Below are 112,163 nucleotides of genomic sequence, written 5' to 3' on the forward strand. Positions count from 1 at the left end.
GGGCGTAGGTCAGCGCGCGCCGCATCGCCTTGATGATTGCCCGCTGTTCCGCCTGGGCGGCCGGTGAATCGGCCGGGTTGGCGACGCAGTTGTAGAGCCAGGGGTCGACGTAGAAGGACATGTTCACCACGTCCAGCCCCGCCTTGCCCGCGTAGACCAGGGCGTTGACGACCGGTTCGAGGAAGAAGTAGCCCGAGTCCTGGCCGCCCTTCAGCTCCACCAGGGTCACCTGCGGTGCGATGCCCGAGACGCCGAAGCCGTTGGCGGCGGCGCCGATCGTGCCGGCCACGTGCGTGCCGTGCCCGTTGTCGTCGGTGCCGACCGGGTCCACGCAGCTCGGCACCTCGCACGGGCCGTCGACATCCTCCCGGTCGGGGGCGAAGTTGCGCGAGAGGGACCAGCTGAAGCGGGGCGCGAGGTCGGGGTGGCTACCATCCACACCGGTGTCCAGCACGCCGACGGTGACGCCCCGGTCACCGGGCTCGACCTTGCGGGACCTGTCGGCCCGGATCATCTCCAGACCCCAGAGCTTGTCGTCCAAGGGGTCCATCCGGGCGCCACGCCTGGCGGTGCCGCCCCGGGACGCGCCGGTGCGGTCCAGCAGGTTCTCCTGCTCCACCCGGTCCAGCACGGGTTTGCGACCGATCGCCTTCTGCTCCGCCGCCCCGATCAGGGCACCGGCGGCCGTGGCCTTTGCCGCGAAGTCGGGCCGGTCGCTGACGACCCGGAAAACGCCGACGTCGTCGATCCGCGACACGACCGATCCGCCGGCGGCGACGATGGCGTCGACGGCCGCGGCGGCGGAGACGCCGTCCTCTGCCACCACGGTGAACTCTCTGCTGCCGGCCGGTGCCGCGGTGGTCGGGGTCACCGGTACCGTCAACGTGAAGGCCAGCGCCGCCGAGATCGCGGCGGCTCCGGCGGTGAGTCGTCTACTCACGACACAAGATCCTCTCGTCGTCGAGAAACATGAAGACGATTCTCACCTCAAAGAGGACCTTTGCAATAGTCAACTCAGGCGCCTGATCATTTTGGCACGGTCGACGCCGGCGCCTGCCGTGTTCAGTCGAGGACCTCCCGTGGCCTGTCGGCAGCCCCCGGGGCGCCGACAGGCCCGACCGGGGCGGCGGGCTGTCCGGCCACCGGGGCGGCGAGCTGCGCGACCGCCGGGAACGCTGGGACATCGACCTGCGCGGCGTCCGGGACGTCGAGATAGGCGACGCCGGTGGCGGCCTGGGACACGGTCCAGAGCCGTGCGGCGAGCCCTCGATCGGTCGCCGGCGCGACCAGCGGGCGGGTGTGGACCCGGCTGTCCCAGCGGTACGCCGACGGTCCGTACAGGACACCGGGGTGAGCGTCGGGGCTGGTGGCGGCGTAGAGCAAGGGGATCGTGCCCCGCTCGGGGCTCCGCGCCAGCAGCAGCCCGCCGAGCCGGGTCACCAGCCACTTCGCCGGGGTCAGATCGTGGTCCTGCATGGGGGTACGGGCCATCCCCGGGTGGGCCAGCAGGCTGCGTACCGGGCTGCCGGAGCGGCGCAACCGGCGATCGAGTTCGACGCCGAAGATGACGTTCGCCTGCTTGGCGCGGATGTACCGGACTCCGGACGAGGCGGTCAGCTCGCCTGCGAGGTCGGCCGGATCGGAGCGGCGCAGCATGTGGTAGAGGCCGGAGCCGACGGTGACCACCCGGGGGTCGCGATCCGGACGGAAGAGCGGCAGCAGCAGGCCGGTCAGAGCGAAGTGCCCGAGGTGGTTGGTGGCGAGCACCGGCTCGTACCCCGCCGGGGTGGGCCCGTCCCGCCGCGTGCCGCTGGTGCCGGCGTTGTTGAGCAGCAGGTCGATCCGGAGTCCCTCGGCGCGCAGGCCGGCGGCGAAGGCGCGGACCGACTCCAGGTCGGCAAGATCGAGACGGCGTACCAGCAGGTCACCGTCGAGCTCGGCGCGAACCCGCTCCCCCTTCGCGACGTCCCGAACAGCCATGATCACAGTCGCTCCACGGCCGGCGAGCCGGGCGGCCGCGACCAGGCCCAGCCCGCTGCTGGCGCCGGTGATCACGGCGGTCCGGCCGGTCTGGTCCGGCATCTGGTCGGGGGTCCAGGCAGTGGACATGCGCACCTCCGGTCGGTTTCAGCGGATGAACTATCCGCTCACCTGTCACAGGCTAGCACAATCGGATAATTAATCCGCCAGTAGCGGATGGAATATCCTCGTACTCGTGGTCAGCTCACCGAACCCACCCGCCCAGCCCGCTTCCCCCGTCGAACCCGGCGCTCCGGTCGAGCCGCTCCGGGCCGATTCCGCCCGGGTCCGGGCCCGGATGCTCGCCGCCGCCCGGGAGCGTCTGGCCGCCGGCGACCTCGACCTGCCGATGAATGCGATCGCCAAGGCGGCCGGGACCGGCGTCGGCACCGTCTACCGGCACTTTCCCAGCCGCCAGGCACTGCTGGAGGCGCTGGCCACCGAGAATCTCACCCGGCTCGTGGCCGCCGCCGAGCGCGCCGCGGCCGAGCCCGACATCGCCGCCGGCCTGGCCGACCTGCTCCGGGCCGCCGTCGCGCAGCAACGCGCCGACCCGGCGCTCGGACCGGTGCTGGCCGCGCCGGGGCCCACCCGACCCGAGACCGCGGCGCTGAGCCGGGCCCTGGCCGGCGCCCTCGACCTGCTGCTGGCGCGGGCACGGTCTGCCGGGGTGATCCGGCCCGATCTCACCGCCGACGACCTGCGGGCGCTCTTCTGCGGGCTCAGCCACGCCCTTGAGATCACCGGCGACGCCGGCACGGACCGCTACCTCGACGTCCTGCTCACCGGGTTACGGGTCCACGACGGGCGTCACGGCCGGCGCGGCCGCCAGGACGGGTAGGGCGGGTAGGGCGGGTAGGGCGGGTAGGGCGGATGGTGGCGCGAAACCACGCGCCCCGGCGACGGTAAGCGCCCGGCGACGGTAAGCGCCCGGCGACGGAGGGTCAGTCGAGTACGTCCCGAGGAGCATCGGCGGCCTGTCGGGGTCGGGGGCGCGGAGCCGGCGGCTCGACCCGGGTGAACCGGACGGAGTCGGCGGAGAGGTCGGGGTGCTCCACCTCCAGGGCCACGGCCGCCGCCTCCTCCAGGGTCAGGTCGGCGCCGGCCGCGTACGCGGCGTCGAAGGCCGCATCGCCCATCAGCGCCCGCAGCGCGGCCTGCTCCTGGAGCCAGTACGCCCCGAAGGTGCCCGGGGTGCAGCGCATCGCCGATCGGGTGAGCTGGGCCGCGCCGAAGAGCCGGGCGGCCGATCTCGGGTCGCCGCCCCGGGCACAGCGCACCGCGATCGCGTTCACCGTGTCGCAGGCCCGGGCGAGGTAGCCGTAGCTCATCCGCGACCGCAACGCGACGACCAGGTGGTCGTGCGCGGCGACCAGGTCGCCCCGGGCCAGTGCCACCATGCCGAGCAGCATGTCGACGGAGCGCTTGCCGCGCTCGGTGGGCCGGGCCGCCTCCACCGGCCGGGCCGCGCCGAGCAGCTCGGCCGCCTCGTCCAGGGCGTCCCGGCGCCAGAGCAACTCGGCCAGGCTGTAGACGGCCAGCAACGCGTCCCCGGTCACCCCCTCCGCCTCGGCCTCGGCGATCACCTCCCGGCACACCCGCTCGGCCTCGGCGAACTGTCCCATGTCGATCAGCGGCGCGGCCCGGCCGGCGAGTACCCGGATCAGCAGGCCGGCGTCGCCGGCCTGCCGGGCGGCCGACTCGGCCCGCTGCGAGAAGCGCAGCTCCTCGGCGAACTCACCGTCCGCGCCGGCATGCTGCGAGTGCATGTGGTACGCCGCCGCCAGCTCCGCCTCCGGGATCTGCTCGCCGGTCTCGGCGATCCGGCCGTAGAGCCGGAACAGCCACAACCGCCCCTCCCGGGCAAGCCCGCGCTCCCGCCACCACTCGTCCAGCCCGCTGGTCAGTTGCAGCCCCTGCCGGGCGCTGCCGCCGGTGACCGTCCAGCGCAGGGCGGCCCGCAGCTCGTCGGCGAGCGGGTCGAGGGCGTAGAGGGAGAGGGTGACCGGCCGATCGTCCGGGCCGAGACAGGCCCGCTGCAGCGCGTGCAGGGACCAGGCCACGTGCCGGTCCCGGGCGGTCTGCTCCTCCCCCGCGTCGACCAGCCGGCGCGCCGCGTACGCCCGGATGGGGTCGAGCATCCGGTAGGTGCTGCCGGAGACGTTCGGCTCCGCCTGGATCATCGACTTGTCGACCAGCACCGACAGCGGATCGAGCGGGTCGTCGTTGAGCAACCACTCCACGGTGGCCAGGTCGACCGGACCGGAAAAGACCGCGAGCCAGCGCAGCAGCCGGGCCGCCCGGGGGCCGAGCGTCCGGTACGACCAGGTGACCGTCGCCTGCATGGTGACGTGCCGCTGGGTGGCCGAGCGCTGCACCGCCCGGGCACCGACCGGCGGCGCCACCCCCCGGGCCGCCGCGGCAAGATCTACGGTGTCCTGCTGGTTGGCGCTCCAACTTCGGCCCGGCACTGCCGGCACCGGCTCCACGTCGTCCCGGCCCGCGTCGAGGGCGCCGAGCACGTCGTCCAGGCGCTCGGCGAGCTGGCTGGCGGAGAGCACCCGCAGCCGGGCGGCGGCGAGTTCGATCGCCAACGGCAGTCCGTCGAGCCGGGTGACAACCCGTTGCAGGTCGGCCGATTCGGCCGGACCGGCCCGGCGCCCGCCCCGGGCCGCGGTGGTGCGGTCGAGCAGCAGGGTCACCGCCTCGCTCGGACCGCCGCCGGGCGCCGGTTCGACCGAGAGCGGCGGGATCCGCCAGATCACCTCACCGGGCAGCCCGAGTGACTCGCGGCTGGTGGCCAGCACCCGTACGCCGCTGCCGCCGGCGAGCAGCCGGGAGATCACGTCGGCGCAGGCGGCGGGCTGGGCGTCGCAGGTGTCCAGCACCACCAGCATTCGCCGGGGGGCGGCGAACTCGACAAGCGTCTCCAGCATCGGCCGCCCGGGCTCGGGGCGCAGCCCGAGGACCGCCGCGACCGCGAAGGCGACCAGGCCGGGGTCGGTCACGGTGGCGATGTCGACGAACCAGACCCCGTCCGGGTACGACTCGACCAGCCCACCGGCCAACTCGACCGCCAGCCGGGTCTTGCCGGCGCCACCGGCACCGACCACCGTCACCAGGCGGTGGGAGTCGATGAGCAGGTCCAGCTCGTCGCGTTCCGCCCTGCGGCCGACGAACGAGGTGACCTGGGTCGGCAGGTTGTGCGGGATGGCGTCGGCGGTCCGGGGGCGGGGGAACTGGCGTTCCAGGCCGGGGGCGACGAGCTGGAAGAGGCGCTCCCGGTCGTCGAAGCCGCGCAGCCGGTGCAGACCGAGATCGAGCAGGGAGGCGCCGGGCGGCAGCGGCGCGGCGTACCGGGCGGTGGCACCGGAGCAGAGCACCTGGCCGCCGTGCGCGGCCGCGGCGATCCGGGCGGCCCGGTGCACCTCGGCACTGGCGTACTCGCCGTCGCGCGGTTCGGCGTGGCCGGTGTGCAGTCCCATCCGGACCCGGGGGGTGGCCTCCGGAGTCGGCCAGTCGTGGTTCGCCAGCGCGCGTTGCGCGGCCAGCGAGGCGTCGAGGGCAGAGGAGGCGTCACCGAAGGCGACGAAGAACGAGTCTCCCTCGGTGAAGAGCTCGGTCCCGTCGCTGGCGGCCAGGGTGGCCCGCAGCAGCCGCCGATGTTCGCTGAGCACCGGCCGGTAACCCGGACCGAGCATCTGGGCAAGCCGGGTGGAGCCCTCGATGTCGGTGAACATGAATGTCACCAACCCGCTCGGCAGGTGGATCCGTGCTGACATGCGTGGAACCTCCCGCCCCCTGGAAGTCGCGTTCATGCTGCCGCATATTCACGGGTTGGCCCATCGTAGAAACGGACGGCGCGACCCCGTACCAAGGTGCTAACCGGGGACTGTGCCACGAAACCGACATCACGGTCACGAGCTGTCCTCAGGTGTCCGGGCGGGAGGGGCCGGCTCCGGACAGCCGGTTACGGCTTCAGCAGCCGCCAGCCGGTTACGGCTTCAGCAGCCACAGCCTCCGCCGCAGCAGCCGCCACCGGCGGGGGCGACCGGCGCCGCGCCCGGGGCGGGACCGCCCGCACCGCGACCGGTGAAGGCGACCGTCGACAGTAGCTTGACGGTGTCGTCGTGCCCCTGAGGGCAGGACGCCGGAGCCGAGGCCTCGGCCATCGGCCGGTTCATCTCGAATGTGTCGCCGCAGGCGCGGCAACGGAACTCGTACCGGGGCATACCAACAGCGTACGACCAGACCTGACGTTCGACGGTCGATGGGTAATACTCGACGGGTGGCGGAGCACGACAAGACTTCCGGGACGCGACCACTGCGGCCTGCGGTGCCCGTCTACGACGGCCCGCTGGCCAGTTCGGGTGCCGCTCCCGAGCCGGATCTGGATCGGCCGTCGGCCACCGTGCCGCGCCCGCGTGCCGAGGCCGACCCCCTCCTGCCGAGCACCGGCCCGGAGCAGGTCCCGACGACCCCCGAACCCGAGCCGGCCACCACGACCCCGGAACCCGAGGCCGCCACCGAACCCGCAGAGCCGGCCACCGAACCCGGAGAACCGGCGCCCGAGCCCGCAGCGGAACCGACCGGCACGGTCGGAACCGGGCCGGCGACTGCCGCCGAGCTGGCGACGGCCGGCGAGCCGGAGGCGGCCGGCGAACCCGAGGCGGCCGGCGAACCCGAGGCGGAGGCGCCGACGCCCGGCGAACCCGAGGCGGCCGGCGAACCCGAGGTGGAGCCGGCGACGCCCGGCGAACCCGAGGCGGAGGCGGCCGACAAACCCGAGCCGGAGCCCGGGGACAAACCCGAGCCGGAGGCGGCCGGCAGTCCCGGCGGACCGGGCGACACCGTGATCGACCTCGACGTACCGGCGACCGTGCCGCCAGCCGGCCGGAGGCGGCGGATCCGGGTCCCGTTCGCGCATGCGGCCTCCCGCTGGCCCTCGCGGCAGGCGGTCCGGGACTGGTCCCGGCGGCCGAGTGGCCGGCTCACCCTGCCGGCGCTGCTGCTCTTCGCGCTGGTCGCCGTGACCGGCGCGGCCGGCGCCTTCCTGCTCCCGGCGACCGCCCGGGAGACCCCTCCGGTGGAGGCGGGTGCGGCGACGAGCCTGCCGCCGGTCGAGCCGACCCTGCCCGGCCTGCCGCCCACCGGTCCGGACGGGCTCTCCTCCGGGCTGCCGAGTCCGCCACCGTTCGGCACGCCCAGCGGCGTGCCGGCGCCGCCCTGGAACGCCACCGGGGGCCGCCCCTCCGACGTACTCGCCGGCTGGGCCGGTCGGATCGGACCGCGGGTCGGGGTTCCCGCAACGGCGATGCAGGCGTACGGCTACGCCGAGATGAGGCTCGCCCAGTCCACGCCCGGCTGCCAGCTCCGCTGGACCACCCTTGCCGCGATCGGCCAGGTGGAGTCCGGGCACGGTCGGGCGAACGGTGCGGTGCTGGGCACGAACGGGATAGCCGCCCCGGACATCATCGGCCTGCCGCTGGACGGCAACGGCGGCCGGATGCGGATCATGGACACCGAGGACGGCCAGCTCGACGGGGACGCCACCTACGACCGGGCGGTCGGTCCGATGCAGTTCATCCCGACCACCTGGGAGGAGGTCGGGGCGGACGCGGACGGCGACGGCGTCGAAAACCCGCACAGCATCGACGACGCGGCCCTTGCCGCCGGTAACTATCTGTGCAAGGGAGGCCGCAACCTGTCTGTCGCCGCCGACTGGTGGAGCGCCATCCTTTCCTACAATGACGTGCGACCATATGCCCAGTCGGTCTTCGACAACGCCAACAGGTACGGCACGGACAGTAAAACTTAGCGTAATGTACTGGACACATTGAAGAACTGGGCACTTTCGCCAGGCTGCGGTTGACGGCAAGCTAGACGGGTGATGGTGCGCGAATGGGATCCCCGGACCGCCCCGGCCGCCGAGATCGACTCGTTCCTCGACGCGATCAACGCAGTTTTCGCGGCCGACCTACCGGAGGATCCTCTGTGGGAGAACGGCATGCTCCGGGAGTACCTCTGCGAGGTGATGCCGGGCCAGCGTCGGATCTCCTGGGTCGTCCAGGATGATCCGTCCGCCGATGGTCAGCCCGGCCGCATCCTCGGCCACACCCACGTCCTGCTGCTCGGCAACATCGGCGTGCTCGAGGTGCTGGTGCATCCGGCCGCCCGGCGCCGGGGCATCGGCCGCAGGCTGATCGCCACCGCGGCCCGCCGGACCTATCAGGAGGGCTTCCTCGCCATGGGCGTGGAGGTCATCGGCGACACCCCGGCGGTCGGTTTCTACGAGGCTCTCGGTTTCGCCAGGGAGTTCGAGGAGCATCGCAGCGTGCTACGGCTCGGCACGGTCGACTGGGGCGCACTCGGCGACATGGCCCAGGGCATCGGCCCCGGATACCGGCTGGAGTTCTGCCCGGGCGGGCCGCCGGACGAGCTGATCGAGGCGTACGCCAGGGCCAAGGCCGAGTCCGCCGACGTCGACGACGGCGACCTGGACCTGCGGCCGAGTTCGCACGATCCGCAGCGGCTGCGGGACAGCCTGAACTGCCTGCACCGGCGGGGCATGAAGCCCTACATCGTCCTTGCGATCGACGACAAGACCGGTGAGGTCGCCGGCCTGACGGAGGTCGTCGTGCCGGCCCAGCACCCGACCCGGGCCGACCAGTGGGACACCATCGTCGGCCAGCAGCACCAGGGCCTCGGGATCGACCGGGCGATGAAGGCGCGGATGCTCTTCGAGTTGCGCTCGGCCGAGCCGAAGATCGCCGAGGTGCAGACCTGGAACGCGCGGAGCAACGAGGCGATGCGGGCGGTCAACGCCGACCTCGGCTTCCAGGCCGACCGGGACTGGTACGAGTACGGCGTCGACCTGGCCGAGCTGGTGCACCGGCTGGAGGCCAGCGGCTGACCGGCGACGGCCCGATACCGACCGGGGAGCGGGACCGGCCCGATACCGACCGGGGAGCGGGACCGGGAACCCGTGACGGTGCGGCGGCGGCTCAGTAGCGGTCGCGGAGCATCCGGGCCGCCTCCACCGCCCAGTAGGTGAGGATGATCTGCGCACCCGCCCGGCGGATCGAGGTCAGGGTCTCCAGGACGGCGCGTTCCCGGTCGATCCAGCCGTTGGCGGCGGCCGCCTCGACCATCGCGTATTCCCCGGAGATCTGGTAGGCGGCGACCGGCACCTCCACCTCGGCCCGGACGGCGGCGAGCACGTCGAGGTAGGGCAGGGCCGGCTTGACCATCACCATGTCGGCGCCCTCGGCGACGTCGAGGCGGACCTCGCGGAGCGACTCGCGCAGGTTGGCCGGATCCTGCTGGTAGCTGCGCCGGTCGCCCTGCAACGACGACTCCACCGCGTCCCGGAACGGGCCGTAGAACGAGGAGGCGTACTTCACCGCGTACGCCAGGATGCCGGTGTCGGCGTGCCCGGCGGCGTCCAGGGCCCGGCGGACCACCCCGACCTGACCGTCCATCATCCCGGAGGGCCCGACCACGTGCGCGCCGGCCTCGGCCTGCGCCACCCCCATCCCGGCGTACGCGGTCAGGGTGGCGTCGTTGTCGACGGTGCCGTCCGGGGCGACCAACCCGCAGTGCCCGTGCGAGGTGAACTCGTCCAGGCAGAGGTCGCTCATCACCACCGTGGCGTCGCCGACCTCGGCGATCACGTCCCGGATCCCCACGTTGAGGATGCCGTCCGGGTCGGTGCCGCCGGAGCCGGTCTCGTCCTTGCGGAGCGGCACCCCGAAGAGCATGATCCCGCCGACGCCCGCGTGCACCGCCTCGGCCGCCGCCTTGCGCAGCGACTCCCGGGAGTGCTGCACCACGCCCGGCATCGAGGCGATCGGCCTCGGCTCGGTCAACCCCTCCTTGAGGAACATCGGCAGCACCAGCTCGGCCGGGGCGACCCGGGTCTCCTCGACCAGCCGGCGGATCGCCGGAGACCGACGCAACCGGCGCGGGCGGATCTCGGGATACGACATGACCACTCCTTCACGGCCGGCCCGGCCGACGCGCGGCCCGGCGTCCGCCGGGTCGCCGGGACCGTCGGCGGCCCCGCGCCGCCCCTGGCCCCGTAACCGATGGTGCCTCAGGATCGATGGTGCCGCAGGATCGAGCGGATCTCAGCTTCAATGGTGCTACACAGATCCGACAGAGATTACCGGAACCGCAGTGCGGTCGGGCCCTGCACCTTCGAGCCCCGGCGCTGCTTGGCCGGCATCGCCGCCAGCTTCTCGCGCAGCTCCACCGCGTACGACGCCAGCGCCTCCACCAGGTCCGGCACGGAGGCGTGCGCCGGCTGGGCGTCCACCCGCAGGCCGAACTCGGTGGCCGTCTCCGCCGTCTTCGGGCCGATCACCGCCACCACCGTCCGGGCGTGCGGCTTGCCGGCGATGCCGACCAGGTTGCGCACGGTCGAGGAGGAGGTGAAGAGGACCGCGTCGAAGCCGCCGGACTTGATCGCGTCCCGGATCTCGGCCGGCGGCGGCGCCGCCCGCACGGTCCGGTAGGCGGTCACGTCGTCGACCTCCCAGCCCCGCTCGGTGAGCCCGGCGGCCAGGGTCTCGGTGGCGATGTCGGCGCGCGGCAGCAGCACCCGGCCGACCGGGTCGAGGATCTCGTCGTGCGGCGAGAACTCGGCGAGCAGCCCTTCCGAGGACTGCTCCCCGGCGGGGATCAGCTCCGGCTGGATGCCGAACGCGCGGACGGCGTCGGCGGTGGCCTCGCCGATACAGGCGATCTTGACACCGCCGAAGTGCCGGGCGTCCAGCCCGTGCTCGGCGAACTTCTCCCAGACCGCCTTGACGGCGTTGACCGAGGTGAAGATCACCCAGGCGTACCTGCCGTCGACCAGGCCCTTGACCGCCCGCTCCATCTGGGCCGGCGTACGCGGCGGCTCGACCGCGATCGTCGGCACCTCGCAGGGGATGGCGCCGTACTCCCGGAGCCGGGCGCTCATCACCCCGGCCTGCTCCTTGGTGCGCGGCACCAGCACCTTCCAGCCGTAGAGCGGGCGGTTCTCCCACCAGCTCAGCTTGTCCCGGTGCGGGACACCGGCACCGAGGGTCAGCACCACCCGGCCGGTGAAGCCGAGCGCGGCGGCGACGAAGCTGTCCACCGTCGAGGTGGTGGTGTACTGCGTCTCGCCGGTGCCGTCGCCGGTCACCGCAACCGCGGTCGAGCCGTCCACCCCGACCGCGAGCAGCCCGTCCCGGATCGCGGCCAGGTCACCGGCGTCCACCGCCAGGGCCAGCGAACCACGGCTGACCGCCGCCGCCAGCGCCTCGAAGTCCATCGCGGTGACGTCGTCGACGTCGGCGGCGGTGCGTACCCCCGAGAGCGGCACCCCGGCGTAGGTGGCGACCCCCTCGGCCTGGCCGACCCCCGGCACCACCTCGAAGTGCACGGCGGTACGCGCCACCGCCTGCACCTCCTTGACCACGGCGTCGTGCCCGAACGGGTCACCGGCGACCAGGTGCACGGCGGTCAGACCCGAGCGGGCCGCCGAGAGCAGCACCTTGGCCACGTCGCCCGGCGCCCCCTCGGCCGGGGTGAACTGGGCGTCCTCCCTGGCCTCGGCCCTGACGGCCGTCAGCAGGGCCTCGGGAACGCTGCGGTCGTATACCACCTGGTCCGCGTCGACCAGTGCGTCGTGCGCCCGGCGGGTCAGCAGACCCGGGTCGCCGGGTCCGGCCCCGACGAACGCGATGCGGCCTGCGGGCTTACGGGTGCCGATCATTCTGTAGCTCCAAAATGCTGGGTCCTCGCGCCCGATTCTCTAGGCGCCCCGAGGATCGAGTCGGCGCCGCGGTCGAGGAGTTCGGCGGCGAGCGCCTTGCCGATCTCCGTCGCCTCGGCGGGCGTACCGGTGCGGGACAGCCGGACCTCACGGGTGCCGTCCGGGCTGATCACCGCCCCGCGCAGGTAGATCTCGTCGCCGTCGTCGCCTTCGGCGAGTTCGGCGTACCCGGCGACCGGCGCACTGCAGCCGGCCTCCAGGGTGGCGAGCATTGCCCGTTCCGCGGTGACCGCGGCCCGGGTCGGGGCATGGTCGAGCGCGCCGAGCAGCTCGACCAGCTCCGCGTCGTCGAGCCGGCACTCCACCGCCAGCGCGCCCTGGGCGGGTGCCGGCAGCATCAGCATCGGGTCGAGCGTCTCGGTGATCTCCTCGGCGCGGCCCAGCCGGACCAGCCCGGCCCGGGCCAGCACCACCGCGTCGAGATCCGCCTCCGGGCCGCGTACCCGGCGCACCCGGGTGTCCACGTTGCCCCGGATGGGCACCACCGTGAGCTGGAGCCCGAGCGCGTGCAGCTGGGCGATCCGGCGCAGCGCCCCGGTGCCGACCGTGGCGCCGGGCGGCAGCTCGGCCAGGGTACGGCCGTCCCGGGCGACAAGCGCGTCGCGCGGATCCTCCCGGGGTGGCACCGCCGCGATGTGCAGCCCGGCCTGGCCGGCGGTGGGCAGGTCCTTGTAGGAGTGGACCGCGAAGTCGATCTCCCCCGCGACGAGCGCGTCGCGCAGTGCCGAGACGAAGACCCCGACGCCCAGCCGGTGCACGGGGGCGCTGGAGCGGTCGCCGGCCGTGACGACCTCGACCAGTTCGACCGCGCGGCCGGTGGCCGCGGTCAGCGCGTCGGCGACGCCCCGGGACTGGGCGAGCGCCAGCGCGCTGCCCCGGGTGCCGAGCCGGAGCGGGGCACCGGCGCCTCGCGTGCGCTCGCTCATCGTTCTCCTCCGGACTGCTGTCGGGGCACCGGGGCGCGGGAGACCGGGGCGGCGGCCCGCTCGGCCTGGCCGGGGGCGTGCTCCCCCCGCCCGCCGAGCGCTGGCCGGTCACCGAAGCCGGGCAGGTCGGCCAGGCCGGTCAACCGGTTGCCGGCCGGTACCCCGGCCAGTTCGGTCGCGGTCAACCCTGGCACGGACTCCGCCGGTGAGGTGCCCGGCACCTCGAGGTCGAAGAGTTCCCGGAGCAGGGCCGTGTACTGGTCGCCACCGGGCTCGGCGGCGAGTTGCCGGACCCGCACCGTCGGCGAGTGCAGCAGCCGCTGCACCACCCGGTGCAGGGTGTGGCTCACCTCGGCGCGCTGGTCGTCGGTGAGGTCGGGCCGGCGCTGGGCGAGTCGGCGCAGCTCGGCGGTGACCACCTCGTCGGCCCGGGCCCGCAGCGCCGCCACGGTCGGCGCGACGTCCGCGCCGCGCAGCCAGGTGAGGAACGCCTCGACCTCGGTGTCGACGATCCGGGTCACGGCCGCGGTGTCGACGGCGGCCGGGCCGACCGGCTGGGCGGCGGCCAGCCCGTCGATGTCGATCACCACCGCGCCGGGCAGCTCGGCGACCGCCGGCTCGATGTCCCGGGGTACGGCGAGGTCGAGCAGGACCAGTGGATCGGGCTGGTCGGCGCCACGCGCGCGCAGTGCCCCGGCCACGGTTTCCCGGGTGAGGACCGGTTCGATCGACGCTGTCGCGGCGACTACTATGTCCACTGTGGATAGGGCGTCGGCAAGCTCGGCGATCGGCACCGCCGTGGCGCCGTACGCCTCGGCCAGCCGGAGCGCGCGGTCGTGACCGCGATTGCTGATCCCCACCGGGCCGGCGCCCCGCTTGCCGAGGGTCGCCACGGCCAACGCACCCATCGAGCCGGCCCCGACCACCAGCGCCGGACGACCCTCGACCTGGCCGCCGAGGTGCCCGGCGGCCAGGTCGAGCGCGGCGCTGACCACGCTCTGCCCGGCCCGGTCGATGTCGGTCTCGGCGTGTGCCCGCTTGCCCACCCTGAGCGCCTGCTGCATCAGCTCGTGCAGCAGCCGGCCGGGCGCGTCGGCCTCACCCGCCGCGTGGTAGGCGTCGCGGAGCTGGCCGAGGATCTGCGCCTCGCCGACCACCATGGAGTCGAGCCCGGCGGCGACCCGGAAGGCGTGCTGGACCGCCGCCCCGTCGTAGTGCACGTAGAGGTGGTTGGCGAGCTCGGTCGGGGCGGCACCGGCGCGTCCGGCCAGCACCGCGCAGATGTCTCCCAGCCCACCGTGGAAGCCGGTGACGGCGGCGTAGACCTCGACCCGGTTGCAGGTCGAGACGACGACCGCCTCGCCGACGTAGGGCTGGGCGAGCAGCTTGGCGATCGTCTCCGGCAGCTCGCTGCCGGAGACGGCCAGCCGCTCCAGGATGGCGACCGGCGCAGTGCGGTGCGACGCACCGACGACGAGCAGGTTCATGAGCCGATCGCCTCCGCGTTCGTCGACCGGAGTGCCCCGGTGGGCGTTGCCTCGGTGGTGCCGGTGGCGGCGAGCCCACCCGGCAGCGCCGTCAGCCCTGCCGCTCCGGAGCCACCGTGGGTGGCGCCGTTCGCCGCGCCCCGCGCGGCGCCCGGCGGGGTGAGCCCGGAGCCGGCCCGGGCTGGCAGCCCGGTCAGCGCCGCCTTGCGGTGCTCGTGGAAGGAGAGGATCTGGAGCTCGATGGCGAGGTCGACCTTGCGGACGTCGACCCCGTCCGGCACCGTCAGCACGCAGGGCGCGAAGTTGAGGATGCTGGTCACCCCAGCGGCGACGAGCTGGTCGGTGACGGTCTGCGCGGCGCCGGCCGGAGTGGCGATCACGCCGATCGAGATGCCCTCCTCGGCGGCCACCTGCGGCAGCTCGTCGATGTGCCGGACGACCAGCCCGTTGATCTCCTCGCCGAGCCGTGCCGGATCCGCGTCGAAGAGCGCGGCGATCCGGAAGCCCCGGCCGGCGAAGCCCGCGTACCCGGCGAGCGCGTGACCGAGATTACCCACACCGACCAGGGCGACCGCCCGACACTGGGTGAGCCCGAGCACGAACTCGATCTGGTCGACCAGGAGGGCGACGTCGTAGCCGACGCCACGGGTGCCGTACGAGCCGAGTTGGGAGAGATCCTTGCGGAGCTTCGCCGAGTTGACCCCGGCGGCCGCCGCCAGCTCCTCGCTGGAGACCGTGTCGTTGCCGGTTTCGGCGAGATTGTGCAGGGCACGGAGGTATTCGGGGAGTCTGGCGACCGTCGCCTCGGGGAGATCCGGAAGCGCCGGCACGGCACCGGCGCGGCCGGGCGTGCCTATCGGGCGGTGCTGACTCATGCGACTCCGTGCCATGCGATCCTGGACCAGCCGGCGCGGCGGGTCACCTCGGGGCACCCGCTCGCGACCGTGGTGACCGGCTGTGCTAGCAGGGCTCGTCCGACTGCCAGAGTAGGCGCTTGTGAAGACACGCACAAATCGCGATCTTGACAGACCGCGATAACGCCACACCTGGGCCTCCACATACAAGATCAGTTGAGCGACCCAACCGGAGCCGTCACGGCGATTATTACCTAAGTCCGACTTATCTGACCAACTCGCCACCACCGCGCCGGCCGCCTGGCCTGTACTTTCGGGGCGTCGCGGCAATCGCGATCCGCCCATGGATTTACTCCACTCCACCATTGCATTCGGCGACAATCTCCCGGGACGTACCGGATTCCCGGACACCGGATATCGTCCCCTGTCACCCAGGCGAGCGCCACGGGCGCGGATTCCGGACCGGGTGGGGACAGCCCTACCGTGAAGAGGCCAGCCGATGGGATGGGGACCGACCGCGCCGATGCCTAGCGTCGAGAACATGACCACGACCACCGCCACCGGCCTGGCCGCCGACGCCGAGCCCGGCGCCGGCCGCAGCATGCTCCGGCAGCTCGCCATCGACTCCGGTTACGTCCTCGTCGGCTTCCCCCTCGCGCTGGCGAGCTTCGTCGTGCTGGTCACCGGAGTCGCGCTCAGCGCCGGGCTCGCGGTGACGGTGACCGGGCTGCCGATCCTGGCCGGCACCCTCTACGCCGCCCGCGGCTTCGCCGACATCGAGCGGCTGCAGATCCCGTCGGTGCTCCGGCAGCCCCGGGTACGCCCGAACTACCGCACCCCGCAGCCCGGGGCCGGTGCCTGGCGGCGGATCCTCACCCCGATCGCCGACCCCCAGTCCTGGCTCGACCTCGCCCACGGCTGGGTCCGGCTGGTGGTCGCCACCGGCACCTTCGTGATCACCACAATCTGGTGGGCCGGCGCCCTCGGCGGCTCGCTCTACTGGGCGTACGACTGGACGATCCCGTACGGCTCCGAGGACCAGGGCCTGCCCGAACTGCTCGGGGTCGGCGACACCGCCGGTGCCCGGATCGGCCTCTACACCGCCTGCGGGGTCTTCTTCCTGATCACCCTTCCGGTGGTGGTCCGCGGCTGCGCCCTGATGCAGGCCGGGCTCTCCCGTGCCCTGCTCACCGGCGTGGCGGAGATGCGCAACCGGATCACCGTGCTGGAGGAGCAGAAGCGGGCCGCCGTCTCCGCGGAGGCCACCGCGCTACGGCGGCTGGAACGGGACATCCACGACGGGCCGCAGCAGCGGCTGGTCCGGCTGGCCATGGACCTGAGCCGGGCACAGCAGCAGCTCGACTCCGACCCGGCCGCCGCCCGACAGACCCTCGGCGAGGCCCTCGCCCAGACCCGGGACACCCTCGCCGAGCTGCGCGCGCTCTCCAGGGGCATCGCCCCGCCGATCCTGGTCGACCGTGGCCTGCCCAGCGCGCTGGCGGCGCTCGCCGGTCGCGGACTGATCCCGGTCGAACTCGCCGTCGACCCCCGGCTCGGCACCCGTGAGGGGCGCCCCGACCCGGCGATCGAGTCCACCGCGTACTTCGTGGTGGCCGAGGCGCTCACCAACGTCGCCAAGCACAGCCGGGCCACCGAGTGCTGGTTGACGGTGACCCGGGAGGAACGGGCCCTGCGGATCGTGGTGATCGACGACGGCGAGGGCGGCGCGCACCTCTCCAAGGGGCACGGCCTGACCGGGCTCGCCGACCGGGTACGCGCCAACGACGGCACCTTCACCGTGCTCAGCCCGCCCGGCGGGCCGACCGAGATCCGCGCCGAGTTGCCGTGCTGAGCAACCCCGACGCGGCAGGCCGACCCGCCACGGCGGGCGGACCCGGCACCGCCACGGCGGGCGGACCCGGCACCGGGCGGTCGCCGGAGGGAGCGGCAGTGGTAGACAACGTCATGCGCGTAGTGATCGCCGACGACGCGGTGCTGCTCCGGGAGGGCCTGGTCCGCCTCCTGAGCGAGCAGGGCCACGAGGTGGTGGCCGCGGTCGGTGACGGCGAGACGCTGGTCGAGGCCATCGTCACGCACCGCCCCGACGTCTCGATCGTGGATGTCCGGATGCCGCCCTCGCACACCGACGAGGGGCTGCGGGCGGCGGTGGAGGCCCGGCGGCGGGTGCCCCGCACCCCGATCCTGGTGCTCTCCCAGTACGTCGAGGTGTCGTACGCCGACGACCTGCTCGCCACGGTCAAGCCGAGCGGCGGCGCCGCCGGGGGCGGCATCGGCTATCTCCTCAAGGACCGGGTGGCGGCGATCGACGAGTTCCTCGACGCCGTACGCCGGGTCGCCGCCGGCGGCACCGTGCTCGATCCGGAGGTGGTCGGCCAACTGCTGGTCCGTCGCCGCCGCGACGACCCGCTGCGGGAGCTGACCCCGCGCGAGCGGGAGGTGCTCGGGCTGATGGCCGAGGGGCGGTCGAACACCGCCATCGCCCGGACCCTGGTGGTCAGCGACGGTGCGGTCGAGAAGCACGTCCGGAACATCTTCACGAAGCTTCAGCTGCCGCCGGACGAGGAGCAGCACCGGCGCGTGCTCGCCGTCCTGGCCTACCTGCGCGGCTGACCCGGCCGCTTCCGGAGTCGACTGCACCGGAGTCGACTGCACCGGAGTCGACTGCACCGGAGTCGACTGCACCGGAGTCGACTGCACCGGAGTCGACTGCGCGGGAGCAGGTCAGTCGAGCTTGGCGGCGAGGGCGACGGCCTCGGTGAGCGAGTCGGCAACCGGCCAGCCACCGACGCGCAGCCGGGCCGCATCGGTGAAACCGCCGGTGTAGAGGACACAGCGGGCGCCTACCGAGTCGGCCGCCTCGGCGTCGTCGACCGAGTCGCCGATCAGCACGGTGGACTCCCCGGTGACCCCCGCCGCCGCCAGATGCCGGGCCAGGTGCGCGGCCTTCCGCTCGCCGCCGACGGTGCCACGGAGCCCGTCGATCCGGCCGAAGCTGGCGGTCAGCCCGTACCGGTCGACCGCCGGCACCAGTTCGTCGTGGAACCACATCGACAGCAGCGACTGGGTGCCGGTCCAGGAGGAGATCGCGACGGTGGCGTCGGCGGCCAGCTCGCAACTGGCCAGCCCGACCCGGTACGCCTCGTGGAAGAGCTGGTCCAGCCGGCCGAACTCCTCGACATCCACCACCCGGCCCAGCACCTCGGCGTAGTAGTCGGCGATCGGCCGACGGAACTGCGTACGGTGCTCCTCGGCGGTCACCGCAGGCCCGCCGGCACCGGCCAGGGCGACGTTGGTGGCGGCGACGACCAGGGTCAGGTCGTCGAGCAGGGTCCCGTTCCAGTCCCAGACGAGGTGCTCGCGCATCCGAGCACGATACGCGGTCAGCCGCGCGGCGCGGTCAGGTCCCGGAGCAGCCGCTCCTCCTCGACCCGCCAGTAGCCGTGCTCGCGGCCGTCGAGCAGCACCACGGGCAGCCGGTCGCCGTAGTCCCGCTCCAGCTCCAGATCGCCGGTGACGTCCACCTCGGTCCACCGGTCACCGGTGACCGCCGCCACCCGGCCGATCGCCTCCCGGGCCACCTCACAGAGATGGCATCCGGGCCGGGTGATCAAGGTCAACCGTGGCTCGACCGCCGTCACTCGGGCCCCCTCACGACTCGTGGCTGATCGCGCCCCGGGGCAGCCTGGTCGCCGCGAAGCCGGACCACCGATCTGCGTACCCGGCCGATCGCCGAGAGCGGCAGGGACTCGACGAACTCTATCCTGCTCGGGCACTTGAACCGGGCCAGGCTGCGGGCGCAGTGCCCGGCCAGCTCCTCGGCCGAGACCGTGCTCCGCGGGGCCCGTACGACGTACGCGGCGACCGCCTCGCCGGCCACCGGATGCGGTACGCCGACCACCACCGACTCGAGCACCTCCGGATGCGCGCCGAGCACCCGCTCGACCTCCTGCGGATAGACGTTGAAGCCGTTGACCAGGATCAACTCGTCGAGCCGGTCCACCAGGAAGAGATCGCCACCCTCGTCGGCGTACGCCACGTCACCGGTCCGCCACCAGCCCTCCGGGTCCGGGCCGCCACGCCCGTCCGGCCAGTATCCGGAGAAGAGGTTCGCGCCCCGGACGACGATCTGGCCGGGGTCGGTGCCGGGCGAGGAGAACTCCAGGCCGGGCTCGTCGGCGTCCTCCTCGGCCTCGTCCGGGCCGGTGACGGAGCCGTCCCGCCACAACTCCTCGCCGTCGGCGGCGACGAGCCGCAGTTCGACGCCGGGGATGGGCCGGCCGATCGAGTTCGGCTTCGCCACCGGACCGGAGAGCGTCGTGGTCAGCACCGGAGCGGTCTCGGTCAGGCCGTAGCCGACCTGGATCCGCCGGCCGGTCGCCTCGGCGAACCGGGTCGCACCGCCGACTGCCAGCGGGGCGGCGCCGCAGATGGCGACCCGTACCGAGGCCATCGCGGCGCGCAGCGCCGGACCGGCAGGCACCCCGGCCGCCGCCGGCGCCTCCGGCAACATCGTCCAACCGAGAAACATCGACGGTACGCCGACCAGCACGCTCACCCGGTGCCGGGCGATCGTCTCCAGCACGGCTGCCGCGTCGAACCGCTCGACGAGAACCCCGCACGCGCCGTGGTACGCCACCGCGCCCAGCCCGGCGTTCAACCCGTACGCGTGGAAGAGCGGTAGGGCGAGCAGCACCCGGTCGTCGGGGCCGACCACCGGCGGCTCGATCCTGGCGACCTGCTCGTGGTTGGCGAGCAGGGCCCGGTGGGAGAGCATCGCGCCCTTCGGTTCGCCGGTGGTGCCGGAGGTGTAGAGCAGCACCGCCACCGCCTCCGGATCGGTCCCGATCGGACCGGGCACCGGTGCCGGCGGGTCCGGCAGGGTCGGCGGGTCCGGCAGGCCGGTGTGCAGTTCGGCCAGTGCGGGCAGGCCGACGCGCACCTCCTCGACGGCCGCCCGGACCTGCTCGGTACAGATGAGCACCGTGGCCGCCGAGTCGGCCAGGATGTGCCGCAGTTCCGGTCCGGTCAGCGCCGGGTTGACCGGCACGGCGACCAGTCCGGCCCGCTGGGTGCCGAAGAACGCCACCGCGAACTCGGCGGAGTTGGCCAGTGCGATCGCCACCCGGCCCGGCGCGCCGGTCGGGCCGGGGAACCGGGCGCGGAGCGCGGCGGCGGCCCGGTCCACCGCACCGTCCAGTTCGGCCCAGCTCAGCGCGCCGTCCGGCCAGAGCAGCGCGGGGTGGTCGGGCCGGCTGGTGGCGGCCAGGCGTACCCGGTCGGCCAGGGTGACCGCGGGTGGCTCGACGGGGCTGTCCGGTCCATCCTGCACGGTCGCTGAGTCTGGCACAGGGCCGGGCCGGGCGCGTACTCGTGCCGTCCAGCGTTTCGCCGGGCGCCCGACCGGCCATTTCCGGACCGGTCCGGACGCCTTCTCCGGGTCGGGCTGACGCATCCCCGACCGTGGAACTTCCCTCGACTTTGCGGTGGACCCGGGGTACCGTCCGACGAGACCGTAACGGGTTTCGGATATTGACGTCCCGGACGGTTCTCTCCTTCTAACATGTCTGAAGCGGCACGCCCAAGGCCTGTCGCGCATTGGCGTGTCCCCACGTTTTCCCTGCTCAGGGCCCTTGCCGATTAAGTGTCAGGCATCCGACAACGGACAGCTTGTCCGCCCCGTTCGGGTGGCATCCGGAAATACTTTGGCTCTGTGTAACGGACTTGCCGCACATGGGTGACGTTGGCCCTATCATCACTCGGGTCGGCTCACCCCTTTTGCCGTGAGTCGACACCCCTCAGCCCGAGGAGGCCGCCGTGCCTGTGAAAGCACTGCATCAGCAGCTGTGGGGCGTGTGCCGTCATCCGGCGCACCCCGGAACCACCGTGCCGGATCGCGCCGCCTCCGGCGCGGGCACGGCCACCATCGCGGGCGGGTCCCGGCAACCCGTCCCGCGACCTCGGCCGGCCGGGGGAGGTCCAGTGAGCGTGAGGAACGAACCGGGTCCGCGGATCCCGCCATCGGGGACGGAGACCCCGCGGTGAGCGCCTACGGATACGTCCACCGGGCAGCCGGCGGGATCGACGGTACGACCGGCGGCAAGCTCCGCAACAGCCGGCTCGCCCTCACCGCGGGCCTGGACCGGCTTCGCGTCTCCATGGACGACATGTTGAGCCTGGCGGTCCGGGACGACGGCGGCTCGAAGCGGATCCGGAACCGGCCGCACCCGAACGAGACGCCGACCCGGCACAGCACGCCCGGTGGAAACGCCCGACCGGTCGGCGGGCGGGTGGCCAGCCCGACCCGACCGGCCATGCCGGCACAGCCGGGTTCCGGCTCGTTACCCGCCGAGACCGGTCCCCGGCCGGACATGGCCGAGAGCGAGACCGCGATCCTCCCGGTCGTACCGGTCGCCGAGGAGTCCCGCTCCGGCGGAGGTTCCCCGACCGGCTTCCCGGCCCGACCGGGTCCCTCCGACCCGGGCCGCGAGGTGTGGGCGCTGGTCGAGCGGGCCCAGGCCGGCGAGGCGGAGGCGTTCGGCCTCATCTACGACCGGTACGTCGACACGGTGTTCCGGTTCGTCTACTTCCGGGTCGGCAACCGGCAGCTCGCCGAAGACCTGACCTCGGACACCTTCCTGCGCGCCCTGAAGCGGATCGGCAGCTTCACCTGGCAGGGCCGCGACCTCGGTGCCTGGCTGGTGACGATCGCCCGGAACCTGGTCGCGGACCACTTCAAGTCCGGCCGCTACCGCCTCGAAGTTACTACGGGTGACGTATTGGATGCGGACCGCGAGGATCGCGGGCCGGAGGGGAGCCCGGAGGCGGCGGTCGTCGAGCACATCACGAATGTCGCGTTGCTGACCGCCGTCAAGCAGCTCAACCCGGAGCAGCAGGAATGCATCGTTCTCCGCTTCCTACAGGGTTTCTCGGTCGCCGAGACGGCCCAGGCGATGGGAAAGAACGAGGGCGCGATCAAGGCTCTGCAGTACCGCGCGGTGCGGGCGCTGGCCCGGTTGCTACCCGACGGATTCCAGCCGTGAGGCGTCGCTCCGGGCATCGCCACGCCTCCGTGACTCCGCTCACTCTTCGTAATATTTGCCGGCAGCGGCCCGTAACCCGCGGGCCCCGCCGACCGTTTGTCCGGGTGCGACCAGTGGTTGGCCCGACAACCGGCCGGCCGGCAGGTCGGAGAGCGGATCCGACCGTGGGCACTCCTGCCCGCGCCTGGTCCTGAAGTCAGCCACCGTCGTACCCGGACGGCGAGACGACGACGCCGACCGCAGCGTCGCGACCAGCGAAGGAGGTGTCGGCGGTGAGTTGGAAGCCCTTCGACCGCCAGCGCGCCGAGCGCTTCGCGCAACTACTCGACGAGGCCACCGGCGGCCGTCGCCACCACATCCGGTCCCGGGTCGACAGCGACCTCGCGGAGCCCTTGGCGCTCGGGCAACGGCTCCGGGACATCCCGTCGAGCCCGGAAGCCCAGACCGGTGCCGAGGTCGACCCCGACTTCCGCGCCGGCCTGCGCGCCATGCTGGTCGCCACCGCCGAACGGGAGGGGATCGGGACGACCGCCGCCGACGATGCAATCGTCGACGGCGGCGCTCAACCCGCCGGTCGCCGGGTCGGTCAGCCGGCCTTCCGGGGTGCGCGGACCCGGGCTCGTGCCCGGGGCGCCGTCGTCATCGGGGTCGCCGCCGGCGCGATCGCGGTCTCCGGGATGTCCGCCGCCAGCGAGAACGCCGTGCCCGGCGACGCCCTCTACGGCATGAAGCGGCACACCGAGCGGGCCCAGCTCGCCCTGGCCAGCTCCGACCTCAGCCGTGGTCAGCTCTTCCTCGACTTCGCCCGGACCCGACTCGCCGAGGCGGTCGCGGTCGGCGGCCAGAGCTACGACTTCTCCGACGTCCTCAAGGACATGGACGACGACACCCGGCAGGGCATCAAGCTGCTGACCAGCGCGGCGGTGCAGCGCCAGGATCCGGCCGCGCTCGACGCCGTGGACAGTTTCCTCCGCCAGCAGCGACCCCAGCTCGTCCGACTCTTCGAGGACACCACCCGGGCCACCCGCAGCCGGGCCAACGCCTCGCTGGTGCTGCTCGACGCCGTGCAGACCCGCTCCGACGAACTCCGGGACGCGCTCGCCTGCGGCGCCGGCGCGACCGGCCGGCACGACTCCATCGGGCCGCTCCCCCAGGCCTGCCCGACCAGACGCGGACCCGCCGGCACCCTGCCGGACTCGTCCCCGTCGGCCGAGGACGACGGCGGCACCCGTACCCCGGCGGAGCCGCCCCGCGACCCGGAGCGGACCTCGGCGCCCCGGCTGCCCGATCCCACGCCGAGCCAGGAACAGCCGCCGCCGGTACGCGACGGGCGGACCACCGCCGAACCGGTGCATCGGACCACGGGCTGACCTCGGCAGGAGGCGCTCGGACGGGCGGCTCTCGGGCCCAGAGCACGGCTGCACCCCGGCCGATCCGGCTACCCTCGCTCTGTACGCCCAGCGAGGAGGTTTCCGCGTGGCCTGGTCCCGCAAGGTGACGGTCAGCACCGACGACCGCGGTCACACCGCGGGGTGGGCGGATGCCGGGGCACAGGCCGCCCCGGCGGACCCGGCCCGGACCGACCCCCGCGCCGCCGCCTTCTTCGACGTGGACAACACGATGATGCAGGGCGCCTCCATCTACTGGTTCGCCCGCGGCCTGGCGGCGCGCAACTACCTCACCACGGGCGACCTGGCCCGGTTCGCCTGGCAGCAGCTCCGGTTCCGGGTGCTCGCCGTCGAACACGTCGGGAGCATGTCCCGGGTCAAGGAGGCGGCGCTGGCCTTCGTCGCGGGGTGGCGGGTCGAGGACGTCGAACGCCTCACCGAGGAGATCTTCGACGAGCTGATGGCGCCCCGGATCTGGACCGGCACCCGGGCCCTGGCCCAGCAGCACCTCGACGCCGGCCAGCGGGTCTGGCTGGTCACCGCGGCCCCGGTGGAGATCGGCCGGATCATCGCGGCCCGGCTCGGGCTGACCGGGGCGATCGGCACGGTCGCCGAGATCCGTGACGGCGCGTACACCGGCCGGCTGGTCGGCGACCTGATGCACGGGCCCGCCAAGGCGGACGCGGTGGTCCAGCTCGCCACTGTGGAGGGGCTGGAACTCGACCGCTGCGCCGCGTACAGCGACTCCGCCAACGACCTGCCGATGCTCTCCGCCGTCGGTCGGGCGGTGGCGATCAACCCGGACGGCACGCTGCTGCGGCACGCCCGGACCCACGGCTGGTCGGTGTTCGACTTCCGGACCGGCCGGAAGGCGGCCCGGATCGCCGTGCCGTCGACCGTCGCCGCCGGGCTGGCGGCCGGAGCGATCACAGCCGGCCTGGCGATGCGTCGCCGTCGCGCCCGCTGAGCACCGACGCCGACCGGGCGACGGCCGACGCCGACCGGTCAGGGGCCGAACGGGTCGGGGCGCCGCTCCAGCAACTGGTGCAGGGTGTGCTGGATGGTCTCGCGTACCTGGTCGGCGAGGTTGAAGACGACCAGCGGATCGTCGGCGGAGTCGACCATGTGGTCGGTGGGAATCGGCGGGCAGAATTCGATCAGCCATTTACTGGGCAGCGGCACCGCGCCGAGCGGGCCGAGCCAGGGAAAGGTCGGCGTCACCGGAAAGTACGGCAGCTTCAGCAGCCGGGCCAGCGGCTTGATGTCGGCGAGCATTGGATACGACTCCTCGGCACCGACGATCGCCACCGGGATGATCGGCGTGCCGGTGCGGAGCGCAGCGGAGACGAAGCCGCCCCGGCCGAACCGTTGCAGCTTGTAGCGGTCGGCGTAGAGCTTGCCGATGCCCTTGAAGCCCTCGGGGAAGACGCCGACCAGTTCACCCCCGGCGAGCAGGCGCTCGGCGTCCGGGGTGCAGGCGACCGTGCCGCCGGTCTTGCGGACCAGCTCGGAGACGACCGGCATCCGGAAGACCAGGTCCGCACCGAGCAGCCGCAGGTAGCGGTGCTCGGGGTGCTGGTCGTGCAGCACCGCCGACAGCACCAGCGCGTCCATCGCCACCGTGCCGGAGTGGTTGCCCACCACCAGCCCGGCACCGTGCACCGGCAGGTGGTGCACGCCGAAGACCTCGGTGCGGAACCAGTCGCGGTAGAGCCGGCGGAGCACCGGATGGAAGACCTGGTCGGTCAACTCGGGGTCGAAGCCGAACTCGTCGACCTCGTACTGGCCGGAGAGGCGCCGGCGCAGGAAGGCCAGCCCGGCGGCGACCCGCCGGTCCCAGACGTCACCCGGCCGGTCGGCCACCGCCGGGTCGACCGGTCCGGGCACGTGCCCGTTGCGCCGCGTCGCACCGCCCAGCTCGGCGACCCCCTCCTCCGGCGGTACGCCGTACCGCCGGCCGGCGGCCACGCCGTTCCCGTTGCCGTCGACGTTTCCGCTTCCGTTGGCGCTGACCTCGGCGTTCATCGCCGGCCCCGCTTCGCCGGCACATCGCCGCTGCCCGACCGGCCGCCCGAGGGGGTGACCGCGCCATCGCCGGAGCGGTCGGTCGAGCCACCGCCCGAGGGGTTGCCGAAGTCGCCGCCAGCGGGGTTGGCCGGCGCGCCGTCGATCGCGGCGAGCTGGCCGATCCGCTCCCGGATGGTGGCGCGGGTCTGCCGGATGCCGTCCAGAATTGCCTGCTCGGCGCGCCGGAGCTGCTCCGGGCCGAGGACCGCGCCGTCCCGATGGCTGGCGATGAACTCGTCGAAGGCGGCGGCGGTGGAGCGCGGGGTGAAACCGTACTCCCTGGTCAGGCTGGTGGTGTCGACAACGCGGCCGTGCACGAAGAGGTCGACCTGATCCAGTCCGTAGCGCCCGAAGCCCAGCACCCGGGCGAGCCCGGCGGCGCCGGAGAGACCGGGCTCCGCCACCGGTACGGCGATCCGGCCGGCCCGACGGATCGCCTGGGAGAGGGCCAGCACCCCGGGACCGGCGACGTTGAAGGTGCCGGGATGCTCCGCCACCACCGACCGGTGCAGCACCTCCAGCACGTCGTCGAAGTGCACGAACTGGAGCCGCGGGTCGCGCCCGAGCACGGTCGGCACCACGGGCTGGGCGAAATAGCGGGTCAGGGTGGTGTTCGCCATCGAGCCGATGACAGGCGCGAAGCGCAGCACGGTGGCGGTGACGTCGGGGCGGCGGCGCCGGAAGCCGCGGACGTACCCCTCGATGTCAAGGATGTCCCGGGCGAAACCGCCGCGCGGCACCGCGCGGGGCTCGGTGTCCTCGGTGAAGACCGCCGGATCCTGGAACGACGCCCCGTACGCGGCGGTCGACGACCGGACGACCAGCTTGCGCAACCGGGGCGCCCGCTGCGCGGCGGCGAGCAACTGCATCGTGCCGATGACGTTCTGTTCCTTCATCGCCGCCCGGCCGCCGTGCTGCGGATCGGCGGCGCTGACCAGCGCCAGGTGCACGACGGCGTCGGCACCGAGATCGTCGATGATGGTGCTCACCGACCCGGCGTCGGCCCGGACCCGCTCCACACCGTCGAGCAGGCCGGCGATCTCGGCCGCCGGTTCGTGCACGTCGAGGCCGATGACGCGGGCTATCCGGTCGTCGGCGACGAGCCGCGCCGCGACGTGGGCGCCGAGGAATCGGCTCACCCCGGTCACCACGACGACCCCCGGCGCACCCGGGGTGCTACCGGGGGTCACCTCGCGCTCCGCACGGGACGACCCGGGCCGGGCCCGGACCGCCGTGACGTGGTCACGTGGGCCTCCGAAGGTCGACAGCTGACCGGCTCACCGCCGGCCGGGCAGGCGCCCGGCCGGGGTCACTTGCCGAGACGGCGACGCTGGACGCGCGTCTTGCGCAGCAGCTTGCGGTGCTTCTTCTTGGCCATGCGCTTGCGGCGCTTCTTGACCACCGAGCCCATACGACAGCCCTTCTGATGCGACGTGCTGGTCGGGCCGACACCACCCGGAGGTGAAGCCGGCTACCGAGCTGGACAACGGACCGGGGCGGCACGACGGGCTCTCGCCCATGTCGGCACGTGGCCACGGTCGCGGTCCAGACTATCCCTCGGCCGTCGGCCGGGCCAAAGCGCCCCCGCGACGAAGCGCCCGAAGCGCTCCGCCGGCCGTCCCGACGTCGCGGATCAGCCGTCAGGCCGTCTCCTGAAAGGCACCGCGCAGGTACTCGTGCACGGCGTGCTCCGGCACCCGGAACGAGCGGCCGACCCTTACGGCGGTCAGCTCGCCGGAGTGCACCAGCCGATAGACCGTCATCTTCGAGACCCGCATGAGCGTCGCCACCTCGGCGACGGTCAGGAACCTGACCTCCGGCATCCGGCCGTCCGACTGTGGTGATCCTGCCATGGCTCACCAACCCATCCCATTCCCCGGCGCGTGCCACCCGGCGGGATCCTTCCGCGCCGCAGGCTACGCGCGTGTTACCAGTACGGTAACGGGGCGGCTGTGACCGGCGCGATCCCTTCGGGCATTTGATCATCCTTGGCGCACCGGTTCACGGATGGGAAACGGCAGCCTTCACCCATCCGGGGTGATTCCGTGCGCCCGTCGGCAACGGGACCCGTGCGCCCGTCATTCGGCGCGCAGCGCCACCACCGGGTCCAGTCGCCCGGCCCGCTGCGCCGGGACCACCCCGAAGACGATTCCGACCGCCGCCGAGACCCCGAACGACAGCGCCAGCGACCACCAGGTGACGACCGCCGGCACCGGGGAGAGCGCGGCGACCAGCAGTGCGGCGCCGATCCCGAGCCCCATCCCCAGCACCCCGCCGAGCGCGGTCAGCAGCACCGCCTCCAGCAGGAACTGGATCCCGATGTCCCGGGGCCGGGCACCGACCGCCTTGCGCAGCCCGATCTCCCGGGTCCGCTCGCGCACCGAGACCAGCATGATGTTGGACACCCCGACGCCGCCGACCAGCAGCGAGATCCCGGCGATCGCGGCGAGCACCCCGGTCAGCACCCCGAGGATGTCCCCGAGTACGCCGAGAATCTGCTCCTGGGTCACCGCGCTGAACTCGGTCTCCGGGTGCCGCCGGGACAGCTCGGCGACGACCCGGGCGCCGAGGTCGTCGATCTCGTCCCGGTCCGGCGCCTTGATGGCGATCCCGTCGATCCGCTGGGTGCCGTAGAGCCGGTGCGCGGCGGTCACCGGGATGTGCACCTCGCCGTCCCGGTCCACCCCGAGGCTCTGGCCGAGCGGTGCGAAGACCCCGACGACCCGGAACCGTACGCCGGCGATCGCGACCTGCTGGCCGACCGGCTCCCGGTCGCCGAAGAGCGTACGGGCGACGGTGGCGCCGAGCACCGCCACCCGGCGACTGGTGTCCACATCGGACGAAGTCAGGTAGCTGCCCCGCGCGAGGTCCCGGACGAAGACCTCCGGGGTGGTCTCCAGCACGCCCTGCACGGTGGTGAAGGCCGAGCGGTTGCCGGCGCGTACCGTCTCGCCGGAGGTGACCGTGACCGCGACCCGGCGCGGGTCGCCGACGATCCGGTTCACCGCCTCCACGTCGGCGAGGGAGAGCCGGGAGACCGCCGGTGCCGCGCCGAAGTCGAGCCGGCCGGGCACCACGACGAGCAGGTTCGACCCCAGCCCCTCGACCTGCTGCTCGACCTCGCGCTTGGCGCCGCTGCCGATGGCGACCAGCACCACCACGGCGGCCACCCCGATCACCACGCCGAGCATGGTGAGCATGCTGCGCAGCCGGTTCGCCGCCAGGGCGTCGAGCGCGACCCGCCATGCCTCGGCGAGCCTCACGACCCGCTCCCCGAGACGCTCGCGGAGCCGTCACCGGAGCCTCCGCGGCGTCCGGTGGCTCCGGCGGCGCCACCGGAGCCACCGGACGGGTGCCCCGAGTCGCTTCCGGACGCTCGTCGGGGCTCCGCGCTGGGAGCGGGGTCTACTATCTCAGGCCGCCGCCGCGCCCCGGGCGCGGCCGCCGGGGTCACGATCCTCCCGTCCCGCATGACGATCTGCCGGTGCGCCCGCGCCGCCACCTCCTGGTCGTGGGTGACCAGCACCAACGCCACCCCGGAGTCGGCGTTCAACTCCTCCAGCAGGGTCAGCACGGACTCGCCGGTGGCGCTGTCGAGGTTGCCGGTCGGCTCGTCGGCGAGGAGCAGCACCGGCTCGGTGACCAGGGCCCGGGCGATCGCCACCCGCTGCTGTTCACCGCCGGAGAGCTGGTTGGGCCTGTGGTCCAGCCGGTGCCCGAGGCCCACCCGACCCAGCATCGCCGCCGCCAGGTCCCGCCGCCGTCGGCCGCCGATCCCCCGGTAGACCAACGGCAGCGCCACGTTGTCGACCGCGGAGGTGCGGGGCAGCAGGTGGAAGGACTGGAACACGAAGCCGATGGTCTCGTTGCGCAACCTGGCCAGCTCGGCCGCGTCCAGCGCGGCCACGTCCCGACCGCCGATCACCAGCCGGCCGGCGGTGGGCCGGTCCAGGCCGCCGAGCAGGTGCATCAGCGTCGACTTGCCCGATCCGGACGGCCCGACGACCGCCACGTAGTCACCGGCACCGATGGCCAGCGAGACGCCGCGCAGCGCGGTCACCGACGCCCCGCCCAGGCCGTACGTCCGGACCAGGTCGACTGCCTCGATCGCCACCCCGGACCGCTCCGCCCGCCGTCCCGCAGGACCTGCCGACGCCTGGGCGGCCGACGCCTGGGCGGCCGACGCCTGGGCGGCCGACGCCTGGGCGGCCGACGCCTGGGCGGCCGACGCCTGGGCGGCCGACGCCTGGGCGGCCGACGCCTGGGCGGCCGACGCCTGGACCGGCTCACCTGGCGGCTCGTCCGGTCGGCGGGTCACCGCAACCGCTCGCCGGAGCGCACCTGGTCACCGCCGCTGACCACGACCTGCTGGCCGGGCTCCACCCCGCTGACGATCTGCACCAGATCCTGCCCCTGCACGCCGACCGTCACCGGCACTCGCTCGGCGATCCCGTCCCGGACCACCCAGACCGCGTCCCGCCCCTGCGCCGTGTGCAGTGCGGCCGCCGGCACGGTCACCGCACCGGCCGCCTCTCGTACCCGCAGCCGGACCACGGCGCTCATCCCGGGGCGGGGCGCCGGGGCGGCCCGGCCGTCGGCGTACCGGCCGGAGCCGAGGGAGAGCCGCACCCGGTAGGAGACGCCACCCCGCGCCGAAGCGGTCGGCAGCACGTCGACCGAGCGGACCCGGGCCGGATACTCCGCGCCGGTGGCGGCGTCCAGCTCCACGCTCGCCGGCACCCCCTCGGTGACCAGCAGCACGTCGGTCTCGTCCACGTCGGCGACCAGCCCCAGGTCGGCGAGGTCGACCACGGTCAGCACCGGGGTGCCCGCGCCGACCCGGCCACCCACCGGCACGGCACCGTCGACGCCGGCCACCGGGACCGTCGGGTTGCCGGTGCCGGCCAGCCCGGCCGGGTCGACCCCGGCCGACGCGGCGAGCCCACCGAGCCCGCCGGTGACGCCCAGCAGCCCGGCCAGCGCCTCGGCGGAACCGGCCCCGGCCGGCGAGGCGGGACCGCCGAGCTGCACCACCCCGCCGATCGGCGCCCGCAGCACGAGCGCGTCGACGGTCGCCTTGGCCAGGTCGTACGCCTGCTCGGCCTGGAGGCGCTGGGCGGCGGAGAGTGCCCGTACCGCCGAGTTGAGGCCGGCGACGCCGCGCTGGACGGCGCGGGCGGCCTCGCTCGCGGTCTCGGCCGCCGCCTCGTACTGCCGCTCCGCGACCCGGACCTGCGCCAGCAGCGCGGCCCGCTGCCGCGGGTCGGTGAGCTTGCCGGCGGCGTCCCTGGCGGCGCGGAACGCCTCGGCCGCCGCCCGGTCGGTGCCACGCCGCAGCCGGGTCAGGTCGGCACCACCACCGACCCCCCGCCCCGCGTCGCGGGCCGCGTCCAGGGCCCGGCGGGCCTTGGCCAGGCGATCCCGCGCCGAGGGCGAGTCGATGACGGCGAGCACCCGACCCGGCTCGACCAGGGTGCCCGGCCGGACCCGCAGCTCGGCCAGGGTGCCGTCGGCGGGGGCGCTCAGCGTCGCCGCGGCCCGGGTCGTCACGCTGGCCGGCGCGTCGACCAGCTCGGCGACGTCGGCTCGTGCGACGTCGGCCAGCCCGACCTGGTCGTCCGGCTCGCAGGAGGCGGCGGAGAGGCCGAACAGGACGGTCACGGTGACGAGGGTGGCGGAGAAGGCGGAGCGACGGGGCCGCGGTGCTGCGGACAGGCGCGGCGGAGAGGCACGACGCACGCCGCCCATCGTACGAGGTGCCACCCGCCCCGTCCGGCAGGACGCGCGGGGGTTGGCGAGCTGCACTGAGCTGCACCGGATCCCGTCGAGGAATCGAGTTCCGTCGACCGGACGGGTCAGGAGGCGGTCCGCTTGACGTATTTCACGCACTCGTCGTGCAGCGTCGACCACTCGGCACCGAACGCCTCCCGGGAGGCGTCCTCCTCCGAAAGCCCGTCGTGCACCACCAGCTTGAAGAAGGTCAGCACGTCCTGCTCGCCGAAGCGGTCGACGAGGTGCCGGACGGCGAGGTAGCCGATGCCGTAGCTGCCGGCGACGTACCAGTCCTCGGATCGGTCGCCGGGAGCGACGTCGGCGAGCTCGCCGCTCCAGCCGGAGTCGATCAGCCGGTCGACGTCCTCCAGGCTGTCGTACCGGCTCGGCGCCCGGCCACCGGCGGCAGCCTGCTCCGCCAGGCCCTCCACCAGCCACCAGGCGTCGTCGTCGATCCGACCGGCGCCGGCCAGCGAGGAGGCGTGGGTCAGCTCGTGCCGCATCAGGTCGGCATACTGCCCGGGCACCACCGCCTTGGAGTTGAGCACCAGGTCGTACTGGTCGCCCCCGACCGAGACGGCGTAACCGGCGGTCCACTCCGCCCGGTTGCCGCCGTACCAGCGGCTCCACTCGTTCGGGCCGGCGTAGAAAATCAGGTAGCGCTCCGGCGGTGAGCCGTCCACGGCGTACCGGTCGGCGACCCGGGCAGCCCGTTCGCCCTCCCGGAGCAGGTCGGGCAGCCGGTCGCGGAATGCCCGAGGCGCGGCGACCAGGGTCCGCTCGCCGATCGAGGCGACGAGTTCGTCGCTCTCCCAGGGCCTCGGCCGGCCGGGCCCGCCGGCATCGTCGGCGTCGAGGGTGGACAGTCGTGGTTGCCCGGGGGAATCCCTCCACCGGGTGACCATGGTGATCTCGTTCGGCTCGCAGTCGGGCGACACGAAGCAGTGCGCGACGGTGAGGTTGGCCCGCCACTCGCCGGTGTCGAGCTGGCTCACCTTGCCGCGCAGCATCGGCTGCCACCTGCTGACCCGCATGGACCGGAGCGTCCGGAAGTCTCGCCGGAGCTGCCGGGCGACCGGCGAGCCCGGCTCGGCGACCGCGAGGTAGCCGTTCTCGTCGCCGGCGATCAGGGCCGCTGCCTGGGCGTCGAGCAGGCCGGCGATCTGCTCGGTGAGCCAGTCACGGGTGGCCGAGGGTGCGTCGCCGGCCTGCGGGCTGGCCGCCGCACCGACGCCGCCGGGTGCGCCCGCCGGGCCGGGCGCCCGGTCGAGGAGGACCGCTCCGATCGCCACCGGCGCCGCGCAGAGCAGCAGGGCCACGACCGTGCCGAACCCCACCCACAGCGGCCACCGGCGCCGCCGGCGTGGCGGCACCAGCCCGGGAGGCGTCGGCGCCATCGTCCCGGGCGGCAGCACCAGCCCGGGTCGCGGCGGCAGCGGTCCCCGGGGTGGGTAACCGCCCGCCCCCGGATAGTTGGCCGGGTAGGTGCCGGTCGGCAGCGGGTGGTCGGCGGGTGGCGGTTGCCAGGCAGATGGCACCGCCTCCACCGGCACCGCCTCCACCGGCAGAGCGTCGACCGGCAGAGCGTCGACCGGCCGGGCGTCGACCGGCACGGCACCGATGGGCGCGGCGTCGGTTGGCCGGGCGCCGGGCGGCGGGTAGTCGGGCGGCGCGGGCCGGTGGCCGGGCGTCGGCGGCTGGTGGTCGGCCGGTCGGCGGTAGTCGTACTCCCCGTCGGTCACGGCCGGAGAGTACGACCAATCGTCCAGTCGCGCGAACCTGCTCGCCGACGCGCCCGCGACCGGTGGCGAGTTGCCCCGCCGCTCGAAGGCTCGCTTACGCGGTCGCCCAGTCGGAGGACGGCTGCGACGGCCAGCATCTCGGCCCGCAATCCGACCGGGGCGCCATCCGTTGGAACCTGACCCGGTACCGCCCGCTTCGGGCGTGCACTGCCCTGATGCGTCAACTGCGTCCGATGTACGAATTGCGGCTGACTCTGCCTGTCTCTGGCTTTTTCGACGCCCTCCCGAGGTAACGCCCAGTAAGCGCATGAAACCGGCTATCTGCTTTTGTCTGCCCGAAATCTGAATGCTTCCATCTGGGTAGCGTCGCTCTGCTTAGTACTTTTCGAGCGCACTCAAGCCCTAATTCCACTTCTTCGTGGGTTTTCTTCATATGCGCCCGCGATGCACGGAAGGTCGCCGTACGGTGACGTTATGTGGCTACACCGTAATTGTGGCCCTCCGCGCCCCAGTTGGTGCGGCCGTGTCTTGCATTCGAAAGGCAGGGAGCTTGATGTCCGAATTCCAAGGGAACCACGTGGATCGCGCTCAGCCGACAACGCGGCCGAAAAGGCGGCGGTCCCGCTGGTTCTTAGCCGGCGGTCTCGTCGCTGGCAGCCTGGTAGCCGGCGCGGCCGGTCTCACCGGGGTGGCCACGACGGCCGGAGACAAGAGCCTGGCAGACGTGGACCTGCGGCAGTTGTCCGTCATCGCCGCCGACAACGGCAAGGATGGCGATGGTAAGGACCCAGGCAAGCACGACGGCGCCAAGCCGAACGGCGATGCGGCCGCTGCCGAGGGTTCGAACGGCGGGAACCCCTGGGGCGGCGGCAGCTGGCAGGAGTCCTGCGAACCCGGCGGCGGCTGGCAGGGCCAGGCCCAGGAGGGCGAGGAGTCGGCGGGGAAGCCGAAGCCCGAGGAGTGGGCGGGGAAGCCGAAGCCCGAGGAGTGGGCGGGGAAGCCGAAGCCCGAGGAGTCGGCGGGAAAGCCGAAGCCCGAGGAGTCGAAGGACCCGAAGGCCGGACCGACGGCAACCAAGGACCCGAAGGCCGGACCGACCGCGACCAAGGACCCGAAGGCCGGACCGACCGCGACCAAGGACCCGAAGGCCGGACCGACCGCGACCAAGGACCCGAAGGCCGGACCGACCGCGACCAAGGACCCCAAGGCCGGACCGACCGCGACCAAGGACCCCAAGGCCGGACCGACCGCGACCAAGGACCCGAAGGCCAAGCCGGAGGAGTCGAAGGATGCCAAGGAGTCCAAGGACGCCAAGGAGTCCAAGGACGCCAAGGAGTCGAGCGGCGCCGAGGAGTCCACGGACGCCAAGGAGTCCAACGGGTCCGGCTGGCACGGGGGCTCCCAGGCCGGTAGCCAGAACGGCTCGTCCGGGGAGGAGAAGCCCGGCTCCGACAGCTCCCGCTGGCACGGGGGCTCGGAGAACGGCCGGGAGGGCTGCGGTTCGGAGAAGCCGGCGGACGAGGAAGTCACGTCCGTACCGTGCGACCCCGACGAGCTCATCGCCGCGCTGGTGCACGCCAATGCCGAGGGTGGCGCCAGCCTGAAGCTCGCGCCAAAGTGCACCTATACGCTCACCGCCTCCGGCGACAGCGGCCAGAAGCACGACGGCAAGGGCAAGAAGGCCGTTGACAGCACGAGCGACGACTCCGGGCTGCCCGTGATCAAGGCACCGATCAAGATCCTGGGTCAGGGTGCGACCATCACCCGGAACACCTACGCCGGCGACTTCCGCTTCTTCACCGTCCGGGACGGTGGCGAGTTGGAGTTGAGCGAGCTCTTCCTGGAGAACGGCCGGGCGGGCACCGGCGGCGCGATCTCGATCGACCACGGCGCCACCGCCACCGTCAAGCGCGTCACGATCTCGGACAGCACCGCCCTCGGAAAGAGCGGCGGCGGCGGGGCGATCTTCAACGACGGCCACCTGGCGGTCAGCGAGAGCAGGTTCGAGGACAACAGCGCCGCCGGCAAGGGTGGCGGCCTGCTCAACGGTGGTGTCCTCACCGTCGAGAAGTCCGAGTTCCTGGGCAACAGCGCCAGCGGTGCCGGTGGCGGGCTCGCCAACTACCAGGGCGCGGCCGACATCACCAAGAGCGCCTTCGAGCACAACAACGCGGCCGAGGGCGGCGGCATCGCCAGCGTCTCGGCCCGGACGAAGGTCTCGGATGGCGAGGTCAACGGCAACACGGCCAAGATCGGCGGCGGGCTCTTCAACAAGGACGCCACCCTCACGGTCCGGGGGGTGCACGTCAGCAAGAACCTCGGCACCAGGGACGGCGGCGGCATCGCCACCATCAAGGGTCTGCTCACGGTGGACCACAGCAAGGTCATCAAGAACACCACTCGGGGCGACGGCGGTGGCATCTTCGCCGAGAAGTCCGAGGTGATCGTGCGGACCACCGAGGTCAGCCAGAACAGCGCCGTCGGGGAACGCTCGGTCGGTGGCGGCATCGCGGTCGAGGGCGGCTCGCTCGACCTGAAGAAGAGCAAGATCGTGGAGAACGACGCCACCAAGAAGGGCGGCGGGCTCTTCGCCGAGTACGCCGAGGTCACGGTGGACAGCGACACCGTGATCAGCCGGAACCGGCCTGACAACTGCGCAGGCAAGGCGACGGTGGACAACTGCTTCGGCTGAGCCTCGACATCCGAGGCGACGCCGGTGACCGATGGCGGTAGCCGTAACCGGAGACCGCGGTCGGTGACGGAGCGGACGCATCCGGCCCGTCGGGGGCGACGATCAGCAGATCGGACCCCTCGGCGGGCCGGACGTGTCTGTCGGCCCGTCGTCGAGTCGGCCCGTCGTCGAGTCGGCCCGCCGTCGAGTCGGACGAGGGGATCGACTGGTCGGATCCTGCAAGCAGCGGAGTCAGGCGACGTCGAGGACCCGGCGTACCCGGGAGAAGTCGCCCGCTGCCAGATCCCGGTCGCCGATCCAGAAGGAGATCCCGACCAGCTCGCCCCAGGCGGTCCCCTCCTCGGCCTGCAACGCCAGCAGCGGCCGATGGTCAGGCAGCTCCGCCACCGGAGTGTCCGGCCAGCCGAGCACCCGGTGCCGTACCGTCGGCAGCCGGTCGCGGATCGCGGTGGCCAGGCCCATCACCCTGATCGGGTCGGTCCAGAAGGCCGCCGCGAGTTCCGGCTCCTCGTAGTACGGTGCGGCCAGCACCGGAGCGGCGACCAACGGCAATGCCGGGATCGTCACGGCCTCCGGCGGGGCGGCCCGGTCCGGCAGACCGCCGGGTACGTGCAGCACGGCGCAACCGTCGTCACCCGGATCCGCCCCGAGGTCGGCGTGGTGCCACTCGTCGGCGAAGAAGAGCATCGTCCCGTCCCGAGGCAGTGTCCACTCCAGACCGAGCAGCGGCGCCAGCGCGGCACAGTCGAGCTGGGCCAGCAGCGTCATCGGCCGGCCGTGGTGGTGCGGCCACGGCACACCGTCCGGCAGCCCGGGACGTCCGCCGTACCAGCCGGCGAGCGAGCTGGCGATCGGGCCACGGGCGGCCCCGGCGATCACGCCCGGCTGCGGGCCACGGGTCGCGGCGGCGACGACCGGGCCGGGGATCGCGCCGTTGCGCGAGCGCGCCGGTATGGCGAGTCCGATCGACGGACGGACCAGGCCGAGAACCTGTTCCACCAGCTCGGGAGCGGCCTGTGCCCGGGATGAGTCGGCGACGGCGGTCCGCAACGCCGCCACCGCGTGGGAGAACTCCATGGCGCCGAGAATGCCAGCCGAAGCGCCCCGATCCCAGCCGGGCCGCCGGGCCTGCTACCGGAACGCGGGCCAGCGCTCCGCCCGCAGGGCTGGGGCGTGCGAGATCGTCACTTCCGGGTCGCCACGGCGCGGGCGAAGAACGCCAGGTTGGCCGGGCGCTCGGCAAGGCGGCGCATAAGGTAGCCGTACCAGTCGGTGCCGTAGGGCAGGTAGACGCGTACGGTGTTGCCGGCCTCGGCGAGCCGGGCCTGCTCGTCGGGGCGTACGCCGTAGAGGAGCTGGAACTCGAACTCGTCCGGCGTACGGTCGAACCACCGGGACCGGTCCTCGGCGATCGCGATCAGTCGGGGGTCGTGGGTGGCGATCATCGGGTACCCCTGACCGGCGAGCAGGATGTTGAGGCACCGGACGTAGGACCTGTCCACGTCGCGGGCGGCCTGGAAGGCCACCGACTCCGGTTCGGCGTACGCGCCCTTGCAGAGCCGCACCCGCGACCCGGGGGTGGCCAGCTCCCGGCAGTCGGACTCGGTACGCCGCAGGTACGCCTGGAGCACCGCCCCCGTACCCGGATGGTCCTTGCGCAGCTCGGCCAGGATGTCCAGGGTCGAGTCGGTGGTGGTGTGGTCCTCCATGTCGAGGGTGACCGTGGTGCCGGCTGCCGAGGCGGCGGCGCAGATCGCGGCGGCGTTCTCCCGGGCCAGCCGCTCGTCGAACTTCTGGCCCAGTGCGGAGAGCTTGACGCTGACCTCGGTCGCCTCGGCGAGCCCCGCCTCGGCGAGCCCGCCGAGCAGGGCGACGTACTCGTCCCGGACGGCGACGGCCTGGTCGCCGTTGACGGTGTCCTCGCCCAGGTGGTCGATGGAGACCGCGAGACCCTCGCCGACGAGCTGGCGGGTGGCGCGCAGCGCGTCGTCGGCGGTGGTGCCGGCGACGAACCGGCGTACGACATCCCGGGTGAGCGGGGCCGTCTCGACGAGCCGCTCGATCCGGGATGACCGGGAGGCGGCGAGGATGACCGATCGGAGCATGAGCCGAGCGTAACGCCAGCCGGTTTCCCGTACGCGGCGACCGCGCCCCAGCGGCTGCCACCGGCCCGCTCCGATTTCGTCCTGCGGAATGTCCGAATACGTGGCGAAGCCGCTCTTAGGCGAGAGGAAACTTCTGTCCGGATCGTCACCGCCAGCCCCGTCCCGTCGGATATCGAGGGATCTACCGGATGACGGCTGGTGGCACCAGCAATTCCGCGCGGTACCGTCGTCTGCGGACAATCACCTGGTGCGGCGGAGTTGGGTGGTCGGCGGCGCGGCGGCCGTGTCCGGGCAGCGGAGAGCCGGAGCCCGCCCGACCCACCGACGGCTACGTGCGGTTCCCTCCTCGCTACACGGACGCGCCACGGCAGCCGCGAGTCGTCTACGGTTGTCGGGTGAACTTCGACGCGTACGCCCGGACCGCTGTCGATCTCGTCAACGCGCCACTCGACGACTTCGACGACCTGCGGGCCGTTTTCAATGGCGAGCACGGCTGGATGCGCGACGAGGTGACCGAACGGGACGTCCCCGCCTTCCGCAGGGCGCAGAAACGGCTGCGTGACGTCTTCGAATTCGGTTCCTCGGGACGGGACGCCGACGCCGTGACCGAGCTGAATTCGCTTTTGGAGAACTATCCCGTCCAACCCCGCATCTCCGGGCACGACTCCAAGGACTGGCATATGCACGTGACCAGCCGGGGAGCCTCGGTGAGCGCCGAGTACCTGGCCGGCGCGGTCTGGGGCCTCTCGGTCTGGCTGTGCGAGTACGGCAGTGCCCGGTTCGGTGTCTGTGCCGACGACCGGTGTGGCAACGTCTATCTGGACACCTCGTCCAACTGCTGCCGCCGGTTCTGTTCCGAGCGTTGCGCGACCCGCTCGCACGTGGCGGCCCACCGGGCCCGCAAGCGGGCCGCGGTGGAGGCCAAGGCGTCGGTCGAGGAGAAGACCTCGGTCGAGGTGACGAAGGCGGTGGAGATCGAGGAGGAGGTCGAGGTCGAGGAGAAGGCACCGGCTCCGGTCGGCTGACGACCGGTACGCTCCAGCCACGTCGACACCTCGGCGACGCCGAGTGCCACCAGACGGGCGACCTCGGCCTCGACGTCGTCGGTCTCGATGTCGAGGTGGTAGCGGGCCGGACCGTCGTCGATCGACTGGATCGCCGTGACCAGGCCCGGTATCGCCTGCCGCAGCGACCTGAACTGCGGCTCGCCCGGTTCGGGCCGGGCCGGGGTGCCGAACACGCCGGACCAGAAGCCGGACGCGGCCGGGACCGACTCGGCCGGGGTGTCGATGATGACCGCGTAAACCCGAGAACGGTGCATCGCCGCGATGTTGCGCACTCGGGGCCGGCGCCACCCGCCCCGGCGTCGACGCGGCCCGGCGCTGACGCGGCCCGGCGCTGACGCGGCCCGGCGCTGACGCGGCCCGGCGCTGACGCGGCCCGGCGCTGACGCGGTGGTACCTGCGCGGCCCGGTGTCTACGCGGTCAGGTGCCTACGCGGTCAGGTGCCTACGCGGTCAGGTGCCTACGCGGTCAGGTCGAGCCGCCAGTCGTTGGCGCGCATCGGCCGCCCCTTCGGAAACTCGAACCCGGTCTCGCCGAGCAGTTCGAAGCCGGCCTTGCGGCAGACCGCGTTGGAGGCGAGGTTGTCGACCGAGGGGTAGGCGTGGGCGTACCGGTGGGTCCGCCGGACGCGGGCCACCTCGACCGTGGCCAGCAACGCGGCCGTGGCCAGCCCTCTCCCCTGGTACGCCGGCAGCACGCTCCAGCCCATCTCGTACACCGTCTCGCCGTGCCAGACCCGTTCCCAGTATCCGACGCTGCCGACCGGCTCCTCCTCCGGCAAGGCCACCACCCGGTACATGCACCCCTGGTCGGTGCCGCCGAACCGCACATAGCGCTCGTGCCGGACGACGACCTGCTCCTCGGTCTCCGGACCGCCCAGGTGCCGCTTCATCTCCGGGACGTTGATCCGGCGGAGCAGATCGAGATCGCCCTCGCCCCACGGTTCGAGCCGGACCCGGCCCGATCCTCCGGTCATGCCGCACCGCCCTTCCGCCGTTGTCCCTGCTGTCCCACCGCGTCTTCCCACTGTCCCAGTGCGTCTTCCCACTGTCCCAGTGCGTCATCCGCGTCCCGGCGGACCGGGTGAGCATGCCGGTCGTCAACCGGATCGGTCTGGGAAGTCGTCCGGTGGATAGACGACGGACCACGGGCGCGGTTGTTCCGGCGGGGGCGCGCTCGGGGTCGAGAGCACCGGGCCGGCCAGAATGTCGGCGGCGACCCGGGCGAACGCCGGAGCGGCCGGGTGCGCCGACCGGTCCGGCCAGACCGCCGAGGTACGCCGGACCAGCACCGGTTCGACGAGCGGCCGCCAGGCCACCCGAGGCTCGCGCCGGGCCGTCGACTCCGGCTCGAACGCCGCACACTGCCGGGCGAGAACCAGGCCGAGCAGGAATTCCGGATTGCCGGCATGCCGGATCCGCCGAGGGAGGAAGCCCTGTCGGCGGCACACGTCGAGGATCTCGTCGTACCAGCCCGGCGCGGTGGCCCGCGGAAAGATCGCCAGGTCGTGCCCGGCGAGGTCGGCCGGTGCGACCTCCCGGAGCTGGGCCAGTGGCGAGGCACGCGGCAGCACCACCCCCAACCGGACCTCGACGACCGGTCCGGTCCGCAGCGCCTCGGCCGGCACCGGATGATGCACCAGCCCGACATCCAGGCGGGCCTCGGCGAGCATCCGCACCTGCTCCGCAGTGGTCAGCTCCTGGAGATCCACGTCGAGGCCGGGCGCCCGCGCGGCCAGGCCGTGCAGCAGCGCCTGGAGCGTGACGGCCGGTGTCTCCGGGGGTACGCCGGCACGGAGCGTACCGATCTCGCCGTTCCGGGCCTTGCGCATCAGGACCCGGATGCGTTCCTCCGCGGCGAGCAGGGCGGGCGCCTCGGCCAGCAGGAGCTGCCCGGCGGTGGTCAGATTGATCTGGCGCCGCGAGCGGTCGAAAAGCTCCACACCGAGCTCGCGTTCCAACCGCTGGATCGACTGGCTCAGCGGCGGCTGGGCGATGCCCAGCATCTCGGCGGCCCGACCGAAGTGCATCTCCTCGGCCACCACCACGAACTGGCGCAGCCGCCGGACCAGGTCCACGGCGAGTAATGATATGCCCTCGGATATCAAACGGTCGCCGGCCGGCCGGCTATCGTCGGCCCGTGTCGACTCTGGGACAGATCGTGCGGATATTCGATGACGTGGGCGTGGACGCCCGACTGCACGTCACCGACATCGACGGCGCCGCGGAGTTGGCGATCGGGGCGGACGACCAGGTGGTGATCGCCTCCATCGTCAAGGTCCTCCTGGTGCTGGAGTTCGCCCGGCAGGCCGCGGCCGGCCAGCTTGACCCGACCGAGCGGGTGGTGGTGCGGGCCGAGGACCGGTTGGGCGGTTGGGGCACCGCCGGTTGCGCCGACGACGTGGCCGTGTCGCTGCGGGACCTGGCCTACTTCGCGATCACCGTCACCGACAACACCGCCGCCGACCTGCTGCTGCGCCGGGTCGGTCCGGACGTACTGCCGCTGCTCGCCGCCGAGCTGGGGTTGACCCGTACCCGGATCCTCGGCGGGCCCCGACAACTACTGGAGTCGATGTACGCCGACGTTGGCGCGGCCGACGACGCCGAGTTCGCCCGAACCTTCCCGCTGCTGCCGGAGGACCGGATCCGGGCCATGCGGATCTTCGATCCGGAGCGGACCACCTCCAGCACCCCCCGGGAGATCACCCGGCTGCTCGGGCTGATCTGGCGCGACGAGGCCGGCCCGGCATCGGCGGGTGCACTGGTTCGCGACCTGATGAGCCGGCAGCTCTTCTGGACCCGGATCGCCTCCGGCTTCCCACCCGGCGTCCGGGTGGCGGCCAAGACCGGCACGCTACCCGGCCTGCACATGGAGGCCGGCGTCGCCGAGTATCCGGACGGCGGCCGGTACGCGATCGCGGTCTTCGCCCGGACCCGGCGCCTCGCCACCCGCCGGATCGACGTCGACCTGGCCATCGGCGAGGCGGCCCGGACCGCCGTGGAGTCGCTGCGCGAGCACGATGAGCTGGGCTGATATTCGGTCGCGTATCGTCCGTGCGGACGGATGCTCTTGGACCGGACCGGGTTGCCGGTGATTGGGTGTGCCGGCGTTCGACCGCCGGAACTCATCGATCGAAGGGGATCGCATCATGCCCGCATCTCGAATCAACCGCCGAGGGCTGCTCCGCACCGCCGCCGCCGGCGCCGCCCTGGCCCCGGTCGCCGGCCTGGCACCGTCCGCCACCGCCGCCCTGACCGCCGTCGGGAGCCGGACCCGGACCGCCCGGGACGGCTCCGCGACGTTCCGCTGGCTGGGTACGTCCGGCTGGCGGATCGACATCGGCGCCCGCACCGTGCTGGTCGACCCCTACCTGAGCCGGTTCGACACCGGACTGTTCCGGAACGCGTTCGATCCGGCGACCGAGCTGACCGTGGCCACCGAGACCATCGCCGCGCACGTCGGGCGGCCGGAGGCGGTGCTGGTCACCCACTCGCACTGGGACCACTTCAACGACGTACCGGAGATCGCGGCACGCAGCACGGCACGGGTGTTCGGCACCCTCACCACGTACCACCTGGGGCTGGCATACGGGATACCGGCGGCCCGGCTGAGCCCGGTCAAGGGCGGCGAGGTGCTGGACTTCGGCGACTACACCGTCGAGGTGGTCGCCTCGGCGCACAGCCGGAACGCGTCGTACTCGATGGCCTTTCCGGGAGTGCGGCTCAGCCAGCCGCCGAAGCCGCGCACCATCGCCGACCTGCCCGAGGGTGACACGCTCGCCTACCAGGTCACCGTCACCGGCGGGCCGGCGGTCTTCTTCATGGGCGGCAGCGACTTCGTGGAGCGGAACCTGACCGGGCTGGCACCGGACGTCGCCATGGTCGCGATGGCGTCGAGCGAGTCCACCCACGCGTACGTGCCCCGGCTGCTCGACGCGCTGGACCGGCCCGAGGTCGTGGTGCCGGTGCACTGGGACAACTTCGAGACGGAGCTGCGGAACCCGCCGCCGGTGGCGCCGGCCGACCGGCAGCGTCTCGACGCGATGGTCGACGCGATCCGGCGGGTAGCCCCGAGGACCCGGATCCTGCTGCCGGAATACCTCACCGGCTACCGGTTCTGAGATGGCCGCGACGCTGCTGTTCCTGGTGCCCGTCGCCGTGCTCGGCGGCCTCTGCTGGGCCGCGTGGGGGAGCGTGGCCGCGATCCTCTCCCGAGCGTGGCGGTCACCCGGCAGTTGGGTCCGGTTCGCCGTCCTCGGCGCGACCGGCACCCTGCTGGTGTACGGGATCGGATTGTTCAGCGGCTTCGCGCACGAGATCGACGAGACGTGTCACCGGCTGGGTGAGGAGTACGACGACGCCTACCGGGCCGAGCGGTGGCGGGAGCCGGGGCGGTGGTTCCCGCTGCACAACCGCTGCAACGCCGACTACGACCTGGTCCCGGCGTACGTCAATCCGTCGCTGGTGGTCCTCGCCGCAGTCGCCGTCGGTTGCGCGGCCGTGGCGGTCGCCCTGGCGATCGCCGGCCGCCGCCGGCCCTGACCTGTACGGTCCTGACCCCTGCACGGTCCTGACCCCTGTCCGGTCCTGACCCCTGCACCGTCCTGACCCCTGCACGGTCCTGACGGTGGCCGGACCGCGATGCGCCGTGACACTCAGGCCCGGAGGAACCGGTCTACCGGCAGTGGCCGGTCGGCGATCCGAATGTCGCCGATCCAGCCGTAGAAGCAGTGCCGCACGACCCGGTCCCGGTGGTACGCGCCGACCAGCCACGGCTCGCCGCAGCCGGCCAGCCCGGTGGCCGGGACCGACGGGTTGCGGAGCAGCCGCGCGCCGTCGACATAGAGGGTGCTGTGTCGGCCGTCGTTCACCACCGCGACGTGGAACCACTCGCCGGGCCGCATCTCGTGGCCCCAGTTGGTGACGGCGCCACCACGCCCTACCGGGAAGACCGCCCAGTTCAGCGCCAGCCCGGCGGTGAGCCCGAGCGCCGCCTTCGGCGCCGACGGATCGGTGCCGTCCTGACCGGCGTCCCCGCCGGCACCGCGCTGGCCGGCGTTCCGCCCGGTGCCGGACCGGCTCAGGATGCTCAACCCACCGGCGTCGCTCTCCCGGATATCCTCCGGCAACTTCACGAACGCCTCGACTGTGTAGCCGCTCTCGAACGTCGCCGCGTTCAACGGCGCGCCGTCGGCGGTGCGGAGGTAGCCGCCGTGCGCCGGCCCCCGCCCCCCGGCGAAGAAGAGGCTTCCGTGGCCGGGCTGGTCGGCGTGGTGCTCGGCCGACCAGCGCAACGCCGCCGGCCCGCTGCCGCGGACACCGACCCGGGTCAGGTGGTTGCCCCGGCCGGAGCTGTCCTCGACCACGTGCCCGTCCGGAATCGCGCCGCCGTCGGCGTACCCCTGGTCGAAGCGCCAGTATGCGACGGTGCCGTCGGTGACGACGACGGCCGGCCCGCGCGGCGGCCGGGCCGGCATCGGAGCGAAGCCGGCGAACCGCGCGGCGAAGTCAATGGTCAGGCTGAACCGGTTGGCCGGGTCGGTCAGCTCCGCCTCCCGGCGGGCGAGCGGGTTGCGCCGCTCCGGTCGCTGCCCGAGGATCCACGGCGACAGCGTCTCGACGTCGATGGTGTTGCGGTCCAGGTCAAAGCCGTAGAGCCGGAGCGTCCCGCCGCCGCCGTAGTAGCGGTTCTGGTAGTTGGTGAGATGCACGTGCACGTCCCGCCCGGCGGCGTTGCGCAGCACCATCCGGCCCGGCGGCCAGTAGTGCCCGTTGAGGGTCAGGACGATCTGGTCGCTCTGGTTGATCAGCCGGTCCCAGAGGCGTCGGCCGTGCTCCGACAGCCAGGTCGCGCCGGTGTGGTCGGCGTCGGCACAATCATGGGTGGTCAGGATCGCCGGGCTGGCCGGGTGCGCCGCCAGCACCGACCGCGCCCAGTCGAGGGTGCCGTCCGACGGCCGCCAGTCGAGCGCCAGCAGCAGCCACTCGCGGCCGGCGGCGGAAAAGACGTGATAGGTGTCGTAGCCGTCCGGTGTGGAGCCGCCGTACGTCGACTGCCGGCGCAGCCGGTGCGGCCCGAAGACCTCCAGATAGGCGCTCGGCCCGCGCTCGGCGTCGGTGCGGGACGCGTCGACGTCGTGGTTGCCGGCCAGCACGCTGTACGGCACCCGGTGCCGGTCGAGGATGTCGAAGACCCGCCCCGCCTCGGCCAGCTCGGCGGCGGCCCCGTTCTCGACGATATCCCCGAGGTGGGTGGCGAGGACGATGTTCCGCTCGGCTCGGTGCGCTGCGATCCAGCGCATCGTCGCCGCCAGCGGCGCGGCGTCGCCCCGGTCACCGTCGAAGAGATACTGCGTGTCCGGGATGACCGCGAGGGTGAACCGGGGCGACCCGGGATCGAACGCGCCGCCGTCGCCGCCGTACCGCTGCCAGGTCAGTGCGGCGGCCGGCAGCAGCGCCCCGGCGGCGACACCGGAGCCGGCCAACCCGGCCCCGACCAGGCCGGCACCGGTGAGGAACCCGCGCCGGCTCGGGCTTGGTTGCATGGTCGTCGTCGTCCTTCTCCTTAAGAATCAGGGCGGTTCGCCGACGGTACGTGGTGGCAGTACGTGCCATCCGGACGAACGGTGAACGGGGCGCGCGGGGCGGTGTGATCCAATGGCGTCCATGACTCGACAGCGGATTCTCGCCGTCCTCCTGTTGCTGATCGCGTTCGTGGCGTTGGCACTCTCCCGCGCGTTCCCGTTCCTGGACGATTTTCCCACCCTGGCCAAGTCGGCGATCGCGGTCGCCGGGGCGGCCTGTGGGCTGACCGGCGTGTGGTTGTGGCTGCGCAGGACACCGGAGCGGTCCTCGCCGGGGGTGACCGGCGACGGCGGCAGTTGACAACTCCTCGCCGGGAATGACCGGCGACGGCGGCAGTTGACAGCTCCTCCCCGGCCCGGGACAGGCAGCGGGCTGATTCACGCTCCCCGGCGGGGCTTGTCCGGCCGCCCGAGCGACCGCAACCGTGCGACCTTCTCCCGTACGGCCGGCAGATAGGGGTGGAAGGTGTCACCCGGGCATTCGGTCGGTGCGGCGCCGATGCTCGCCCAGTCCCGGTGGCCCGGGATGACGTCCACCGCGCCGGAGGCTCCGCTGACCGGGTTGACGTAGGTGGTCCGGGCCGTGGGATTCACCCGCCCCAGCACGCTGAGCGCCACCAGCACCATGACCAGCGACTGCTGCGCCAGCGGGCTGGGCTGGCGGGACGTGAAGCGGCCGAGGAGGCAGACAGCGATGTTGCCGGCGTTGTAGCCGCCGACATGGCCCCCGTTGACCGCCAGCTGGCCGGTGCCGGGGGCGGACCCGAAGACCGGCACCGGGTCCGGGCCGGAGTGACGCCCCTCGTAGACCCGCCCGGCCTCGTCGATCAGCAGGTGGTAGCCGATGTCTCCCCATGCCTGCAGAACACACTGGTCGTAGTAGATGGCCCGGATCGTGGCGGCCGGGTCGGGATCGTCGTTGTGCTCGTCCACCCCGGTGTGGTGCACCGTGATGGTCTGCACCGGGAAGAACTCGCCGGGCCAGACCTCCGTGCCGCCCTCGCCGAAGCGCAGCGACTCGTCCGCGCCCCACCCGGACCGGGACAGGAAGTTGGGCAGGCTCTGGCCGTCCGGCATGGGCAGGTGCCCCGCCTGGGCGGCGACCGTCCGCCGCGGACCATCCACCATGTTCAGCTCGGTGACCGAGGCAGCCGACCCGTCCGCGACCTGCACCTCGTAGCCGGTGGCACCGGTAGCCAGCACGACACCGGAGGCGGGTCCGGCGGGCATCCCGTCGCGGCCCCCCGCGCAGCCGCGCAGTTCCTGCCACGATCCCCAACCGGCGGCGGTACGCAGCCGGACCGCCGCCGCGCCGGCGGCAGCCACCGACAGGTGGGTCAACGGAATGACCGGCGAGGTCACCACGGTCCGGCTGGCCAGCCGACCACGGCGCGCGGCGAGCGGCTTGGGCACCTCGGCGGTGGCTGCCGGTGCGGCAGGTGCCGTGGGTGCCGTGGGTGCCGTGGGTGCGGCCGCTGCCGGCGCGCCGGCCAGGGCGGCGGCCGACATTCCCAGGGTCACACCTGCGGTACCACGCAGGACGCCACGTCGAGAAACCACGTTCTCCTCCAGACTCACGCTGTTACGACCCACTGCTTCTACCACGGATCGATGAACGGATCGGGTGACGCGAAGGGTTTGCCCGTGGCCGCGTCGTCGCCGTGCCGTTGCGGGGGCGGTTCCCCGGTCACGATCCGCAGCGCGGTCACCATCGGCACTCGTAGCGGAAGTCGGTCCCCTCACCGACCTCGACATAGTTCATGGCGGAGAGCAGGCGGGCCCGGGGGTCCCGCCGCACGAACGCGTGAAGCGGCCTCCCGTAATCACCCAACGCACGGCCGACAGCCGTGAACTCCGCGTGAGGATCCAGCAGCAGTATCTCCGCGCTGCGCCACAGCAGTGCCAGCGCGATGACCACGTCACGAGGATCAGCGTTCGCCGCCATCAGGGCCGCAGCCCTCAGCCCGGCCCGAACATGCCGTGGATCGTCCGTCCGGACGGCCAACGCAGCGGCACGCTCGGCGTAGGAGCCAAGGACCGTCTCCGTCGTGGCCACCGCCCGGGCGACACGGGCGACATCGTCCTCGTTCCGCAACGTTTCGACCAGCTCGCCGATGCTACGGTCTCGTGCCGACGGCAACGGTCTGCGGGCGTACCCTTCGCGGGGCCAACAGCGCAGTACCTCGACGGCCTCCTTCTCCCCGCTCACCGCTCCCCGCTTCCCCGCCCCGGCCGGCAACGCGGCCACTATCAAGATCTTCGGTAACTTGTGGTTCGCTGCGAACCACAAGTTACCGAAGATCTTGACCGAGCCCTGCGCTAGGCGCAGGGTCCGGGGTGGTTGACGAACCGGTGGCAGCGCCGGCTGCCGGGGCCGGCGCGGGGTTCGCCGATCGGGGCGTCACACCAGATCGTGGTACGCGGCGACGCCTCGTCCCCCCGCCTGATCGTCGCGTGGTCGAAGTCGAGTACGGGTACGTGCGCCAGCGAGCCGCGCAGGGCGGCCAGCAGGGCCACGGTGTCGTCCCGACCGGCGAGGGTGGTGGGCAGGTGGATCACCCAGCGTCCGGTGCTCACCAGTGGCCGCCGTTGCGGTGTTGCCGGTCCTGCTCGGCGCTGTCGACAGGGCGATGGCCGGCGACGGGTCGCCGATGCGGTGGGGGTTGCGGACCGGGATCGGGTGGGTCGGCGAACCTGCAACCGACGTGCCGGGCCTGCCACTGGCGTAGCCCCTGGCGGGTGCGCTCGACCTGCGCCTGGGCGGTGGTGGCCTCGCGTTCGAGGCGTTCGACCTCGGCGGCGACCAGGCGGAGGAATTCGTAGACCTCGTCGGGATCGAGGCCGCGAAAGCGGCGGCGCATCACGGCGGAGGCGACGCGGATGACGGATGGGCGCAGGCGTTCACCGGAGCGGTAGATCATCGCCGTACCGCCGTCGCCTCGTGCTGGGCGACCAGGGCGGCCATCTCGGTGGCGGTGAGGCCGCGTTGGGCGAGGACGCGTCGGCCCCAGCGGTGCAGCCGGCACGGGTGTGGCGCGTGGTCGTTGCGGCAGAGCAGTCCGGCGGGCCACTGCTCGGCGGCATGGACCGTGATCGCCCGTACCGCGAAGCCGACATCCTCGGCCGTCACGTACGGCGGCATCGGCAGCTCGTCCTCGGAGAGGTCGGAGAGTTCACCGGCCTGGCTCATGTTCCTCCCTCGGTTGACCGGTTCGCGGGGTTGGCGCCGAGGCGGGCGGGGACGACCGGTACGACCGCGCGCGCCGTACCGACCGGAGCCCAGCACCCGCCCCGGGCCACGACTCCACCCTGGTCAACGACCAGAACTCGGGGCACGACTACACGCTGTACCTAGGCGGAACCTATCCGGCATCAAACGTCGGTACGCTGTCCAGGACCGACCTCGACCCGATTGGAGTCGACGGATGACAACCGTGCAGCGGTGGACCGGGCGCGAGACCAGGGCGCTGCGACACGCACTCCGGATGAGCATCCGCGACTTCGCGCAGCACCTCGGAGTCAGCGAGCGGACGATCTCGAAGTGGGAGGCCGGGCAAGCTGAGACATGTCCGCGTCCAGAGATGCAAGCCGCCCTCGACACAGCACTCACCCTGGCGCCGGATGAAGCAACCGCACGTTTCCACGCGTCAGGCCAGCAGCCCCGAGTGCCGACGGGTGGAGGCTGCGGAAGTTTCCATGTCCGGTCGCACAAGTTCATCCCTGCGTACATCGGTGCCGCAGCAGCGGCGGAACTCGCGCAAGGCCGGGCCTTCATCCGCAGGTCCCACCCATGGCTGACAGTGTCGACCCTGCGTCTGCCTCACCAGTCCGGAGAGTGCACTGCCCACCTCTTCGCCTGCGGCGTGATCGTCCTTCATCTACGTCAGGGCCGCGATTTCCCGGACCTCACATCGCTGGCGAGCTGGCGGTACAACAGCTACGCCGAGGACCTGCCCTGGGCAGAGCAGCGTGTTCGCACGTTGTTCGACGGCATCTCAATCGACACACCGGCCAGCCCGGAGTACGTCCTGTCGTTGTATGTCCTGCCAGAGACGTCCTGGGCCGGCGACGAGTTGGATACCGCGCTGCGCCTGATGTGCGTGCCCTCTGTCCTGGTCAACCGCCAGGACGGGTGCTCAACTGAACCGGTGAGCGGCGAGGTCGAGCGCCGGTTACTGTCCACCGGTTTCGAACCGGCTGCCATCGTCCCGTTCGGGATGGACGGAGTGTCAAACGGGTACGCCGGCTGGTCCGGCCTTGCCTACCACGCGCTCGCCCCCGAGCGGGCGCTCGGGACAGACGAGCTGATCGCCTGTGAATTGGATGTTCAGATGCTGTGGACGTACTGTCGCTACATCCAACGGCAGGTCGAGGATGGCCACGATCCCAGCATGCCGGCGGAGTTCGGCTGGCGGTTCCTCCGAGCGGCGCATTCTCGGCTGACGACGGCGCGCGCTCAGGAAAGCTCGCAGCACTGCGTCATGCGGCAGGCGATCCTAACGACGAGCGGACTGCCGGAGCGCCTTATCCAGGCACAGGTGGCGCTTCGCGAGACCGACGCGTTGCTTGGCACACTTGGACCATGAACGTCGAGCGCGCCGCGCTGGTGGTCATCGACATGCAGAACGGCTTCGTCAACGAGCGCAGCCAGCACGTGGTGCCCAAGGTGGTTGACTTGGTGCAACGCTGGCAAGCCGCTGGCCGGCCGGTCGTCTTCACGCGCTACCACAACTACCCCGGCAGCCTCTACGAGCGCCTGATCCACTGGTCAAAGGTGCAGGCGCCGCCAGAGACGGACATCGTGCCCGAGCTGCTCCCGTACGCGGCGGTGGCACGAGGCGTGATCGACAAGAAGATCTACTCGTGCTTCACGCCGGAGTTTGCGTCGCTCGTGGAACGGGAGGGGTGGACCGATCTAATCTTCTGCGGCATCGCTACGGAAAGCTGCGTCTTGAAGTCGGCGGTGGACGCCTTCGAGCACAGTCTCACGCCCTGGGTGGTGACCGACGCCGCCGCGAGCCATGGCGGTTCGGTCGCCCACGACGCCGGCCTCCTGGTAGCACGTCGCTTCATCGGGTCCGGACAACTCATCGTCAGCAGTGTGATCAAATAGCCATAATGGAGTCACCGAGTACCTACGCCACACCGGAAGTCCTTCGGGATTGACAATTCAGGGCCTGGCCCAAGGTTGGTGTTCAAGAGGTTTGTGGGGCCGATCTTGAGGCAGACCAGGTCGAAGGCTTTTCGGTGGTGCCGGCGATCCAGATTCGGCCACCCCCGGGCTCCGGCCGCTCGCCGAACGAGCAGACTTGCTGACATGAGCGAACGACAGGTCCTGTATCTCGTGGTCTGCGCTGCTCCCCCGGTACTCAAGATTGACGAACTCATCGCACTACTGATGGAGGACGGTTGGGCGGTTTGGGTGATCGCAACGCCGACAGCCGCGAGTTGGATCGATCGGGAGGCCCTGGTACGGCAGACGGGCAACCCCGTCCGCTCCGAGCGCCGAAAGCCTGACGAGCCGGATCTCCTGCCAAAGGCAGACGCCGTGCTGGTCGCCCCGGCCACCTTCAACACCATAAACAAGTGGGCGCTCGGCATCAACGACACCCTCGCCCTCGGCATCCTCAATGAGGTACTCGGCCTCGGCCTGCCCATCCTCGTCTCCCCGTATGCCAAGAGGGCCCTGACCACGCACCCGGCACACGACCACCATCTCCGGATACTCGCCAGTGCCGGTGTGACGTTCACGCAAGCCGAGGCGCTCCGACCACCGAACCAGAACGATGACTTCCAATGGCGCCGGCTAGCCGGTGCGACGGCACGGATCTCGATCAGGCATAAAGAGCCCGGTGGTCTGTGACATGCCCCAGCAGGGCCTGGTTGGCTTCCCAGCCGTCCGGGAACCTGACCGGTACGTTGAGGTGCACCGGCTCGGTCGACGGATGGGCGTCCAGCAGCTCGGCGATCCCCGCCCTCGCCACCACCACGCACGCGTGCCGGTGTCGGGACACCAGCACGCACAGCCGCCCCGCCTCCAGGTGGAACGCGGTCGCGTCCCGCCGACCCGACAGCGGGTGCAGCACGATCACCACGTCGTACTCGCGCCCCTGCAACCGGTTGGCCGTGTCGACCGTGATGCCCGCCCCTGCAACCCCGAGCTGCGAACGGATCGCCGCCACCTGGTCCCGGTGCGCCGCCCCGACCGCGATCCGGTCGGCCGTCACCGGCGCGCCCCCGGGAGAACGCTCCGACACCGCCACCGCACCCCGCTCAAGCACCCGCAACGCCAACCGCGCGCAGGCCGCCGCCGCTTCCCCGTCCGTCCGCAGCGTGTGCCGCGCCGGCAGCTCGTACAGTGCCCAGCCGGTGGCCGCCGCCATCTCCAGCGCCTCGTCCACCGCCCCACCACCGAACCCCGCCGCCGCGAACGACAGCGACCGCTGCGCGGCCGTCGTACCCGCCGAGAAGCCCGTGAACGGATAGAACGCCTCGGCCACCACCGGCGCCGCCGAGGCCGGCAGCCGCCACGACACCGGCAACCGGTGCACCGGCAGCTCCGGGTTGTGACGCAGCAGCGCCGCCACCGCCGACTGCATCGGATCCCAGGTCAGGCCGGTCCACCGCTCGGTCTCCACGGTCGAGAACGGATCCAACTGGCCCGGATCACCCACGAAGAGCGCCCGGTCGAACCGCCCCGCCACCCGGAGCAGCGCGTCGGAGCGCATCTGGTACGCCTCGTCCACGATCGCCCACGGCCAGCGCCCCTCCGACACCAGGGCCCATTTGGCGGCCGTACCAATGATCACGGACGACCCGCCCAGGTCCGCGACCTTCGCCGCGACCCGGACCGTCGAATAGTTCCTGATCCGGTCCGTCGCCGTGTAGTCGCTGGCCGAGAGCCGTCCGATCGGCAGCTCCGGCCTGGCCCGCGCCAACCGGTCGATCAGGTCGTCGACCTGCTCGTTGGTCTGCGCGACCACGATCAGCGGCTCGCCCGCCTCGGCCAGCTCCCCCGCCGCCCGCACCACCAGTGTCGACTTCCCTGCCCCGGGCGGCGAGTCGACCACCACCCCACGGTGGTCCCCGTCGCGCAGGTCGGCCAGCACCTCGCCGACCACTCGCCGCGCCGCCTCGCCCGGAGACTCCAGCCCGGTCCCACCGCCGCCGGGCACCAGCGGATCACTCCTGGTCATCGCGCTCACCGTCGATACTCAGCCGGCGTGCTTCGGCCTCCAGCGCCGACAACTCCTCGGCCGCCTCCCGGTCCGCCTCCTCCCGCTCACGGGCTCGGCGCTGGTCGTCGAAGTCGTCGAAACGCTCGTGAGCGATCTTCTGCATGTCGTTCTGCGAGACCCGGCCCGCGTGACTCAACACCTGCCGTTCGTTGAAGTCCAGGAACCGGTCGGTCTGGACGATCCACTCGGCCATCCGGATCTGCTGACGGCGTCGCGTCCGATCCTCCGCGAAGTCGAGGAACATCGTGGTCAGCCGGTTCAGTTCGTCGATTTCACCAGCCGTCAGATAGTTCTTCGAGACCGTCACGTCGGTCTTGCGTACTTTCGAGCCGGCCCAACTGGTCAGGCCCATGTTCGGTGCGTGCGGATCGGCCCGCTGCACGATCAGCTCGGCGGCGGTACGGCCGGTGACCGCGTAGACCAGCTTGTTCTGGATGGTGGCGAAGAAGGTGCGAGCCAGCTCGCTCGTCCCGTCGTAGTCCACGCTGGTCTGGGCGAACAGGTCCCGTACCTTCTGGTAGAAGCGCTTTTCGGAGGCCCGGATGTCCCGGATCCGGGCGAGCAGTTCGTCGAAGTAGTCGTGGCCGCCAGGCTGCTTGAGCCGTTCGTCGTTCAACGCGAAGCCCTTGACCAGGTACTCCCGTAGGATCGTCGCCGCCCACTGCCGGAACTGCACACCGCGTGGTGACCGGACGCGGTAGCCGACGGCCAAGATCATATCAAGGTTGTACGACTGCACGGTCCTGCGAACCTGCCGGGAGCCCTCCTGCCGAACTTGTAAGAGATCCTTACAAGTTCGTTCTTCCCGATGTTCTCCGTCCGCGTAGATGTTCCGGACGTGCTGCGTCACGTTCTGCGGAGTGGTGTCGAACAGCTCGGCGATCTGCGCCTGGGTGAGCCAGACCGTTCCGTCGACGGCGCGTAGCTGAATCTCCGTACGACCGTCGTCGGTCCGGTAGACGATCATCTCGCCGGTCGCATCCGTCACGCCCACTCCTCCCCGGCATCCGCCACGCTCGGCTCGGCCGGCTCCTCGTACGCCTTCGGCGGCCCGCCGTGCGTCCACGGCGTCTCGTCGCGGCTCGGAAACTCGCCCGGCGGCACGAACGAGTCCGACAGCGTCGTGTAGCAGAGCCGGTCCCCGACCTCCGGCACGCTCCCCGGCGCCGGGCTCAGCGACCGCCCCAACCCACCCGACAGCTCCAGCACCACGTCCGTCCGCCCCGTCGCCGGATCCGGCGTCACGAAGACGACCCGGGCCCGCTGCCCCGGCCGGCCCGGCGAGTGCAGCACCGCCCCCACCGGCACCAGCACCACGTCCTCCGTCGTCACCTGGATCCGGGGCCGCAGCACCCGCCGCTTCCCGCTGTCGTCGATCCGGTGCGGGTCGGCAAGCGTCACCTCACCCACGAACGCCTCCCCGGTCAGCCGGTGATCGGCCATCACCAGCGGATCGTCGTAGGCACGCTGTACGGCATACGACTGCAGCGCCCGTTCCAGCCGGTGCAGCCGGTGCGCCGCGTTCACCGCACCGTCCCGGCGCGGCTGCGGGTGGCCGCCACCGTCCACATAGAGCGCGAACGTGCTGAACACGTCCCGGTCCTCGGCCCAGCGCCCGGCCACCCGCGACCCGACCGGCAGTTCCCGGAGCAGCGCCACGCCCCGCCACATCAACTCCCAGGTCGGCGTGAGCTGCGACCGCACGGCTTCTTCGAGTACGCCCGCGGCCCGCCCCCGCCGCACCTCGTCACCACTCGCCGCCGCCTCCTCATAGGCGGCCATCGCCGGCGTCAGGATCTCGTTGTCGAAGGTCGGATCCGTCACCGGCCCGGCCGGCGGCCAGCGCAGCGGATCCTCGGCGACCGTCGCCGCGTCGGCGCCGGTCAGCCCCTCCTGCGGGTCGATCCAGGCCATCAGCGCCGCCAGATGGGCGTCCTCCAACGCCGACTGCCCGGTCGCCCAGTGCAGCCCGAGCGCGTCGGTCATCGCCAGCAGCATCCCCGAGCCGGGATGCTCGGCCCGGTCCGCCAGGAAGGTCAGCCACCGCCCGAGCAGCGGCACGTTCGGCCGCACCGGATAGTCCCCGTCGGTACGCCGGAACCGCGTCGACCGCCCGAACATCCGGACGAAGCCGATCCCCGCCGGGTTCGGCACCAGCACCTGCGGCGCGTCCGCGTACCGGTAGCGGACCTCCCGGCCCCGGTTGACGGTGACCGGCTCCGCGACCCCCCGGAAACTCTCCAGATAGGGCAGCACCACCTCGGCCAGCGCGGCGGCGAAGCCGAACCGTTGGTCCCGGTTGCGGGGCTGCCGCACCACCAGCAGCCTCGGCTCACCCGCGGCGTCACCGACCAGCGCGGCCAGCGGCGCGTTGGCCTCGCCGGCCATGCCCAGCGGGATGAGGACCAGCGGCCGGTCGGCGACGTGCAGGTGGCGCACGGTCGTGATCCGCTGGGCCCGCCCGGCCGCCACCGCCTCGGCCCGGGCCAGCGCGGTCAGGGTACTCACGCCACTCCGGCCGCCGTCGTCGTCGGCAGCAGCTCGGCGCGGAGCCGGGCGGCGTTCCGGAGCAGCGCCGCCGCCTCCGCCTGCTCCTCGGCCGGGGTCAGCTCGCCCCGTGCCAGCGCGAGCGCGGTCTCGACCCGGTCGATCCCGCCCAGCTCCTCCCGGGCCGAGGTGCCGAGCGCGGCGGTGCAGCCGTGCGCCTCCGCCCGGCAGAAGTAGGCCAGCTCGCAGACCGAGAGGCAGTCGGGGGCATAGCGGGCGTCGATCGCCTGCAACGCGTCGACAAGCGACTCCGGGGACCGGGTCGGCACCCCGTCGGCGTCCGGCGCCAGGTCGAAGGTCAGCTCCGGCGGCAGGGCGGCGAGCATCGCCTCCACCCTCCTCATCCGCCGCAGCTGCCGCCGCAACACGGCCAACTGCCGGCGTACGTCGACCAGCACGGCGGTCGGCCGGTTGGAGAAGTCGCGCGGGCAGACCAGCACCACGTCATGGGCGACGAGCTCCGGATCGTGCCCCGCCTCGGCCAGCATCTGGCGCATCGCCAGCACGTAGACGGCGGCCTGGATCGCCGCCGCCGAGACCTTGCCCGGGTCGGCCTGCCCGTCCACCACCGCGAACGACTTGATCTCTACGACGTGGAACCGCCCCCCGTGCCGGAACGCGATCACATCCGGTTCGAGATAGACCCGCTGCCCGGCCACCTCCAGCGCCAGCAGCGGATGGTCGAAGAGCGTGCCGGCGTCGTCGCCCCCGGCGGCGGCCCGCAGCAGCTGGGCACGGGAACGGGCGTACCGGATCTCGGGGGTTTCCTTCTCCCGCCCGGTCACCGTCGCCAGGTCGTCGTACGCCACCTCGGGGATCGGCAGCCCGAGCCGTTCCCGCAGCAGGCGCACCAGCTCGGCGGCGCCGCTCGCCAACACCAGCGCCTCGAACGCGTTGCCCCGGGCGAGGGCGAACTGGGACTGCCCGAACCGGGCCGGAAAGTCGACGTACGCCGCCAGCCGCTGCTTGTCCACCCCGGCGGTGTCCAGCACCGCCCGCCGCGCGCAGCCGGGGTTGCGGGTCAGCGCGGCGATGGTGCGGGCGTTGTGCCGCTTCGGCCCGACCCCGCCCCGGATCGCCGCCAGCCGCTCGGCAACCCCAACATCCCTGTCCGTGCCCGTGCTCGTGGTCGTCATGCCGTCTTCCCTCCGACCGTCTGGAGCGTGTTGCCGAAGAGCTGTCGCACCTCGTCGAGGTGCCGGCGGGCCCGGTCGGCCGCCGCCGTGCGGTGTGCCCGGTCGGCGTCGGCGTGCACCGCGCACTCGGCCTCGGCCGCCCGGATCACCAGCTGGAGATCCACTGTGTCATGTCGATCAAACATCGTTCCGGGCGAACCGATCGCACCCGGGATATTGGTGGCGAACCGCCACAGCAGCCGGTTGACCGCGTCACTGCCCTCCGGCACCGTGCCGGCCCGCTGCGCCACCCGGACCGCCGCCGTCAGGAAGTCGACCCGGGCGCTGAGCGGGCCGACGATCCGCCGCTCCAGCGGCCAGGTCGAGACCGCGATCAGGCCACGCGCCGGCGCCAGGTGCGCGGCGGTCAGCGCGGCGCAGAGATGGTACGGCCGGGAGTGCGGCGCGGCCTCGAACGAGCGCTTCTCGTCCCGCCGCAGGTGGGTGAGCCGGTTCGCGGCCAGGCCGGTCGCGGTCGCGCCGAAGGCTGTCACGCCGAAGAACGCCGCGTGCACCTCGGCGATCAACCTCGGTGCGGCCGGCACGGAGAGCAGGGTCAGCGCGTGGTGCACCTGCTCGCGCACCGGCACCAACGACCCCCGCACCGGCAGCGACGACCCACGGGCCGGCGCACGCGACCCACGGGCCGGCACCGGCGGCGGCGCCTCGCCGCCCACCTCGGCCGCGAGATCCGTGATGGCCTGCTCCCAGGCGCGCTCGGCGGCGCGCAGCTCGGCCCGCAGGCCCCGGGTCCGGCTGGTGTCCCCGGCCGCCACCGCCCGCCGGATCTCGGCCCGCAGGGCGTCGATCCGGCGTTCGAGGAGATCCACCGGCTCCGGCACGAGTCGCAGAGTATGAGTTCCACTCTTTTCCAGCAAACACCCGCAACCCGACACGCGGGAACCGGGCGGCGCCGCGTTGCCGCCCCCAGCTACAGTGCCCAACCGTGCGCAGATCGGCGACGACCCTGGTCCTGGTGACACTGCTCGCCGCCGGGCTGGCCGGCTGCCGGCCGGACCCGGCCGAGCGGGTGAACCGGCCGAACGGCCCTATCAGCGTCTTCCTCAGCCACGACGCGACGCCGGAGCAGAAGCAGGCGGTGGAGGAGCGGCTGCGCGGCGTGCCGGACGCGGCGGAGGTCACCTTCCAGGACCGGGAGCAGGCGTACGCGCGCGTCAAGGATCTGGCCAGGGACGACCCGGAACTGCTCGACAGCGTACGCCCGGAGAACCTGCCCGAGTCCTTCCTGCTGACCCTGCGCGACCGGGCGGCCTTCGACCGTACCGTCGACGGTCCACTCCTCGACGAGCTGCGCGCGATGCCCGGCGTCGAGGACGTGTCCTATCCGGAGGACGGCCCGCCGCCCACCCCACCCCGGGCGGCTCCGACCACCGACGACTGCGCATGGGGAAGCCTGAAGCCGGTGCCGGCCCACGGCGACTGGCGCGAGATCTGGGTGTATCTGTCCAGGACGATCACCGAGTCGGAGCGGCAGGCGATCGAAGCGCGGCTGAGGGCGCTGCCGGACGTGGTCACGGTGAAGCTGGATCCCCGGGACGAGCCCGGAGCCACCCCGGAGAGCGACGGCAGCGGATCGCCCGCACCGGTGCTGCCGGCGAAGCAGAGCGATTCCTACCTGGTGGAGCTGGCCGACCAGGCCGCCGCGAACCGGGTCGCCGACTCCGACCTCGACGCCGAACTCTGCCGGTTGTCCGGCGTCACCCGGGTGGTACTGCCGCCGAAGATGCCCGGGTGACCCGCACCCGCACCCGCCTAACCCGCCACCCCGACACGTCCGGTCGCGGACGGTGTCAGCGGGCGTCGACCGGGGTGGGTGCGGCCAGGTGCTGGCGGGCGAACTCCAGCGCCTCGCGCAGGTCGCTCTCCCGGTCGGCGCGGCTGCGGGCCCGCCGGGTGGAGACCTCCACCGCGACCGAGCCGGTGAAGCCCCGGCCGGCGAGCGAGGCGAGCAGCTCGGCGCAGGGCTGGGTGCCGCGGCCGGGCACCAGGTGCTCGTCCCGGCCCTCGCCGGTGCCGTCCCCGAGGTGTACGTGCGCCAACCCGGCCCCCATCTTGTCAGCCATCTCGATCGCGTCGCTGTGTGACGCGGCGCAGTGCGACAGGTCCAGGGTGTAGGCGGGGTAGCCGGTCTCGGTCGGGTTCCAACCCGGCATGTAGGGGACGAACTCCCGGCCGGCCATCCGGACCGGATACATGTTCTCCACCGCGAACCGGACCCCCGGGTGGTCGTCGCCGATCCGCCCCAACCCGTCGACGAACGAGCGCGCATAGTCCCGCTGCCAGGTGAAGGGCGGGTGCACCACCACGGTCGGCGCCGCCAGTTCCTCGGCCAGCACCGCCGAGCGGCGCAGCCGCTCCCACGGGTCGGAGCTCCAGACCCGCTGGGTGACGAGCAGGCACGGCGAGTGCACCGAGAGCACCGGTACGCCGTAGTGCCGGGCCAGGCCGCGCAGCGCTCCGGCGTCCTGGCTCACCGCGTCCGTCCAGACCATCACCTCGACACCGTCGTAGCCGAGCGCCGCCGCCATCTGGAAGGCGGCCGCGGTCGGCTCGGGGAAGACCGAGGAACTTGACAGCAACACGCGGGTGGTCACGACCTCAGCGTAGCCCCACCTGCCGGGCCGCACCCGGTGGCGGAGCGGGCACCAGCCTCCGCCGCCGGACGTAACCGCAGGTCAGACTGGCTGTCGTGGCCCGAGCGCCGGCTCCAGGAGATCGAGCCGGCGCAGGATGACCCCCTCCCGGAGCGCCCACGGGCAGATGTCCAGTTCGCGTACGCCGAGCCGGCGCATCGCCGCCTCCGCCACGATCGCGCCGGCCAGCAGTTGGTGGGCCCGGCGGGCGCTGACCCCTTCGAGTTCGGCGAGTTCGCTCGGCGGGATGTGCCGGATGAAGCCGATCACCTGCCGCAGCCCGGTCTGGGACAGGCGGCGCGGGGCCCAGAGCCCGGCCGACGAGGGCGCCGCGCCGGCCAGTCGGGCCAGGGTCCGGAAGGTCTTGCTGGTGGCGGCGGCCCGGTCCCAGCCGATCTCGGCGGTGTCGTCGACGACCGTGTCCAGCATCTCCTCCACGTACGCCTCCAGCTTCGCCACCGCCGCCGCCGACGGGGTGCGCGCGCTGTCCGGACCCAGCTCCAGCCAGTCCCGGGTCAGCCGGCCAGCGCCGAGCGGTAGCGACTGGGCGAACTCGGGTTCCTCGTCGATCCCGGCCGCCAGCTCCAGCGAGCCGCCGCCGATATCGAGCACCAGCAGCCGACCGGCCGACCAGCCGAACCACCGGCGTACGGCGAGGAAGGTCATCCGGGCCTCGTCGGCGCCGGGGAGCACCTGGAGGAGTACCCCGGTCTCGGCCCGAACCCGGGCCAGCACCTCCGGCGCGTTTGTGGCGTCCCGGACGGCGGAGGTCGCGAAGGCCAGCAGGTCGTCGGCGGTCAGCCGGGCCGCCGCCATCTTCGCCTCGTTCACCGCCGCGACCAGCGCGTCCGCGGCGGCCACCGTCAGCTCACCATCCCGGCCGATCTGCTCGGCGAGCCGGATCACCGCCTTCTCGGAGTGCGCCGGCCAGGGGTGTGCGCCGTGGTGGGCGTCCACGACCAGAAGGTGCACGGTGTTGGAACCGACATCAAGCACGCCGAGTCGCATGGGAAAGACACTAGACGCAGGTCCGGGGCGGATAGCGGGCGTAGGCTGACCGGGTGGCAGCAGCGCGCAACCAGCTCCGGATCCTGGTGGACGATCCCGCCGACCCCCGCAGCCGGGAGGTCCCGCTCGACTTCCCCCGGGAGTGGATCGAGTTCGCCGACCCGGCCGACCCGGAACACGTGATCCGGGCCGACCTGACCTGGCTCCTCTCCCGCTGGACCTGCGTCTTCGGGCAGACCTGCCACGGCATCATCGCCGGTCGCTCCGCCGACGGCTGCTGCTCGCACGGCGCGTTCTTCACCGACAGCGACGACGAGAAGCGGGTCAGGGCGGCGGTCAAGCGGCTCACGCCGCAGACGTGGCAGCACTACCGGCGGGGCTTCAAGAACTACACCGAGCTCGACTCGGTCGACGGCGAGACCCCGGCCCGGCGTACGGCGACCCGGGGCGAGGAGGCGCCGTGTGTCTTCCTCAACGACGCCGACTTCCCGGGTGGGGGCGGCTGCGCCCTGCACGCCCAGGCGCTGCGCGACGGCGTACACCCGCTGGAATACAAGCCGGACGTCTGCTGGCAACTGCCGGTGCGCCGGGACCAGGACTGGGTGAAGCGGCCGGACGGGACGAAGGTGCTGGTCAGCACGTTGGGCGAGTTCGACCGGCGCGGCTGGGGCGCGGGCGGGCACGACCTCGACTGGTGGTGCACCTCGTCACCGGAGGCGCACGTCGGCACCGAGCCGATGTATCTCTCCTACGAGCCCGAGTTGACCGCGCTGATCGGCAAGCCGGCGTACGCGAGACTGGCCGAACTCTGCGGCGAGCGGGAGCGACGCGGCCTGGTGGCGCTGCACCCGGCGACCGCCGGGGCCGACCCGGTGCTGGACCACCCGGCGGAGGGGGGCCGGGAGCCGGCCAGCCCGAAGGCCGCCAACGCCGGCCGCCGCCCGGCGCCGCAGCGCCGCCCGCGTGCCGGCCGCTGACCAAGCTCCGGTCGGTCCTACGGCTCGAACTTGTAGCCCAGGCCCCGGACGGTGACGATGAAGCGCGGCGCGGAGGGCTCCGGCTCGACCTTCGAGCGCAACCGCTTCACGTGCACGTCGAGGGTCTTGGTGTCGCCGACGTAGTCCGCGCCCCAGACCCGGTCGATCAGCTGCCCCCGGGTGAGCACCCGGCCGGCGTTGCGGAGCAGCAGCTCCAGCAGCTCGAACTCCTTGAGCGGAAGCTGCACCGGAGCGCCGTCGACGGTGACCACGTGCCGCTCGATGTCCATCCGGACCGGCCCGGCGGTCAGCGTCGGGGTGCCCGGCTCGACGGTCTCGTTGCCGCGCCGCCGCAGTACCGCGCGGACCCGGGCGACCAGCTCGCGCGGCGAGTACGGCTTGGTCACGTAGTCGTCGGCGCCGATCTCCAGCCCGACCACCTTGTCGATCTCGCTGTCCCGGGCGGTGACCATGATGATCGGCACCTGGGAGCGCTGGCGGAGCTGCCGGCAGACCTCGGTACCGGACATCTCCGGCAGCATCAGGTCGAGCAGCACGATGTCGGCGCCGGTACGGTCGAACTCGGTCAACGCGGCCGTGCCGGTCTCCGCGGTCGAGACCTCGAATCCTTCCTTACGCAGCAGATAGGAGAGGGCGTCGGAGAACGACTCCTCATCCTCGACCACGAGTACGCGGGCCACGGACTTTCCTTTCTCTGTCGGTCCGACTCGAACTATCCGAGCGAACCGGTCTCGATCTCAACTTGCGGTGCTGACGGCAGGAAGGCGTCCGGCGGGTGTGCGGGTAGCCGGAGGGTGAACGTCGAGCCACCTCCCAGGGTGCTGGATACCTCGACCCGTCCGCCATGGTTGGTGGCGATGTGCTTCACGATCGCCAGGCCCAGGCCGGTCCCGCCGGTCTGCCTCGACCGGGCCTGGTCCGCCCGGTAGAAGCGCTCGAAGATCCGGCCCACGTCGTCCGGGGCGATCCCGATCCCCTGGTCGGTGACGGCGACCTCGATGTGCTCCTCGGTGCGCCGCAGCCTCACCGTCACCCTGGTCCGCTCGCCCGAGTACGCGATCGCGTTCTCCACCAGGTTGCTGACCGCGGTGGCGATCTGGCTGTCGCTGCCGTAGACGGTCAGGCCACGGTCGCCCTCGACCGTGACGGTGATCTCCCGGGCGGTGGCGGCGGTGCGGGTCCGGTCGATCACCTCGGCGGTGACCCAGTCCAGCGCGACCGGCTCCGGCGCGGGCAGCGGTTCGGCGCCCTGCAACCGGGTGAGTTCGAGCAGTTCGTTGACGAGCTTGCCGAGCCGGGTGGACTCGTGCTGGATCCGCTCGGCGAACCGGCGGGCCGCCGCCATGTCCTCCGACGGGTCCAGCGCGCCGTTTCCGGTGGTCTGGTCGGTGGCGTCCAGTAGCGCCTCGGCGAGCAGTTGCAGCGCCCCGATCGGGGTCTTCAGCTCGTGGCTGACGTTGGCGACGAAGTCCCGGCGCACCCGGGCGACCCGGTGCGACTCGGTGACGTCGGCCGCCTCGACCGCGACGTAGCCGGCGCCGAGCCCCATCGCCCGCAGGTGCACGCCGAGCGGGTCGGACATCCCGCCCTCGCGCCCCCGGGGCAGATCCAGCTCGACCTCGCGGCGCACCCCGGTGCGCCGGACCTGGCCGGCCAGGGTACGGATCAGCGGATGCGCGGCCACGGTCCCGGGGGTGGCGCCGACCCGGAGCAGTCCCATCGCCCGGGCGGCCGGGTTCACCAGGACCGGCACGTCGTGGCCGTCGAGGACGACCACCCCGACCCGGAGGGAGTCAAGCGTCTTGCGGCCGAGTCCGGGCAGCCCGCCGGCCTGCTCGTCGGTTGCTATCGCCGGCCTCCTGTTGCCGCGGGTCCCGCTACGTCCGGATCCCGGTGTCCCGCCTCGTCCGGGTGCGGTGGTACCGGCCGAGAGCCATCCGGCAACCCGATGGCGGAGCGGACCGAGGGCCAGGCCGAGGCCGAGCCCGACGAGCACGGCCGCAACCACCCCCCATTCCACGCGGCGATCGTATGGTCATCGTTAACCTGTCGACCAGGCAAAATCGGGCGAATCACGCTCGCATCCGAGAATGTTCACCCTCCGTCCCAGTTCCGTTCACCGATGTTCACCCCGCCGCAGCCGGATCCCCCTACCGTGGTCCGGACCGATACGTGTAGCACCGTGCGTGGGCGAAGCCACCACGGACGGCGAAAACTCCCACTCCCAGCAGGACGTGATCATGCGCGAGGAATTCCGGATCGACCTGAACATCGTGAGCCAGTTGCTGGTGGACATGGCCGAGGCGATCCGGGTCGCCATGCGCCAGGCCACCCGGGCGCTGCTCACCGCCGACCGGGCGGCCGCCGAGGTTGTGATCGAACGGGACGCGGAGATCGACTCCCTCTACCGGCAGGTCGAGGAACGGGTCAGCGACCTGCTGGCCCGGCAGGCCCCGGTCGCCTCCGACCTGCGCGCCCTGATCACCGCACTGCACGTCGCCGCCGACCTGGAGCGGATGGGCGACCTCGCCGACCACGTGGCCAAGACGGCGGTACGCCGGCACCCGTCGCCCGCCGTACCGGCCGAGCTGCGCGGGACCTTCACCGCGATGGCCGAGGTGGCGGACCGGATCGCCGACAAGATCGCGAGCGTCCTCTCCAAGCCCGACGCCACCGCCGCAGCCGAGCTGGACAAGGTCGATGACGCCATGGACGAGCTGCACCGGCAGCTCTTCGCGGTGCTGCTCGCCGACGACTGGCCGTACGGGGTCGAGACCGCGATCGACGCGACCCTGCTCGGCCGCTTCTACGAGCGCTACGCCGACCACGCCGTCAACGCCGGCCGGCACGTCGTCTACCTCGTCACCGGCGAACCCCACGACGCCTAGGGCGTAAGGAAGGGCCCCCGCTTATCGTTTTCTGTTGTAGCGGGGGCCCTTCCTAACACCTCGGGCAGCGCTCAGCGGCCCTGGTTGGCGACGGCGGCGGCCGCCTCCTTCGCCGCCTCCGGGTCCAGGTATGCCCCGCCGGCCACCAGCGGTCGCATGCTGCGGTCGAGGTCGTAGCGGAGCGGGATCCCGGTCGGGATGTTCAGCTTGGCGATCGCCTCGTCCGAGATGTCGTCCAGGTGCTTGACCAGTGCCCGCAGCGAGTTGCCGTGCGCGGCGACCAGCACCGTCCGGCCGGCCATGATGTCCGGGACGATCGAGTCGAACCAGTACGGCAGCATCCGGTTGACGACGTCCTTCAGGCACTCCGTCCTCGGCATCAGCTCCGGCGGCAGCAGGGCGTAGCGCGGGTCGCCCGCCTGGGACCACTCGTCGCCGTCCGCGATCGGCGACGGCGGGGTGTCGTACGACCGGCGCCAGAGCATGAACTGCTCCTCGCCGAATTCGGCCAGGGTCTGCTTCTTGTCCTTACCCTGTAGGGCGCCGTAGTGCCGCTCGTTGAGCCGCCACGACCGGCGTACCGCGATCCAGTGCCGGTCGGCGGCGTGCAGGGCCAGCTCTCCGGTGCGGATCGCCCGGCGCAGCACGCTGGTGTGCATCACGTCCGGCAGCAGGTTGTGCTCACGCAGCAGCTCGCCACCGCGCCGCGCCTCACCCTCACCCTTGGCCGTGAGGTCCACGTCGACCCAGCCGGTGAAGAGGTTCTTGGCGTTCCAGTCGCTTTCGCCATGCCGGAGCAGCACCAACGTGCCCACCGTGGCTCCCTCGCCCGCCACCGGGGCTCCCTCCGGCGCAGTACTCGTGCTCGCAGTCATGGCACTCATCCTGCCGGACCGGAGGGGCAGGCACCGGGCGACCCTGGGTGACGACCGACACGTGGAAAACCGGATGACCCGGCCGGACCGCCACCACTAGCGTCGTAAGGGCTTAAGCGACAGGTGGTCATTACAGTACGGGGGCGTGGATGCGGACGGTCCGGAGCTGGTTCCAGGACACCACCGGCGGCTTACCCAGCACCTTCTGGTATCTCTGGGCCGGCACCCTGATCAACCGTCTCGGTTCGTTCGTCCTCGTCTTCCTCGCCATCTACCTCACCGTCGAGCGGGGCTTCTCCGAGTTCCAGACCGGCCTGGTGCTGGGTGCCTGGGGTGCCGGCGGCGCGGCCGGCACCCTCACCGGCGGGATCCTGGCCGACCGGTGGGGCCGGCGCCCCACCCTGCTCACCGCGCACCTGGGCGCGGCGGCCATGATGCTGGCGCTCGCGTTCGCCCGGGACCTCTGGCTGGTCGGGCTCGGCGCGCTGCTGCTCGGCATGTTCGCCGAGGCGGCCCGGCCGGCCTTCGGCGCGATGATGGTGGACGTCGTGCCGGAGCGGGACCGGCTGCGCGCCTTCACCCTCAACTACTGGGCGATCAACCTCGGCTTCGCCTCGGCCGCCATCCTCGCCGGGCTGGCCGCCGAGGCGAGCTACCTGCTGCTCTTCGTCGTCGACGCCGCGACCACGCTCGCCACCGCCGCGATCATCTTCGCCAGGGTGGGCGAGACCCGCCGGGTCCGCGCCGACCAACGGACCTCCGGGCCGCTCGGCGCCGCCCCGCACCGGGGTGGGCTGGGCAGCGCCCTGACCGACCGGGTCTTCGTCGGCTTCGTGGCGCTGAACGTGCTGCTCGCGCTGGTCTTCATGCAGCACATCTCGATGCTGCCGATCGCGATGGGCGAGGACGGACTCTCGCCGTCGACGTACGGGTCGGTGATCGCGGTCAACGGGGTGCTGATCGTGGCCGGACAGCTCTTCGTGCCGCGACTGATCCGGGGACGGAGCCGATCCCGGGTGCTGGCCCTGGCCGCGCTGGTCGTGGGGGTCGGGTTCGGGCTGACCGCGTTCGCGGAGGCGGCCTGGTTCTACGCGCTCACCGTGGTGATCTGGACCCTCGGCGAGATGCTCAACTCGCCCTCCAACTCGACCCTGATCGCGGAGCTGTCGCCGGCCGCGCTGCGCGGTCGCTACCAGGGGCTCTTCTCGCTCTCCTGGTCGGTGGCGACCTTCGCCGCCCCGGTCACCGGCGGCTTCGTCCGGGAGCAGGCCGGCGATGCGGCGCTCTGGCTCGGCTGTGCGGCGCTCGCCGGGATCGTGGCCGTCGCCCACCTGCTCTCCGGACCGGTGCGCGAACGGCGGGCCCGGCAGTTGCGTACCGCCGAGGTCGACGCCGGAGAGGCTGCACCTCCCGGGCCACGACCTAGGTTGGCAGCTATTACGTAATTACGTATACTCGACGTCATCATGACGTTGGAGGAGCGGGTCGCGGAGCTGGAACGCCGGATGGCGGCGCTGGAGGAGCGGGTCCAGCCGGCGGCCGACGCACCGGGGCCGCCGCCACCGCCCGCGGAGGGCGCCTTCTGGGCGCTGGACGGACTGAAGGCGCGACTCACCGAATACGGCGCCGAGCAGGGCGCGGTGCTCTACACCGGCTCGGTCCGGCTGCCCACCCACGAACGCTACGACTGGCAGTACGGCCTGCCGACCGAGACCGTCCTCGAGACCGAGGAGGGCGAGTGGACCGAGGTGGCGGAGTCCTTCGCCGCGCTCGGCCACCCCGTCCGGCTGAGACTGCTCCGGGAGATTCTCGCCGGCCGCCGGACCGCCGCCGAGCTCACCGAACTCGACGGCCTGGGCACGACCGGCCAGCTCTATCACCACCTGCGACAACTGGTCGCGGCCGGCTGGCTGCACAGCCCCGGACGGGCCCGCTACGAGGTGCCGGCGGGGCGGGTCGTTCCGCTGCTGGTGGCAATCACCATCGCCCGGACCTGACCGACCCGCCCGGTACGTCGCCGATCTGGTAGCCGGACGTGACCGGGCCTGATCCGGAGGAGACACGCGATGCTCAAGACGCTGATGATCCTGCACCGCTGCTGCTGGCTGGCTTTTCTGGTGATCCTGGTGGCCGGTTTCTTCCTCGACTTCACCTCACTCTGGGGATGGCTGGCGATCGCGCTCGCCATCGTCCTGCGGGTGACGCTGGGCCGGATCCTCGCCCCGGCCAGGGGCGCCGACCCCGAGCCACCGGTCGAGGTGGAGCCACCGGTCACCGGACGCTGGTCGGCACTGAACAGCCCGACGAGCAGGGTGCCCAGCCACGGCGTACGCGCCTACGGGCAGGCGTATGCGATCGACCTGGTCGCCGAGCCGGAGGACCGGCCGCGTCCACGCTTCGGCTGGTGGCCGGTGGTCCGGCGCAACCGCGCCTTTCCGGGCTTCGGGGCGCCGTTGCTGGCCGCCGCCGACGGCACGGTGCTGCGGGCTGTGGACCGCAACCGCGACCACCTCAGCCGCAACTCGTGGCCGGCCCTGGTATACCTGATCTTCGAGGGACTCTTCCGGGAGATCGTCGGCCCGGGCCAACTCCTCGGCAACCACTTGATCCTCGACCTTGGCGGTGGCCGCTACGCCGCATACGCGCACCTGCGGCGCGGTTCCCTGCTGGTCCGGCCCGGCGACCGGGTCCGAATCGGTCAGCAGGTCGCCGAGTGCGGAAATTCCGGCAACTCCTCCGAACCGCACGTCCACTTCCAGTTGATGGACAATCCGGATCTGGATGTAGCCCGCGGGATACCGTTCACCTGGCGGGAAATCGGTGTGCCGGCCAACGGCGAGGTCGTCACGGTCGGGCCGGCGGCGGCGCCGAGCGGGACCGGCGACGCGACCCGCTGAAGACGGCTGCGGTCCCGGCTCACCCGAGCCGGGACCGTGGACCGCGTCACGTGGACCGGCGGCGGCGGGCGACGCTCACCCCCGTAAACGTCGCCCGCACACGCCGCCGGTTACAGGTGGCGGCGCCGTCCCCCAACGGCTTCAACTGCCACCCGTCCCCCAGCGCCATCACCCGATGCACAGATCTGCGCGATCTGGCGTTCCCCCGAACTCAACCGAGCGTGGCGCGTGCAATAACGTTAGTTGTCGCCGGATGACCGGCACAAGCCGGTATCTCTGTCTCGCCCATCACATCCAAGAGCGATCGAATTCCGGCGCCTCGTTGGTGCAACACCGCGGTACCGCAGATGAATTCCCGACCTGCGCAACCGGAACTCAGCCGTCCTCGCGCATCGGCGATTCGGTCCGGAAGAAGTTGCTCTGCCGGCCATCGGAAAGCTGCTCCTGGTAAATGAAATTCAGTTGTCGTAGGTCGAAGGTGTGGAACCAGTCGTCCCAGCTGACCGGCTTCAGTCGTCCGCCTTCCCGCCAACCGGGGAAGTCAAACGTCAGTACGCCGAGCCGATCCTCGCGTTCGGTGCCCTCGATCGTTGCCGGTTGGGCGTTCCGGGCCTCCGCCCAGCGCCGGATCACGTCGTGTTCCCGGGTCACCAGGCTCCGCCCCGGACGCTCCGGCGCGTCCTGGGTCGAGGAGATCGGCTGCGCGTACTTCAGCGACCTGGACTGCCCGCCGTTGGCCGGGGCGGGCGTGGGCTTCGCCGTCGTCCGGCCGGCCGCCGTGCTCGACCGGGTACCGGTGCTCGTCCGGGCGGCCGTGGTCTTCTTCCGGGCCGCGGCCTTCTGAGCGGTGTTCTTCTGGGCGGTGGTGGTCTTGCGGGCGCCCGTACCGCGGGTCGGCGCCCGCTGCGCGGTGCTGGTACGCGCCTGGGCACCACTGGCGACAGTCCGCTTGGCCGGGGTCTTCTTGGCAGGCGCCTTCTTCGCGGTCGCCTTCCTGGCGGTCGCCTTCCTGGCGGTCGCCTTCCTGGCGGCGGCGGTGGCCTTGCCGGCCGGTGCCCGCTTCGCGGTGGCCTTGCCGGCCGGTGCCCGCTTCGCCGTCGTCCTGCTGGCCGGCGCCTTCTTCGCTCCGGACGACCGGGGCGTGGTCGTCTTCCGGGCGGCGGTCGCCTTCCGGCCGGTTGTCCGGGCGGTGGCCGTCTTCCGGGCCGGCGCTTTCGTCGCCGCGACCGTACGCGACGGAGCCTTGCTCGCCCCCGTACGCTTGGCCGGCGCCTTCTTCGCGGTCGCACGCTTGGTCGGTGCCGCCGTGGCTTTCCGGCCGCTCGTGCCACCCCGGCTCTCCGCGCGCAGCGTCCGGACCAGGCTCTTCACGAGTTCCGGCTTGCGAAGCGCCGATACGCCCGAGATGCCGCGTTTCCTGAGTTGTCCCCGGATGTCTTCGGCCTTCATCGAGCCGATCTTGCTCTCGTTGACGTCGGTCGTGCTGCTGGATCGGCGCTTCGTCGCGGTCGCGGTCGCGGTTGCGCCGCGACCGGGACTGTTCCGCTGGGCCATGAGATCCTCACGCTCCCCTCTGACAGTCTGTCCTCGGCAGGCGGCGCGGCCATCGCCACATCCCGGGCGCGGCCATCGCCACATCCCGGTGCCGCCGCCGGGGCATACCCGTCAGGGGCGGTCCAAACCCGAGTTATCCACCGCCGAACGCTCGAAGAGGTGCGCGAACGCCTGGAGGTTCGCCAACGACTCTCCCCGCTTGACCCGCCACTCCCACTCCCGGCGAATCGCCGAACCGAACCCGATCTCCAGCATGGTGTCGAACGACTCGTCCGCGTAGGTCAGCACGGAGCCGAAGAGCCGGTCCAGCTCATCCTCGGTCACCCCGGCCAACCCGACCCGGCCGGTCAGGTAGACGTCGCCGACCGCGTCGACGGAGAACGCGACTCCGTACATCCGGGCGTTGCGCTGCAACAGCCAGGTGAAGAGTTCCGCACGCCGCTCGTCCGGCTGGCGCATCACGAACGCCTCGACCCGCAGCGCGTGCTCCCCGACGATCAGGTTGCAGATCGTCCTGAGCTTGTGTGTGCCCGGCAGGGTCACGGCGTACGAATACTCGCCGGTGGGCTCGCAGGCCAACTCCCGGTCGGCACAGACCCGCTCGATCAGCCGACCGATCTCCGCCCGAGACCGCATCTGTCCGCCCTTTCCGTCGAAGCGCCTGCCCCGTCGCCGCCTGCCCCGTCCCGCCGCCTGCCCCGTCTCGCCGGAGCGCGTGCCCGTCCCGCCGGGGCTCAGCAGGCTGCCAACGGAAGGGTCGCCGTCCCGTCCGCCAGCTCGGCGGCGAGCCGGTTCCGGTGTCCCGCCATCGCCTCACGGTAGACCGTGAGCAGCCCGGCAGCGGTGCAGGCCCAGGAGAAGGCACGCGCGTGCTCGATCGCGCCCCGGGCCAGGTCGGCCCGGCGCCGGGGTGCGGCCAGCAGACCACCGAGCACCCGCGCCCAGTCGGGCGGATGGTGACCGTCGACGAGCACCCCGCTGAGCCCGTCCCGGACGGCGGTGACCAGTCCACCGACCGCGGCGGCGACCACCGGCGTACCGCAGGCCTGCGCCTCCAGGGCGACCAGGCCGAACGACTCGTTGTGCGACGGCACCGCGACCAGGTCGGCTGCCCGGTAGAGCGCGGGCAGGTCGTCACCGGTCTGCGGTGGCAGGAACCGCACCGCGTCGGCGACGCCGAGCCGGCCGGCGAGTTCGATGAGCGATGTCGGCTTCTCCAGACCGCTCCCGCTCGGACCGCCCGCGATCACCACGGTCAGCGACCGTGCGATCTCCGGCTGCCGGGTGCGCAGCTCGGCGAGGGCGTGCAGCAGGACGTCCGGCGCCTTCAACGGCTGGATCCGACCGACGAACGCCACGATCGCACCCCGCTCGGGCAGTCCCAACCGGCGCCGGGCGGCGACCCGGGCTGCCTCTTCCCGGCCGGGCTGGGCCGGCGCGAAGCGGTCCAGGTCGACGCCGGGGGGCACCACCTCCACCCGCTCCGGATCCGCGCTGTACCGGGATATCAGGTCCCGGGCCTCGACCGTGGTGTTGGCGACCAACCGGTCGGCCTCCGTCACCACCTGCTCCTCGCCGATCACCCGCGCCTTCGGCTCGGGCCGGTCTCCCTCGGCGAGCCGGGCGTTCTTCACCTTGGCCAGGGTGTGCGCGGTGTGTACCAGCGGCACCCCCCAGCGCTCCTTGGCCAACCAGCCCACCTGACCGGAGAGCCAGTAGTGCGAGTGGATCAGGTCGTAGTGGCCGGGTGGCCGGGCGGCCTCGGCCCGCAGCACCCCGGCCGTGAAGGCGCAGAGCTGGCCGGGCAGGTCCTCCTTGGCCAGCCCTTCGAACGGCCCGGAGGTGACGTGCCGGACCTGCACACCCGGGGCCATCTCGACCACCGGCGGCAGGTCGCTGGCGGTGGCCCGGGTGAAGATCTCGACCTCGACACCGGCCTCCGCCAGCCGCCGGGCGACCTCGACGACGTAGACGTTCATCCCACCGGCGTCACCGGTGCCAGGTTGGTGCAGCGGCGAGGTGTGTACGGAGAGGGTGGCGATCCGGCGCGGTGTGGGCCACGGCTGGGTAGCTCGCTGCCGGGCGACTCCGGTGTGCAGTTCCGCCACGTCCGCTCCTTCTGTCAACGTGTCACGCCGTCCCGCACCACCGGGGTACCTCACAGAGCAACCACCGTGCTGCGTGTCATCTTCCCGATCGCGCGACCGTCAATCGTCTGGCCCGGCCAGGAGGTGACCGACCTCATTCGGGCCCCGACCGCGACCCCGGGCCGCCTTGGGCCAGAATGTCCCGATGACCCCTGTCGCCATCGTCACGGGTGCGTCCAGCGGGATCGGCGCCGCCACCGCCCGCCGGCTGGCCGCCGAGGGTTTCGCCGTGCTCGCCGCCGCCCGGCGCGTCGACCGGCTCGACGCCCTGGTCGCCGAGATCCGGGCCGCCGGAGGTACCGCCACCGCCTGCGCCTGTGACGTCACTTCCGACGAATCGGTCGCGGCGCTGGCGGACGCGGCCGGAAAGCTGGGCGGGCCGGTCACCCTGCTGGTGAACAATGCCGGTGGCGCGCGCGGACTGGATCCGGTCGAGTCGGGCTCGGTCGCCGACTGGCAGTGGATGTACGACGTGAACGTGCTCGGCACACTTCGGGTCACCCAGGCCCTGCTGCCGGCGCTGGAGTCCTCCGGCGCCGGCACGGTGGTGGTGCTCAGCTCCACCGCCGGCCTGATCGTCTACGAGGGCGGTGGCGGCTACGCGGCGGCCAAGCACGCCCAGACCGCACTCGCCGAGACGCTGCGGCTGGAGCTCTGCGGCCGGCCGGTCCGGGTGGTGGAGATCGACCCCGGCATGGTCCGGACCGAGGAGTTCGGCCTGGTCCGGTTCGGCGGCGACGAGCAGCGGGCGGCGTCGGTCTACGCCGGAGTCGCCGAGCCGCTGGTGGCCGACGACGTGGCCGACTGCGTGGCCTGGTGCGCCACCCGGCCGCAGCACGTCAACGTGGACCGGTTGGTGGTCCGCCCGCTGGCCCAGGCTGCCCAGCACAAGGTGCACCGGGTCGGGACCGGCACCGGGGAGTGAGCCGGATGGCACCGACCGCCGGGCCGGGCGCAACGCCGACCGCCGGGCCGGGCCGGCGGGGCAGCCCGGCACCGGTTGGCGAGCCGGCCCGGCGGGACGACCGACCGCCGACCGGCCGGCCCGTCGGGGAGGTCACCCGGGGCACCACCAACCCCAACCGGCTGCGCCGGGTCGACAACTGGATCGCGGCGACCTGCGGCGACCTGCTCCGGGACGCCCGGGATCCGCTGGTGGTCGACCTCGGCTACGGCGCCAGCCCGGTCACCGTGGTCGAGCTGCGGGCCCGGCTGACCGCCGCCGTCCGGCCCGACGTCCGGGTCGTCGGGCTGGAGATCGATCCGGTACGCGTCGCCGCCGCCGCGCCCGCCGCCGACCCGCCCGGGCTGACCTTCGCCCGGGGCGGGTTCGAACTGGCCGGGCTGCGTCCGGTGCTGGTCCGGGCCTTCAACGTGCTCCGGCAGTACGCCGAACCGGAGGTCGGGCCGGCGTGGCGGGCGATGACCGGAGCGCTGCAACCTGGCGGGTTGCTGGTCGAGGGGACCTGCGACGAGCTGGGCCGGCTGGCCTGCTGGCTGCTCGTCGATCCGGCCGGCCCGCGGTCGCTGACCCTGGCCGCCCGGCTCTCCACACTCGACGGCCCGGCGACGCTGGCCGAGCGGTTGCCCAAGGCGCTGATCCACCACAACGTGCCGGGCACCGGCATCCACGCCCTGATCCGGGAGCTCGACGACGCCTGGCGGAACGCGGCCCCGTACGCCACGTTCGGCCCCCGGCAGCGCTGGCGGCGTACGGTCGAGGCGGTCCGCGCGGCCGGCTGGCCCGTACTGGACCGGCCGGCCCGGTGGCGGCTCGGCGAGGTCACGGTGGCCTGGACGGCGGTGGCCCCGCCCGGCGGACAGCTCACAACGCGCAGTTGACCAGGACCGGCTCCGGGTGCAGCATGGCCCCGAACCGGTCGTGCACCCCGTCGCGGATCTCCCGGGCCAACGCGAGCAGCGCATCCGTCGAGCCGCCGTCGCGGTTGGTCAGCGCCAGGGTGTGCTTCGAGGAGATGGCGACCCCGCCGGCCGCCTGGTAGCCCTTGGGAAACCCGGCCTTGTCGATCAGCCAGGCGGCGCTGACCTTCACCGTGCCACCCGCACCCGGCCAGGACGGCGGCTCACCCAACCCGGCGGCCCGATCCCGCAACGCCTGGTACGCCCCGGCGTCCAGCACCGGATTGGTGAAGAACGACCCGACCGAGCGGGTGTCCGGGTCGGCCGGGTCCAGCACCATGCCCTTGCCGGCCCGCAGCGCGCGTACGGCCGCCCGGGCGTCGCCCAGCGGCACCTGGTCACCGACCTCGACCCCGAGCGCACGAGCCAGCTCCGCGTAGCGCACCGGCGTGCAGAGTGTCGAGCGGAGCAGCCGGAAGTCGACGGTGAGCACCGTCCACCGGTCGTGGTGCTTGAATACGCTGGACCGGTAGCCGAACTTGCACTCCGCCGCGCCCATCCGGGTCACCTCGCCGGTCAACCGGTCGTAGACCTCGACCCCGGTGACCGTCTCGGCGACCTCCTGCCCGTACGCCCCGACGTTCTGGATCGGGGTGGCGCCGGCCGACCCGGGGATCCCGGAGAGGCACTCCACCCCCGCCCAGCCGGCCTCGACGGTGGCGGCGACCAGGTCGTCCCAGGGCTCGCCGGCCGCGACCCGGAGGGTCACCGCCGTCTCCTCCTCGGCCACGACCTCGAAGCCGCGGGACCGGACCAGCAGCACCGTACCCGGAAAGCCCTCGTCCGCGACGACCACGTTGCTGCCGCCCGCCAGCACAAGGACCGGCTCGTCCCGCAGCTCCGCGTCGCGCAGCCGCTGTGGGATCTCCGCCGTTCCGGTCACGGTCAGCAGTTGCCGGGGGGCCCCGCCGAGCCGCAGAGTCGTATAACCGGCCAGCCGATCGGGATCGGCGGAGTCGGTGGCACTTATCGGGCGGGCATTAACGTCCGGCACACCGTTCACCCTAGGCTGAGGGGTGGCCCGGCCGGTGGCGGGTCCGGTCGCACGGGAGGATGCTCATGACCAGATTGCACGGCACGAAGGACTTCTGGATGGGGGCACTGCGCACCGAGGGACCGGCATTCGCCGCCACCGTCGCCGAGGCGCAGCTCGACATCCCGGTGCCGTCCTGCCCCGGGTGGACCCTGACCTATCTGGTGCACCACCTCGGCTCGGTCTACGCCCGGGTCCGGGGCATCGTCGGCCGGGGCGACACCGAGCCGCCACCCGGGCCGCTCACGGTGCCGGACGGCCTGCCCACCGGTACGGCGGCGGTGGAGTGGTGGCGTGACGAGTTCGACCAGCTGATGACCGTGCTGGAGCGGGTCGACCCGGAGACACCGGCGTGGAACTGGGCACCCCAGCCGAAGAGGGCCGGGTTCTGGCACCGCCGGATGGCGCAGGAGACCGCGGTGCACCGCTGGGACGCGCAGATGGCGGTCGCCGCCGGGGAGCCGATCGAGGCCAAGCTCGCGGCAGACGGCGTCGGCGAGGTGCTGGACACCCTGCTGCCGGCCGGCCGGCGCGCCTCCGACCAGCCGTTCCACGGTGTCGTCCACCTGATCGCCGCGGACGCCGGCCAGGAGTGGTACCTGCGGCTGCGCGGTGAGGGTGTCGCTCTGCTGGACACCGGCACGATCCTGGACAGCGACGACCACCACGCCAGGGCGCAGGTCTCGGGCACGGCCAGCGACCTGCTGCTGGCCCTCTGGGGGCGGCTCGGCTTCGACGCCCTGGACGTGGCCGGTGACGTCTCGCTGCTGGAAGGACTGCGCGCCGGCCGATAGGCCGACCCCACCGGCGAAGCGACCGACCTGTCGACCACCCGGCCGACGGGTTGTTGACCTTCAGGCAGGCGTGGAACCATTTTCCCGGCGGCTGAGCTGAGGAGCGGAGATGGCGGTGATCCGCGCGCGGCCCACGCTGGAGGCGGTGGCGAGACGGGCCGGAGTGTCCCGGGCCACCGTGTCCCGCGTGGTAAACGGCTCGACCACGGTCGCAGAGCCGATTCAACAGGCGGTCCGGCGGGCCGTGCAGGAGTTGGGCTACGTGCCCAACCTCGCCGCGCGCAGCCTGGTCACCCAGCAGACCGACTCGGTCGCGCTGGTCCTGCCGGAGGCGTCCACCCGGGTCTTCTCCGACGACCAGGTCTTTCCCCGGATCATCCTCGGGGTCAGCCGCGAGCTGGAGGCGGCCGGCAAGCAACTCGTGCTGACCCTGGCCGAGTCGGCGGCGAGCCACGAGCGGGTCGAGCGGTACGCGATGGGCGGGCACGTCGACGGCGTACTCTTCGCCTCGCTGCACGGCGCGGACCCGCTGCCCGGCATCCTCGCCGAGGCGGGACTGCCGGTGGTCTGCAGCGGCCGCCCGCTGGGCCTGTCACGCGTACCCGTGCCGTACGTCGACGTCGACCACATCGCCGGGGTACGCGGCGCGATCCGGCACCTGCTGGAGTCCGGGCGGCGGCGGATCGCCACCATCGCCGGCCCGCAGGACATGGTGGCCGGAATCGACCGGCTGGCCGGCTACCGCGCGGAGGTGCGCGACGCCGGGCACCCGCCCGTCGAGGCGGTGGGCGACTTCACCCGCGAGTCGGGGGCGGTCGCGATGCGGCAGCTCCTGACCCAGGATCCGGGGCTGGACGCGGTCTTCGTCGCCTCCGACCTGATGGCACACGGCGCACTCCGCACGCTGCGCGAGGCGGGCCGCCGGGTCCCGGAGGACGTGGCGGTGATCGGCTTCGACGACATCGAACTGGCCGGCTACACCGATCCGCCGCTGAGCACGGTGCGGCAGCCGATCCAGGATCTCGGCCGGACGATGACCCGCCAACTGCTCCGGCTGACCGCCGGCGAGCTGATCGAGCCGACGGTCCTGCTCCCGACCGAACTCGTGCTCCGCGGCTCCGCCTGACCCCCGCCCGGCCGGCCAGCCGGCTCCTCGCCCGGATCGGCTGCCGCCGGCGTCCAGGTCAGGCCGGCGCGGCGGGTCGGTCGATCGAGAGCCCCAGCGTCCGGCGGGCCAGCAGGGTGGCCCCGGCGACCGCGGCCGGGGTGAGCAGCACGGCGCCGAGCGGGATCAGGAAGCAGAGGAAGACCGCGACCCCGAAGCCCAGGGTCAACGGGCGGTGCGCCCGCAGTGCCCGCTGCCGCTCCGCCAGCCGGAGCCCGCGCCGCTGGAACGGCACCCCGACCAGGCCCATCGCGAGGAACCAGCCGGCGACCAGCGCGGCGATCACCGGCACGACGAACTGGCCGACGATCGGCAGGAACCCGGCGACGAAGAGCGGCACCCCGAAGAGTACCGAGCGGACGAGCAGCCGCGCCGCGTCGGTGATGCTGCGCCGCAGCGAGCGCCACCAGGAGAGTTCGACCTCGTCCGGCACACCGCCGAGCCGTTCCTCCACCCGCTCGGAGATCTTCTCGTAGAACGGGTCGCCGATCACCAGCGTGATCGCGGTGAAGGTGAGCACGCCGAGCAGCCCGCCCACGCCCAGCAGCGCGAACCCGGCGATCAGCCGTACGAGCGTACGGGCCGACTCCGACCAGCCATCGGCGAACGGGGTGACCAGCTCGGCGAGGTCGTCGGAGAAGTAGATCAGCGTGGCGAGGCCGGCGAGGTAGAGCGCTCCGGAGATCACCGCGGGCACGATGCCGAGCAGCACCAGCCTGGGGCTGCGGCCGTAGACCGCGAGCCCCCGGAACAGCAGCCCGACGCCGGAGCCGAATGCGGAAAGGAAGGAACCGGGACGCCCGGAGCCGGAACGGTCGGCGCCGGGGCCGCCGGGTTCGGCATCGCCGGGTTCGGCATCGCCGGGTTCGGCATCGCCGGGGGTGGGGGTCTGCACGACCGGCAGCCTATCGGCCACGGCAGGCAGGATGGAGGTGTGCGCGCCGCTCGGTTGATCTCCCTCGTCCTGCTGTTGCAGAACCGCGAGTCGATGACCGGCGCCGAGCTGGCCCGGGAACTCGAGGTCTCGGAACGGACGATCTACCGGGACGTGCTGGCGCTCGGCGCCGCCGGCATTCCGGTCTACGCCGACCGGGGACGGGCCGGCGGCTACCGGCTGCTCGGCGGCTACCGGACCCGGCTGACCGGACTGAGCCGTGACGAGGCCGATGCCCTCTTCCTCTCCGGGCTGCCGGGACCGGCCGGCGAGATGGGTCTAGCCGAGGTGGTGGCGACCGCCCGGCTGAAGGTGCTCGCCGCGCTGCCGAGCGGGTTGCGGGACGCGTCGACCCGGGTGGAACGGCGATTCCACCTCGACGTGCCGGGGTGGTTCCGGGAGAAGGATCCGCCGAGCTGGCTCGCCGAGCTGGCCGAGGCGGTGTGGCAGGACCGTACGGTCGAGTTCCGCTACCGCCGCCGGGAGCAGGAGCTGGCCCGGACCGTCGAGCCGTACGGGCTGGTGTGCAAGGGCGGCGGGTGGTATCTGGTGGCCCGGGTCGGTGCCGGGTACCGCACCTACCGGGTGGACCGGATCACCGAGGTGACGGTGCGGCCGGAGACGTTCACCAGGGACGACTCCTTCGAGCTGGCCGGCTACTGGAGCAGCCAGGCGGAGAAGTTCGTCCGGGAGATGCTGCGCGACGAGATCACCGTACGACTCAGCCCTGCCGGCCGGTACGCCCTGCGGTACGTCGCGGAGCCACCCGCCGTACGGGAGGCGGAGGCGAACGCCGGGGAGCCCGACGAGCGCGGCTGGGTGGTCACCCGGCTGCCCGTCGAGTCCCCCGACGTCGCGTACGGCCAACTACTCAGCCTCGGCCCGGAGGTCGAGGTGCTGGAGCCGCCGGAGCTGCGGGCCCGGCTCGTCACCGCTGCCCACCGCCTGGCCGAGCTCTACGCCTGACGTGTTAGGAAGGGCCCCCGCTACAACAGAAAGCGATAACAAGGGCCCCTTCCTTGCACCTCAGCGGTAGCCGGTGGCGTCGGCAGGGCTGCCGGTGGCCTCCACCTCGACCATGTAGCGCCAGGCGTCCGGCTGGCTGCCGTCGAGGTCGGTGAAGCCGTAGACCCTGGCGAGCTGGCCGCTGGAGAGCGACTGCCCGGACCAGCGGGCCCGGTCCGGGTCGGCGGCGAGCGCGGCGACCGCCCGGCCGACGAACGCCGGGCTCTCCGAGATGACGAAGTGCGGCTGCTTCTCGACGGCGTCCCGCCAGTTCTCCTCGGTGACGCCGAACTCGTCGAGCATGAGCTCGGAGCGCAGCCAGCCCGGGGTGAGCGCGACCGCCGTGCCGCCGTACTCCTTCAGTTCGTGCGCCCAGAGGTAGCCGAGCCGGTTCACCGAGGTCTTGGCGAGGTCGTAGAAGGCGGAGAGCCGGTAGTTCTGGTCGTTGTACTCCCTGGTGCCGTCGCCGACCTCCACCACCAGGCCGCCCGGGTTGCGGATCAGCAGCGGCAGGGCGTGGTGGCTGGTGATGATGTGCGTGTCGACGGCGAGCCGGAGGGTGCGGAAGCCGTCGTCCAGGGACTGTTCCCAGATCGGCTTGTGCCACCCGATGTAGCGGTCGGCGCCCCAGACGTCGTTGACGAGGACGTCCAGCCGGCCCTGCTCCCGGTCGATCCGTTCGACAAGCGCACGCACCTCGTCGGGTACGAGGTGGTCGACCCGTACCGCGATGCCCACGCCGCCGGCGGCGGTGACCAGCTCGGCGGTCTCCTCGATCGTCTCCGGCCGGTCCACCTCCGAGCGCTTCTCCCGGGTGCTGCGCCCGGTGGCGTAGACGGTCGCGCCGGCCGCGCCGAGCTGCACCGCTATCTGCCGGCCGGCGCCCCGGGTCGCCCCGGCGACGAGGGCGATCTTTCCAGTGAGTCCTGCTGTGGTGCCTGCGGTCATGGTAGTGACTCTGGCAGTGAAACCTGACAGCCGGCGTCCGGATTTTCTCTCCGTCTCGGCGGTGCTACCGGTCAGGGGAGGAGCCGGAGGCGCACCCGCCGGTTGGCCCGCCCCTTGCTCTCCACCTTGACCACCTGGACCTTGCCGATCTGGGCCGTCGAGGCGACATGGGTGCCGCCATCGGCCTGCACGTCCAGCCCGACGATGTCGACGATCCGGATCTCCTGCTCGTCGGCGGGGATCAGGTTGGACTGGGTACGGATGATGTCCGGCAGCGCCAGCGCCTCCGCCCGGGGCAGCACCCGGACCGCGACCGCCCGGTCGGCGGCGACCTCGCTGTTGACCAGTTCCTCCAGTCGGGCCTTGAAGTCGCCCGGCACCTCGGGCAGGTTGAAGTCCATCCGGGCCTCGCCCGGCTCCATGTTGCCGCCGGTGACCAGGGCCCCGAAGTCCCGGAAGACCACGCCGCAGAGCACGTGCAGCCCGGAGTGGGTGCGCATCAGCAGGCTGCGCCGCTCGTCCTCGACCGCCCCGGTCACCGCCGTGCCGGCCGGCGGCAGCGGATCACCCTCGGCGGGAATCAGGTGGAGGTCGTCGCCCTTGCGGGTGCCGACGATCCGGGTCTGTACGCCCTGCCAGAGCAGCACCCCGTGATCCGGCGGCTGACCGCCGCCGCCCGGGTAGAAGGCCGACCTGTCCAGTACGATCCCCTGCTCGGGGTCGGCGGCGAGCACCGTGCACTCCCACTCGCGCAGGGTCGGGTCGGCGAGGTCGAGGCGGCTGGTCCGGCCGTGCTGATGAACGCCCATGGATCGTCACGGTACTCCGGTCGCCGCCGGTGGGCGCCCGCGCTGCCGGTGGGTTCCCGGTCGCCCGCTGTCGGGAAAACTGCCTCAGTTGAGGAAGCTGCTGATCCGTTCGCGCAGGTCGGCGCGGTGCGTCCAGAGCAGGCCGGGCCGGTCGTAGACGTGCAGGCTCGCCCCCGGCAGCGCCCCGGCGAGCTGCTCGGCGACCGCGACCGGGTGCAGGTCGTCACCGGCACAACCAATCACCAGGGTACGGGCGGTGACGGCCGTCAGGGCCGACGGCTGCCGGATGGCGACCTGGCCGGCCAGATCGGCCAGCCCGCCCGCCAGACCGTCCCGGGTCAACTGGTCGACCCGCTGCCGCAGGTAGGCCCAACCGGCCGGGGTGTTGCGGATCGCCGGTGGCACCTCGAAGGCGACCGCCTCGGCCACCTCGGCGGCGTCGCCGCCGCGTACCGCGGCGAGGAGTTCGCCGATCCGGCGCCGGGCCACCTCCGGCCGGGGCCTGTCGAGCACGGCCGGCAGCACGAAGACGGCCCGCGCGAAGCGCTCGGGGCTCTCCCAGAGGAGCCGGCAGAGCGCGCCCGCGCCAAGGCTGATCCCGAGGGCCCGGGTGGCGCCGCCCAGGTCGGCGACGGCGCGCAGGTCACGGGCCAGGTCAGCGTAGCTCCACTCGCCCTCCGGCGCGTCGGAGCGGCCGTGACCGCGGAACTGGAAAAAAATCTTGCGTCCGTTGACCGCGCTGCCCAGTGGCCGGGTGGTGGAGATGCCGGTGCCGAGCCCGTGCGCGAAGACCGTGACCGGGTCACCGTCGCCAGTCACCAACTGCTCCAGCCGTACGCCGTGCGGGGTGGCGACCAGCTCGGTCTCCGGATCCGGCAGCGCCGGCCGACCGCTGCGCGGCGCGGTCGGACCGGGGCCGTACGTCCGTGGTCCGCCGTCGGGCGGCGGTGGCCAGCGGAAGTCTCTCACCAGAAGCCCTTGCCGTCGGTCAGGTCACGCAGTCCGACCCGGACGTCGAGTAGATAGATGAGTGCCGCCGCGATGCCGATCAGCGCGAAGAGGTTGATTGGCTGGTAGAGCAGCAGGGTGAGCACCAGACAGACAGCCAGGATGGCGATCCAGGCTCCCTTCGGGAGCGTGCCGATCGCGGGAAACGCATCCGAGCGCTGGGTGATGCAGTGCACGAGCGCGACGCCCTGGACCACGAGGGCGAAGACGATCAGCACCAGGTTGATGACGGTGACGACGTCGTCGAAGAAGAGTGGCGCGGCTTGGGCCATGGCGGAAAGCTTATGTCGGCGACCCCGGGTGCGTGCCACTTGCCGCACCCACCCGGGTCGCCGGCCCGCTACTTCTCGGTAGCGGGGCGGGTGCGCCGGGTCGCCGGGCGGGTCGACTTCGCCGCCGGGCGGCGCGTCGCGGCCGGTGGCTTCGTCGGCGTCACCTCCGACGCTGCCGGCGCCGCCTCGGTCGCGGCGGCTGCGGCGGCCGGCTCCTTGAGCTGCTCGACCACCTCGGCCGGGGTGGTGCTCAGTGCCGGCTGCCCGGGGCCGGGCACCGCCCGGGTTTCGCTGGCGGTCATGTCCGCGTTGACGGTGTCGGCCGCCTGCACCACGCCGGTGCCGACGACCCGCTCACCCCGGGCGACGAGGTCGCCGTAGACGGCGAGCGCCCGCTCCTGGGCGGCCTGCGCGCCGGCCACCACCACGGCCGCGTTGCGGATGGTCGCCTCCCGCAGCCGGTCGAGGTCGAATTCGCGGTTCGCGGCGCGGTGCCGCAGGTTCACCGCGCCGGAGTTGGCGTTGCGCAGGGTCAGCGCGGCCTTCTGCCGCAGCTCGGTGGTGGTCGCCACGGCCCTGTCGCGCAACTCGGTGCGGTTGGACTCGTCGCCGAGCCCGCTCACCACGGCGGGCAGCCGGCGCAACTGCTGGTACGCGATGTCGCCGGCACCGGCCACCGCGTAGAGCGGGCCGGGGATCCGGGTGGTACGGGCCTGGGTCATAGCTGCTCCTCCTCGTCAGGGGCCGAGGCGACCGACGGAGCCGGCGGCGCGGCCTTCTTGACCGCTTTCCTGGCGGTCCTCTTCGTGGTCGTCCTCGTGGTGGTCGTCCTCGTGGTCTCCCCGGCCGGCGGCGCGGACTCGGCCCCCGGTCGGGTCCCGGCCGGCGGCGCGGCGGCGCCCGCCTCGGTCACCGCCACCGATTCGAGTACGGCCCCCGTCGGATCCTCACCGCCACCGCCACCGCCACCGCCAGCGCCACCGGTGCCGGTGCCGGTGCCGGTGGGCCCGGCGAGCCCGGTCGGCGGCCCGGTCGGCACGTCCGCATCCACGTCCGGGTGCCGGACGTCCGCACCCACGTGCCGGAGGTTCTCCCGGCGGAACGTCTCGTAGATCTGGCTCAACGACTGCTTCTGCGGCATCGTCAGGTCGGGGTCGGCCGCGATGGCGGCCAGCACGCCCTGCCCCTCGCGGTCGTCGAGCAGCCCCGCCCGCAGATAGAGCACCGGCGTGGAGACCCGCAGGGCACTCGCCAACTGCTGGAGCACCTCCGCACTCGGCTTGCGCAGCCCGCGCTCGATCTGGCTCAGGTAGGGATTGCTCACCCCCGCCTGCTCGGCGAGTTGCCGCAACGAGATCTGCGCGTTGCGGCGCAGGTCACGGATAAACCCACCGATGTCCCGGGGAAGGTCCTTCGGGTTGGCCATGTCTTCGACGGTAACGACCCCTGCTTGCTCCTGCAAGCGAAACGCTTGCCAGAGTTAGCGATAGTTGTGCACGTCTCAGTTCCGACATCCCCGCTCGGCGAGCTGCCCAACGCTCGGCTCGGACAGCCGGCAAGGGCCAGCCCGGCCGGGCTCACCAGCGGGCGCGCACCGAGCCGACGACCTCGCCACCGCCGTGCAGCGGCAGCTCGGCAAGCTCGTCCAGGATCGGAGCGTCCAGCGGGTTGCCGGCGGGCTCCGAGAGCCGGCGTAACGCCGAGACCAGTACCGGCATCCGGCCACGGGACGCGCCGTCGTCGATCTTGACGGCCACCGCCCCGTACCCCGGCACCGCCACCGCGACCACTCCCTCCGCGCCGCTCTTGGCGAGCAGCCCGGGGATCCCGGTCATCAGCCGGGTGTCGTACGCCTCCGCACCGGTGCCGGCGACCAGCTCGGGATGCGCCCGCATCGCCTCGGCGACGGTCCGCGCCGCCGGGCCCGCCGCTGGCGAGACCAGCCGCAGGTACGCCCGGGCCAGCCCGGTCAGCGAGACGGCGAGCACCGGCGCACCGCAGCCGTCGACCCCGACCGCCGAGACCGGCTCGCCGGCGAACTCCTCGACCGTGGCCGCGATCCGCCGCTGGAGCGGGTGCTCGGGGTGCCAGTACCCGTCCACGGGCCAGCCGGCGGCCTGACAGGCGAGCAGCATCCCGACATGCTTGCCGGAGCAGTTCATCCGGAGCCGCGACGGCCCGCCACCGGCCCGGAACAGCGCCTCCCTGGCCTGCTCCGACAGCGGCAGGTCCGGCGGGCAGCGCAGCGTCGACTCCGCCAGCCCGGTACGCCGCAGCAGCGCGCCGACCCGGTCGACGTGCAGGTCCTCGCCGTGGTGGCTGGCACAGACCACGGCCAGGTCGGCACCGCTGCACCGCAGCCCGGCGCCGAGCATCCCGATCGCCTGGAGCGGCTTGTTGGACGATCGCGGAAAGACCGGACCGGTGACGTCGCCCGCCTCGGCCAGCACCGATCCGGCCGCGTCCAGCACCACCGCCGAACCGCGGTGCACGGACTCTACGAAGCCCGACCGGACCGCCTCCACCAGCGGCACACCACCGTCGTAGATCTCGCCCATGGCCGCGGACGGTACCGACCGGGGCGGCCGGCCGGGCCGGCACCCCTCAGCGCTGTGCGACGAGTCCCAACAGCTCCCGCGCCTGCGCCGGGCGCAGCGGCGGACGCTGGGCGAGCTGGGCCAGCCCGACCGCCCGGGCGACCAGTTGCATGTTGGACTCCACCGGGCGCCCCTTGGCGTAGGTGATCGTGTCCTCCATGCCGACCCGCAGGTGCCCACCGGCCGAGACCGAGGCGAGCATCACCGGGATCGTGCTCCGGCCGATGCCGGTCGCCGAGAAGGTCGTCCCGTCGGGCAGATCGCGCAACGCCTGGGCACAGGCGACCAGCGCCCCGGTGCTGCCCGGCATGCCGCCGGGCACCCCCATCACGAAGTCGACGTGCACGTGCCCGCCGGCCGGCAGGCCGTACCGGTCGAGCAGCCGGCGCAGCGTGGTCAGGTGGCCGAGGTCGAAGATCTCGTACTCGGGCACGATGCCCCGGTCCTGCATCCGGGTGTGCAGCTCGACGACGAACTCCCAGCGGTTGAGGAAGACGTCGTCACCGAAGTTGACCGTGCCCATGGTGCATGAAGCCATCTCGGGACCGGCGTCGAGCACCGCCAGCCGGTCCGCCTCCGGATCGGTGACGGCGCCGCCGGTGGAGAGCTGCACGACCAACTCGGTGCCGTCCCGCAGCGCGGCGACGGTCTCCCGCAGCCGGCCCGGGTCGAGGGTCGGCCGGGCCTCGTCGTCGCGGACGTGCACGTGGATCACTGCCGCGCCGAGCGCCTCGCACTCCCTGGCGGTGACCAGCAGCTCGTCGAGGGTGACCGGCAGCGCCGGGACCTCGGCCTTCGCCGACTCGGCCCCGGTCGGCGCGAGCGTGATCAAGGTGCCCGTCATGCCGGGATCCTAACCGAGGCCTCCGGACACCCCCGCCGCCGGCGAAACCCGTGCCACCGGCCGTCCCCTACTGCCACCGACCGTCCGGCCGTCCGCTACTGCCACCGACCGTCCGGCCGCCCACTACTGCCACCGGCCGTCCGGTCGCCCACTACTCGGGGTCGATCGCCGCCGTCGAGTCCTCGACCCGCAGCGCCGCGTCCGCCGGCACCGACCGCTTCAGCACGGCGAGCGCGACCGGCCCCAACTCGTAGTGCCGGACCGCCGTGCCGACGAACCCGACCGTACGGCCGTCGGCGGTCACCGGGGCGCCGACCGCCGGAAGCTGGTCGGTGCTCACCCCGTCGAGGTGCAGCAGCGCGAGCTGGCGCGGCGGGCGCCCCAGGTTGTGCACCCGGGCCACCGTCTCCTGCCCCCGATAGCAGCCCTTGTCCAGGTGCACCGCCGGTGCGACCAGCCCCACCTCGGCCGGGATCGTCCGGTGGTCGGTCTCGAAGCCGACCCGGGGCAGCCGTTGCGCCACCCGCACCGCCTCGTAGGCCCACAGCCCGGCGACCGGCGTGCCGGCGTTGGTCACCGTGCCGGCCACCTCCGGCAGGCTTCCCCGGGGCACCAGCAGGTCGACCCCGAGTCGGACCCGACGCGCCCAGCCTCCGCCCGGCAGCGCGCGTACGTCGTACACCGCGGTGGGTCGGGGTGGCAGGGAGCCGGCGGCGAACTTCGGGCCCGGCACCCCGAGCACGTCCGGTTCGGCCAGGTCGGTGACCCCCAGCACAGCGGCCGCCTCGGTGGCGTGCGGGCCGACCAGGGAGAGCAGCGCCCAGTCGGCGGTCGCGTCGCGCGGATCGACCCGGGTGAAGAAGCGCATCTTGTCGAGATAGGTCAGCAGGCCGGCGGTGTCGGCCGGCTCGGTGTCCAGCCACGTGGTCTCGCCGTCCTCGGCGACCATGGCGTGCTGCTCGACGTGCCCGTGCGGGGAGAGCACCAGCAGCTCGCTGCCCTGCCCGGCGGCGAGCGAGGCGAGGTGCTGGGTCGTCAGGGTGTGCAGCCAGCTCGCCCGCTCGACCCCCGGTACGGCGATCACCCCCCGGTGCGAGCGGTCCACCAGGCCGACGCCGGTGGCGAGCAGCCGCTGCTCCCGGATCGGGTCGCCGTAGTGCGCGGCCACCGGGCGTACGCCGGCCGCAACATGCTCCGGCGCCGGCCGGTCCCGGGTCTCCTCGTCGATCGCCTCGACAGCCACCGCGCCCGCGATGTCGATCATGCCCGCCGCTCCTTGGTCATCCCGCGACTACTCCACTCATGCCCGCCGCTCCTTGGTCATCCCGCGACTGCTCCTCTCATTCCCGCTGCTCCTCGCAGTCGCTCCGGCCGCAGACGCCGAAGAGCGCCACGTGCCCGATGTCGACCTGGAAGCCCCGTTCCGCCGCCAGCTTGTCGCAGAGCGGCTGGAACACCTCCGGATCGACCTCGTCCACCGCCCCGCAGATCCGGCAGACCAGGTGCACGTGGGCGTCCTCACCCGCGGCGTGGTAGGTCGGTGACCCGTGGGACAGGTGCGTATGGGTAACCAATCCGAGGCGTTCGAGTAGTTCCAGTGTCCGGTAGATCGTGGTGATGTTCACTCCGGCGGCGACCTCCCGGACCGCCGAGTGCACCTGCTCGGGCGTGGCGTGCCCGAGTTCGAGCACGGCCTCGAGGATCAACTGTCGCTGCGCCGTCAACCGCAGTCCGCGGGAACGCAGCATCTCCGCAAGTGACGATTCCGACACCGACAAAGCATAGTTCGCCCTCGGCCGTACCTGGGCCACGGCTCAACACCTCCTCCCCGACTACCCTCGGCAGGATGTCGCACCCGGAGATGGTGGTCGTGGTGCTGGGCCGGGGTGTGGTGCCGGCCGGCGAGCCGGTGGTCCGCGCGGACGACCGGGGCGTACTCCGGGGTGACGGCCTCTTCGAGACGATGCACGTCCGCGCCGGCCGCCCCTGGCTGGTCGACGAGCACCTGGCCCGCCTGGCCCGCGCGGCGAACGCGCTGGAGCTGCCGCTACCCGGCACCGCCGCGCTACGCGACCTGCTCGACACCGCCTGCGCCGGCTGGCCGGCCGGGACCGAGGGCGCGCTCCGGCTGGTCTGCACCCGGGGACCGGAGGGCGGCGGGCCGACCGTCTACGCCACCCTCTCCGGCGTGCCGGGCGCGTCCCGCCGAGCCCGCCGGGACGGCATCGCGGTGGCGACCCTGCCGCTCGGGATCGCCGCCGACGCCCGTACCGGCCGGCCGTGGCTACTCGGCGGGCTCAAGACCACGTCGTACGGGCTGAGCGAGGCCGCCCGACGCTGGGCCGCCGCGAACGGCGTCGACGACGCCCTCTGGACCTCGATCGAGGGGTACGCCCTGGAAGGGCCGACCGCCAACCTGGTCTGGCTGACCGGCGGGACGCTGCACACCGTGCCGGCGGACCGGACAGGGATCCTGCCCGGCGTGACCGTCGACTGGCTGCTCCGGCACGCCGGCGACCTGGGCTGGGTGGCGGCCGAGCGCCTGGTCACCCCCGCCGAGCTGCGGGCGGCCGACGGGGTCTGGTTCACCTCGTCCGTACGCGGGATCGCCGAGGTCCGTGCGCTGGACGGCGTACCGCTGCCTGCCTCACCGCACACCACCGCACTGCGCGAGCTGCTCGGCTTCACCTGGGAGGGGGTGTGAGGAGGGGGCCCTTCTACAACAGAAAGCGATAAGAAGGGGCCCTTCCTTGCACGTCAGCCGCCGACGCGGATGAGGCGGGCGGAGAGGTGCGGCGAGAGCGGGTGACCCACCGCCGCCATGTCCTGGGCGTAGAGCAACGCACCCTCGACGATGCCGAAGAGCCGGTGCCCGGCGGTGACCTCCTTCGCCGTCGAGGTGCGCAGCACCGCGTCGGTGACCAGCTCCACCCGGGTGCCGGTGACCTTGCCGAGGTAGAGCTCCGTCACGCCGGTCGGGGTGGTCAGCGTGACCTCCAGTTCGTCGGTGCCCCTGCCCTCGGGATCGAGCACCGCCCGCCACCAGCCGACCTCACGCCCGGCCGGCCGGACCGGCCGGCTCTGCTCGTCGAGGATCCAGGCCCGCGACTCGTAGCGGAGGAACGGCCGACCGTCATGGGTGATCCGGATCTCCTGGGCGTAGTCGAAGTCCTCGATGGTGGGGAAGCCGCCCCGCCCCCGCCCCCGCCACAGCCCGACGTACGGCAGCAGCCCGAGCAGCGCCGGATGCAGGTCCGGCCCCCTGCGCAGGTCGTACGTCTCCTCGTACGGATACGGGTCGACCGGTGGCGCGTTCAGCCAGGGCGGCGGCTCGATCGAGTTGTCGCTCACAGCGTCCCTTCCGTTCGTGACCGCGGGGCTCGCAAACCCGGCCCACTTCTCGCGCTCACCAACGTCCTCTCGAAATTCTCACGGCCAGATAGACCAGGTAACCGGCGAGCGCGCCTAACCCCGCGACCAGCAGGCTGACGAACCCGATCTCGGTAACCATGACGGGTAGATCCTATGCTGGCGGCATGGCTCGTACCCTGGTCGTCAAGGCCACCGCCGGCTCGGATTCTCCGGAGCGCTGCGCACAGGCCTTCACCGTGGCCGCCACGGCGGTCGCCTCCGGCGTCGACGTGTCGCTCTGGCTGACCGGCGAGTCGAGCTGGTTCGCGCTGCCGGGCCGGGCCGAGGAGTTCGAGCTGCCGCACTCCGCGCCGCTGGCCGAGCTACTACACGTGATCCTGAGCAGTGGTCGGGTCACCGTCTGCAGCCAGTGCGCCGCCCGGCGCGAGATCGGCGAGCCGGACGTGCTGTCGGGGGTACGCATCGCCGGGGCGGCGGTCTTCGTCGAGGAGGCGATGGCCGACGGCGCCCAGGCGCTGGTCTACTGACCGGGCGTGACTGGTCGGCGTGGGCCGCCGGCCCGGCCCAGGTTCCGGCCGGGCAGCCGGCCCGGCCCAGGTTCCGGCCGGGCAGCCGGCCCGGCCCAGGTTCCGGCCGGGCAGCCGGCCCGGCCCAGGTTCCGGCCGGGCAGCCGGCCCCCGTCCCGGACAGCCCTGGTCGGGGCATGGTCCGGTCATCCCGGGCAGCTCGTGGTGGTGGCGACCCTGACCCGGCCGTCGCCGCTCTCGACCACCACACTGACCGGGCCGCTGCGGTAGGCGTACAGCTCGGTGGTGTCGGCGATCACGACGGCCCCGGCGGGCCGGGGCAGCAGGGCGCCCGGCGGGCCGGCCGGGCTCCCCCGCCCGATGGCGTACGCCGTCCAGGCCCTGCCCCGTCCCGGACAGCCCGCGGCGACCAGCTCGACCGGGGTCGGTTCGGTCGCACCGAGCGCGCCGAGCACCCGGAGCGGGTCCGGCTCGACCGGCGGCATCGACGGGACGGCGCGGCGGTCCGACCCGCCGGAGACCGGCCGGCAGCCGGTGCTGACGGTCAGCGTCAGCACGCCCGGGCCGGCCTGACCACCCTCGATCGCGACGAACTCTCCCGCGTCGGCCCGCAGGACCTGCGCGCTGCCGTCGGCACTGTGCCGGACCCCGGCCCGGTACGCGGCCGGCAGCCGCTGGGCGATCCGGTCCAACAACGCGGGCAGGTCCGCCTCCGGGGCGCGGACCAGGAGCGTCGCGTCCAGCATCGCGCCCTCGCGCAGCACGGTGAGTTCGCACTCGTCGGGTACCCGCGGCACGAGTTCGACGGCGACGTCCGGCCCGGCCGCGGCGACGAGTTCTCCGAGTGCCCGGTCCACCACCGGTCCGGCCTGCTCGATGCTGCGCTGCTCCCGTACGGTCGGGTCGTCGCGGCGCACGGAGACGAGAGTGAGCACCAGCAGCAGCGCCGCCCAGCCGGCGAGCGCGCCGAGCAGCCAGCGCCGCCGGGGGTTGGCCGGCGGAGGCGCCGGCTGGCCGGGCGGGGGCGGCACCGGGACGTCTGTGCTCACGCCCGCCATGGTGGCACGGCGACCTCGAAGCGTCGGCATCGAGCCGGCGCGGGTGGCATCCGGGTCGACTGTCGGAGACCGGCCGGGGTGCCAGTCGGGCCGACCGCCGGAGACCGGCCCGGACGGTGGTCAGCGGCCGGGGGCGAGGCGGTAGCCGACGCCGCGTACGGTCTGCACCTGCGGCCCGCCCTCGACGGCGCGCAGCTTGCGGCGCAGCCGTTTCACGGCCGAGTGCAGGATGGCGGTGTCACCGAGGTAGGCGCCGCCCCAGACCGAGCCGAAGAGCCGCTCGTAGGTCCAGACCCCGAGCGGGGCGCTGGCCAGCCGGGCCAGCAGCTCCCGTTCGAGCCGGGTCAGTGCCAGCGGCTCGCCGCGCCAGGTGACCAGGTGGCCGCCGGGGTCGACGGAGAGTTCGCCGAGGCTGACCGGACCGGGGTCGGGGTTCGTCCCGTCGCCGGCCGTCGGAAACAGCATTGCCCGCAGCTCGGAGAGGTCCGAACAGATCACGACGGTGCCGAAGTCGTCCAGCCGTCGCACCACGCGTTCCCGGACCGCGACGTCGGTAGAGACGCACACGACCAGCGGGACTTCTCCGTTTGCCACCTCGCTCCACTCCTCCCCCGTTGGCTGCGCGGGCCCTAGCCAAACGGGTTTGACCGGGCGCGTCAACAGCGACGCTAACCGATGTAGGGCAGTAGGCTCACTCCTGACCGAGATACGCCCAGTTACTGCCTAGATACTGGCCGACATCGAGCATTGATCACTACCCCACGGAGCAAGAGCATTACTCCTAGCCCATGTGGGGGGTGCTGTCCGTGAGCGATTGTCGGGCACACGCGTGGTGCTAGCCCGGACATCCGGAGCTGGGCGACCGGCACCGAGACCACTCGGGACGCCGAACAATGGGGGAGGAAGCATGCCGCACCGATCCAGATCGAGCCGGGCCGACCAGCCACGACGCTGGCGGCTGGCGGCCGTGGCCGCCGCCGCGCTGCTCGCCGTCACCGCACAGCCCGCGGTCGCCACCGCAGCCGCACCCGACGCGGAGGTAAGCCGGGAGCTCCTCTCCGAACTCGCCGCCGAGGGCACCACCACCTTCACCGTCTACATGCGAGACCGCGCCGAGCTCAGCGGGGCGGCGAAGCTACCCGACTCCGACGACCGGGCCACCGCGGTCTACCGGGCGCTGACCACGACGGCCGAGCGCAGCCAGCGCGGCCTCCGTACCGAACTGGACAAACGCGGTACGAGCTACCGGTCGTACTGGATCGCCAACGTGCTGCGGGTCGAGGGCGACCGGACCCTGCTCGACGCGATCGCCGCCCGGGACGACGTGCGACGCATCGAGCCCGGTCGTAACTACGAACTGATCGAACCTGAGCCGTTTCGGGCCACGACCGGCGCCGGCACCGACGCGGTCGAGTGGAACATCGGCAACGTCGAGGCGCCCCGGGTCTGGTCCGAATTCGACGTCCGGGGCGAGGGCCTGGTCGTCGCCAACATCGACAGCGGCGTCCAGTTCGACCACCCGGCCCTGCGCGGCTCCTACCGGGGCAACACCGGCAGCGGCTTCGAGCACAACTACAACTGGTTCGACCCGGCCGGGGTCTGCGCCAACCCTGCGCCGTGCGACAACAACGGCCACGGCACGCACACCATGGGCACGATGGTCGGCGACGACGGTGCCGGCAACCAGATCGGCGTGGCACCCGGTGCCCGGTGGATCGCCGCCAAGGGCTGCGAGACCAACAACTGTTCCGACGCCTCGCTGCTCGCCGCCGGCCAGTGGGTGCTCGCCCCGACCGATCTCAACGGGCAGAACCCCCGGCCCGACCTGCGCCCCGACATCGTCAACAACTCGTGGGGCGGCGGCCGCAGCGACGAGTGGTACACGCAGACCGTGACCGCCTGGCGCGCCGCCGGCATCTTCCCCAGCTTCTCCGCCGGCAACGACGGACCGGGCTGCAACACCACCGAGAACCCCGGCGACTACCCGCTGGCGTACGCGGCCGGGTCGTACGACAGCAACAACGTCATCTCCAGCTTCTCCGGCCGGGGGACGTCCAGCATCGACGGTGGGGTGAAGCCGAACATCGCGGCGCCGGGCAGCAACGTCCGGTCCAGCCTGCCCGGCAACGGCTACGGGCTCGGCAGCGGCACCTCGATGGCGGCGCCGCACGTCTCGGCCACCGTCGCACTGATCTGGTCGGCCGCCCCCGCGCTGAAGGGCAACATCGAGGCCACCGAGAGCCTGCTCGACGACACCGCCACCGACGTCGACGCGCTCACCTGCGGCGGCACCCTCGACGACAACAACACCTTCGGGGAGGGGCGGCTCAACGCGTACCAGGCGGTCAGCGCCGCGCCGCGCGGCGACGCCGGCCGGGTCACCGGCACCGTCACCAACGCGGCGACCTCGGAGCCGGTCGCCGGTGTCGAGGTACGCACCGGCACCTTCACCGCCGTCACCGACGCCGACGGGACGTACGCGCTGGTGCTGCCTCCCGGCACGCACGAGCTGACCGCCAGCGCCTACGGCTACACCCCGGAGACCGCCGCCGTGACCGTCGCCCGGGGCGATGTGCTGACCCAGGACTTCGCCCTGAGTCCGGCCCGGATGGTCACCGTCGCCGGCAAGGTCACCGACGGTTCCGGGCACGGCTGGCCGCTCTACGCGAAGATCGAGGTCTCCGGACGCCCCGGCGGCCCCGTCTACACCAACCCGGTGACCGGCGCCTACTCGTTCACCGTCCCCGGTAGCGCCACCTACGGGCTGACCACCACGGTCGTCTATCCCGGCTACCGGCCGGTCAGCACCGAGGTGGCGGTCGGCACCGGCTCGAAGACGCAGAACATCACCGCCACCGTGCTGCCGAGCTGCACCGCCGCCGGCTACCGGGCCGGGATCGGCGAGCCGCTCCTCTCGGAGAGCTTCGACGCCAGCTCGGCGCCGGAGGGCTGGTCGGTGGTGAACCGCACCGACAAGGGCGGCTGGGCCTTCGACGACCCGGCCGGCCGGGGCAACCTCACCGGCGGCACCGGCAACTTCGCCATCATCGACAGTGACGCGCTGGGCAGCGGAAACACCCAGGACACCGACCTGATCACGCCGCCGCTGGACTTCTCGGCGGTCGACGCGCCGCTGCTGCGCTTCAACAGCGACTGGCGGGCGGTGGGGGTCAGCGACACCGCCGACGTCGACGTCTCGACCGACGGTGGCACCACCTGGACCAACGTCTGGCACCAGACCGTCAGCCGGCGCGGTCCCCGGATCGAGGAGATCCCGCTCGACCCGGCCGCCGGTGCGGCGGAGGCCCTGGTGCGGTTCCGCTTCAAGGGCACCTTCGCCTGGTGGTGGGAGGTGGACGACGTCACAGTGGTCAACCGGCTCTGCACGCCGGAGCCGGGCGGACTGGTCGCCGGCTTCACCACCGACGCCAACACCGGCGAACCGCGCAACGGCGTCACCGTGACCAGTGACAACGAGCCGCTGGACAGGGGTGTCTCGGCGGCGACGCCGGACGACCCGAACATCCCGGACGGCTTCTACTGGCTCTTCTCCAGCCTGACCGGCGCGCGGCCGTTCACCGCAAGCCTGTCGCCGTACCGGCCGTTCACCAAGCAGGTGACGGTGGTCGCGGACGGGACCCGGCGTGCCGACTTCGCGCTCCGGGCCGCCCGGCTGGCGGTCAGCCCGACCAACCTGGAGCTGCACCAGCCGTACGGCAGCACCCGGAACGTCACCGTGACGGTGACGAACACCGGCAACGCGCCCGCCACGGTGCAGGCGCTGGAGCGGGCCTCCCGGTTCAGCGAACTCTCCGCCAGGGGCGCGGAGCTGGTGGAACAGAAGATCAAGGGGCTCAGCAAAGGCCGTACCGGCGTCAGGTACGGCGGCGGGGCCGGCACCGTCGGCGCGGCGCCGCTGGTGGACGACGCGTGGGCCCGGGTGGCCAACCTGCCGGCCGCGGTCTACGACAACTCGGCGGTGACGCTGGACGGCAAGGTCTACTCGATCGGTGGCGGTGCCGGCACCGGCACCGAGCGGAAGACCTGGGTGTACGACCCGGCGACCAACGTCTGGACCGCCCTGCCGGACATGCCGTCCGGGCGGTCGAAGCCGGCGGTCGCCGCCCTGAACGGCCGGATCTACGCGGTCGGCGGCTGGGGCGCCGGTGACGCGCCGGTCGACACCGTCGACGTCTTCGACCCGGCCTCCGGCACCTGGAGCACCCTGCCCGGGGTGACGAATCCGGAGCCACGGGCGGCGGCCGCCTTCGCGACCGTCGACGGCAAGCTCTACGTCGTCGGCGGCTGCGGTGACAACGAGTGCGCCGTCGACACGGCGGACGTGACAGTCTTCGACCCGCTCACCCGGACGTTCGGAGTTGTGAACTCCTATCCGCAGGGCTCCTCCTGGATGTCCTGCGGCGGCATCGGCGGCCGGATCTACTGTGCCGGTGGCGTCGGCACGACCGAGTTCAAGAACGGCTACGTCTACGACCCGGGCACCGACCTCTGGAGCCCGCTGCCGGAGATGCCGCTCGACCTCTGGGGCTCGCAGTACGCGGCCGCCGGCGGCATGCTGGTGCTGGCCGGCGGGGTCACCGCCGCCACGACCGTACTGACCAACCGGACCATCGCGTACGACCCGGCGACCGGGGCATGGCTGAACCTGCCGAACGCGCAGTTCGCCCGCTATCGGGGCGCTGGCGTCTGCGGCGCGTACAAGGTCGGTGGTTCGCCGAGTTCGTTCGTGGGTTCGGCCGACAGCGAGCGGCTGGGCGGGCTCGAGTCCTGCCTGGAGGCGGGCGACGCCTCCTGGCTGAGCAGCACGCCGGCCAGCTTCACCCTGGCACCCGGTGCGTCCCGGAGCGTCACGGTCACCCTGACCGCCACGGCGGCAGCCGGGGTCGCGCAGCCCGGCACCTACACCGCCGACCTCGGCCTGGTGACGGAGAGCCCGTATCCGTTGCCGGTGGTCGGGGTGGAGATGAACGTCTCCCCGCCGGGTAGCTGGGGCAAGGTGCAGGGGACGGTCATCGGCCGGACCTGCGGCGGTGCCGAGCTGCGACTGCCGGCGACGGTCCGGGTCAACCGGCTCGGCGACCCGGCAACCGGATACACCCTCTCGGCGAACGAGAAGGGACTGTATTCCTGGTGGCTGCCGAAGGGCCGGTACGACGTGATCGTCGCGAAGGACGGCTGGGTGCCGCAGGTGAAGCAGCAGCGGATACAGCCCAGCCTGGTGAGTACGCTCGACTACGTGCTGGACCCGGTGGCCCCGTGTCCGGCCCGGCTCGGCGGGATCTGATCGACCGGTCTGCCGGGTGACGACCGGCGGGAAGTGAAGACCAACCGCGCCCGCCGCCCCGCGAGGGGCGGCGGGCGCTCACCGTGCGGCTCGGCCGGACCGCCGACCGGATGAGCGCATCCGATCCTCCTGGCGGGGTGCGCCCGACGGGACGACTCGGCCGGTCGGCCGGAGGTCGTCGCGAACGGGCGATCGTGCCGGGTCGTCGGGAGGCGGTTGCTCCGGCCTGAGACCGGGCGGCGCGGAGAGCTGTTCGGCGATCTCGTGCGCCCAGACCTCGGCGCCGATCCGGACAGCCACCCTCAGCGCCCGCGACCAGGCCCGCGCCGCAGCCTCGGCATCGCCGAGCCGGTCACAGGCGCGGGCCAGGTCCATCAGCGCGGTGACGTGCCAGCTCGGATGGACCTCCAGGGTGTCGACCACCGCCTCGATCTCGCTGCGCGCGGGACCGGGCTCGCCGGCCGCCAACCGCCACCGGCCGTGCACCGACCGGGCGTAGGCGGCGTAGAGCGGCACGTCGAGCCGGCGGGCACGGTCCAGCGCGGTGTCGAGAAACCCGGCGGCCTCGACGAGCCGCAGGTGATCGGTGAGCATCGCGGCCAACTCGCTGAGCACGACCACCTCGCCGACGTGGTCCCGGTGCGACCGGACCAGGTCGAGACTTTCCAGATATGCCGTCCGGGCCGGCTCGATGTCGCCCCGGCTCCCGTGCCAGGCGGCCAGGCCGCGCAACCCCAGGGCCAACGGCCGGGTGGCCGCGACGGCACGGAGCAGCGCGACACTGCGGATCAGCGTGTCACCGGCGGCGGGATCACCCTGCTGGAGTTGCAGCATCCCGAGCCGGGCGAGCTTGGTGCCGGTCGACGCGGCGTCGCCGGCCTCGGTGTAGAGGTCGATCGCCCGGATCAGCGCCGTCCGCGACTCGGCGAAGTTGCCCAGCGCCTCCTGGATCTGGTGCTCCACGCCGGAAATCTCGGCGCGCAGCCACGGCTCCGCCACCCCGTCGCCGGCTCCCCGAATGTGGTCGAGCGCCGGTTCCAGATCACCGCGCATCAGCACGGCGAAGGCGACGCAGAGCCGCATCCGGGCGATTCCCTCGGGATCGCCCCGGCGCCGGGCGGCGGCCAGCCCGATCCGGGTGACCCGGCTGAGGTCGTCCAGGCGTACGTCGAGTTGCAGGAAGTAGTCGCAGTTCCAGGTCAGCGCCCAGGCGTAGTCCGCGAGTGCGTGCTCGGCCGCGGCCCGCTCGATCATCGTCAGCAGCGCCGTCGCCTCGGCGGTGAACCACGCGTGCGGGTCGCGCCGGTGCGCGTCGGTCGGCGCCGGCAACCGGGGCAGGTCGGGGGCGAGTGGCGGCTGTTCCTCCTGGCTGAGGCGTACCCGGGCCTCCTCGGTCAGGCTCAGCCAGCTGGCGAGGACCCTGCGTAGCAGTCCCTCACGCCCGTCCGCCGGCTCCTCCGCGTCGGCGCGTTCCCGGGCGAAGGCCCGGACCAGGTCGTGCACGTGGTAGCGGAGCTGGCCCGCGCCGTCCGGCCCGGTCACCTCCAGCAGGCTCGCCTCGACCAGGCCGCCGACCACCTCGTCGGCGGCGGTGGCCGGCTCCTCGGGCAACAGCACCGGCACCAGCCAGCCGGGGGCGTCGTCGAGGTCCAGCACCGCGAGCCGGCGCAGCACCCGCCGGGCGGCAACGTCGAGCCCGACGTACGCCGACTGGAAGGCGGCCCGGACGCTGCGGTCGGCCCGGGTGAGGTGGTCGAGCCGGTGGGTGGCCTCGGCGAGCTGCTCGGCGGCCTGGCCGAGCGTGTCCAGACTGCGCACCGCGAGCCGCGCCGCGAAGATCCGCACGGCGAGCGGCAGCAGGCCGCAGTGCCGGACGATCCGCGCCGCCGAGTCCGGCTCGGCACTGACCCGGTCGGCGCCGACGATGCCGGCGAGCAGCCGTACCGCCTCGGGCTCGGGCATCGGCCGCAGCCGGAGCTGGTGCGCACCGTCGAGGTCGACCAGCGCGCGCCTGCCGGTGACCAGGACGACCGCCTCGATCCCGGGCAGCAGGGGGCGGACCTGTGCGGCGCTTCCGGCGTTGTCGAGCACCAGCAGGCAGGGCTGGCCGGCGACCGCCGCGCGGAACCGCGCGGCGCGCTCGTCCAGGTCGGCCGGCAGGTCGTCACCGGGTACGCCGAGTGCCCGGAGAAACCGCCCGAGCACCTCCACCGGGGTGAGCGGGTGCTCGTGCCCGGCGAGGTCGACGTAGAGCTGTGCGCCGGGATACCGGGGGCCGAGCCGGTGTGCGATCCGTACGGCGAGCGAGGTCTTGCCCACTCCCGGCAAACCACTGATCATCACGACGGTGACCTTCGGCTCCGCCGGCAGCCAGTTGAGGACCGCCGTCACCTCCGGCTCCCGGCCGACGAAGTCGGACACCTCGGCGGGGAGCATCCGGGCCGGCGGAGCCGCGGCATCCACCGGATCGTCACCGGCCGTATCCACCTGCGGCGGCTGCGACTCGGACTCGGCCGCCGTGCGCGACTGCGGACCGGCCGCCGTGCGCGACTCCGACTCGGCCGGCGTGCGCGGCTGCGGACCGGCCGGCGTGCGCGGCCGTGCTCCGGAGGCTGTCGGGCCGCCCGGCGGTCGGGCAGCCCCGGACCGCAGACTCGGATCGTTGCGCAGGATCAGGTCGCGCAGCTCGACGAGTTCGGCCGACGGATCGACGCCGAGTTCGTCGGCGAGCCGGGTGCGTAGCTGGTCGAAGCGCTCCAGCGCCTCCCGCTGCCGGTTGGCGAGATAGAGCGCCCGGATCAGCCGGCCCACCAGCGGTTCGCGCCAGGGGTACGCGTCCACGAGCTCGTGCAGCTTGCCGATGACCAGGTCGTACCGGCCGAGGTCGAGTTCGAGGTCGATGCAGTAACCGACCACAGCCATCCGGCGTTCTTCGAGGCGCTGGGCCGCGGCGGCCAGCACCGGGGTGCGGAGCCCGTCCAGCGCCGGCCCGCGCCACAGCGTGAGCGCGGCGGCGAACCACTCGACCGCCTCGGCCAACTCGCCGCGCCGCGCGTGGTCCTCCGCCTCCGCGACCCGGCGTTCGAAGACGTCGAGGTCGAGCTGGCCCGACGCCAGCCGCAGCAGGTAGCCGGAGCCACGGGTCTCGATCGTGTCCTCCGGTACGCCGACGCCGCGCAACAGCCGCCGCATCTCCGCCACCCGGTTGCGTACCTGCACATTGGCACTTGCCGGCGGGCTCTCGCCCCAGGTGGCGTCGACGAGCCGGGAGACCGGCACGAGGCGGTCGGGTTCCAGCAGCATGGCGGCCAGGATGGCCTGGCTGCGCGGGCCGGCGAGTCGTACCGGGCGGTCGTCCACCCGGACCTCGACGGGCCCGAGCAGCCGAAACGTCACAGCTCGCACGCCGCTCCCCCGCATGGTGTGCTACCGATCGACGCAACCGTGGTCGACCCGAACCATACTGCCCGGTTTGGACAGACGGTACGCAAATAGCGGGCTGTCCGAGGAGCCGTCAACCGGTCAGCGGAGGGCGGACCGCGTCGCGAGCGGCCGGAGCGGAGGTGGTCCGGCGCGGCGGCCTGCGGAAGACGTACCGCGAGACGGTGGCAATCCGCATGCGGCACGGCATCCGGCGGCCCACGGCACAGCATCCGGCGGCCGGAGTAAGGTTCCGGCCGCCGGATGCTGTCGTGTCGGTAGATCTCCGCTCTGACCGGTGCACTCCGGCAGCCGCCGCTGGCCCGCGCTCGCGGCGGCCGGAGTACCCCCGTGAAACCGACCGGTCAGCCGGGTACGTCGCGCTGCGACGGTGTCTCTACCCACACCCCCTCAGGGCACTCGCCCCCGGTGGCCGGGGTGCCTGATCCGTGCCCCGGCCGGGCGCTTGATCGAGACCCTGCCGGCAGCCGTCACGTACGCGTCATATGTCGATCATTGAATGATCACGGCGCCGGGCGGCCGCGTCGCCCCGGGGCCGGCCTGGCTGGGCTACGCCCGGAGCTGGCTGAGCGCGGCCCTGGCAACCGACGCCGCGGAACGCTGCTTGGACTGCTCGATGAGGGTCGGCCAGTTCGCATAGTTGACCGGGGCGCCCCAGTGCCAGAGCCCCAACTCGTAGACGCCGGAGGCGCCGACGCTCGTCTCCTCCCACGGGTTGCCCGGCTCCCGGCTGGGTGCGCAGGAGTACCAGGCGTACACCCAGGAGGGGTCGGGATTGGACTGCCAGTACTCCTCGGGCACGTTGGGGACGGCGGTGCAGTACGGCGTGAACCGCTGCTCGATCCGCTCGAAGGCCGCGATCAGCAGGTTCTTCAGCTCGGTGGTGCTGAATCTGGCCTGGGCGCGGGCGACCAGCGCGATCGGGCCGACCGTGCCCAGCGCGATGCCGAGCTGGTTCTTGGCGCTGACGGTGGAGACCGCGCTCCAGAGGCTGTTGATCAGGGTGACACAGGAGGTGACGTCCTGCGCCCACCGCTGTTTCAGGCTGAGCGAGAACTCCTCGATGTCAGCGAACTCGAGCAGGTGGTGCTCGGCGCAGGCCCGCGCCTCGGCGGTGGCGAGCCCGTCCAGGTGGGCGATGATCGTGTTCCGGGTGTTGCCGATCTCGACGATGATCCGGCTGGTCGCCTCCTCGATCGTCATCCCGCCGTCCTCGGAACTGTTGAAGTACGAGTACGCCTGCAACGCGAACTGGGCGACGGCGATGATCGTGGCCGGATCCGTCGCCTGGGCCGGCCGGGCGGCACCCGGCACCACGACCGCGGTCGCCAGCACCGCGGCGGTGACGGTCTTCAGCAACCTTCGTCTCATTGCGCCTCCAGGAGAGCCGGGCCGGCCACGGGCACCAGCCACCCGGGTAGGTACGCCGACCACCGGGAGAGGCGGACCTGCGTGAGGTGGGACGACGGGCGCCGACCGGCACTGATGGACGCCGATCGGCGTCAGGCGCACGGTATTGAGCAGGTCTGGAAAGCTACTGGACGCCGACTGGATCGCCCCGGTGATCCAGTCGGCGTCCAGTGGAGGTCCAGTCGACTCCGGCAGCCTGCCAGCACCAGGGTGAGAGGAGACTCCGGATGAAAGCCAGACTGCTGCGCGGGTTCGCCGCGGCGGCGCTGACGCTCACGCTCGTGCTCTCGGGCGCCGCCCAGCCGGCGCACGCCACCGATCCCGACGGGCCCAACGACTCGCTGATCGACATGGTCGACTTCGCCCTCAGCCTGTTGTCCCGGGTGGGTGACGGCGGCGTCTCCCCGGCCGAACTGGCCGCGATGACGCAGGACGTGATCAACGCGCTCAACGAGGCGGAGTCGGCGGTGATCGCGCACCTCGACGCCATCGCCGTGGCCGACATCCGTGACGACGCCACCGCCGCCGTCATCGAGTTCGACGACATCAACAACTTCGCCGAGGAAACGCTGGAGGACTGGGCCCAGGAGGTCACCCACGACGCCATCCGGGCCAGCACCTACCTGGACGCGCTCTCCGGCAAGGGGGCGATCGACGACGTCGGGTACGCCGTCGTCACGCTCTACCCGATCGCCCTGGTCGCCCGCGCGCGGGCCGGCTTCGGCACCGCCAACCTGCGCACCAACTACCGCGCCGCGCTGCAGAAGCTCATCGACAAGCTCGCACCGAGCTGCCACTACCATCACCCCGAGCCGAACGCGGTGCCGCTGATCCGGGCCTACACCTGCACCGTCTACGGCAACCACACCGCGACCCAGTTGGAGCAGTACTGGCTCGGCGAATGGCAGCTGGGTCCGATCGACCCCGCCGCCGTCGAGGCCGCGTCGTACGCGAACACGAGCCGGCGGGTGGCGATCGAGGCCCTGCGAAACCTGCCGTGACAGCACCTCACCGGTTCCTGGACGCCATCTCTTCGACGGCCCGCGCAAGCGCGGGCCGGAGCTGGGTGACCTCGTCGTACCAGCCCTGCCCGGTCGGGATGGAAAGGCGGTCCCGCAGCCTGAGGTAGGCGCCTGCGGCCGTCCGCTGACGGTACGCCCGCAGCAGCTCGGCCTGGCGCTGGAGAACCCGGGCGATCTCCACCGACATGTCGACCTGCCAGCCGTAGCCCCTTTCGCCGAGGCTCGCGTACCCCTCGGCGGCGCTCTGCAACGCGAGCAGCGCCTCGACCGCATCGGCGACGGCCGCCGACATGGTGCCGCCAGCCGGGCCGGCGCCGCCACCCGGGCCGGTGGCGGCGGCCGGGCCGGTGGCGGCGGCCGGGCCGGTGGCGGCGGCCGGTGCGAGTCGTGCGGCCAGCAGGAGCGCGTTCAGGCAGTAGCGTTCCATCGTCGGGGTGCTGAGCCACACCAGGCTCCGGTCGAGCCGCCACTGCCACAGCCATCCGCCGGGCTGGGCATGCGGCCTGCTCAGCTCGACGGACTCGCGCCGCGCTGCCACGACCAGGTCCGGTGACGTCCCGGTGGCCTCCATGATGTCGGCATACCGGGCCAGGGCGCGGGCGAACCTGAGCTGGTTCATGCCCCCGTCGTCCGCCTCACTGTCGCCCGCGCCGTGCCGCCGGTAGTCCGCAATGGACAGCTCTGCCTGTCGGGTGGCTGCCGCCACGTCACCGGCCATGGCGAGCAGCTCGCCCAGCATCAGGCGGACCTCCGCCGGCCGCAGCAGATACTCCGCCTCCGGTGCTCTGGCCAGTTCTTCGAAGAGGGCCAGCGCCCGGGAGGCGTCCGCGATTCCGCCCCGGAGCAGATCGGCCGCCTGCTCCGTGCCCTCCATCCGCCTGGCCTGCATCCACGTCGACTGGATCTCGGCGCGGTTGCGGAGGTCGTCGGCGAAGACCTCGATGACCTCGCGGTTGCCCCGGCCGCGCCGGTACAGCTTTTCCCGCACGCCGATTCCCCGGTTCGCCACCTCCAGCGCGAGGCTGTACTGATGGTCGAGCAGGAGCCGGGCGGCCTGCTCGCCGTAGTGGTTGCTCTCCCGGGCCAGCTCCAGCCGCCGCTTCCGGGAGAACGGCAGGTGGGGCATCGGCATCCTCCGTCCAGGCGCGGGCGGCCCACCCCACAGCAAGGCGTGGCCCCGACTGCCTATGCTGACTCATGTTCGGGTGTCGCTCCGAGTCCGTGGCGGCCAGGGCACCGAATCCGGCTGTGTCGGCAGGCACCGACCTACCCACCCTGGAAGGTTGCACGATGACCGAGTCCGCCGCATCGCCCGACGCCGAGCGAGCGCCGACAATCGACACCACGGTGCCGCACCAGGCCAGAGTGTGGAACTACCTGTTGGGCGGCAAGGACAACTACCTGGTGGACGAACAGGCGGGCAAGGCGATCCTGGCCGCCGCTCCGGGGCTGGTCGCGATGGCCCGCGCGTCGCGGGTCTTCCTGACCCGCGCGGTGCGCTACGAGGTCGAGCAGGCAGGCATCCGCCAGTTCCTCGACATCGGCACGGGCCTGCCGACCGCCAACAACACGCACGAGATCGCCCAGTCATCCGCCCCGGAGTCCCGCATCGTGTATGTGGACTTCGACCCGTTGGTGCTGGTGCACGCCCGCGCCCTGCTGGCCAGCGACCCGCAGGGCGCGACCGACTACATCGACGCCGACCTGCGCGACACCGACACGATCCTGCGCGAGGCTCACCGGACGCTGGACTTCACGCGGCCGATCGGGATCATCCTGCTCGGCGTCCTGGGCGCGATCGAGTCCTACGACGAGGCCCGAGCGATCGTACGCACACTGCTGGACGCGGTGCCCGCCGGCAGCTACCTGCTGGTCGGCGACGGCACGAACACCAGCGAGGCGATGGTGCAGGCGACCCGCGTCCGCAACCAGTCGGTCAAGCCCCCGTACATCGTGCGCAGTCCCGACCAGCTCGCGGGGTTCCTCGACGGGCTGGAGATCGTCGAGCCGGGGGTGGTGTCCTTCCCGCACTGGCGCCCCGAGGCCGGCGCTGGTTCATCCGAACTCCCGGCCCACGTCGACGGCTACGGTGGCATCGCCTACAAGCGCTGACGTACGACGGACAGGGCGCGCCCCAGGACGACATGCCGGCCGCCCCGCCCGGTCCCCCCGCGCTACGACCCCCGGCTGACCTCGTCGATGGTGATGTCGTGCGCGCGCCGGATTGCCATGATCCGCTCTCGCAGCTCCGGCCTGGCGGCCAGCGGGCGCAGTGCGGTGGCCATCAGGCCCTGCACCGCGTCCCGGCCGGCCTCCCGGGCGGCGTTCAACTGCTCCGGCGCGACCGCGTCGACCAGTCCGCGCACGATCTGGCTCATCGGCTGGCCGGCCAGTTCGTCGAGTTCCTGCCGCTCCTCCCCGGTGAGCTGCTGCCCGAGCCGGGAGAGCCGGGAGGCGAGGGTGGCCACCTCGTCGGGGGTGGCGCTGAGCCGGCCCGCCTTGCCGAGGAGTTGGGCCAGGGAGACCTGCCGCTCGGAGTGCCGTTCCAGCGGTACGGCCTCGTCCAGCCTCAGCTCGGTGACCCCGACCGCGTCGACGATCACGAACCGCTCCTTCACCTCGGCGTCCTCGGTGACCGCCTGGAACTCGGCAGGCTCGATGGTGCGGGCGCCCCGCCCCTTCATCTGCTCGAAGTAGGTGGCGCTGGGTACCGGGCGGAGGAAGAAGACGCATTCCAGTGGGCGTACGTCGGTGCCTGTGGCGATCATGTCGACGGTGACCGCGATCCGCAGCTCGGGACTGTTCCGGAAGACCTGGATCAGGTCGTCGGGATTGTTTCCCTCGCGCCGCGAGGCGTACGTGATCTTCTGCGCGAAGTCGTTGCCCCGGGCGAAGACGTCCCGCACCATCGTGACGATCTCCTCCGCGTGGTTGTCGTCCCGCGCGAGAATCAGCGTCTTCGGCACCTTCGACCGCCCGGGGAAGATCTCGGTGAAGAGCCGATCCCGGAAGGTCTCCAGCACCAGTCGGAGCTGACCCCGGGAGATGACCGACCGGCCGACCTCGCTGCTCTCGTACGCGAAATCCTCCTCCAGTTCCTGGTAACGCTCGGCCCGGGTCCGCCGGTCCTTGAGCGGCACCACCGTGCCGGCCTCGATCCGCTCGCCGGCCTCGGTGATCTGGGTCCTGATCCGGTACACGTCGAAGTTGACGTTCACCCCGTCGGCGACGGCCTGCTCGTAGGTGTATTCCGAGACCAGGTTCTGCTGGAAGAAGCCCATGGTCTGCTTCGCCGGGGTCGCGGTCAGCCCGACGGTGAAGGCGTCGAAGTATTCCAGCACCGCCCGCCACCTGCCGTAGATCGAGCGGTGACACTCGTCCACCACGATCAGGTCGAAGGTCTCCGGCGGGATCTGCGGGTTGTAGCCCACCTCCGCCGGCTCGTCCCGGTCATAGCTGTCGTAGGCCGGGTCATCGAGGTCGACGTCGGGCAGCTCCCGCCCGCAGAGCGCGCCGAAGAGCCGCTGGATGGTGGAGATGACGACCGTGGCGGAGCCGAGCATCCCGGCCCCGGAGAGCCGGTCGACGTTGTAGAGCTCGGTGAACGTGCGGCGGTCGTCCGGGGTCCGGTAGGCGGCGTACTCCCGTAACGTCTGCTTGCCGAGGTTGTTCCGGTCGACGAGGAAGAGGATCCGGTTGGCCCGGGCGTGCCTGCAGAGCCGGTAGCTGACGGTCACGGCGGTGAAGGTCTTACCGGCGCCGGTCGCCATCTGGATCAGCGACCTGGCCCGGTCCTCCGACAGGGAGCGCTCCACGCCCCGGATCGCGTCGACCTGCGCGGGCCGCAGCCCCTCCCCGTCGAGGGCCGGCATCCGGCGCAGCCGGGCCCGCAGCGTCGGCGTCGTCGGATCGTCGTCCGCCTCCCGCATCCACCGGGCGAGGGTTTCGGGCCGGTGGAAGGCGAAAACCTCCCTGGTACGCGGAAACGGGTCGAGCCCGTTCACGAACGCCGTCTCGGTGCCGGTGGCGAGGTAGCCGAAGGGCAGCGGCTCGTCCCGCCGCCACGCCCGCATCCGTTGCTCGGCGGTGAGGCCGCCCAGATAGCGGTCGAGCTGCGCCTCGGCGCCCCGTGGCGCCGTACCCTCCCGTTTCGCCTCGATGGCGCCGACGAGCCGCTGGTCGACGTAGAGCAGGTAGTCGGCCCGACCGGTGGCGAGGGTGACCTTGCGGACGGCGACGCCCTGGCAGGCGTTGAGGTTGAGCTGGTTCTCGTGCTGTACGACCCAGCCGGCCGCCGCGAGTTGGCGGTCGATCTCGGCCCGGGTCTGCAACTCGTTGAGCGGTTCCCGGGACGCGCGGCGGGCGCGGAAGATGAACTCCTCCCGCCTGGCTGCCGAGACCCTGGCCGGCCTGCGGCTGTCGAACTCGCGCTGCGCCTCCTCGGCCTGCGCCTCCAGCGTCGCCACCAGGTCGACCGTGCTCTCCCGGCCCGCGTCGGCCTCCCGTACCGCCCGCTCGGCCTCGGCGACGGCGGCTGCCTGCGCGTCCGCCAGCGACCGGCGGCCGGTGAGCAGCAGTTTTGTCTGGGCCAGTTCCTGCCGGTAGCGGCGCAGTTCGGCGTGCAGCCCGTCGACGACCGACTGCGGCACGTGCTGCGGCGGCGGGCTCGGCGGCACGAACCCGATCGGCGTACGGTCACCGGTCAGCGCCCGGTGGAACCACACTCCGAGCTCGAAGCAGGTCCGCAGCGAATCCAGCGCGAACCGCACCTCGCCGAGGTGGTCGTGCACGGCTTGGTTGCCGACGTTGCGCAGCCGGTTGAAGGCCTCGAAGATGTGCGGCACCAGGGCGCCGCTGGCGCTGAGCGTCTGCACGTGCTGATGGAACCTGCCGCCCACCGTCTGCACCCCGGTGCGCTGCACCAGGTCTCGGGCGAGGACCTCGCCGAAGGCCCGGGTCTTGAAGATCGACGACTGGGCGTCCACATAGACCAGTGTCTCGGCACCGGCGCCGTACCAGAGCAGCAGTGGATGCGATTTCAGGAAACCGAAGTTGGCGGACTGTTCCGCCAACTTGCTGATGTATCGAGGATCCATGCGTAACCACTCACTCCGCGTAGCCGCCGGGGAACAGGTCAGGATAGCGATATCCCGGAGCCTTCGAAGACCCTCGAACGACCCACAGAGTTAAGGCACGAAGTGCCGATCAATCGTTACCATGCTGATGAATGTTGCCTGTTCAGGCGCTCCCCTCGAGGGCAGCCGCGGCGCGGCAGCCGGCTTATCCGCGACGGGGCCACGCCTGTCGACAAACCGACAGGCGGCAGGCGGGCCTCCGCCCCGGCCGACTGCCGCCGACGCCGTCCGGTCCGCCGGTCACTCCCGGGCGGCCGCCTCGGCGAGCAACCGGGCGAGCTCGACCGGCCTGCTGAGCATGGGCCAGTGGCCCGAATCGATGTCGACATAGTCGAGATGTTTGGCCCCGGCAAGTTCGGGGACGTCACCACCCTCGATCCACTTCCGCGCCTGGGCGGGGGTGAACTCGGGGCAGACCAGCACGACCGGCACGTCGAAGCGCCGGTCGTCGGTCAGCCGTACCACGCCCCTGGCCACCCCCTCCGGCACGGGAATCGCGGCGGACGCGAAACGCCGCTTGGCCTCCTCGTCGAGGTCGGCGGAGTCCGGCCCCTCGAACGGGCCCCAGCCGGGGAACGGCATGACGCCATCGGAGATTTCGAAGAAGCTGGCGTAGGTGCCACCGTCGACGGTCGGGACGCCGCCGATGAGGGCGACCCGGGCGACCCGTTCCGGCCGTCTGTCGGCGGCCAGCCAGGCCAGGGTGCAGGCGGCGGAGTGACCCACCACCATGGCCTTTCCGGGCGCCGCGTCCACGGCGGCGAGCACCGCCGCAACCTGGTCGTCGAGGGTGGCGGAGCTGGCACCGTCTCCCTGCCCCGGCAGGGTCAGCGGTACGGGACGATGGCCGAGCTCCTCGATCGCGGGGACGACCTCTTTCCAGGCCGATCCGTCCAGCCAGAGACCGGCAACGAGCACGATATCCATGGTCAGTTCTCTTTCTCCAGTACGGTCAGATCCCGTTCGGCGTAGCGCCGGTGTTCCCATTCCTCGTTGAGGACGATGCGGAGACATTCGTTGACCGGGAAACCCTCCAGGTGCGGCCACCCGGGCTCGGTGCGGGTCACCGTGGCGCCGACCTCCTCCTCGGTGAGCGACTCCAGCACCTGTCGGACCATCGCCTGGCGGTCGCGGCGGACCGCGAGCACCTCGTCGAGCGAGGGGCGTGTCTCGCGGTCCCACGGAACGCCGTCCCAGCCGGGCGCCTCGTCCCAGGGCAGGTCGAGCGGATGCCACGGCGAGGGATCGCCGAGGACCGCCCGGCCCACCCAGGCTGCTCCGGCGAAGTTGAGATGACGCAGTGTCTGCACGAAGGACCACTCGCCGTCGATGCCGCGGTGCAGCGCCGCCTCCGGCAACGTCCGCGCCCGCGCGACGGTTTCCGCCCAGAGCCGTTCCAGGATCGTCCACGCCTCCCGAAACCCCTCGGGGTCGTCAGGGCGCATCTTCACCCGGTCGGGCATCCGCCGGTCCAGCTCGGCCTCGACGAGTGGAGCGATGTCGACGCCGTTCACGACGACGTTCCGCAGCTCACCACTGATCTCGACGTCGACCAGCTCGACGCCGCGCATCCGGCTCCGCTGGAACTGGACCCCACGGAGCCGTGCCCCGGTGAAGTCGACCATGTGCAGGTCGGCGTCGGCGAGCGAGACCCGACTGAAGATGGCGCCCCGGAGGTCCACGCGCGCAAAGCGTGCCCCGGCGAGATCCTGCTCGTGGAAGTCGGTCATGACAGACCACGCTAGGCGCAGATCCGGACGTTCTGCTTCCGGTATTTCACGTGACCGCCCACGATTCCCGGTCGCCGATACTCCGACGTCACCTGGCGAGCCTGCCGGCCGGGCCCGAGGGACAGCACGATGAACACTTCCAGCAGTCTTCTGACCACGTAAGGTGGCCGTACTACTCTGCTCGGGTGCCGCCCGACATCAGCCCCACCGCGCGGGCCCTGCGAGCCGTCGAGATTCTCCAGGCCCGACCCGGCACGACCGCCGACGAACTCGGCGAGCGGCTCGGCGTCACGGAACGGGCCGCGCGCCGGTACGTCGGGATCCTCCGCGAGGCCGGCATCCCGGTCGAGTCGGTCCGCGGTCCGCACGGCGGATACCGGATCCGGCGCGGCACGCGGCTGCCCCCGATCGTCTTCACCGAGGCGGAGGCGCTCGGTCTGGTCATGGCGGTACTCGACGGCCGGCCGTCGGCCACCGACGTCGACGACCTGGTGGGTTCCGCCCTGACCAAGGTCATCCAGGCCCTGCCGGAGACCGTCGGCCGGCAGGCGGCCACGCTGCGGGAGTACGCCTCGGCCGCACCCGACCGGTACTCGTACCGTCCCGACCCCGCCCCGACCAGCGCACTCGTCGCCGCCGTCGCGCTGCGCCGCAGCGTACTGGTCAGCTACCGGAGGGAATCCGGCGACGAGTGGCAGGCCGAGGTGGATCCGTGGGCGGTCGTCGTCCGGCACGGGCGCTGGTATCTGCTCTGCCGCTCGCACCGGGCGGACGCGATCCGCACCTACCGGCTCGACCGGATCCAGGCGGTGCAGCAGACCGGGCACGAGTTCGAGCCCCCCGACGACCTCGACCCGGTGGCGGCGCTGGAGGAGAACCTGGGCACCGGATGGGAGTTCGACACCCGGGTCGTCTTCGACGCGCCACTGGCCGAGGTGGCGCCGTGGATCCGGCCCGCCATGGGCCGGCTCTCGCCGTCCGGAGACGGGTGTCTGCTCGTCGGCAGCACGAGCAACCCGGCGATGTACGCGCAGGAGTGGCTGGCGAGCATACCGTTCGCCTTCCGGGTGCAGGGCGGGCCGGAACTCCGGACCGCGGTCACGGCGGTCGCCGCACGCTTCGCCGCCGCCGTGGCCGGCGGCTCCTGAGCATCGCGCGATCCCTCGCGGCTGTCGGCGTGCGGCCTGGACCACCGCAGAGTGCCGCGCCGGTCGAACAGCACCGCCTCGAACCGCGTCACGCGGACACACAGCACCGCCTCGAACCGCGTCACGCGGACCCCCTGCCACGCCCGACGCGCCTACCGCTCACGCCTTTAGCACTCCCGCCCCCGCGCCGCTGTCGATTCCGTCGACTCCTGCCTCGACACGGGTTCGCACGGACAGCGGATCCATCCGGCGAAGGTTGAGGCTGGCGTGGTGCCTGGCAGGTTTGGCATCGTCGACCAGGCAGACAAGATGCTCGAAGAACGAGAGATAGGTTGGCGATCTCAGCTGTCTCTCCGCGAGGATGTAGGGTTCCAACGCCAACCATGCACGACGCGCGCGGGTCGGCACCAGGCCGACGATCATCTTGGTCTCGATCCCGCCAAATACCGACAGTGCGCCGAGGCTGCTGAAGAACAGGCCGACGCGGGTGGCGTGCCGGCGGTGTTCAGGCTGCAGGCCGTTCACGCCATCATCGGGCGGATAACTCGACAGCTCGTATAGCACGAATTCTTCACTGTCCAGGAAGGCGTCACTGCGGCACTCTCGGGTCAGTAGCTCGATTGCCACGATGGTGCTGTTGGCCCTCCGCATCGAGCGCAGCTGGCGCAGACCGAAGAAGGCAGACAGGGCGACGGCGGCCAGGGATATGACTATGGCGGCGATATTCACGGCAAGGTTGATGTTCAATACAGACCTCCGGATCCGGTTGCCCTATCGGAGTTCATGATAACAATGGTGTTCAATGGCGACAGAATAGAATGCGCCATGCCGAGTCCGCCGACCTCGGCCCGGAGGTCGATTCCGAATCGATCAACTGTTCGCCTAAGATCTGACTCACAGGTACCCCGGACAGCAGGGAGCCCGTCGCGATGCACTCGACCACGTTCCTGCTGGAGTGTCTGCGCCGGGCTGGGATGCGCGATGTCGTCGCAGTGCTGCCGGCGACGGGTGGACTCGCGGCGCTCGCGGGCACAGCCACCCGCCGGGACGCACCGCCGGTGTTCGTCAAGGCACTCGCCGACGCGCCGGCCGACGACGTCTTCGTCGCGGAGGCCGAAGGGCTGGCCGCCCTGCGCGACCTCGGCGGCATGGCGACACCCGAGGTGGTCCTCGTTGACCGGGACTTCCTGGTGTTGTCGATCCTGCGGCCGAGGCCACACAGCCAGACCTTCTGGGAGCAGTTCGCGCACGCACTCGCCCACCTGCACATGAGCACCACCCATCCCCGCTTCGGGTGGCACCGCGACAACTGGCTGGGCCGCCGCCGGCAGACCAACACCTGGGACGACGACGGCTTTGCGTTCTTCGCACAGCACCGACTGCTCCGATGGCTCGACCAACCCCGCGTCGAGGCGGCGCTCGACCCCGCGGACCGGGCGGCACTGGAACGGCTCTGTCACCGGCTGCCCGATCTGCTGCCGGACCGGCCGGCATGCCTGACGCACGGCGACCTGTGGGCACAGAACATCCTGGCCACCCCGGACGGGCGGCCTGCGCTGATCGACCCGGCCGTGTCCTACATGTGGGCCGAGGTCGACCTCGCCCACGTCTGGTCCACCTCGCCCCCGCCCGAGGCGCAACGGTTCTTCGAGGTCTATGCGGAGCTGACCTCCCTGGATGACGACTGGCGGTCCCGCATGCCGATCGTCCAGCTACGACAACACCTCGCCGTGCTGGCCCAGTTCGACGACGACTGGGGCGCGGGCGACCAGATCCGTGCCACCCTCACCCCGTTCCGGACGCGTTCCGGTCCCGGGCCTGGACCCGGCGGTACGCCGACACGGGTCACGGGATGGTGATGGCGGCTTCGGCCTCTGCGGCGTAGAGCAGGGCAGGGTCGAAGTTCATCCCCGTGAAGTGGCCGGCGACCTCGAGACTGATCACGCCGTGCAGTCGGGTCCAGAAGGTGAGCGCGCGACGTAGGGCGGTTGCCGGGGCGGGGTGGTCGCCCGCCCATTGCCGGTGGGTGGTCAGGTGCCGATCGAGAGCTGCGGCGGACCCGCGGGCGGGACCGGTCACGACTCCGACTCCGGTTTCGACTCCGGCTCCGACTCCGGTTTCCGTTTCGGTTTCGGTGAAGGCGTCGAGCAGCACGGTCATCAGGCTGGCCGCGATCGTGGTCGCTTCGGGCGGGGCTGCGTAGCCGGGCACCGGGGTCCCGTAGATGAGCAGGTAGCGATGCGGGTCGGCAAGTGCCCAGCCACGCATGGCGGCCGCCACCGCGCCGAGCCGGCTCGTGGCCGTCTTCGCCGTTCTCGCCGCGTCCCGGCAGGTCTCCGACAGCTCGCGGTAGGCGTCCAGGACGAGTTCCGTGATCAAGTCGTCGCGGTTGCGGAAGTAGCGGTAGAGAGCGGGACCACTGATCCCCATCTGCTTGGCGATGGCGTTGAGGGAGAGCGCCGAGGCCCCTGTGGTGGCGATCTGGTTCCAGGCGTGCGCCTTGATCTCGTCGCGGACCTGTTCCCGATAACGCTCGCGCGGGCTTCTGACGGCCTCGCCCATGCCCGTTCCTCCTCGCTTGACACCACGTCCGCGACCCCATCATACTGAAGTTAGAGCTTCTAACTACAGCTACATCAACTCACAAGCGGAGTGGGACATGGACATGCAGACCGAACGGACCGAGGTCGTGCTTCCGGGCGTGGTGGAGCCCGAGGGCCTGTTCCTACGCACCTCACCGCTCCCGGAGCCCGGCACGGGGCAGGTGGTGGTCCGGATGGAGGCCACCGGCGTCTCCTTCGCCGAGCAGCAGATGCGCCGGGGGCGCTACTACGACCAGCCGCCTTTCCCGTTCGTGCCGGGTTACGACCTGGTCGGGGTCGTGCAGTCCGCCGGAGCCGACACCGCTCCCGGGCTCCCCGGACAACGTGTCGCGGCGCTGACCAAGGTGGGCGGCTGGGCCAGCCACGTGATCGTCGACGCCGACGACCTGGTACCGGTGCCCGCCGGCCTCGACGCGGCGGAAGCGGAAACGGTGGTGGTCAACGGCATCACCGCCTGGCAGATGCTGCACCGCAGGGCCCGGGTCCGGAGCGGACAGACCATCCTGGTGCACGGCGCCAACGGTGGGGTCGGCTCC

General features: G+C 72.4%; 101 protein-coding genes and 3 pseudogenes (2 of these 104 cut by a window edge). 36 read left to right on the forward strand and 68 right to left on the reverse strand.

The window, feature by feature from the left end; all coding sequences use genetic code 11:
- Positions 1 to 940, reverse strand: partial view of a S8 family serine peptidase gene (locus ACN28C_RS02270; RefSeq protein WP_422771961.1) — the 5' portion only. It extends 734 nt beyond the left edge of the window; only the first 940 of its 1,674 coding nucleotides appear in the window; the start codon lies at positions 938 to 940; the stop codon falls past the left edge of the window.
- A 122-nt stretch (positions 941 to 1,062) separates the two neighbouring features.
- Positions 1,063 to 2,109, reverse strand: coding sequence for an SDR family NAD(P)-dependent oxidoreductase (locus tag ACN28C_RS02275; RefSeq protein WP_422771962.1), 1,047 nt, complete (start codon positions 2,107 to 2,109; stop codon positions 1,063 to 1,065).
- A gap of 106 nt (positions 2,110 to 2,215) precedes the next feature.
- Here ACN28C_RS02275 and ACN28C_RS02280 point away from each other — a divergent pair, with 106 nt between their 5' ends.
- A complete protein-coding gene (locus ACN28C_RS02280; protein WP_422771963.1) occupies positions 2,216 to 2,860 on the forward strand; it encodes a TetR/AcrR family transcriptional regulator in 645 nt (214 codons plus the stop codon).
- Positions 2,861 to 2,963: 103 nt separating this feature from the next.
- On the opposite strand, the gene ACN28C_RS02285 is transcribed toward ACN28C_RS02280, so the two are convergent.
- Positions 2,964 to 5,801 carry an ATP-binding protein gene (locus ACN28C_RS02285; protein WP_422771964.1) on the reverse strand — a complete coding sequence of 946 codons (2,838 nt, stop codon included), beginning with the start codon at positions 5,799 to 5,801 and terminating at the stop codon, positions 2,964 to 2,966.
- Between the two features lie 222 nt (positions 5,802 to 6,023).
- Positions 6,024 to 6,251 (reverse strand): FmdB family zinc ribbon protein, encoded by a 228-nt coding sequence (locus tag ACN28C_RS02290; RefSeq protein ID WP_421496816.1) that lies wholly within the window; start codon positions 6,249 to 6,251, stop codon positions 6,024 to 6,026.
- Between the two features lie 38 nt (positions 6,252 to 6,289).
- Here ACN28C_RS02290 and ACN28C_RS02295 point away from each other — a divergent pair, with 38 nt between their 5' ends.
- Together ACN28C_RS02295 and ACN28C_RS02300 are read left to right on the forward strand one after the other, a co-directional pair.
- Positions 6,290 to 7,837: a lytic murein transglycosylase gene (locus ACN28C_RS02295; protein WP_422771965.1), complete on the forward strand. Its 1,548-nt coding sequence runs from the start codon at positions 6,290 to 6,292 to the stop codon at positions 7,835 to 7,837.
- Positions 7,838 to 7,909: 72 nt separating this feature from the next.
- A complete protein-coding gene (locus ACN28C_RS02300; RefSeq protein ID WP_422774936.1) occupies positions 7,910 to 8,932 on the forward strand; it encodes a GNAT family N-acetyltransferase in 1,023 nt (340 codons plus the stop codon).
- Between the two features lie 91 nt (positions 8,933 to 9,023).
- Here the strand turns inward: ACN28C_RS02300 and hemB are convergent, their stop codons facing one another.
- The 5 genes and pseudogenes from hemB to ACN28C_RS02325 all read right to left on the reverse strand — a co-directional run bounded on the left by hemB (position 9,024) and on the right by ACN28C_RS02325 (position 15,112).
- Positions 9,024 to 10,007 carry a porphobilinogen synthase gene (gene hemB, locus ACN28C_RS02305; protein WP_422771966.1) on the reverse strand — a complete coding sequence of 328 codons (984 nt, stop codon included), beginning with the start codon at positions 10,005 to 10,007 and terminating at the stop codon, positions 9,024 to 9,026.
- A 176-nt stretch (positions 10,008 to 10,183) separates the two neighbouring features.
- Positions 10,184 to 11,764: a uroporphyrinogen-III synthase gene (locus ACN28C_RS02310; protein WP_422771967.1), complete on the reverse strand. Its 1,581-nt coding sequence runs from the start codon at positions 11,762 to 11,764 to the stop codon at positions 10,184 to 10,186.
- The gene (gene hemC, locus ACN28C_RS02315; RefSeq protein WP_422771968.1) at positions 11,761 to 12,750 is read right to left on the reverse strand and encodes a hydroxymethylbilane synthase; all 990 of its coding nucleotides are present in this window, start codon (positions 12,748 to 12,750) and stop codon (positions 11,761 to 11,763) included. The genes ACN28C_RS02310 and hemC overlap by 4 nt, the downstream gene beginning before the upstream one ends.
- Before the next feature lie 161 nt (positions 12,751 to 12,911).
- A pseudogene (locus ACN28C_RS02320) lies at positions 12,912 to 14,237 on the reverse strand (glutamyl-tRNA reductase); the annotation flags it as partial.
- Positions 14,234 to 15,112 carry a redox-sensing transcriptional repressor Rex gene (locus ACN28C_RS02325; RefSeq protein WP_422771969.1) on the reverse strand — a complete coding sequence of 293 codons (879 nt, stop codon included), beginning with the start codon at positions 15,110 to 15,112 and terminating at the stop codon, positions 14,234 to 14,236. The gene ACN28C_RS02325 and the pseudogene ACN28C_RS02320, both read right to left, overlap by 4 nt.
- A 520-nt stretch (positions 15,113 to 15,632) precedes the next feature.
- On the opposite strand from ACN28C_RS02325, the gene ACN28C_RS02330 reads away from it, so the two are divergent.
- Positions 15,633 to 16,943: a sensor histidine kinase gene (locus tag ACN28C_RS02330; RefSeq protein ID WP_422771970.1), complete on the forward strand. Its 1,311-nt coding sequence runs from the start codon at positions 15,633 to 15,635 to the stop codon at positions 16,941 to 16,943.
- Between the two features lie 113 nt (positions 16,944 to 17,056).
- Positions 17,057 to 17,722 (forward strand): response regulator, encoded by a 666-nt coding sequence (locus ACN28C_RS02335; RefSeq protein ID WP_422771971.1) that lies wholly within the window; start codon positions 17,057 to 17,059, stop codon positions 17,720 to 17,722.
- Between the two features lie 111 nt (positions 17,723 to 17,833).
- Here ACN28C_RS02335 and ACN28C_RS02340 read toward each other — a convergent pair whose 3' ends face one another.
- Genes ACN28C_RS02340 through ACN28C_RS02350 form a run of 3 tightly spaced genes read right to left on the reverse strand, consistent with a single transcriptional unit; the run spans position 17,834 to position 20,441 of the window.
- Positions 17,834 to 18,475: an HAD family hydrolase gene (locus tag ACN28C_RS02340; RefSeq protein WP_422771972.1), complete on the reverse strand. Its 642-nt coding sequence runs from the start codon at positions 18,473 to 18,475 to the stop codon at positions 17,834 to 17,836.
- A gap of 17 nt (positions 18,476 to 18,492) precedes the next feature.
- Positions 18,493 to 18,750, reverse strand: coding sequence for a glutaredoxin family protein (locus ACN28C_RS02345; protein WP_422771973.1), 258 nt, complete (start codon positions 18,748 to 18,750; stop codon positions 18,493 to 18,495).
- Entirely contained in the window at positions 18,747 to 20,441 is a 1,695-nt protein-coding gene (locus tag ACN28C_RS02350; protein WP_422771974.1) for an AMP-binding protein, read from the reverse strand. The genes ACN28C_RS02345 and ACN28C_RS02350 overlap by 4 nt, the downstream gene beginning before the upstream one ends.
- Before the next feature lie 709 nt (positions 20,442 to 21,150).
- Between ACN28C_RS02350 and ACN28C_RS02355 the strand changes: the two genes are divergently transcribed.
- The 3 genes from ACN28C_RS02355 to ACN28C_RS02365 all read left to right on the forward strand — a co-directional run bounded on the left by ACN28C_RS02355 (position 21,151) and on the right by ACN28C_RS02365 (position 24,507).
- Positions 21,151 to 22,152, forward strand: coding sequence for an ECF subfamily RNA polymerase sigma factor, BldN family (locus tag ACN28C_RS02355; RefSeq protein ID WP_422771975.1), 1,002 nt, complete (start codon positions 21,151 to 21,153; stop codon positions 22,150 to 22,152).
- 272 nt (positions 22,153 to 22,424) lie between these two features.
- A complete protein-coding gene (locus tag ACN28C_RS02360; RefSeq protein ID WP_422771976.1) occupies positions 22,425 to 23,522 on the forward strand; it encodes a DUF5667 domain-containing protein in 1,098 nt (365 codons plus the stop codon).
- Between the two features lie 106 nt (positions 23,523 to 23,628).
- The gene (locus ACN28C_RS02365; protein WP_422771977.1) at positions 23,629 to 24,507 is read left to right on the forward strand and encodes an HAD family hydrolase; all 879 of its coding nucleotides are present in this window, start codon (positions 23,629 to 23,631) and stop codon (positions 24,505 to 24,507) included.
- A gap of 38 nt (positions 24,508 to 24,545) precedes the next feature.
- On the opposite strand, the gene ACN28C_RS02370 is transcribed toward ACN28C_RS02365, so the two are convergent.
- From ACN28C_RS02370 to ACN28C_RS02405, 8 genes and pseudogenes are all read right to left on the reverse strand, one after another.
- Positions 24,546 to 25,565 (reverse strand): lysophospholipid acyltransferase family protein, encoded by a 1,020-nt coding sequence (locus ACN28C_RS02370; protein ID WP_422771978.1) that lies wholly within the window; start codon positions 25,563 to 25,565, stop codon positions 24,546 to 24,548.
- Positions 25,566 to 25,729: 164 nt separating this feature from the next.
- A pseudogene (locus tag ACN28C_RS02375) lies at positions 25,730 to 26,797 on the reverse strand (NAD-dependent epimerase/dehydratase family protein); the annotation flags it as partial.
- Between the two features lie 119 nt (positions 26,798 to 26,916).
- Positions 26,917 to 27,018, reverse strand: a complete 102-nt coding sequence (locus ACN28C_RS02380) for a 30S ribosomal protein bS22 (RefSeq protein WP_007465623.1) — start codon at positions 27,016 to 27,018, stop codon at positions 26,917 to 26,919.
- Positions 27,019 to 27,247: 229 nt separating this feature from the next.
- Positions 27,248 to 27,460: a helix-turn-helix domain-containing protein gene (locus ACN28C_RS02385; RefSeq protein ID WP_192766757.1), complete on the reverse strand. Its 213-nt coding sequence runs from the start codon at positions 27,458 to 27,460 to the stop codon at positions 27,248 to 27,250.
- A gap of 225 nt (positions 27,461 to 27,685) precedes the next feature.
- The gene (locus tag ACN28C_RS02390; RefSeq protein ID WP_422771979.1) at positions 27,686 to 28,870 is read right to left on the reverse strand and encodes an ABC transporter permease; all 1,185 of its coding nucleotides are present in this window, start codon (positions 28,868 to 28,870) and stop codon (positions 27,686 to 27,688) included.
- Entirely contained in the window at positions 28,867 to 29,721 is an 855-nt protein-coding gene (locus ACN28C_RS02395; protein ID WP_422774937.1) for an ABC transporter ATP-binding protein, read from the reverse strand. The genes ACN28C_RS02390 and ACN28C_RS02395 overlap by 4 nt, the downstream gene beginning before the upstream one ends.
- A 200-nt stretch (positions 29,722 to 29,921) precedes the next feature.
- The gene (locus ACN28C_RS02400) at positions 29,922 to 31,355 is read right to left on the reverse strand and encodes an efflux RND transporter periplasmic adaptor subunit (protein ID WP_422774938.1); all 1,434 of its coding nucleotides are present in this window, start codon (positions 31,353 to 31,355) and stop codon (positions 29,922 to 29,924) included.
- 107 nt (positions 31,356 to 31,462) lie between these two features.
- Positions 31,463 to 33,121, reverse strand: coding sequence for a hypothetical protein (locus ACN28C_RS02405; RefSeq protein ID WP_422771980.1), 1,659 nt, complete (start codon positions 33,119 to 33,121; stop codon positions 31,463 to 31,465).
- Between the two features lie 724 nt (positions 33,122 to 33,845).
- On the opposite strand from ACN28C_RS02405, the gene ACN28C_RS02410 reads away from it, so the two are divergent.
- Positions 33,846 to 35,813, forward strand: coding sequence for a hypothetical protein (locus ACN28C_RS02410; protein ID WP_422771981.1), 1,968 nt, complete (start codon positions 33,846 to 33,848; stop codon positions 35,811 to 35,813).
- 231 nt (positions 35,814 to 36,044) lie between these two features.
- Here ACN28C_RS02410 and ACN28C_RS02415 read toward each other — a convergent pair whose 3' ends face one another.
- Both ACN28C_RS02415 and ACN28C_RS02420 read right to left on the reverse strand, forming a co-directional pair.
- Complete coding sequence (locus ACN28C_RS02415) at positions 36,045 to 36,890, reverse strand: DUF1963 domain-containing protein (protein ID WP_422771982.1); 846 nt, start codon at positions 36,888 to 36,890, stop codon at positions 36,045 to 36,047.
- Between the two features lie 107 nt (positions 36,891 to 36,997).
- Complete coding sequence (locus ACN28C_RS02420) at positions 36,998 to 37,918, reverse strand: proline dehydrogenase family protein (RefSeq protein ID WP_422771983.1); 921 nt, start codon at positions 37,916 to 37,918, stop codon at positions 36,998 to 37,000.
- Positions 37,919 to 38,313: 395 nt separating this feature from the next.
- On the opposite strand from ACN28C_RS02420, the gene ACN28C_RS02425 reads away from it, so the two are divergent.
- Positions 38,314 to 38,943, forward strand: coding sequence for a CGNR zinc finger domain-containing protein (locus tag ACN28C_RS02425; protein WP_422771984.1), 630 nt, complete (start codon positions 38,314 to 38,316; stop codon positions 38,941 to 38,943).
- 68 nt (positions 38,944 to 39,011) lie between these two features.
- Here ACN28C_RS02425 and ACN28C_RS02430 read toward each other — a convergent pair.
- The 3 genes and pseudogenes from ACN28C_RS02430 to ACN28C_RS02440 form a co-directional block, all read right to left on the reverse strand.
- A pseudogene (locus ACN28C_RS02430) lies at positions 39,012 to 39,239 on the reverse strand (VOC family protein); the annotation flags it as partial.
- Positions 39,240 to 39,443: 204 nt separating this feature from the next.
- Positions 39,444 to 39,959, reverse strand: a complete 516-nt coding sequence (locus tag ACN28C_RS02435) for a GNAT family N-acetyltransferase (RefSeq protein ID WP_422771985.1) — start codon at positions 39,957 to 39,959, stop codon at positions 39,444 to 39,446.
- Positions 39,960 to 40,082: 123 nt separating this feature from the next.
- The gene (locus ACN28C_RS02440; protein ID WP_422771986.1) at positions 40,083 to 41,060 is read right to left on the reverse strand and encodes a LysR family transcriptional regulator; all 978 of its coding nucleotides are present in this window, start codon (positions 41,058 to 41,060) and stop codon (positions 40,083 to 40,085) included.
- 62 nt (positions 41,061 to 41,122) lie between these two features.
- Between ACN28C_RS02440 and ACN28C_RS02445 the strand changes: the two genes are divergently transcribed.
- From ACN28C_RS02445 to ACN28C_RS02455, 3 genes are all read left to right on the forward strand, one after another.
- A complete protein-coding gene (locus tag ACN28C_RS02445; protein ID WP_422771987.1) occupies positions 41,123 to 42,016 on the forward strand; it encodes a serine hydrolase in 894 nt (297 codons plus the stop codon).
- A gap of 115 nt (positions 42,017 to 42,131) precedes the next feature.
- Positions 42,132 to 43,103 carry an MBL fold metallo-hydrolase gene (locus ACN28C_RS02450; protein WP_422771988.1) on the forward strand — a complete coding sequence of 324 codons (972 nt, stop codon included), beginning with the start codon at positions 42,132 to 42,134 and terminating at the stop codon, positions 43,101 to 43,103.
- A 1-nt stretch (position 43,104) separates the two neighbouring features.
- Positions 43,105 to 43,524 (forward strand): hypothetical protein, encoded by a 420-nt coding sequence (locus tag ACN28C_RS02455; protein ID WP_422771989.1) that lies wholly within the window; start codon positions 43,105 to 43,107, stop codon positions 43,522 to 43,524.
- 113 nt (positions 43,525 to 43,637) lie between these two features.
- Here the strand turns inward: ACN28C_RS02455 and ACN28C_RS02460 are convergent, their stop codons facing one another.
- On the reverse strand, positions 43,638 to 45,527 hold the full coding sequence (locus tag ACN28C_RS02460) for a LamG-like jellyroll fold domain-containing protein (protein WP_422771990.1): 1,890 nt from the start codon (positions 45,525 to 45,527) through the stop codon (positions 43,638 to 43,640).
- 121 nt (positions 45,528 to 45,648) lie between these two features.
- Between ACN28C_RS02460 and ACN28C_RS02465 the strand changes: the two genes are divergently transcribed.
- Positions 45,649 to 45,867: a hypothetical protein gene (locus tag ACN28C_RS02465; RefSeq protein ID WP_422771991.1), complete on the forward strand. Its 219-nt coding sequence runs from the start codon at positions 45,649 to 45,651 to the stop codon at positions 45,865 to 45,867.
- A 77-nt stretch (positions 45,868 to 45,944) separates the two neighbouring features.
- Here the strand turns inward: ACN28C_RS02465 and ACN28C_RS02470 are convergent, their stop codons facing one another.
- From ACN28C_RS02470 to ACN28C_RS02490, 5 genes are all read right to left on the reverse strand, one after another.
- A complete protein-coding gene (locus ACN28C_RS02470; protein ID WP_422771992.1) occupies positions 45,945 to 47,087 on the reverse strand; it encodes a peptidoglycan recognition protein family protein in 1,143 nt (380 codons plus the stop codon).
- Positions 47,088 to 47,271: 184 nt separating this feature from the next.
- A complete protein-coding gene (locus ACN28C_RS02475) occupies positions 47,272 to 47,775 on the reverse strand; it encodes a hypothetical protein (protein ID WP_422771993.1) in 504 nt (167 codons plus the stop codon).
- Positions 47,776 to 47,885: 110 nt separating this feature from the next.
- On the reverse strand, positions 47,886 to 48,143 hold the full coding sequence (locus ACN28C_RS02480; RefSeq protein WP_422771994.1) for a hypothetical protein: 258 nt from the start codon (positions 48,141 to 48,143) through the stop codon (positions 47,886 to 47,888).
- On the reverse strand, positions 48,140 to 48,487 hold the full coding sequence (locus tag ACN28C_RS02485) for a DivIVA domain-containing protein (protein ID WP_422771995.1): 348 nt from the start codon (positions 48,485 to 48,487) through the stop codon (positions 48,140 to 48,142). Before ACN28C_RS02485 ends, ACN28C_RS02480 begins: the two co-directional genes overlap by 4 nt.
- Positions 48,484 to 48,756, reverse strand: coding sequence for a hypothetical protein (locus ACN28C_RS02490; RefSeq protein WP_422771996.1), 273 nt, complete (start codon positions 48,754 to 48,756; stop codon positions 48,484 to 48,486). The genes ACN28C_RS02485 and ACN28C_RS02490 overlap by 4 nt, the downstream gene beginning before the upstream one ends.
- A 235-nt stretch (positions 48,757 to 48,991) precedes the next feature.
- Here ACN28C_RS02490 and ACN28C_RS02495 point away from each other — a divergent pair, with 235 nt between their 5' ends.
- The 3 genes from ACN28C_RS02495 to ACN28C_RS02505 all read left to right on the forward strand — a co-directional run bounded on the left by ACN28C_RS02495 (position 48,992) and on the right by ACN28C_RS02505 (position 51,429).
- A complete protein-coding gene (locus ACN28C_RS02495; protein WP_422771997.1) occupies positions 48,992 to 50,152 on the forward strand; it encodes a helix-turn-helix domain-containing protein in 1,161 nt (386 codons plus the stop codon).
- Entirely contained in the window at positions 50,149 to 50,679 is a 531-nt protein-coding gene (locus tag ACN28C_RS02500) for an isochorismatase family cysteine hydrolase (RefSeq protein ID WP_422771998.1), read from the forward strand. The genes ACN28C_RS02495 and ACN28C_RS02500 overlap by 4 nt, the downstream gene beginning before the upstream one ends.
- Before the next feature lie 204 nt (positions 50,680 to 50,883).
- Positions 50,884 to 51,429, forward strand: coding sequence for a flavoprotein (locus tag ACN28C_RS02505; RefSeq protein ID WP_422771999.1), 546 nt, complete (start codon positions 50,884 to 50,886; stop codon positions 51,427 to 51,429).
- On the opposite strand, the gene ACN28C_RS02510 is transcribed toward ACN28C_RS02505, so the two are convergent.
- From ACN28C_RS02510 to ACN28C_RS02530, 5 genes are read right to left on the reverse strand one after another with little or no spacing between them, the layout of a single operon-like run.
- Positions 51,401 to 52,762: an AAA domain-containing protein gene (locus ACN28C_RS02510; protein WP_422772000.1), complete on the reverse strand. Its 1,362-nt coding sequence runs from the start codon at positions 52,760 to 52,762 to the stop codon at positions 51,401 to 51,403. The two genes, ACN28C_RS02505 and ACN28C_RS02510, sit on opposite strands and share 29 nt — an antisense overlap.
- On the reverse strand, positions 52,749 to 53,792 hold the full coding sequence (locus ACN28C_RS02515; protein ID WP_422772001.1) for a virulence RhuM family protein: 1,044 nt from the start codon (positions 53,790 to 53,792) through the stop codon (positions 52,749 to 52,751). Before ACN28C_RS02515 ends, ACN28C_RS02510 begins: the two co-directional genes overlap by 14 nt.
- Positions 53,789 to 55,312, reverse strand: coding sequence for a hypothetical protein (locus ACN28C_RS02520; protein ID WP_422772002.1), 1,524 nt, complete (start codon positions 55,310 to 55,312; stop codon positions 53,789 to 53,791). The genes ACN28C_RS02515 and ACN28C_RS02520 overlap by 4 nt, the downstream gene beginning before the upstream one ends.
- Positions 55,309 to 56,487, reverse strand: a complete 1,179-nt coding sequence (locus tag ACN28C_RS02525; RefSeq protein WP_422772003.1) for a hypothetical protein — start codon at positions 56,485 to 56,487, stop codon at positions 55,309 to 55,311. Before ACN28C_RS02525 ends, ACN28C_RS02520 begins: the two co-directional genes overlap by 4 nt.
- The gene (locus tag ACN28C_RS02530; RefSeq protein ID WP_422772004.1) at positions 56,484 to 57,368 is read right to left on the reverse strand and encodes a hypothetical protein; all 885 of its coding nucleotides are present in this window, start codon (positions 57,366 to 57,368) and stop codon (positions 56,484 to 56,486) included. The genes ACN28C_RS02525 and ACN28C_RS02530 overlap by 4 nt, the downstream gene beginning before the upstream one ends.
- 104 nt (positions 57,369 to 57,472) lie before the next feature.
- Between ACN28C_RS02530 and ACN28C_RS02535 the strand changes: the two genes are divergently transcribed.
- Entirely contained in the window at positions 57,473 to 58,282 is an 810-nt protein-coding gene (locus ACN28C_RS02535) for a permease-like cell division protein FtsX (RefSeq protein WP_422772005.1), read from the forward strand.
- A 55-nt stretch (positions 58,283 to 58,337) separates the two neighbouring features.
- On the opposite strand, the gene ACN28C_RS02540 is transcribed toward ACN28C_RS02535, so the two are convergent.
- Complete coding sequence (locus ACN28C_RS02540; RefSeq protein ID WP_422774939.1) at positions 58,338 to 59,075, reverse strand: sugar phosphate isomerase/epimerase family protein; 738 nt, start codon at positions 59,073 to 59,075, stop codon at positions 58,338 to 58,340.
- A gap of 147 nt (positions 59,076 to 59,222) precedes the next feature.
- A complete protein-coding gene (locus ACN28C_RS02545; RefSeq protein WP_422772006.1) occupies positions 59,223 to 60,188 on the reverse strand; it encodes a Ppx/GppA phosphatase family protein in 966 nt (321 codons plus the stop codon).
- 80 nt (positions 60,189 to 60,268) lie between these two features.
- Here ACN28C_RS02545 and ACN28C_RS02550 point away from each other — a divergent pair, with 80 nt between their 5' ends.
- A complete protein-coding gene (locus ACN28C_RS02550; protein WP_422774940.1) occupies positions 60,269 to 61,165 on the forward strand; it encodes a hypothetical protein in 897 nt (298 codons plus the stop codon).
- Between the two features lie 17 nt (positions 61,166 to 61,182).
- On the opposite strand, the gene ACN28C_RS02555 is transcribed toward ACN28C_RS02550, so the two are convergent.
- Both ACN28C_RS02555 and ACN28C_RS02560 read right to left on the reverse strand, forming a co-directional pair.
- Positions 61,183 to 61,866 carry a response regulator gene (locus ACN28C_RS02555; RefSeq protein ID WP_421496777.1) on the reverse strand — a complete coding sequence of 228 codons (684 nt, stop codon included), beginning with the start codon at positions 61,864 to 61,866 and terminating at the stop codon, positions 61,183 to 61,185.
- A gap of 32 nt (positions 61,867 to 61,898) precedes the next feature.
- Positions 61,899 to 63,206: a sensor histidine kinase gene (locus ACN28C_RS02560; protein WP_422772007.1), complete on the reverse strand. Its 1,308-nt coding sequence runs from the start codon at positions 63,204 to 63,206 to the stop codon at positions 61,899 to 61,901.
- A 220-nt stretch (positions 63,207 to 63,426) separates the two neighbouring features.
- Between ACN28C_RS02560 and phoU the strand changes: the two genes are divergently transcribed.
- A complete protein-coding gene (phoU, locus tag ACN28C_RS02565) occupies positions 63,427 to 64,074 on the forward strand; it encodes a phosphate signaling complex protein PhoU (protein ID WP_422774941.1) in 648 nt (215 codons plus the stop codon).
- A gap of 71 nt (positions 64,075 to 64,145) precedes the next feature.
- On the opposite strand, the gene ACN28C_RS02570 is transcribed toward phoU, so the two are convergent.
- The gene (locus ACN28C_RS02570) at positions 64,146 to 64,910 is read right to left on the reverse strand and encodes a phosphoglyceromutase (protein WP_422772008.1); all 765 of its coding nucleotides are present in this window, start codon (positions 64,908 to 64,910) and stop codon (positions 64,146 to 64,148) included.
- Positions 64,911 to 65,098: 188 nt separating this feature from the next.
- On the opposite strand from ACN28C_RS02570, the gene ACN28C_RS02575 reads away from it, so the two are divergent.
- From ACN28C_RS02575 to ACN28C_RS02585, 3 genes are all read left to right on the forward strand, one after another.
- The gene (locus ACN28C_RS02575) at positions 65,099 to 66,394 is read left to right on the forward strand and encodes an MDR family MFS transporter (RefSeq protein WP_422772009.1); all 1,296 of its coding nucleotides are present in this window, start codon (positions 65,099 to 65,101) and stop codon (positions 66,392 to 66,394) included.
- A 21-nt stretch (positions 66,395 to 66,415) separates the two neighbouring features.
- Positions 66,416 to 66,946: an ArsR/SmtB family transcription factor gene (locus ACN28C_RS02580; protein WP_422772010.1), complete on the forward strand. Its 531-nt coding sequence runs from the start codon at positions 66,416 to 66,418 to the stop codon at positions 66,944 to 66,946.
- 69 nt (positions 66,947 to 67,015) lie between these two features.
- Positions 67,016 to 67,846, forward strand: a complete 831-nt coding sequence (locus ACN28C_RS02585) for a M23 family metallopeptidase (RefSeq protein ID WP_422772011.1) — start codon at positions 67,016 to 67,018, stop codon at positions 67,844 to 67,846.
- Positions 67,847 to 68,221: 375 nt separating this feature from the next.
- Here ACN28C_RS02585 and ACN28C_RS02590 read toward each other — a convergent pair whose 3' ends face one another.
- The 3 genes from ACN28C_RS02590 to mshA all read right to left on the reverse strand — a co-directional run bounded on the left by ACN28C_RS02590 (position 68,222) and on the right by mshA (position 71,508).
- Complete coding sequence (locus ACN28C_RS02590) at positions 68,222 to 69,400, reverse strand: hypothetical protein (RefSeq protein ID WP_422772012.1); 1,179 nt, start codon at positions 69,398 to 69,400, stop codon at positions 68,222 to 68,224.
- Positions 69,401 to 69,511: 111 nt separating this feature from the next.
- Entirely contained in the window at positions 69,512 to 70,036 is a 525-nt protein-coding gene (locus ACN28C_RS02595) for a YbjN domain-containing protein (protein WP_422772013.1), read from the reverse strand.
- A gap of 98 nt (positions 70,037 to 70,134) precedes the next feature.
- Entirely contained in the window at positions 70,135 to 71,508 is a 1,374-nt protein-coding gene (gene mshA, locus ACN28C_RS02600) for a D-inositol-3-phosphate glycosyltransferase (protein WP_422772014.1), read from the reverse strand.
- 184 nt (positions 71,509 to 71,692) lie between these two features.
- Between mshA and ACN28C_RS02605 the strand changes: the two genes are divergently transcribed.
- The gene (locus ACN28C_RS02605) at positions 71,693 to 72,472 is read left to right on the forward strand and encodes an SDR family NAD(P)-dependent oxidoreductase (protein ID WP_422772015.1); all 780 of its coding nucleotides are present in this window, start codon (positions 71,693 to 71,695) and stop codon (positions 72,470 to 72,472) included.
- Between the two features lie 5 nt (positions 72,473 to 72,477).
- Positions 72,478 to 73,389, forward strand: coding sequence for a class I SAM-dependent methyltransferase (locus ACN28C_RS02610; protein ID WP_422772016.1), 912 nt, complete (start codon positions 72,478 to 72,480; stop codon positions 73,387 to 73,389).
- Here the strand turns inward: ACN28C_RS02610 and ACN28C_RS02615 are convergent.
- Positions 73,373 to 74,461 carry a UDP-N-acetylmuramate dehydrogenase gene (locus ACN28C_RS02615; RefSeq protein WP_422772017.1) on the reverse strand — a complete coding sequence of 363 codons (1,089 nt, stop codon included), beginning with the start codon at positions 74,459 to 74,461 and terminating at the stop codon, positions 73,373 to 73,375. The two genes, ACN28C_RS02610 and ACN28C_RS02615, sit on opposite strands and share 17 nt — an antisense overlap.
- Before the next feature lie 65 nt (positions 74,462 to 74,526).
- On the opposite strand from ACN28C_RS02615, the gene ACN28C_RS02620 reads away from it, so the two are divergent.
- Positions 74,527 to 75,294 carry a maleylpyruvate isomerase family mycothiol-dependent enzyme gene (locus ACN28C_RS02620; RefSeq protein WP_422772018.1) on the forward strand — a complete coding sequence of 256 codons (768 nt, stop codon included), beginning with the start codon at positions 74,527 to 74,529 and terminating at the stop codon, positions 75,292 to 75,294.
- Between the two features lie 109 nt (positions 75,295 to 75,403).
- A complete protein-coding gene (locus ACN28C_RS02625) occupies positions 75,404 to 76,420 on the forward strand; it encodes a LacI family DNA-binding transcriptional regulator (RefSeq protein ID WP_422772019.1) in 1,017 nt (338 codons plus the stop codon).
- 58 nt (positions 76,421 to 76,478) lie between these two features.
- On the opposite strand, the gene ACN28C_RS02630 is transcribed toward ACN28C_RS02625, so the two are convergent.
- Positions 76,479 to 77,216, reverse strand: a complete 738-nt coding sequence (locus tag ACN28C_RS02630) for an EI24 domain-containing protein (protein WP_422774942.1) — start codon at positions 77,214 to 77,216, stop codon at positions 76,479 to 76,481.
- Between the two features lie 177 nt (positions 77,217 to 77,393).
- Here ACN28C_RS02630 and ACN28C_RS02635 point away from each other — a divergent pair, with 177 nt between their 5' ends.
- A complete protein-coding gene (locus ACN28C_RS02635) occupies positions 77,394 to 78,359 on the forward strand; it encodes a helix-turn-helix transcriptional regulator (protein ID WP_422772020.1) in 966 nt (321 codons plus the stop codon).
- Between the two features lie 60 nt (positions 78,360 to 78,419).
- Here ACN28C_RS02635 and ACN28C_RS02640 read toward each other — a convergent pair whose 3' ends face one another.
- The 10 genes from ACN28C_RS02640 to ACN28C_RS02685 all read right to left on the reverse strand — a co-directional run bounded on the left by ACN28C_RS02640 (position 78,420) and on the right by ACN28C_RS02685 (position 86,648).
- Positions 78,420 to 79,346: an SDR family oxidoreductase gene (locus tag ACN28C_RS02640; protein ID WP_422772021.1), complete on the reverse strand. Its 927-nt coding sequence runs from the start codon at positions 79,344 to 79,346 to the stop codon at positions 78,420 to 78,422.
- 71 nt (positions 79,347 to 79,417) lie between these two features.
- Positions 79,418 to 80,155 carry an alanyl-tRNA editing protein gene (locus tag ACN28C_RS02645; RefSeq protein ID WP_422772022.1) on the reverse strand — a complete coding sequence of 246 codons (738 nt, stop codon included), beginning with the start codon at positions 80,153 to 80,155 and terminating at the stop codon, positions 79,418 to 79,420.
- An 84-nt stretch (positions 80,156 to 80,239) separates the two neighbouring features.
- The gene (locus ACN28C_RS02650; RefSeq protein ID WP_422772023.1) at positions 80,240 to 81,124 is read right to left on the reverse strand and encodes an alpha/beta fold hydrolase; all 885 of its coding nucleotides are present in this window, start codon (positions 81,122 to 81,124) and stop codon (positions 80,240 to 80,242) included.
- Positions 81,121 to 81,435, reverse strand: a complete 315-nt coding sequence (locus tag ACN28C_RS02655) for a DUF2516 family protein (protein WP_422772024.1) — start codon at positions 81,433 to 81,435, stop codon at positions 81,121 to 81,123. Before ACN28C_RS02655 ends, ACN28C_RS02650 begins: the two co-directional genes overlap by 4 nt.
- A gap of 68 nt (positions 81,436 to 81,503) precedes the next feature.
- Positions 81,504 to 82,157 carry a hypothetical protein gene (locus ACN28C_RS02660; RefSeq protein WP_422772025.1) on the reverse strand — a complete coding sequence of 218 codons (654 nt, stop codon included), beginning with the start codon at positions 82,155 to 82,157 and terminating at the stop codon, positions 81,504 to 81,506.
- The gene (locus ACN28C_RS02665) at positions 82,154 to 82,861 is read right to left on the reverse strand and encodes a helix-turn-helix domain-containing protein (protein ID WP_422772026.1); all 708 of its coding nucleotides are present in this window, start codon (positions 82,859 to 82,861) and stop codon (positions 82,154 to 82,156) included. The genes ACN28C_RS02660 and ACN28C_RS02665 overlap by 4 nt, the downstream gene beginning before the upstream one ends.
- Positions 82,862 to 83,012: 151 nt before the next feature.
- On the reverse strand, positions 83,013 to 83,993 hold the full coding sequence (locus ACN28C_RS02670; protein WP_422772027.1) for an asparaginase: 981 nt from the start codon (positions 83,991 to 83,993) through the stop codon (positions 83,013 to 83,015).
- A gap of 46 nt (positions 83,994 to 84,039) precedes the next feature.
- The gene (locus ACN28C_RS02675; RefSeq protein WP_422772028.1) at positions 84,040 to 84,876 is read right to left on the reverse strand and encodes a 3-keto-5-aminohexanoate cleavage protein; all 837 of its coding nucleotides are present in this window, start codon (positions 84,874 to 84,876) and stop codon (positions 84,040 to 84,042) included.
- 151 nt (positions 84,877 to 85,027) lie between these two features.
- The gene (locus ACN28C_RS02680) at positions 85,028 to 86,140 is read right to left on the reverse strand and encodes a YgfZ/GcvT domain-containing protein (protein ID WP_422772029.1); all 1,113 of its coding nucleotides are present in this window, start codon (positions 86,138 to 86,140) and stop codon (positions 85,028 to 85,030) included.
- Positions 86,141 to 86,216: 76 nt separating this feature from the next.
- Positions 86,217 to 86,648, reverse strand: coding sequence for a Fur family transcriptional regulator (locus ACN28C_RS02685; RefSeq protein WP_421496753.1), 432 nt, complete (start codon positions 86,646 to 86,648; stop codon positions 86,217 to 86,219).
- Between the two features lie 74 nt (positions 86,649 to 86,722).
- Between ACN28C_RS02685 and ACN28C_RS02690 the strand changes: the two genes are divergently transcribed.
- The gene (locus tag ACN28C_RS02690) at positions 86,723 to 87,580 is read left to right on the forward strand and encodes an aminotransferase class IV (protein ID WP_422772030.1); all 858 of its coding nucleotides are present in this window, start codon (positions 86,723 to 86,725) and stop codon (positions 87,578 to 87,580) included.
- Positions 87,581 to 87,633: 53 nt separating this feature from the next.
- Here ACN28C_RS02690 and ACN28C_RS02695 read toward each other — a convergent pair whose 3' ends face one another.
- Complete coding sequence (locus ACN28C_RS02695; protein WP_422772031.1) at positions 87,634 to 88,227, reverse strand: FABP family protein; 594 nt, start codon at positions 88,225 to 88,227, stop codon at positions 87,634 to 87,636.
- A gap of 55 nt (positions 88,228 to 88,282) precedes the next feature.
- Positions 88,283 to 88,387, reverse strand: coding sequence for a small membrane protein MtfM (gene mtfM / locus ACN28C_RS02700; protein ID WP_349337864.1), 105 nt, complete (start codon positions 88,385 to 88,387; stop codon positions 88,283 to 88,285).
- Positions 88,388 to 88,412: 25 nt separating this feature from the next.
- On the opposite strand from mtfM, the gene ACN28C_RS02705 reads away from it, so the two are divergent.
- On the forward strand, positions 88,413 to 88,775 hold the full coding sequence (locus ACN28C_RS02705) for a DsrE family protein (protein WP_422772032.1): 363 nt from the start codon (positions 88,413 to 88,415) through the stop codon (positions 88,773 to 88,775).
- Between the two features lie 185 nt (positions 88,776 to 88,960).
- Here the strand turns inward: ACN28C_RS02705 and ACN28C_RS02710 are convergent, their stop codons facing one another.
- Together ACN28C_RS02710 and ACN28C_RS02715 are read right to left on the reverse strand one after the other, a co-directional pair.
- Positions 88,961 to 89,824 carry a hypothetical protein gene (locus tag ACN28C_RS02710; protein WP_422772033.1) on the reverse strand — a complete coding sequence of 288 codons (864 nt, stop codon included), beginning with the start codon at positions 89,822 to 89,824 and terminating at the stop codon, positions 88,961 to 88,963.
- Positions 89,825 to 89,953: 129 nt separating this feature from the next.
- Positions 89,954 to 90,427: a winged helix-turn-helix domain-containing protein gene (locus tag ACN28C_RS02715; protein WP_422772034.1), complete on the reverse strand. Its 474-nt coding sequence runs from the start codon at positions 90,425 to 90,427 to the stop codon at positions 89,954 to 89,956.
- Between the two features lie 313 nt (positions 90,428 to 90,740).
- Between ACN28C_RS02715 and ACN28C_RS02720 the strand changes: the two genes are divergently transcribed.
- Positions 90,741 to 95,138, forward strand: coding sequence for a S8 family serine peptidase (locus ACN28C_RS02720; protein WP_422772035.1), 4,398 nt, complete (start codon positions 90,741 to 90,743; stop codon positions 95,136 to 95,138).
- A gap of 78 nt (positions 95,139 to 95,216) precedes the next feature.
- Here the strand turns inward: ACN28C_RS02720 and ACN28C_RS02725 are convergent, their stop codons facing one another.
- The gene (locus ACN28C_RS02725; RefSeq protein ID WP_422772036.1) at positions 95,217 to 98,543 is read right to left on the reverse strand and encodes an AfsR/SARP family transcriptional regulator; all 3,327 of its coding nucleotides are present in this window, start codon (positions 98,541 to 98,543) and stop codon (positions 95,217 to 95,219) included.
- Between the two features lie 585 nt (positions 98,544 to 99,128).
- Positions 99,129 to 99,950, reverse strand: coding sequence for a hypothetical protein (locus ACN28C_RS02730; RefSeq protein ID WP_422772037.1), 822 nt, complete (start codon positions 99,948 to 99,950; stop codon positions 99,129 to 99,131).
- A gap of 266 nt (positions 99,951 to 100,216) precedes the next feature.
- Here ACN28C_RS02730 and ACN28C_RS02735 point away from each other — a divergent pair, with 266 nt between their 5' ends.
- Positions 100,217 to 100,990, forward strand: coding sequence for a hypothetical protein (locus ACN28C_RS02735; protein ID WP_422772038.1), 774 nt, complete (start codon positions 100,217 to 100,219; stop codon positions 100,988 to 100,990).
- A 7-nt stretch (positions 100,991 to 100,997) separates the two neighbouring features.
- Here ACN28C_RS02735 and ACN28C_RS02740 read toward each other — a convergent pair whose 3' ends face one another.
- Positions 100,998 to 102,137, reverse strand: coding sequence for a hypothetical protein (locus ACN28C_RS02740; protein WP_422772039.1), 1,140 nt, complete (start codon positions 102,135 to 102,137; stop codon positions 100,998 to 101,000).
- Positions 102,138 to 102,301: 164 nt separating this feature from the next.
- Between ACN28C_RS02740 and ACN28C_RS02745 the strand changes: the two genes are divergently transcribed.
- Positions 102,302 to 103,123, forward strand: coding sequence for an SAM-dependent methyltransferase (locus ACN28C_RS02745; RefSeq protein ID WP_422772040.1), 822 nt, complete (start codon positions 102,302 to 102,304; stop codon positions 103,121 to 103,123).
- Positions 103,124 to 103,185: 62 nt separating this feature from the next.
- Here ACN28C_RS02745 and ACN28C_RS02750 read toward each other — a convergent pair whose 3' ends face one another.
- The 3 genes from ACN28C_RS02750 to ACN28C_RS02760 all read right to left on the reverse strand — a co-directional run bounded on the left by ACN28C_RS02750 (position 103,186) and on the right by ACN28C_RS02760 (position 107,876).
- Positions 103,186 to 106,107 carry a DEAD/DEAH box helicase family protein gene (locus ACN28C_RS02750; protein WP_422772041.1) on the reverse strand — a complete coding sequence of 974 codons (2,922 nt, stop codon included), beginning with the start codon at positions 106,105 to 106,107 and terminating at the stop codon, positions 103,186 to 103,188.
- Positions 106,108 to 106,386: 279 nt separating this feature from the next.
- Complete coding sequence (locus ACN28C_RS02755) at positions 106,387 to 107,073, reverse strand: alpha/beta fold hydrolase (protein ID WP_422772042.1); 687 nt, start codon at positions 107,071 to 107,073, stop codon at positions 106,387 to 106,389.
- A gap of 2 nt (positions 107,074 to 107,075) precedes the next feature.
- Positions 107,076 to 107,876: a DinB family protein gene (locus tag ACN28C_RS02760; RefSeq protein ID WP_422772043.1), complete on the reverse strand. Its 801-nt coding sequence runs from the start codon at positions 107,874 to 107,876 to the stop codon at positions 107,076 to 107,078.
- Positions 107,877 to 108,109: 233 nt separating this feature from the next.
- Between ACN28C_RS02760 and ACN28C_RS02765 the strand changes: the two genes are divergently transcribed.
- Entirely contained in the window at positions 108,110 to 109,024 is a 915-nt protein-coding gene (locus tag ACN28C_RS02765) for a helix-turn-helix transcriptional regulator (protein WP_422774943.1), read from the forward strand.
- A 159-nt stretch (positions 109,025 to 109,183) separates the two neighbouring features.
- Here the strand turns inward: ACN28C_RS02765 and ACN28C_RS02770 are convergent, their stop codons facing one another.
- Entirely contained in the window at positions 109,184 to 109,771 is a 588-nt protein-coding gene (locus ACN28C_RS02770; protein ID WP_422772044.1) for a DUF4760 domain-containing protein, read from the reverse strand.
- A 182-nt stretch (positions 109,772 to 109,953) separates the two neighbouring features.
- Between ACN28C_RS02770 and ACN28C_RS02775 the strand changes: the two genes are divergently transcribed.
- Positions 109,954 to 110,883, forward strand: a complete 930-nt coding sequence (locus ACN28C_RS02775; RefSeq protein WP_422772045.1) for a fructosamine kinase family protein — start codon at positions 109,954 to 109,956, stop codon at positions 110,881 to 110,883.
- Here the strand turns inward: ACN28C_RS02775 and ACN28C_RS02780 are convergent.
- Positions 110,870 to 111,586: a TetR/AcrR family transcriptional regulator gene (locus ACN28C_RS02780; protein ID WP_422772046.1), complete on the reverse strand. Its 717-nt coding sequence runs from the start codon at positions 111,584 to 111,586 to the stop codon at positions 110,870 to 110,872. The two genes, ACN28C_RS02775 and ACN28C_RS02780, sit on opposite strands and share 14 nt — an antisense overlap.
- A gap of 97 nt (positions 111,587 to 111,683) precedes the next feature.
- Here ACN28C_RS02780 and ACN28C_RS02785 point away from each other — a divergent pair, with 97 nt between their 5' ends.
- On the forward strand, positions 111,684 to 112,163 hold the start of the coding sequence (locus ACN28C_RS02785; protein WP_422772047.1) for a medium chain dehydrogenase/reductase family protein. It continues 552 nt past the right edge of the window; the window shows 480 of its 1,032 coding nt (coding positions 1-480); the start codon lies at positions 111,684 to 111,686; its stop codon lies off the right edge, out of view.

Origin of the sequence: Plantactinospora sp. WMMC1484, from assembly GCF_049315195.1 — a bacterium.
Classification (GTDB): domain Bacteria; phylum Actinomycetota; class Actinomycetes; order Mycobacteriales; family Micromonosporaceae; genus Plantactinospora.

What these genes read in the sequence shown, in the direction of transcription:
- ACN28C_RS02780 (WP_422772046.1), bottom strand. Translation starts at nt 111,586, where the DNA reads ATGGGCGAGGCCGTCAGAAGCCCGCGCGAGCGTTATCGGGAACAGGTC.
- ACN28C_RS02640 (WP_422772021.1), bottom strand. Translation starts at nt 79,346, where the DNA reads ATGACCGCAGGCACCACAGCAGGACTCACTGGAAAGATCGCCCTCGTC.
- ACN28C_RS02385 (WP_192766757.1), bottom strand. Translation starts at nt 27,460, where the DNA reads ATGGCAGGATCACCACAGTCGGACGGCCGGATGCCGGAGGTCAGGTTC.
- ACN28C_RS02580 (WP_422772010.1), top strand. Translation starts at nt 66,416, where the DNA reads ATGACGTTGGAGGAGCGGGTCGCGGAGCTGGAACGCCGGATGGCGGCG.
- ACN28C_RS02620 (WP_422772018.1), top strand. Translation starts at nt 74,527, where the DNA reads ATGACCAGATTGCACGGCACGAAGGACTTCTGGATGGGGGCACTGCGC.
- ACN28C_RS02340 (WP_422771972.1), bottom strand. Translation starts at nt 18,475, where the DNA reads ATGCGCGAGCACCTCGTCTGGGACTGGAACGGGACCCTGCTCGACGAC.
- ACN28C_RS02455 (WP_422771989.1), top strand. Translation starts at nt 43,105, where the DNA reads ATGGCCGCGACGCTGCTGTTCCTGGTGCCCGTCGCCGTGCTCGGCGGC.
- ACN28C_RS02325 (WP_422771969.1), bottom strand. Translation starts at nt 15,112, where the DNA reads ATGAGTCAGCACCGCCCGATAGGCACGCCCGGCCGCGCCGGTGCCGTG.
- ACN28C_RS02485 (WP_422771995.1), bottom strand. Translation starts at nt 48,487, where the DNA reads ATGATCTACCGCTCCGGTGAACGCCTGCGCCCATCCGTCATCCGCGTC.
- ACN28C_RS02625 (WP_422772019.1), top strand. Translation starts at nt 75,404, where the DNA reads ATGGCGGTGATCCGCGCGCGGCCCACGCTGGAGGCGGTGGCGAGACGG.
- hemB (WP_422771966.1), bottom strand. Translation starts at nt 10,007, where the DNA reads ATGTCGTATCCCGAGATCCGCCCGCGCCGGTTGCGTCGGTCTCCGGCG.
- mtfM (WP_349337864.1), bottom strand. Translation starts at nt 88,387, where the DNA reads ATGGTTACCGAGATCGGGTTCGTCAGCCTGCTGGTCGCGGGGTTAGGC.
- ACN28C_RS02775 (WP_422772045.1), top strand. Translation starts at nt 109,954, where the DNA reads ATGCACTCGACCACGTTCCTGCTGGAGTGTCTGCGCCGGGCTGGGATG.
- ACN28C_RS02285 (WP_422771964.1), bottom strand. Translation starts at nt 5,801, where the DNA reads ATGTCAGCACGGATCCACCTGCCGAGCGGGTTGGTGACATTCATGTTC.
- ACN28C_RS02295 (WP_422771965.1), top strand. Translation starts at nt 6,290, where the DNA reads ATGGGTAATACTCGACGGGTGGCGGAGCACGACAAGACTTCCGGGACG.
- ACN28C_RS02370 (WP_422771978.1), bottom strand. Translation starts at nt 25,565, where the DNA reads ATGAACGCCGAGGTCAGCGCCAACGGAAGCGGAAACGTCGACGGCAAC.
- ACN28C_RS02525 (WP_422772003.1), bottom strand. Translation starts at nt 56,487, where the DNA reads ATGACGACCACGAGCACGGGCACGGACAGGGATGTTGGGGTTGCCGAG.
- ACN28C_RS02745 (WP_422772040.1), top strand. Translation starts at nt 102,302, where the DNA reads ATGACCGAGTCCGCCGCATCGCCCGACGCCGAGCGAGCGCCGACAATC.
- ACN28C_RS02290 (WP_421496816.1), bottom strand. Translation starts at nt 6,251, where the DNA reads ATGCCCCGGTACGAGTTCCGTTGCCGCGCCTGCGGCGACACATTCGAG.
- ACN28C_RS02680 (WP_422772029.1), bottom strand. Translation starts at nt 86,140, where the DNA reads ATGATCGACATCGCGGGCGCGGTGGCTGTCGAGGCGATCGACGAGGAG.
- ACN28C_RS02595 (WP_422772013.1), bottom strand. Translation starts at nt 70,036, where the DNA reads ATGCGGTCTCGGGCGGAGATCGGTCGGCTGATCGAGCGGGTCTGTGCC.
- ACN28C_RS02510 (WP_422772000.1), bottom strand. Translation starts at nt 52,762, where the DNA reads ATGACCAGGAGTGATCCGCTGGTGCCCGGCGGCGGTGGGACCGGGCTG.
- ACN28C_RS02705 (WP_422772032.1), top strand. Translation starts at nt 88,413, where the DNA reads ATGGCTCGTACCCTGGTCGTCAAGGCCACCGCCGGCTCGGATTCTCCG.
- ACN28C_RS02450 (WP_422771988.1), top strand. Translation starts at nt 42,132, where the DNA reads ATGCCCGCATCTCGAATCAACCGCCGAGGGCTGCTCCGCACCGCCGCC.
- ACN28C_RS02690 (WP_422772030.1), top strand. Translation starts at nt 86,723, where the DNA reads ATGTCGCACCCGGAGATGGTGGTCGTGGTGCTGGGCCGGGGTGTGGTG.
- ACN28C_RS02415 (WP_422771982.1), bottom strand. Translation starts at nt 36,890, where the DNA reads ATGGAGTTCTCCCACGCGGTGGCGGCGTTGCGGACCGCCGTCGCCGAC.
- ACN28C_RS02575 (WP_422772009.1), top strand. Translation starts at nt 65,099, where the DNA reads ATGCGGACGGTCCGGAGCTGGTTCCAGGACACCACCGGCGGCTTACCC.
- ACN28C_RS02490 (WP_422771996.1), bottom strand. Translation starts at nt 48,756, where the DNA reads ATGAGCCAGGCCGGTGAACTCTCCGACCTCTCCGAGGACGAGCTGCCG.
- ACN28C_RS02610 (WP_422772016.1), top strand. Translation starts at nt 72,478, where the DNA reads ATGGCACCGACCGCCGGGCCGGGCGCAACGCCGACCGCCGGGCCGGGC.
- ACN28C_RS02495 (WP_422771997.1), top strand. Translation starts at nt 48,992, where the DNA reads ATGACAACCGTGCAGCGGTGGACCGGGCGCGAGACCAGGGCGCTGCGA.
- ACN28C_RS02275 (WP_422771962.1), bottom strand. Translation starts at nt 2,109, where the DNA reads ATGTCCACTGCCTGGACCCCCGACCAGATGCCGGACCAGACCGGCCGG.
- ACN28C_RS02330 (WP_422771970.1), top strand. Translation starts at nt 15,633, where the DNA reads ATGACCACGACCACCGCCACCGGCCTGGCCGCCGACGCCGAGCCCGGC.
- ACN28C_RS02310 (WP_422771967.1), bottom strand. Translation starts at nt 11,764, where the DNA reads ATGATCGGCACCCGTAAGCCCGCAGGCCGCATCGCGTTCGTCGGGGCC.
- ACN28C_RS02300 (WP_422774936.1), top strand. Translation starts at nt 7,910, where the DNA reads ATGGTGCGCGAATGGGATCCCCGGACCGCCCCGGCCGCCGAGATCGAC.
- ACN28C_RS02505 (WP_422771999.1), top strand. Translation starts at nt 50,884, where the DNA reads ATGAGCGAACGACAGGTCCTGTATCTCGTGGTCTGCGCTGCTCCCCCG.
- ACN28C_RS02730 (WP_422772037.1), bottom strand. Translation starts at nt 99,950, where the DNA reads ATGAGACGAAGGTTGCTGAAGACCGTCACCGCCGCGGTGCTGGCGACC.
- ACN28C_RS02380 (WP_007465623.1), bottom strand. Translation starts at nt 27,018, where the DNA reads ATGGGCTCGGTGGTCAAGAAGCGCCGCAAGCGCATGGCCAAGAAGAAG.
- ACN28C_RS02645 (WP_422772022.1), bottom strand. Translation starts at nt 80,155, where the DNA reads ATGGGCGTTCATCAGCACGGCCGGACCAGCCGCCTCGACCTCGCCGAC.
- ACN28C_RS02660 (WP_422772025.1), bottom strand. Translation starts at nt 82,157, where the DNA reads ATGACCCAGGCCCGTACCACCCGGATCCCCGGCCCGCTCTACGCGGTG.
- ACN28C_RS02665 (WP_422772026.1), bottom strand. Translation starts at nt 82,861, where the DNA reads ATGGCCAACCCGAAGGACCTTCCCCGGGACATCGGTGGGTTTATCCGT.
- ACN28C_RS02545 (WP_422772006.1), bottom strand. Translation starts at nt 60,188, where the DNA reads ATGCGACTCGGCGTGCTTGATGTCGGTTCCAACACCGTGCACCTTCTG.
- ACN28C_RS02585 (WP_422772011.1), top strand. Translation starts at nt 67,016, where the DNA reads ATGCTCAAGACGCTGATGATCCTGCACCGCTGCTGCTGGCTGGCTTTT.
- ACN28C_RS02500 (WP_422771998.1), top strand. Translation starts at nt 50,149, where the DNA reads ATGAACGTCGAGCGCGCCGCGCTGGTGGTCATCGACATGCAGAACGGC.
- ACN28C_RS02605 (WP_422772015.1), top strand. Translation starts at nt 71,693, where the DNA reads ATGACCCCTGTCGCCATCGTCACGGGTGCGTCCAGCGGGATCGGCGCC.
- ACN28C_RS02655 (WP_422772024.1), bottom strand. Translation starts at nt 81,435, where the DNA reads ATGGCCCAAGCCGCGCCACTCTTCTTCGACGACGTCGTCACCGTCATC.
- ACN28C_RS02735 (WP_422772038.1), top strand. Translation starts at nt 100,217, where the DNA reads ATGAAAGCCAGACTGCTGCGCGGGTTCGCCGCGGCGGCGCTGACGCTC.
- ACN28C_RS02335 (WP_422771971.1), top strand. Translation starts at nt 17,057, where the DNA reads ATGCGCGTAGTGATCGCCGACGACGCGGTGCTGCTCCGGGAGGGCCTG.
- ACN28C_RS02420 (WP_422771983.1), bottom strand. Translation starts at nt 37,918, where the DNA reads ATGCTCCGATCGGTCATCCTCGCCGCCTCCCGGTCATCCCGGATCGAG.
- ACN28C_RS02755 (WP_422772042.1), bottom strand. Translation starts at nt 107,073, where the DNA reads ATGGATATCGTGCTCGTTGCCGGTCTCTGGCTGGACGGATCGGCCTGG.
- ACN28C_RS02540 (WP_422774939.1), bottom strand. Translation starts at nt 59,075, where the DNA reads ATGGCGGCGGCGCTCGGCTACGACGGTGTCGAGGTGATGGTCTGGACG.
- hemC (WP_422771968.1), bottom strand. Translation starts at nt 12,750, where the DNA reads ATGAGCGAGCGCACGCGAGGCGCCGGTGCCCCGCTCCGGCTCGGCACC.
- ACN28C_RS02400 (WP_422774938.1), bottom strand. Translation starts at nt 31,355, where the DNA reads ATGGGCGGCGTGCGTCGTGCCTCTCCGCCGCGCCTGTCCGCAGCACCG.
- ACN28C_RS02675 (WP_422772028.1), bottom strand. Translation starts at nt 84,876, where the DNA reads ATGACGGGCACCTTGATCACGCTCGCGCCGACCGGGGCCGAGTCGGCG.
- ACN28C_RS02740 (WP_422772039.1), bottom strand. Translation starts at nt 102,137, where the DNA reads ATGCCCCACCTGCCGTTCTCCCGGAAGCGGCGGCTGGAGCTGGCCCGG.
- ACN28C_RS02435 (WP_422771985.1), bottom strand. Translation starts at nt 39,959, where the DNA reads ATGACCGGAGGATCGGGCCGGGTCCGGCTCGAACCGTGGGGCGAGGGC.
- ACN28C_RS02720 (WP_422772035.1), top strand. Translation starts at nt 90,741, where the DNA reads ATGCCGCACCGATCCAGATCGAGCCGGGCCGACCAGCCACGACGCTGG.
- ACN28C_RS02670 (WP_422772027.1), bottom strand. Translation starts at nt 83,993, where the DNA reads ATGGGCGAGATCTACGACGGTGGTGTGCCGCTGGTGGAGGCGGTCCGG.
- ACN28C_RS02460 (WP_422771990.1), bottom strand. Translation starts at nt 45,527, where the DNA reads ATGCAACCAAGCCCGAGCCGGCGCGGGTTCCTCACCGGTGCCGGCCTG.
- ACN28C_RS02760 (WP_422772043.1), bottom strand. Translation starts at nt 107,876, where the DNA reads ATGACCGACTTCCACGAGCAGGATCTCGCCGGGGCACGCTTTGCGCGC.
- ACN28C_RS02750 (WP_422772041.1), bottom strand. Translation starts at nt 106,107, where the DNA reads ATGGATCCTCGATACATCAGCAAGTTGGCGGAACAGTCCGCCAACTTC.
- ACN28C_RS02465 (WP_422771991.1), top strand. Translation starts at nt 45,649, where the DNA reads ATGACTCGACAGCGGATTCTCGCCGTCCTCCTGTTGCTGATCGCGTTC.
- ACN28C_RS02590 (WP_422772012.1), bottom strand. Translation starts at nt 69,400, where the DNA reads ATGGCCCAGCGGAACAGTCCCGGTCGCGGCGCAACCGCGACCGCGACC.
- phoU (WP_422774941.1), top strand. Translation starts at nt 63,427, where the DNA reads ATGCGCGAGGAATTCCGGATCGACCTGAACATCGTGAGCCAGTTGCTG.